The organism is [Actinomadura] parvosata subsp. kistnae, assembly GCF_900323885.1.
In the GTDB taxonomy this organism is placed as follows: domain Bacteria; phylum Actinomycetota; class Actinomycetes; order Streptosporangiales; family Streptosporangiaceae; genus Nonomuraea; species Nonomuraea composti.
Genome location: NZ_OOHJ01000030.1, coordinates 113194 through 226107 on the forward strand (window position 1 = coordinate 113194; position 112914 = coordinate 226107).

The following is a 112914-nucleotide window of genomic DNA, read 5'->3' on the forward strand; positions in this document are numbered from 1 at the left end:
GCCGAACATGACCGCGGCGGCGTCCGCGAACGGGGCGGTGGAGTCCACCAGCACCTGCCGGGGAACGGCGGCGAAGACGGCGACGGTGCCGAGGATGTAGACGGCGGCGGTGACGATGGTGCCGATGACGGTGGCGCGCGGGATCGTCCGCTCGGGGTTCTCGACGTCCTCGGCCGGGACGGTGGCCGACTCGATACCGATGAACGCCCACAACGTCAGGGACGCGGCGGCGCTGACGGCGCCGAACGTGCTCTGGCCGCTGGGGTTGAACGGGGTGAAGTCGCCGGCGTCGATGAAGAACGGCGCAGCCACGGCCAGCGCGACCAGCGGCAGCAGCTTGGCGACGGTCGTGACGGCCTGGATCCAGCCGCCCTGCCGGACCCCGCGCACGTTGACCGCGGTCAACAGCCAGATCGCCGCCAGCGCGACGCCTGCCGCGAGCAGCGCGGTGTCGCCGAGGGCGGGCCAGAAGTAGCCGAGGTAACTGACAAAGGCGACGGCGATGGCGGCGTTGCCGACCCAGACCGCGATCCAGTAGCCCCAGGCGGTCTGGAAGCCGACGAAGTCGCCGAAGGCGCGGCGGGCGTAGGCGTACGGGCCGCCGGTCCTGGGGTAGGCGCGGCCGAGGCGGGCGAAGACCAGCGCCAGCAGCAGCGCACCGGTCGCGGTCAGCACCCAGGCCACCAGGCTCGCCGAGCCGAACGCCGCAAGTGAAGCGGGCAGCAAGAACACCCCTGATCCGATCATGTTGCCGACGACCAGCGCGGTCGCCATCAACGGACCCAGCTTGCGGCGTCGTGGCAGCGGCGTGACGGACATGATGTCCTCCTTCCAGGATCATGACCAGCACATCAGCACCGTCGCCGCAGGTACGGAGGCTGACGTCCTCCATCCTGCTGACCTTGGTCCTCTCGGGAGGTGCCTTTCGACCGCCGTGATCGCCGCTCAGATCAAGGAGGGTGAAAGCGGACATCCGATACGAAGGGGGAACCATGACGGCGATCGCGGGCGAGGCGTGGCGTGGCTTTCAAGGCAAGGCCTGGCGCGACAAGGTGGATATCCGGGCGTTCATCCAGGCCAACTACACGCCCTACAGCGGCGGCGCGGACTTCCTGTCCGGCCCGACCGAGCGCACGCGGGCTGTTTGGGCAAGGGTGAGCGCGCTCTTCCCCGAGGAGCGGCGGCGCGGCATCTATGACGTGGACGCGGCGACGCCGTCGTCCATCACCGCGCACGCGCCCGGCTACATCGACCGCGAGCGTGAGCTGATCGTCGGCCTGCAGACCGACGCGCCACTGAAGCGGGCGATCATGCCCGCGGGCGGGCTGCGCATGGTGGAGAACGGCCTGGCAGCCTACGGCCACAAGCTCGACCCACGGGTGAAGGAGATCTTCACCAAGTACCGCAAAACCCACAACGAGGGCGTGTTCGACGCCTACACGCCGGAGATCCGGCGTGCGCGCAAGGCCGGCATCATCACCGGCCTGCCCGACGCCTACGGCCGCGGCCGCATCATCGGCGACTACCGCCGCGTCGCCCTGTACGGCGTGGACCGGCTCATCGAGGCCAAGCAGGTCGAACTGCGCGCGCTGGACGACGCCGACGCCACCGACGCCGTGATCCGCGACCGGGAGGAACTGGCCGAGCAACTCCGCGCCCTGGACGAGCTGAAGGCGATGGCCGCCTCCTACGGCCACGACGTCTCCCGCCCGGCCGCCACCGCGCAGGAGGCGGTGCAGTGGCTGTACTTCGCCTACCTGGCCGCGATCAAGGAGCAGAACGGGGCCGCGATGTCGCTCGGCCGCACCTCCACGTTCCTGGACATCTACCTGGAACGCGACCTCGCCGAAGGCCGGATCACCGAGGAACAGGCACAGGAACTCGTCGATGACCTCATCATCAAGCTGCACATCGTGCGCTTCCTGCGCACCCCCGACTACGACCAGCTCTTCTCCGGCGACCCCACCTGGGTGACCGAGTCGATCGGCGGCCTCAGCGAGGACGGCCGTCCCCTGGTGACCCGCACGAGCTTCCGCTACCTGCAGACGCTGCGCAACCTCGGCCCCGCCCCCGAGCCGAACCTGACCGTGTTCTGGTCGCCGCGCCTGCCCGAGCCGTTCAAGCACTTCTGCGCCGCCCTGTCGATCGAGACCAGCGCCATCCAGTACGAGAGCGACGAGCTGATGCGCCCCCGCCTCGGCGACGACGCCGCGATCGCCTGCTGCGTGTCGGCCGCCCCGGTCGGCCGGCAGATGCAGTTCTTCGGCGCCCGCGTCAACCTGGCCAAGACCCTCCTGTACGCGATCAACGGCGGCCGCGACGAACTCACCGGTACCCAGGTCGGCCCCGCCCACCCGCCGATCACCGGTGAGGTCCTCGACTACGAGCAGGTCGCCGCCGCCTTCGACCGGATGCTGGACTGGCTGGCCCGCACCTACGTCAACGCGCTCAACACCATCCACTACATGCACGACAAGTACGCGTACGAGCGCCTGGAGATGGCCCTGCACGACCACCCCGTCAAGCGCACCCTCGCCTGCGGCATCGCCGGGCTGTCCGTGGCCGCCGACAGCCTATCGGCCATCAAGCACGCGAAGGTCAGGGTCGTCCGGGACGAGAGCGGCCTGGCCGTCAATTATGAGATCGAGGGCGAGTTCCCCGCCTACGGCAACAACGACGACCGCGCCGACGCCATCGCCGTCGAGCTCGTCCGTTCCTTCATGGCCAAGATCCGCCAGCACCGCACGTACCGGGACGCCGAGCACACCCAGTCCGTCCTCACGATCACCTCGAACGTGGTCTACGGCAAGCACACCGGCAACACCCCGGACGGCCGCCGCGCCGGCGAGCCGTTCGCTCCGGGTGCCAACCCGATGAACGGCCGCGACCGTCACGGCATGATCGCCTCCGCCCTCTCGATCGCCAAGCTTCCCTACGACCAGGCCCTCGACGGCATCTCCCTGACCAACACCGTCACCCCCGACGGGCTCGGCCGCACCCCGGAGGAACGCGTCGCGAATCTGGCCGGGGTGCTGGACGGCTACTTCGACGCCGGCGGTTTCCACATGAACGTCAACGTGCTCACCCGCGCCGTGCTGCTGGACGCCATGGAGCACCCCGACCGCTACCCGCAGCTCACCGTCCGCGTCTCCGGCTACGCGGTCAACTTCGTCCGCCTCACCCCCGACCAGCAGCGCGACGTCGTCAACCGCACCTTCCACGGCTCGCTGTGAACGGCCCGCGATGAACGGTTCCGTCAGCTCCTGGGACCTGTCCGTCGGCGTGGACGGCCCCGGCACCCGCTTCGTGGTCTTCACCGCCGGCTGCCCGCTGCGCTGCCAGTACTGCCAGAACCCGGAGACCTGGCGGATGCGCGACGGCCGCCAGGTCACCACCGGCCAGATCATGGCCGAGATCGGGAAATACCAGCGGTTCATCTCCGTGGCCGGCGGCGGGGTGACGATCAGCGGCGGCGAGCCGCTGCTGCAACCCCGCTTCACCGGCGAGCTGCTGCGCCGCTGCCACATGGCCGGCCTGCACACCGCCCTGGACACCAGCGGCCTGCTCGGCGTCCGCGCCACCGACGCGATGCTCGCCGACACCGACCTGGTGCTGCTCGACATCAAGTCCTACGACCCGGCCACCTACCGCCGCGTCACCGGCGGCCCGGTGGAGCCCACGCTGCGCTTCGCCCGCCGCCTCGCCGACCTGGGCCGCCCCACCTGGGTGCGGTTCGTGCTGGTCCCCGGCCTGACGGACGCGCCCGAGAATGTGGACGGCCTGGCCCGCTTCGTGAGCGGGCTCGGCAACGTCGAACGGGTGGACGTGCTGCCCTTCCACCGCATGGCCACCGGCAAGTACGAACGCCTCGGCCTGCGCTTCCCCCTCGCCCACGTCGAACCGCCCGGCCAGGAAGTGCTGGACCGGGTGCACGCCCAGTTCCGCGCCCACGGCGTCGCCAGTGTCTGACCACCACCGAATGAGTTCGGCGGCATGGCCGACCTCATTCTCGTCCTGAACACGGGCTTCTCCTTCACCAAGTACGAGCTGGTGGACCCGGACTGACCCCAGCCTCGGTCCGGCATCACGTCGTGCGGTGTCCCCGGCTGGCACCGAGGTGCCCGGCCTGGTCGTGCCCATCGACGAGGAGTGGGAGATCGTCCGCCAGACCTTTACGGACTGCTCTTCCTGAGTGGAGGTATTCCCGCGGCAGCACGCTTTCTGGCCGAATCGGGTCGCGCGGAGTTTCTCTGACCGTCATTGGGCTAAGACAAAGCCTGTACCGGATATGTCAGATTTGTTGCGACAGGGACGAGTGATATGGCGGGCATGGATGGGCCGGTCAGTGACGCGCTGCTGAGAATGGGCCGGCATTTACGGCCGGGGACGGTCTCGCCGGATCTTCGGTCGTTGTACCAGATCGGCGGCCGGCAGGCGGACGCCTTCTACCGGGACCGGTGGAGCCACGACAAGGTGGTGCGCTCCACGCACGGGGTGAACTGCACGGGTTCGTGCTCGTGGAAGGTGTACGTCAAGGACGGCATCATCACCTGGGAGGCGCAGCAGACGGACTATCCGAGCGTCGGCGGCGACCGGCCCGAGTACGAGCCGCGCGGCTGCCCCCGCGGCGCGGCCTTCTCCTGGTACGCCTACTCCCCCACCCGCGTCCGTTACCCCTACGCGCGGGGCGTGCTGGTGGAGATGTACCGGGAGGCCAAGGCGCGGCTGGGCGATCCGGTCGAGGCGTGGGCGGAGATCACCACGGACCCGGACACACGCCGCCGCTATCAGTCCGCCCGGGGTAAGGGCGGCCTGGTGCGCGTCACCTGGGACGAGGCGTGCGAGATCATCGCGGCGGCGCACGTGCACACCATCAAGACCTACGGCCCCGACCGGGTGGCCGGTTTCTCCCCGATCCCGGCCATGTCGATGGCCTCGCACGCGGTCGGCGCCCGGTTCGTCTCGCTGATCGGCGGCGCGATGCTCTCGTTCTACGACTGGTACGCCGACCTGCCGGTGGCCTCGCCCCAGGTGTTCGGCGACCAGACGGACGTGCCGGAGTCGGCGGACTGGTGGGACGCGGCGTACCTGATGCTGTGGGGCTCGAACGTGCCGGTCACCCGCACGCCGGACGCCCACTACATGGCCGAGGCGCGCTACCACGGCCAGAAGGTGGTGGTGCTCGCGCCCGACTACAACGCGCCGACGAGTGGCTGGCCCCGCATCCGGGCACGGACGGCGCGCTGGCGATGGCGATGGGCCACGTGATCCTCAGGGAGTTCTTCGCCGACCGTGAGACGCCCGCCTTCACCGGCTACGTCAAGCGCTTCACCGACCTGCCGTTCCTGGTCCGGTTGCGAGAGCGGGACGGCTCGTACGTGCCGGACAAGTTCCTCACGGCGGCGGACCTCGAAGGGCAGGAGAGCGCGTTCGCCACGGTGCTGCTGGACGCGCGGACCGGCGAGCCGGTCGTGCCGAACGGCTCGCTCGCCTTCCGCTACTCCGAGCAGGGGCGGGGCCGCTGGAACCTCGACCTCAGCGACGTGGACCCGCTGCTGACCTGCCTGGGCGATGAGGCGGTGCCGGTCGCGCTGCCGCGTTTCGACGGGCACGGCGACGGCGTGCTGGAGCGACGGATCGGCGACCACCTGGTCACCACGGTCTACGACCTGATGCTCGCCCAGTACGGAGTGGGCCGGGACGGGCTGCCGGGCCGCTGGCCGTCGGGGTACGACGACGCGGCCGAGCCGTACACCCCGGCCTGGCAGGAGGCGGTCACCGGCGTGCCCGCCGCGGCGGCGGCCCGGATCGCGCGGGAGTTCGCCGCGAACGCCGAGCAGTCCGGCGGCCGTTCGATGATCATCATGGGGGCGGGGGCGAACCACTGGTTCCACTCCGACACGATCTACCGGGCGATGCTGGCGCTGACCACGCTGACCGGCTGCCAGGGCGTCAACGGCGGCGGCTGGGCACATTACGTCGGCCAGGAGAAGTGCCGGCCGATCACCGGGTGGGCGCAGCTCGCGTTCGAGCTGGACTGGTCGCGCCCGCCCCGGCAGATGATCGGCACCGCCTACTGGTACCTGCACACCGACCGGTGGCGCTACGACACCTACAGCGCCGACGTCGTCTCCTCCCCGCTCGCCGACGGCGCCTTCACCGGCAAGGCCACGGCCGACCTGCTAGCGCAGTCGGCACGGCTGGGCTGGATGCCGTCGTACCCGACGTTCGAGCGCAACCCCCTGGACCTGGCCGACGAGGCGGGCGCCGACCCGGCTGCGTACGTGGCCGAGGAGATCGCGGCCGGTCGGCTCGGCTTCGCCTGCGAGGACCCGGACGCACCCGCGAACTGGCCGCGCGTGCTGACCGTGTGGCGGGCGAACCTCCTGGGCTCCTCGGCCAAGGGCAACGAGTACTTCCTGCGCCACCTGCTGGGCGCGGACTCGGCCGTGCGCGCGGAGGAGGCCGCGCCCGCCCAGCGCCCGCACGACGTGGCCTGGCCGGAGGAGGCGCCGCGCGGCAAGCTGGACCTGCTGCTGTCGCTGGACTTCCGGATGACCTCCACGACGCTGTTCTCCGACATCGTGCTGCCGGCCGCCACCTGGTACGAGAAGCACGATCTGTCCTCGACCGACATGCACCCGTTCGTGCACGCCTTCACCCCGGCGATCGACCCGCCCTGGCAGACGCGCACGGACTTCGCCGCCTTCCACGCCATCGCCGAGGCGTTCAGCGACCTGGCGCGCACCCACCTCGGCACCCGCACCGACCTGGTCGCCGTCCCTCTGCTGCACGACACCGCCGACGAGCTGGCCACCCCGCACGGCCGGGTGCACGACTGGCGCGCGACGGGACGGGCACCGACGCCGGGCCGTGACTTCCCGAAAGTGGTCACGGTGGAGCGCGACTACGGGGCGGTGGCGGAGAAGATGGCGGCGCTCGGCCCGCTGCTGGAGCGGCTCGGCGCCACCACCAAGGGCCTGACCTTCGACGTGTCCGGCGAGATCGACCGGCTCAGGCGCATGAACGGCACCGCCTCCAACGGCCGCCCGTCGCTGGCCCGCGACCGTGACCTGTGCGAGGCCATCCTGGCCCTGTCGGGCACCACCAACGGACACCTGGCCGCGCAGGGGTTCGCCACTCTCGCGACGCGCACCGGGACGTCGTTCGACGGCCTGGCCGACGAGCACAGGCAGATCACCTTCGCCGACACCCAGGCCCGGCCCGTCCCGGTGATCACCTCACCGGAGTGGTCGGGCAGCGAGAGCGGCGGCCACCGCTACTCACCGTTCACGATCAACGTCGAGCACCGCAAACCCTGGCACACCCTCACCGGCCGCCAGCACTTCTACCTCGACCACGACTGGATCCACGAGGCCGGCGAGGCACTGCCGGTCTACCGGCCGCCGCTGAACATGACCGCGCTGTTCGGCGAGCCGTCCCTGGGGAACGGCGAGCAGGGCGTCGTCGTCCGCTACCTCACCCCGCACTCCAAGTGGTCGATCCATTCGGAGTATCAGGACAACCTGCTCATGCTCACCTTGTCGAGAGGCGGGCCGACGATCTGGATGAGCCCGGCCGACGCCGCGAAAGCCGGGATCTCCGACAACGACTGGGTGGAGGCGGTCAACCGCAACGGCGTGGTCGTGGCCCGCGCGGTGGTCTCGCACCGCATGCCCGAGGGCACGGTGTACATGTACCACGCCCAGGAACGCGTGGTGGACGTGCCCAAGAGCGAGACCTCCGGCCTGCGCGGCGGCATCCACAACTCCCTCACCCGGCTGCTGATCAAACCCACGCACCTGATCGGCGGCTACGCCCAGCTCAGCTTCGCCTTCAACTACCTGGGCCTGACCGGCAACCAGCGCGACGAGATCACCGTGATCCGCCGCCGCAACCAGGAGGTCGAGTACTGATGCGCGTGATGGCCCAGCTCGCCATGGTGATGAACCTGGACAAGTGCATCGGCTGCCACACCTGCTCGGTCACCTGCAAACAGGCCTGGACCAACCGGGCGGGCACCGAATATGTCTGGTTCAACAACGTCGAGACCCGCCCCGGCCAGGGCTACCCCCGTACCTACCAGGACCAGGAGCGGTGGAAGGGCGGGTGGGAGCTCAACCGCCGCGGCCGGCTCAAGCTCCGGGCCGGCGGCCGGGTCAGAAAGCTCTTCTCCATCTTCGCCAACCCGCTCATGCCCTCCATCCAGGACTACTACGAGCCCTGGACCTACGACTACGACCAGTTGTTCTCCGCCCCCATGCAAGCCGACACCCCGGTGGCACGGCCCCGCTCGCTCATCACCGGGCAGCCCACCAAGATCAGCTGGAGCGCGAACTGGGACGACGACCTGGCCAGCGACCCCTCGCCCGACCCGGTGCTGCGCAAGCTGTCGGACCAGGTGAAGCTGGAGTTCGAGCGGGCGTTCATGTTCTACCTGCCACGCATCTGCGAGCACTGCCTCAACCCCTCCTGTGTGGCCTCCTGCCCGTCCGGCGCCCTGTACAAGCGGACCGAGGACGGCATCGTGCTCGTCGACCAGGACCGCTGTCGTGGCTGGCGGATGTGCGTGACCGGCTGCCCGTACAAGAAGGTGTACTTCAACCACCGCACCGGCAAGGCGGAAAAGTGCACGTTCTGCTTCCCGCGCGTCGAGGTCGGCATCCCGACCATCTGCTCGGAGACGTGCGTGGGGCGCCTGCGCTACATAGGCCTCATCCTGTACGACGCCGACCGCGTCGCCGAAGCCGCCTCCGTCCCTTCCGAACGAAATCTGTACGAGGTGCAGAAGAGCGTCATGCTTGATCCGAACGACGCCGAGGTGATCGCCGCCGCCCGCGCCGCCGGCATCCCCGAGGACTGGCTGGACGCCGCCCGCCAGTCCCCGATCCACCGGCTGATCTTCGAGTACGGCGTGGCCCTGCCACTCCATCCGGAATACCGGACGATGCCCATGGTCTGGTACATCCCTCCGCTGTCCCCCGTTGTGGACGTGCTCACCGGAACGGGCACGACGGCGAGGACGCGGGCAACCTGTTCGGCGCCATCGACGCGCTGCGCATCCCCATCGGCTACCTGGCCGAGCTGTTCACGGCCGGCGACCCGGAACCGGTGCGGGCGGTACTGCGCCGGCTGGCCGCGATGCGCTCGTACATGCGCCGGCTCAACCTCGGCCAGGAGCGGGACGAGTCGATCGCTACTGCCGTCGGGATGAGCGGCGAGCAGGTCGAGGGCATGCACCGCCTGCTGGCCCTCGCGCCCTACGCCGAGCGGTACGTCATCCCCAAGGCCCATACCGAGCAGGGCGCGCAGCTGGAGGAGCTGGGCTGCAGCCTCGACTACGACGGCGGCCCCGGCATGACCGGCCCGTTCGGCGAGGCCTCCGGCCTGCCCGCCCCGGTGGCGGTGGAGAACTTCCACGCCCTGCGCGAACGCCAGACCGGCGAGAACCTGGACGACGCCGACGAGCTGCGCGGCCGCGTCAACCTGCTCAACTGGGACGGCAAGGGCACTCCGGACGGCCTGTTCCCCAAGAGGAAGCGGAAATGAGTGTGCGCACCCTGCACATGGTGGCCTCGGTGCTGCTCGGCTACCCCGACGAGCGGCTGCACGACGGGCTCGGCGTGCTGTGCGAGGCGGTGCGCGGGCTGCCGGCGGGCGAGGCGCGCGAGCGGCTGTCGGCCTTCCTCCACCACGTCGCCGCCGCGTCTCCCGCCGAACTGGCAGCCCACTACGTGGCGACGTTCGACCTGAAGCGCCGCTGCTGCCCCTACCTCACCTACTACGCCTACGGCGACACCCGCAAGCGCGGCGCCGCCCTGCTGCGCTTCAAGCACGCGCTGAAGACGGCGGGCTTCGAGCTCGCCGATGGCGAGCTGCCCGACCACCTGGCCGTGGTGTGCGAGCTGTCGGCGCGCGGCGCGGTCCGCGAGGCCCGGCGGCTGCTGCTGGAGCACCGGGCGGGCGTGGAGGTGCTGCGCGCGGCGCTGGAGGAGGAACGCTCGCCCTACGCCGACGTGGTCGCCGCCGTGCTGGCCACGCTGCCCCCGGCCGGCGCGCGCGAGCAGGAGGCCGCACTGCGGCTGGCCGCCGAAGGGCCGCCCGCCGAAGCCGTCGGCCTGGAACCCTACGCGATCATGGAGGCGGGCCGATGAGCGTCCTGCTGTGGGTGGTGCTCCCGTACGTGGCGCTGACCGTGTTCGTGCTCGGCCACGTCTGGCGCTACCGCTACGACAAGTTCGGCTGGACCACCCGCTCATCCCAGATGTACGAATCGCGGCTGCTGCGCGTCGGCAGCCCGCTGTTCCACTTCGGCATCCTCGTCGTGGCCCTCGGCCACGTCGGCGGCCTGGTCATCCCCAAGAGCTGGACCGAAGCCCTCGGGATCAGCCAGGAGCTCTACCACCTGTCCGCGGTCGTGCTCGGCACCATCGCGGGCGTCGCCACGGTGGGCGGCCTGGCCATCCTCATCTACCGCCGCCGCACCGTCGGCCCCGTCTTCACCGCCACCACCCGCAACGACAAGCTGATGTACGCGGTCCTGGCCCTCACCATCGCCCTCGGCCTGGCCGCCACCGTCCTGGCCAACATCACCGGAGGCGGCTACGACTACCGCACCACCGTCTCACCCTGGTTCCGGTCGATCTTTTTCTTCCAGCCGGAACCCATGCTGATGGCGGGCGCGCCGCCGCTGTTCCAGCTGCACGCACTCAGTGCGCTGGTGCTGTTCGCGATCTGGCCGTTCACCCGGCTGGTGCACATGCTCACCGCACCTGTCGGATATCTCACGCGGCCGTACATCGTCTACCGCAGCAGGGACGAGGGCCGCCCCGCCACAAGGCGCGGCTGGGAGCCGTCCCGCTGACACTTTTGGTCCCATCTGTCCCAAGGTCCTCACCGATTGGGCCGAAAGTCCCTGGCAGCAGGGTCCGTGCTGGTCAGAGGGTGGAGGCATCAGCAACGGATGCGAAGAAGGTGCTCGCATGAGGCACAGGCCCATCGCTCTCGATCCCGCCGACGTTCACGTCAAGGTCCGTGGCGGGATCAACGCCGCCGACGTCCTGCAGGCCAGGCAGACCATGGCGGAGCTGGCCAGGCTGGCGCACGAACCGGTGCTGGACGCGAAGATCACGCTCGCCACCACGCCTGGGCTCGCGGCGCGGCGGTGGACGGCGCAGGCCGTGCTGAACGTCCAGGGACGGCTCATCAGAGCCCAGGCCAGCGCCGTCTCCACGCGGGCGGCCATCCACGGGCTCCGCGACCGGCTGCGGATGCGGCTGCTGGAGAGCACCCGGGGCTGGAAGAACCAGCGGGGACACCATCACCGGCAGCGCCAGGCCGACAGCACCAGCGACGAGCCCCGGGTCGTGCGGCGGCTCGCGGCGGACCGCACAGTGCCCGACGAGGCGGTCGTCGACATGGAGCGGCTCGGTTACGACTTCCTGTTGTTCGTCGAGGAGATGACGGGTCAGGACAGCGTCGTCTATCGCACCGACGGCGGCTACCGGCTCGCCCAGCTCGCGCCCGCGCCGGACCTGCCGGCGCCGACCTGCGCGGCGATCTCCATCAGCCCGTCTCCCGCCGCCCAGCTCACCCTGGACGAAGCCGTCGAGCGACTGGAGCTGACCGAATGGCCGTTCGTCTTCTTCGCCGACACCGCCACCGGCGAGGGCCGCCTCGTCTACCGGCGTGACGACGGTAACTACGGCCTGCTCAGCACCGTCCACGGCGCCTGACACCCCTTCGGGCCGCGGTCGTCCAGCATCATCAGTCAACGGAGACGTGCTGGGAGGCCAAGGCCCGCACCGCGGTCAAGGTCAGCACGACCGCCAGCGCGGCAGTGAGAGCGAGCAGGCCCAGACCGAGCCCGTACGAGCCGAGCCTGCCGTAGATGAACCCCATGACCAGCGGCGGCACGAACCCGCCCAGCCCGCCGGCCGCACCGACCAGCCCGGTGACCGAGCCCACCTTGTCGGCCGGGGCGACTAGGGCGACGAGCGCGAACGTGGCGCCGCTGCCCGCGCCGAGCGCCGCCGCCATGGACAGAAACGCCACCGTGCCGACCGGCATCAGGACGGGCGTCAGCGCCTGGACCGCCGCCATGACGGCGACCACGACGAACACCCCGGCCAGCACCCGCACCGGACCGACCCGGTCTGACAGCCACCCTCCCAGCGGCCGCATCAGCACCGCCAGCACCACGAACCCGGCCATCCGGTAGGCGGCGTCCGCCTGCTCCAAGCCGTACCCGGTCTGCAAGTAGGCCGGCAGGTAGACGGAGAAGGCAACGTAGCCGCCGAAGGCGACGGCGTACAGCAGGCACGCCTGCCACGTGATCGGCAACCTCACCGTGGCCGCCAGCCGCGCGATCAGTGATCGTTCCGCCACACTCCGCCCAGGCGCATCACGCAGAACCAGCCACGAGACGATCGCGTAGAGCGCCAGCGCGATCGCCGTGATGACGAACGGGGTGGCCGGGCCACCGCTCTCGACCAGCCCGACTGTAGTTAGCGCGCTGATGGCGGTGCCTCCCATGCCCGCGCCGAAGATCCCCACCGCCAACCCACGCCGGTGCGACGCGAAAACGGGCACCCTCACCGTCTCGGATACCCAGGCCGACGCGTACACCAACATGACAGGGCGTCGGGGCCTCGGCGGCACAGGTGCGCTGTTTGCCGCCTTCGGCCGCTGGAACTGGCTCGACTGGCACGGCCGCGACCAGCAGGAACTGCGTTTCCACGAGCCGCAGACGGTGAACTGACCGGCAGCCAGCGGGCGAACGGGAGGTTGGACCAGTCCAGACCATGTGTCCATGGGTTGTCCCAGGCCGGTAACGCGGCCTGTTCGGCCCAGAACGCATTCCGGTCGGCCTCGGCACGCGCGTACAGCTCCGTGGCGCGGCACGCCTGCAGACATGCTCACTGTGGCTGAGAGCCCCGAGGGTGGTCGGCGCGCTGGGGCTATCCGAACAGTGGCCAGCCGTACTTGAGCACGACGGCCAGGACCAGGATCAGGATCCAGATAGTGACGGCGATGGCGTCGAGGTCGGCGTCGATGATCCTGGTCAGTGCCGACTGCACGCGCCGGGGCAGGAACAGGTTGCCGTCGCGGACGTTCACGTGCGTCAGGGTCGACCACACCAGCGTGGTGGACACGGTCACCAGCAGGCACCACGGGCACAGTGCGCCGATCACGTACATGGACTGGTAGAACAGCCAGTACGCGAAGATCAGGCCGAGGGTGTAGACCACTTGCGCGGCGAACATGAACCAGCCCGGGAACCGCACCCGGCCCAGGCTCGCCACCGCGATGGTGATCACGACCGGCTCGGCCACCATGCCCAGGAAGGCGTTCGGGAAGCCGAACAGGTGCGCCTGCCAGGAGCTGCCAACCGTGCCGCAGCTGATGACGCTGTTGATGTTGCAGGACAGGTCCGCGCCCGGGTCGGCCGCCAGGCGCACCGCGTCGATCGACAGCACGAAGGACGCGGTCAGGCTGAGGCATGCCGAGAACAGCATGGTTCCGAAGATCCACGCGTTGGAGTGGCGAAGAGCGTGCAGCCGAGGAAGGACCGTGGTCACAGTCGGCACCACTACTGGCCCTTGGCCGCGGTCACGGCCGCGGCCAAGGCGCCCGCAGTGTAGAGGTCGCCCTCGAACACCTTGCCGTTGATCTTCACGGTCGGCGTGCCCGAGATCCCCGCGTTGAACACCGCCTGCGTCGAGGTCGCGACCCACGGCTCGAAGCCGCGGCCGGCGAAGGCGGCCACCACGTCCGCCGGCACCCCGGCATTACGGGCCAGCGTGGCGATCTCCTCGTCGGACAGGCCGCGGCTCCCCTCCTCGGGCTGATTGGCGAACAGCGCCGTGTTGAGCGCCAGAACCTTGCCGGGCGCCAGGTCGGCGACGGTGGCGATGGCGTTGGCCGCCCGCGTGGAGTACTTCGTACCGCTGGACGCCCGATCCAGGAACGACAGCGGGTACAGCTCCAGCCGCACCGTTCCGTCGGCCACCATCCGGTCCAGCTCACTGCTGTTGGCCTGCTCGAAGCGCCCGCAGTATGGGCACATGTAGTCAAGGTAGACCTCGAGCTTCACCGGCGCGGCCGCGTTGCCCAGGGCCAGCGCCCCGCCGTCCGTCGCGATCGCTGGCGCCTTGCCTCTCTGCGCCGCCGAGGAGACGTCGTTGGCCGCCGCGTTGATCAAGCTGATCACGATGGCGACCAGCAGGCCTACTATGATCAGCCCGCCGCCGGAGGCGATCAGGCGAGTGCGCTTCGCCCTGCGCCGCTCGGCGGCGGCCCGGGCGTTGCGTAGCTCGCGGGACTTGATTCGTGCCTCGGTGCTCATGGCCTCGTTTTCCTCGCTGGATGAAAGATCGAGCGCCACGCGACCATCACGTCGTCACCACTTCTTAACGGCGCTCGGCCTTGGGTGGATGCCTCTTGCTGACGCTCGCCGTCCAGCTTGGAGCACGCCGTCGCACCCGCACCCGGGCCAAAGGTCCCAACCCTGTGGACCTTGGTCCTGTATCGGACGTCGCTGCGAGCGATCAGTGATCCGGCACGTGCCTGGATAGGGAAGCATGGAGACGGTCCTCAGGCACACCTGGGTCTCCACCGCGGCCGGAGCGATTCACTCCGTTATAGCCGGGTGTTGAAGACTTCATGGAGGGGGCGCCGCGGCACGGCGAGCACCGGCGGGCCGTACCCCAGCCGCAGCAGCATCTGCAGGTGCCCGGGTGTCCCGGTGGACTCGCCGCGGTGCTCACTGTCCGGGAGATCGAGAGGCTGACTGAACAGCGACGCCGACACCCCGCGGGCCGTCGCCGCCGGCGAACAGGGCGGCGAGCTGCGGGTCCCTTTCGAACCTGGCCACCTCCCGGCCTGCCCCGAGACCGAAGTCGCGCAAGGGTAGCTCGGTGTCGCCGGGGCGAGGGCCGAAGGCGTGGCGCGGTACGCCGTCCGTGCGGGGGCCGTCTTTCGTCCAGGGGGACGTGCGCCGTGAGGCGTTGCTGATCCGTACGAAGGTGGAAGACCTTCGTCGTCCGTCCTGTCGTGGCAGGGCGGTGAAGCTGAGGGCAGCCTGGTCCGGGTGATGCCGGGGAGGGCGGCAAGCGGCCCTGACGAAGCCGGGACGTGCCAGTACTGCCAGATGGTGCGGGTTCGGTGAGCAAGGCGGAAAGGAGTACGCGAGGAACCGTCGTCATTACATCCCTCAACGCGAGACCGGCTCGAACCTGGTGGATAGGGGCCGGGAGCGGTGCGCACCCGCCACCGATGTGGTGGTCCGGGGAACTCCTGGGAGGGTTTGTCTCTGCCGTCCGGGGAGGCCATGAGGAAGGCCCACGGCGTACTCATGGCGATGCCGCAGGGATATAGGCGGGCTCCTCCTTCGCCGAGCGGATCACAGCGAACACGGGAACCATCCGGACTCGCCTCCCCGAAACGGTGGCCGGCCAGGTCACCAGCGGGGATAGGCGCATCGACCGCCGAACGGGCCGGGTGGGGCGGAGCCGCCGTAGTAGTCGGAGGCCGGGAAAGCCGGTCACATGGCCAAGGGCGGCAGCGGAAGCGAGAAGACCTGGAGACTGTAATGCCGAAAGACGCGCTCCCGAATGAGAGCGCCTGGCCAGAGCAAATCCCTGCGGGGCCTGCTCGGCGGGTATCGGAGATGCAGGCCAAGCTTCACCGTTGGGCGGCGGCCGATCCTGGCCGCCGGTTCGAGGAATTGTTCAACTTTGTGCATGACCCGGCGACGCTGCTGATGGCGTTCGACCGGGTAGCGGGCAACCGGGGCGGCCGGACCGCGGGCGTGGACGGCGTAACCGCCGCCGATGTCGAAGAGCGGATTGGCATCCCGGGCTTCCTGGACGAGCTGCGCACTCAGCTCAGGACGGGTGCGTTCCGACCGTTGCCGGTGCGGGAGAGATTGATTCCCAAGCCGGGCGGAGCCGGGAAGGTGCGGCGGTTAGGCATTCCCGTGATCGCTGACCGGGTCGTCCAGGCGGCGCTCAAACTGGTGCTGGAGCCTATCTTCGAGGCCGACTTCCAGCCGGTCTCTTACGGGTTTCGGCCCCGGCGACGAGCGCAGGATGCGATTGCCGAGATCCACTTCTATGGCACTCACGGGTATCGGTGGGTGCTGGATGCGGACATCGCGGCGTGTTTCGACGAGATCGATCACGCCGCGCTGATGGACCGCGTCCGCAACCGGATCAAGGACAAGAAGGTCCTGGCTCTGATCAAGGCGTTCCTCAAGGCCGGGATCATGACCGAACTCGGTGAACGCCAGGACACGCCTGTCGGGACGCCGCAGGGCGGCATCATCTCTCCGTTGCTGGCTAATATCGCGCTGTCGGTGCTCGATGAGCATCTGCACGGGCCGTGGCGGCCGGGCGGGGCGTTCTCCTCCCCGAAACGGAGGGCCACTCTGCGCGCCAAAGGGGCCGCGACCTGGCGGATCGTCCGCTACGCGGACGACTTCGTCGTCCTGGTCAACGGCTCCGAAGAGCATGTCCGCGAGTTGCATGAACAGATCGCTCAGGTGCTGGCCCCGATGGGGTTACGGCTGTCTGCGGCCAAGACCCAGGTCGTGCACATGAGTGAAGGGTTCGACTTCCTGGGGTTTCACATCCAGTGGCGCCGCAAGCGAGGCACGAACACCTGGCACGTCTACACCTTCATCGCCAAGGATCCGGTCCGGCGGCTGAAGGCGAAGATTCGTGCGCTGACCCGCAAGACCTCACCGTTGAACCTGGCTGCCCTGCTGGCCCAGCTGAACCGGGTCATGGGCGGATGGGCGTTCTACTTTCAGCATGCGATCGCCAAGCGCGTGTTCGCCAGCCTGGATGCCTTCACCTGGTGGAGGCTGGCCCGGTTGCTGCGCCAGCGGCATCGCTGGAGCTGGAAGGAGTTTCGCCGACGGCACACCACCCCCACCGGGCGGTGGCTGCCGTTCTCGGCGAACGGGGTTACCTGGCGCGGCATCGAGAAGATCCCGGTCACCCGGTATCGCTATCGCGGCGCCAGAATTCCCAGCCCGTGGGTTCAACCAGCCCGTTAGACGGCAGCATCCGTGGAGAGCCCGGTACTCGGAGACGGGTACGCCGGGTTCGGAAGGCGGTCCGGAGAAACGGACCGGTCGCAAGACCGGCACCGCGCTCCGGGCCGACCTTACAGCTCTCGGCGGTAGGCCTCGTCGCGGGAGAGTGCTTGGTCTGCGGTGGCGACCATGTCGAGGATCTTGCGTGTCGCCCGGCCGTTCAGCATGACGAGGGTGGCGCCTTCTTCGCGGGCCGCGGCGACCAGGGCGACGACGGTCTCCTGCGGCAGAGAGCGGCCGTCGAACGGGAAGCGATTGGTGCGACGGCGCGGGATCACGGCATGCAGCCGCTGCTCGTTCGGTGGCGGTGGTTCCCCTGGGACGGTACGCACGACGGCGAGGAGGTCGGGCGCGCCGCGCGGGGCGGGCAACGGCAGGACACGAGCCTCATATCCGGTCATTCGGATGGCCAGCCTCATGTTGAACAGCGCCGCTCCGCAGCTCATGGCGAGGCAGCGCCCGAGGGGATCGGCGACGCGCAGTTGCCGGCGGAGGTCGGCGTACACGGTCATGCTGTCCTTCAGGTGGTAGAACAGCCACGGCTGGGTGTTGTGCACGGAGGGCGCGGCGACCGCGGCCTCGACGATCCGGCGTACGCCGGAGGGAGTGGCGAAAGGCTTGACCATCGTGCGCTTCACTTTCGGTGGCCCAAGAGGCGCATCGTCACGAGGCGAGGGCGAGCGTGGTGCTCGCGGCGAGCAGGGCGGCGCCGGTGATGGTCAGCAGTGTGCCCAGGCCGATGACCAGGGTGGTGATCTGCCAGGCCTGGTAGGCGTTCAGCAGGGAGGCGCGCAGCATCTGGCCGGTGAAGGCGGTCTGCCGCAGCACTTCCAGCTTCTCGTCGTCGCCGCCTGCGGCGTGCAGCTCGGCGCTGATCTCGCCGTACGACCGGCCGCCCGTCGCCATCAGCACGTTGTTCCCGATCACTTGGGCGAAGGCGCGGGCTTGTGAGCCTGTCACAACCGCCCGGCCCTGGTGGGCGGCGAGGTCATCGGGTAGCCCTTTGCCAGGGAAGCTGATCGCCTGCCCGCGCAGTTCCGTCTTGATCTCGGCGCGCGCCTTGACCCCCAGCGCGACCATGACCGGTCCTGCCACCATCATCGCCGCACCGGCGGCGCCCAGCAGGGCCATCGCTGTCGTTCGAACAACGCTCATGTCGTACTCCTTCGTGATGCGGCATCGGGCCTCGGCCGCGGATGGTCATCGAGCCTCTCCCCTGAGCGGGGTGCGCCGCCGGTAGACGATGTAAGGCCGCCACAGGTAGGCGATGGGCGCCGACCAGACGTGGACGAGTCTGGTGAACGGCCAGATCGCGGCGAGCAGCCAGGCTGACAGCGCGTGCAGCTGGAAGATCAGCGGCACGTCGGCCATCAGGTTCGGGTCGGGGCGGAAGGTGAGCACGCCGCGGAACCAGACGGCGATGGTGGCGCGGTAGTCGTAGCCGCCGCCGAGCAGGTTCTTCCCTACGGTCGCGGTCATGCCGAGCAGGATCACCACCGCCAGGACGACGAACAGGACCTTGTCGGCTCGGGTGGTGGTGCGGCGCACCCGCGGGCTGGTGAAGCGGCGCGCGAGCAGCAGCGCCAGGCCCGCGATCACCATGAGCCCGGCCACGGTTCCGGCGCTGACCGACACCAGGTGGTAGAGGTCCTCGTCGACGCCGACGGCGGCGGTCCAGGACTTGGGGACGAGCAGGCCGAGTACGTGGCCGCCGATGGCGGCGAACGCGCCGAGGTGGAACAGCGGCGAGCCGAGCCGCAGGAGCCGGCTCTCCAGCACCTGCGTGGTGCGGGTGGTCCAGCCGAACTGGTCCACCCGCCAGCGCCAGACATGCCCCACGACGAAGATCGTCAGAGCGATGTAGGGGACGACGACCCAGAGCGCGACGCTCACGGCCGCACCTCCATCTCGTTCATCAGCGGTCCGAACGGGGCCAGCCCGACTTCCTCGGCGGGTGGCCCGGCCAGGGCAAGGTCGGCGACGGAAGCCCGCTCGGCCGCCGTTAGATCGGGCAGCTCCGCGCAGAGGGCGTCGAGGACGAGCGCATACGGGGAGCCACTGTCGTGCAGCGCGGTCCGGATGAGCTCCAGGCCCTTGCGGTGCTGGCGCAGCGGCGCCTCGCCCGTGGCAGGGCCTGCCAGGGCGGCGAACTCGCAGACCACGGGCAGGAAGTCGGGTAGTTCGCCTTCGGGCGGGGTCAGCCCGGCCACTCGATAGCGCTGTTTGAGGGTGAGCAGGGCTATGCCACGGCGGCGGGTGTCGCCGTGCAGGTAGTAGGTGAGGTAGAGGCTGGACTTGCGGCGCAGGTCGAAGGTCTCGACGTAATGGCGGGCCAGCCCCATGGGCTCCCGGTCGCGGAACCACCGCAGGAACTGCTCCAGCGCCTGGCGCGGACGCGTGTCGGGCAGTGCGGCGACGGCCCGGTCGAGCTCGGCACGGGCGGCGATCAGTTCGGCGTCCGGGTACTGGAGCAGGAGCGAGACCAGCCGGAGCAGCGCCGCCCGGTCCTGGGGCCGGTCGGTGACGGCTTCCTTGCGGGTGAGCAGTTTCATGACGCCGATCCCTTCCCGACAAAGAGCTTCAGGCCCAGGCGGCCGTCGGTGCGCCGGCCGGTGAGGCCGGTCGGGTGGAACTCGCTCATGCCGGGGCCGCCGTCGCCGTCGAGGCTGCATCCGTCCGCCTGGGCGGACAGGGCTGCGGCGTCCTCGCGGTGGGCGGCGGGCACGACGTAGCGGTCGTCGTACTTGGCGATGGCCAGCAGACGGTACATCTCCTCGATGTCGGCCGCCGTCATCCCGACCGCCTCCAGCAGGTCCGAGGCGACGGTGCCGTCGATGGTGCGGGCGCGCATGTACGCGCGCATGGCCGACAGCTTCATCAGCACCCCGGCCACGACCTCGGTGTCGCCGGCCGAGAACAAGCTCGCCAGGTATTCGAGGGGGATGCGCAGGTCGGTGATGGCGTGGAAGACGTTGTCGGGGTCGTCGGCGTCGGCTCCGACGCCGGTGACGGCGTCGAGCACGGGCGACAGCGGCGGGATGTACCAGACCATGGGCAGCGTGCGGTATTCCGGGTGCAGCGGCAGCGCCACCCGGTAGCGCATGGCCAGCCGGTAGATAGGCGAGCGCCGGGCGGCCTGGATCCAGTCCTCGCTGATGCCGCTCGCGCGGGCGGCCGCGGCCACCTCGGGGTCTTCGGGGTCGAGGAAAACCTTGCGCTGGGCCTCCAGCAGGTCTCGCGGGTCAGCGACACGGGCCGCGTCGAGGACGGCGTCGGCGTCGTACAGGATGAGGCCGATGTAGCGCAGTCGCCCGACGCAGGTCTCGGCGCACACGGTGGGCTGTCCCGCCTCGATGCGGGGGAAGCAGAAGGTGCATTTTTCGGCCTTGCCGGTCTTGTGGTTGACGTACACCTTCTTGTATGGGCAGGAGGAGACGCACATGCGCCAGCCGCGGCAGCGGTTCTGGTCGACCAGGACGATGCCGTCCTCTTCGCGCTTGTACATCGCGCCGGACGGGCAGGCGGCCACGCAGGCGGGGTTGAGACAGTGCTCGCAAATGCGCGGCAGGTGGAACATGAAGGTCTTGTCGAACTCCATCTTCACCTTCTCGGCCATGGCCGCGAGGTTGGGGTCGGCGGGGCGTGCTCGGGGCGCCGCCGAGGTCGTCCTCCCAGTTCGCGCCCCAGGTGATGGCCATGTCCTGGCCGGTGATGGCCGACTTGGGGCGGATGACGGGGGTGTGCGGGCTTGCGGGAGCGTTGATGAGGGTGTCGTAGTCGTAGGTGGCCGGCTCGTAGTAGTCGTCCATGTCCGGCAGATCCGGATTGGCGAACAGGTTGAGCAGCCGCTTGACCCGGCCGCCGGCGCGGAGCTTGAGCCGGCCGCGCCGGTCGAGTTCCCAGCCGCCATGCCAGCGTTCCTGGTCCTCGTAGCGTTTGGGGTAGCCGACGCCGGGCTTGGTCTCGACGTTGTTGAACCAGACGTACTCGACGCCGTCCCGGTTGGTCCACGTCTGCTTGCACGTGACGGAGCAGGTGTGGCAGCCAATGCACTTGTCCAGGTTCATCACCATGGCGACCTGTGCCATGACGCGCATCAGTAGGTCACCTCCTGGGCGCGGCGGCGGATCACCGTGACCTCGTCACGCTGGTTGCCGGTCGGGCCGTAGTAGTTGAAGGCGTAGGTGAACTGCGCGTACCCGCCGATGAGGTGGCTGGGCTTGAGCAGCAGCCGGGTGAGGGAGTTGTGGACGCCGCCGCGCCGTCCCGACTTCTCGGTGAGCGGCACGTTCACGTTGCGGTCTTTCGCGTGGTACATGTACACGGTCCCGGCGGGCATGCGGTGCGAGACGATCGCCCGGGCCACGACCACGCCGTTGCGGTTGTAGGCCTCGATCCAGTCGTTGTCGGCGACACCGATCCTGGCGGCGTCCTCAACGCTCATCCAGATGTCGGGGCCGCCGCGCGACAGGGCCAGCATGTAGGCGTTGTCCTGGTATTCGGAATGGATCGACCACTTCGAATGCGGGGTCAAGTAGCGCACGGTGACCTCGGCCGCATCCCCGTCGCCCTGCTCGCCGTAGTGGCGGCGCATGTTGAGCGGCGGCCGGTAGGCGGGCAGCTGCTCGCCCAGCTCGATGATCCAGTCGTGGTCGAGGAAGAACTGCTGGCGGCCGGTCAGCGTGTGCCAGGGCTTGTCCCGCTCGACGTTGATGACGAAGGCGGAGTAGCGGCGCCCGCCGGTCTCCGATCCGGACCATTCGGGCGAGGTGATCACCGGTTGCGGCCTGGATTGCGTGTCGGCGAACGTGATGCGCTTGCCCTCGTGCTCGGCGGCCAGGTCGGCCAGCTTCGTGCCGGTGCGGCGCTCCAGGCTCTCGAACCCCTGGGTGGCCAGGCGGCCGTTGGTGGTGCCCGACAGCGCGAGGATGGCCTCGCACATCCGGTCGGCCGTGGCCAGCGAGACGCGTCCTTCGCCGGTGGTGCCGTTCTTGCCGGCCAGGTAGTCGAGCTCCGGGCCGACCCGGTAGGTCACGGCTTTGGTCGTCAGCCCCAACTCGGCGAAGAGCGGCCCGATGGAGCGCATGCGCTCGCCGACGGCGGCGTAGTCGCGCTCGATCGTGATGATCTTCGGCATGGTTCTGCCGGGTACGGGCTCGCATTCGCCGTGTTTCCAGTCGCGTACCCGGCCGCCCGGCTGGGCGAGCTCGTCGGGGGTGTCGTGGGTGAGCGGGACGGCCAGCACGTCGGTGCGTTTGCCCAGGTGATTGGCGGCCAGCTCGGAGAAGCGGTCGGCGAGGGTGAGGAAGGCGTCGTAGTCGCTGCGGGTCTGCCAGGGCGGGGCGATGGCCGGGTTGAAGGCGTGCACGAACGGGTGCATGTCGGTGCTCGACAGGTCGTGCTTCTCGTACCAGGTGGCGGCCGGGAGCACGACGTCGGAGAACAGCGCCGTGGACGTCATACGGAAGTCGATCGCGGTGAGCAGGTCGAGCTTGCCCTTGGTGGCCTCCTCGCGCCAGGTCACCTCGGCCGGGTGCAGCCCTTCCTGGTTACGGGTTTCGGCGTCGGTGCCGAGCAGGTGGCGCAGGAAGTACTCGTTGCCCTTGCCGGAGGAGCCGAGCAGGTTGGCCCGCCACACGGTCAGCACGCGCGGGAAGTTGGCGGGGTCGCCCGGGTCCTCGGCGGCGAAGCGGAGATTCCCGGACTTCAGCTCGTTCACGACGTGCTCGGCCACCGGGATGCCGGCCCAGTCGGCCTCGTCAGCGAGGGTGAGCGGGTTGCGGTTGAAGGTGGGGTGCGAGGGCAGCCAGCCGAGCCTCGCGGCCTGGGCGTTGCAGTCGGCGAACGACTTGCCGTCGAAAGCGCCGGAGCCGAGCGGGCTGGCGAGTTCGCCCGCCCCGAACTGCTCGTAACGCCACTGGTCGGTGGCCAGGTACCAGAACGCGGTCCCTGCCATGTGCCGGGTCGGCCGCTGCCAGTCGAAGGCGAACGCCAGATGCTGGAAGCCGGTGATCGGGCGCACCTTCTCCTGGCCCACGTAGTGCGCCCAGCCGCCGCCGTTGACGCCCTGGCAGCCGGTCAGCAGCACCAGCGTCAGGAAGGAGCGGTAGATCTGGTCGGAGTGGAACCAGTGGTTGGTGCCCGCGCCCATCGCGATCATCGACTTGCCCTGGGTGCGCTCGGCGTTGCGGGCGAACTCGCGTGCGATCCTGGCGATCGTCGCGGCGGGCACTGAGGTGATCTCCTCCGCCCACGCGGGGGTGTACGGCTGGCTCGCGTCCAGGTACGACTCCGGCCACTCCCCCGGCAGATCGCGGGCCACGCCGTACTGGGCCATGAGCAGGTCGAAGACCGTGGTGACGAGCTTGCCGGCCACCTCGGTGACCGGCACGCCGCGTCGCATGACGGAGCCGCCCTCGGTGACGCCTTCATCGAAGCGCGGCAGGTCGACCTCGACCGCCCGGTGCCCGCCGAGCAGGGTCAGCGCGGGGGTCGCGCCGTGCAGATCGAGGTTCCAGCGGCCCTCGCCCTCCTGTCCCCAGCGGAAGCCGAGCGAGCCGTTCGGCACTTCCGGCTCACCCGTCTGCTCGTCCAGGAAGACGGTCTTGAACTCCGCGTTCTCGCTCTCCTCGCCGAGGTCGGCGGCGGTCAGGAAGCGGCGCGGCACGTACGCGTCGCCGCGCTGCTCCAGCGTCACCAGGAACGGCAGGTCGGTGTATTTGCGGACGTAGTCGGTGAAGTAAGGGACCTGGCGGTCGCGGAAGAACTCGGTCAGCGTCACGTGGCCCATCGCCATGGCCAGCGCGCCGTCCGTACCCGGGTGCGGCGCCAGCCAGTCGTCGGCGAACTTGACGTTGTCGGCGTAGTCGGGGCTGACCGCGACGACCTTGGTGCCCTGGTAGCGGGCCTCGGTCATGAAGTGGGCGTCCGGCGTGCGGGTGACCGGGATGTTGGAGCCCCACATGATCAGATAGCGGGAGTTCCACCAGTCGGCGGCCTCGGGCACGTCCGTCTGGTCGCCCCACACCTGCGGGGAGGCGATCGGCAGGTCGGCGTACCAGTCGTAGAACGACAGCAGCGTGCCGCCGATCATCGACAGGAACCGGGTCCCGGCCGCGAACGACGCCATCGACATGGCCGGGATCGGCGAGAACCCCACCACCCGGTCCGGGCCGTACTGCTTGATCGTGTGCACGTGCGCGGCGGCCATCAGCTCCAGGACCTCGTCCCAATCGGAGCGGACGAAGCCGCCCTTGCCGCGAGCCCGCTTGTACACCCGCGCCCGCTCCGGGTCACCGGTCAGCTCCGCCCACGCCAGCACGGGATCGCCCAACCTGGCCTTGGCCTCGCGCCACATCTCCAGCAGCACGCCCCGCACGTACGGGTAGCGCACCCGCGACGGCGAATAGGTGTACCAGGAGAACGACGCGCCACGGGGGCAGCCGCGCGGCTCGTACTCCGGCGACTCCGGCCCCACCGACGGGTAGTCGGTCGCCTGGTGCTCCCACGTGATCAGCCCGTCCTTGACGAACACCTGCCACGAGCACGAGCCCGTGCAGTTCACCCCGTGCGTTGAGCGCACCACCTTGTCGTGCGCCCACCGATCCCGGTAGAAACGATCCCAGCCACTCGGATCGATCTGGTGCAGGGTGCGACCGTCGGCCGACACCTCGGACGTGGTGAAGAACGTACGGGCGGCGAGCAATGGCCCCATGCCGGGGATCGCGTCGATATCAGTCACAACATCTTCCTTGCCACAGCGGTCACAGCGGACATGGCTCCAGGCTCGGGCTTTCCCGCCCGGTCTCGGCAGGGACCAAAGTCCCTTGTCGCGGGCCCGATAGGCCCGCGATCAGTCGGCGGCCAGCCAGAGGTCGGGGCCGAAGACCTCGTAGTGGATGTCGCGAGCCGCCACCCCCGCCTTCAGCAACTGGCCGCGTATGTCACGCATGAACGGCACCGGACCACACAGGTAGGCCACCGCACCGGCAGGAATGTCGACGCCGTCCAGGTCCATCAGGCCCTCGCGGTCGGGGGCGGCCGCGCCGGTCTCGTACCAGAAGATCCGCTCGGCGGCCAGCCGCAGCGTGTCCTCGCGCAGCGCGTGCTCGGCCCGCGAGCGGTCGGCGTGCAGCACCAGGACACGGCGGCGCGAGCCGGTGGCGGCCAGGTGGTCGAGCATCGCCACGATGGGCGTGCAGCCGATGCCCGCAGAGACGAGCACGAGCGGCGCGTTTCCGTCCTCCAGCGTCACGTCGCCGAAGGGCGCCGACAGGGTCAGCTCGTCGCCCGCCCGCACGGTGGTGTGCAGCAGCGTGGACACCTCACCGGCAGGGTCGCCGTCCACACACTTGACCGTGATCCTGCGCAGATCGCCCACGCTGGACAGGGTGTACTGACGCAGTTGGTGCACGCCGTCGGGCATGCGGACCCGGACGCTGACGTACTGGCCCGGGCGGGCTGGCGGCACTGGGCCGTCGTCCGCCGGGCGAAGCAGGAACGACACCGCGTCCGGGGTCTCGTCCCTGCGGGCGACGACCCGCCACTGCCGCCACGTGGCGCCGTTGTGCGCACCGGCCTCGGCGTAGATGCGGGCCTCCATCGCGATCAGCGCGCCGGCCATCAGCCAGTACACCTCGTCCCATGCCGCGGCGACCTCGGGAGTGACGGCCTCTCCCAGCACCTCGGCGATGGCGCCGAACAGGTACTTGTGCACGATCACGTACTGGTCGTCGGTGACGCCGACGGCCGTGTGCTTGTGGGCGATGCGGGCGAGCAGGTGATCGGGCCGCTCGTCGGGGTGCTCCAGGAGCATGGTGGCGAATGACGCGATGGAACCGGCCAGTGCCCTGCGCTGCTCGCCGTTGGCCTGGTTGCCGCGGTTGAACAGGCCGTCCAGCAACTCCGGCCGTTCGGCGAACATCGTCTCGTAGAACCGCGCGGTGATGGCGTCGAGCGAGGCGCCGACGACCGGCAGCGTGGCACGGACGATCGCGGCTGAATCCGCGGACAACATGGAAACCTCCGGGCAGATGGGGGACATGAGGCCCGAGAGACTTGGCGGGCCACGAATCAGACTAAGGACCGGAGCAGGCGCTTCATCTGGGCAAACGTCCGCGCTTGCAGGACCGAAAGTCCCGAATCGGGAAGCTCGATTGAGGACTTTCGTCCCTATGGCACGCGGTGGCGACGAGATAGCGTCGAAGACATGACTCGCGTGTTTCTCCTCGACGATCACCGAGGTGGTCCGGCGAGGCGTGGCCGCCCTCCTGGAGTCCGAGGACGACATCGAGGTGATCGGTGAGGCCGGAACCGCGGAGTCGGCCATCGCCCGCATCCCGGCGCTGCGCCCGGACGTCGCGGTGCTCGACGTACGACTGCCGGACGGCACCGGCGCCTCCGGGCAGTCCCTGCTCGACCCGAAGACCACCGCCGCCATGCTGCAGCGGCTGCGCGACCAGGCGGCCGCCGCGCTGGCCGCCCGTCTGCGGGCTGATCAGCGAGATTGATGGGACTTTCGTCCCTAATGCCCGCTAACGCCACAGTGAGATGCTGAGAGGTATGCAACTCGATTCGTCCGGACTCCAGGTGCTCTCCCGAGAGGAGTGTCTACACCTGCTCGCGTCCACGCCGATCGGGCGGATCGTCTTCACCGATCGCGCCCTGCCCGCCGTGCAACCGGTCAACTTCTGCCTCGACGGCGGGCGAGAGCATCGTCATCCGCACCTCCATCGGGTCGAAGCTGGCCGCCGCCACCCGGCGCGCGATAGTGGCGTTCGAGGCCGACGAGTTCGACCCCGGGATGCGCACGGGCTGGTCGGTCACGGCGGTCGGGCATGCGCGCGCCGTCACCGATCCCGCTGAAATCGTCCGGCTCACCGAGCTTCCCCTGTCCCCGTGGGCACCGGGAAGCCGGGATCACTACATCGTGGTCGACGCCGAGCAGATGTCCGGCCGCCGGATCACAGAGACCCGCTCCGCCTGACCGTTCGAGCGCCGCTTCGTACTCGGGCGAGATCTTCATAGGGTCGGCCGGCGCGTCGCTCGAGGGCGGAGTCCTTCTTCGGCGACTGACGGCGACGAGCTGCAAGCTCGGTCGGTCACGGCCAAGAAGCTGACTCGACAACGTCGAACAGCGGGCGGCGGACCGCGCCTTTCTCGTCGAACGTGACGCCGAGCCGCATGATCATCTGCGGGTACTCGCCGGAGCAGAGCTCCTGGCGCAGGAACTCCCGCAGATGGTGCATTTCCAGGGCCTGGGTGTGGAAGGCGGCGCTCACTCCGTAGGCGCCGGCGTGCAGTAGGACCCGCTGCAGGGCCTGTCCGGCGGCGATCCATGCCTGGCGGCTGTCGCCGGGGGTGGTGAGCAGGGCCACGACTCCGGTGGAGGTCGACGCCTGCTGGTCCGCCGTCGTGCCCCAGTGGTGCCGCCAGGCGTAGTCCCGCTGCGCGAATCGCGGTTCCGTTTGAGCGGGTTCGGCGGGGTAGGCGTCGGCAGGCACGCCGTCGGTGCGGGCGCTGCCGAGTGGGCGAGCCCAGCGGATGACCTCAAGACTGAGAAGCCGGTCCTGCGACTGCACGTTCTGGGCGGCCTCGGTCAGCGCGGCGACGACCCGTACGGCCTCCGGCGCGCGCACCGGCGTCATCCGGGCTCCTTCGGCGGCCGCCTGCTGGACCAGCGTCTCCACCAGCCGATCTGGGACCGGCAGATCGGTGAAGCCCGCCCGGTGGGTCCGGCGATGCTCGATCTCGGCGTTCAGCATCCGCGTGTGCTCATCAGGAGTGCTGCCCTCGCCCAGCCGCACCGTAGCCAGCAGCACAGGCCGATCCGGGTCAGGCAGCACCCGCACCACGGGCTCGTACCCGTGGCAGCGCAGCGCCGTGGTGAGGTTGAACAACGCGGCCCCACAACTGATCAGCTGCTGCCGGCCATCGGGGTCACTGAAACGCAGCTTCCTGTCCGCGTCCGCGCGCACGCTGATCTCCTCGCCGCAGACGGCGAACATCCACGGCTGGGTGTTGTGCACCGACGGCGCCCAGGTGGCGGCCTCCAGCGCCGTATGGATGGCGAGGTCCTGTGTCGTACGGGTGCTCATGGCGATCCACCTCCTACTGGATCCAGCACATCACCGTCCATCAGCCGGGGTCAGGGACGAAAGTCCCACGTCCGGCGGACCAACGGGCACGTCAGACGGTCCGGTGAGGCGACGGCGGAAGACCCAGTAGGTCCAGGCCTGGTAGGCCAACACCACAGGGGTGAAGATGGCAGCCACCCAGGTCATCACCGTCAGCGTGTACGGCGTGGAGGCGGCGTTGACCACGGTGAGACTGTTGGCCGGGTCGAGGGCCGGCAGCACGTTCGGCCACAACCCGCAGAACAGCGCGGCCACGACCGCGACCACGGCGAGCGCGCTGGCGGTGAAAGCCCACCCGTCGCGGCCACGCAACGTCGCGGCCAGGGCGCCGATCAGGCCGAGTGCGACCAGTGCGACAGCGGTCCACCAGACCGGCCTGCCGCCACCACCTGCGCCCAGCAGGAACGCCATCACCACCAGGATCGTCACCGGGGCCAGGCTCTTGGCCGTGCGCGAGGCGCCCAGGCGCAGCTCGCCTGTGGTGCGCAGGGCCAGGAAGATCGCGCCGTGCAGGGTGAACAGCAGTAGCGTGGCCAGCCCGCCGAGCAGCGCGAACGGGTTGAGCAGGGTGAGAAGGGTGCCGGTGTATTCGTGGTCAGCGTCCAGCGGCACACCGCGCACCATGTTGGCGAAGGCGACGCCCCACAGGAAGGCCGGGCCGAGCGAGCCCCAGAAGAAGGCCCGGTCCCAGCCGCGCGTGCTGTCGGATTTGCTGCGATACTCCAGCGCCACCCCGCGCGCGATCAAGGCCAGCAGGATGAGGAACAGCGGTAGGTAGAAGCCGCTGAACAGGGTGGCGTACCACTCGGGGAACGCGGCGAACGTCGCGCCGCCGGCCACCAGCAGCCACACCTCGTTGCCGTCCCACACCGGTCCGATCGTCTTGACGATGGTGCGCCGCTCGACCTCGCTTCGACCGAGGATCGGTAGCAGGATGCCGACGCCGAAGTCAAAGCCTTCCAGGACGAAGTAGCCGGTCCACAGCACGGCGATCAGTACGAACCAGACAGTGGTCAGTTCCATGACAGGATTCCCTCAGTAGCTCAGGGCGGGGACGGCGGCTTCCGGGGAAGGCTCCTCGTGTGGCCCGACGCGGATGAACTTGATTAGCAGCCGCACCTCGATGATGGCCAGCACCGCATAGACGAGGGTGAAGCCGGCCAAGGTGATGGCCACCGAGACGACGTCCGCGCCGGGCGAGACGGCCGCGGCGGTCCGCATCATGCCGAAGACGGTCCACGGCTGGCGGCCCATCTCCGTGAAGATCCAGCCCATGGTGTTGGCCAGGAACGGCATGGCGATCCCGGCGATGGCCAGCCGATAGGCCCAGCGACTCGCCGGCAGCCGGCCGCGCCGGGTGAGCCAGAGCCCGGCGGCGGCGAGCAGCGCCGCCAGCAGGCCGAAGCCGATCATCAGCCGGAACGACCAGTACGCCAGGCCGACGACCGGCCGGTAATCGCCCGGGCCGTAGAGCGTCTGGTAGCGGGCCTGGATGTCGTTGATGCCCTCGACCTCGCCGTCCAGGGTGTTAGTGGACAGCAGGCTCAGCCCGTACGGAATCTGCAGGTTGATGTGGTTGCGGCCGTTCTCGACATCGCCGACGGCGAACAGCGAGAACCCGGCCGCGCTCTCGTCCTCCCACAGGGCCTCTGCGGCGGCCATCTTCATCGGCTGCTGCTCGGTCATGATCTGGGCCTGCCAGTGGCCGGAGATCGACACCCCGATCGCCGCCACCGCGCTGACCACCAGAGCCAGCCGCGCCGACGTGCGGAACAGCGGGACGTCCCGCTTGCGCAGCAGGAACCACGCGCTGATGCCCAGCACGAACGCCCCGGCGGTCAGGAAGGCGCCGAAGATGACGTGCGGGAAGGTGACCAAGGTGGTGGAGTTGGTGAGCACGGCCCAGATGTCGGTCAGCTCGGCGCGGCCGTTGTTGATCCGGTAGCCGACGGGGTGCTGCATCCAGGAGTTTGCCGCAAGGATGAAATAGGCGGAAATATTGGTCCCGATGGCGGCGAGCCAGATCGTGGCCAGGTGCAGCCGGGGCGACAGGTTGTCCCACCCGAAGATCCACAACCCGAGGAACGTGGACTCCAGGAAGAACGCCATCAGCCCTTCCATGGCCAACGGCGCCCCGAACACGTCCCCGACGAAGCGCGAGTAGTCGCTCCAGTTCATCCCGAACTGGAACTCCTGCACGATCCCCGTCACCACGCCCATCGCGAAGTTGATCAGGAACAGCCGCCCCCAGAACCGGGTCAGCCGCAGGTACTCAGACTTCTTCGTCCGATACCAGGCGGTCTGCAAGCCGGCCACAATGATCGACAAGCCGATCGTGAGCGGCACGAACAAGAAGTGATAGACGGTCGTGATACCGAACTGCCAGCGCGAGAGATCGAGCACATCCATGCGGCCAGATTGGAGGACGGTCGTTGCGCCGCGTAGGGCCGAGCGACTCTGCCCGGAGGGACCTTGGTCCCACGCCCCGCCGGGACACGCCCGTTCGTGAACACACAGCTCAAGATCAGTCCCAGATCAGCGGCAGCTCGAGCCGGTCGTCCCGTTCCCACACGAGGCCCTCGCGGACGCCGACGACACCGCCGAGTCCCTTGGCCACGTGCACGGCCGCCGTCGCCTCGGTGCGGGTCGAGGTGTAGCCGGACAGCGTCACGATGCCGTCCTGCACCTGCACGACGATCCCGGTGCGGTCGTTCCACCGGGCCTGCTCGGGGATGGCCTCCTCGACCCAGCGCCTGAGCTCCGCGTCGTCGCGCACATACGCCTTGAGCAGGTCTCGCCTGCTCACGACGCCGATCAGCCGCCCCTCCCCGTCCACCACGACCAGGCGCTTGACGCCGTGCTCGTCCATGAGCTGGGCGGCCGTCACGGTGGAGGTGTCCGGCCCGACCGTCACCGCCGGCGCCGACATCAGCTCGGCCGCCGTGGCGGCGCCGGCCTTCTCCTGACCGTCCTCACCGCGCCCGGCCAGCCTGCGGCGCAACCGGGCACGCAGCCGGGGCCGGTAGTCCTCCCCGTAGTACTGCTCCCGGAACTCCTCCTTACGCAGCAGATCCGCCTCCGACACCACGCCGGCGACCCGCCCGTCCTCTTCCAGCACGGGCACGGCACTAACCCCCCGCCGCACGAGCAACTCGGCGACGTCCTTGAACGGCGTGTCCGGTCTCACCGAGGCCACGTGCGTGGTCATCACGTCTCTCACGCTGATCCGCACCATCGGATCCTCTTCTCTGCCCGGCCATGGCACCATCGCGCCGAAGCCGGCCTACAGGGCCGGAAGTCCCTCGTGCCAGAGCTTTGGTCAGGGTGCTTTTCCCGCGACAGGACTTCGACATGGGTGACGGACGACCATGCGGAGCGGGACTTTCGGCCCTGATTCCCGGCCCACCCCGTCGGCGAAGGTGGGCACAGGACCAAAGGAGAGTGGAGAGCATGCGCGCTGCTGTCGTGACCGGTTTCGACAAGCCCGTCGAGATCCAGGAGCTACCCGTCCCCGAGCCAGAGCCGTACCAGGTGCTGGTTCGTATCGAGGCGAGCGGCCTGTGCCACACCGACATCCACGCCGCTCACGGGGACTGGCCGGTCAAGCCGTCCGTGCCTTTCACGCCGGGGCACGAGGGCGTCGGGATCATCGAGAAGATCGGCTCCGCGGTGACCGGCCGCAAGGTGGGCCAGCGGGTGGCCATCCCGTGGCTGGGCTCTGCCTGCGGCACCTGCGAATACTGCGTCAGCGGCCGCGAGACCCTGTGCGAGTCCCAGCAGAACACCGGCTACGCCCTCGACGGCGGCCACGCCGAGTACGCCGTGGCCCACGCCGGATACGTGGTCCCGGTCCCCCAGGGCGTCTCTCCCGTCGAAGCCGCCCCGCTGACCTGCGCGGGCGTGACCACGTACAAGGCCGTCAAGGTCTCCGGGCTGCGCCCGGCCGAGCGAGCGGCGATCTTCGGCATCGGCGGGCTGGGCCACCTGGCCCAGCAGTACGCGCAGATCTTCGGCGCGCAGACCATCGCTGTCGACGTCACGGAGGAGAAGCTGAGGCTGGCCCGGGATCTGGGTGCCACGCACACGATCAACGCCGCCGTCGGCGACCCGGTTGAGGAGATCAAGGCGCTGGGCGGGGTGGACGTGGCCATCGTGCTGGCCGCCAGCCCCCGTGTGCTGGAGCAGGCCCACGCCTCGCTGCGGCGCGGCGGCCGCCTGGTGCTGGTCTCGCTGCCCAAGGACAACGCGATGAGCCTGCCCGTCTTCCAGACCGTGCTCGGCGGCATCACCGTGATCGGCTCCATCGTCGGCACCCGCGCCGACCTGGCCGAGGTCTTCCGGCTGCACGCGCAGGGCCGCACCAAGGTCGTCTACGAGACTCGCAAGATCGAGGACATCAACCAGTCCTTCGACGACGTCCTCGCCGGCACGGTGCCCGCCCGCCTCGTCTTCGAGCTGTGACCACCTCCGGAAGGACCGCACCATGTGCAACTACTGCGGCTGCAGGGAGTTCCCGCTGATCGGCCGTCTGTCCCAGGAGCACTGGGACATCGAGGAGTGCGCGGGAGCGCTGCGCCGGGCCATCCGCGACGGCCGGCACGGCGACGCCGGAACCCTCCTGGATGGGTTGCTCGCCCGCCTCGTCCCGCACACGGCCACTGAGGAGAGCGGGCTGTTCGCCGAGCTGCGCGCCGAAGAGGCGCTCGCGGACGAGGTGGAGCGGCTCTGCGCCGAGCACTCCGACATCCACGGGGTGCTCGGGGCCATCGACCGGGCGGCGCCCGACTGGCCCGCCGTTCTCAAGGCCTTGGACCGGCTGCATCAGCACATCGATCACGAGGAACACGGGCTATTCCCCGCGGCCGTCATCATGCTGCCGCTCGCGGCCTGAGACCGCATCACGCCCGAGCAATCCCCTGCCGGGCTTCCTTAAGGGCCGAACGGCCCTGGAAGACAGGTCCAAAGTCCCTCCGGGGAGGTGACCTGTGGCCGTGACGTCGGGCCCGGCTTCGGATCTACCGTTTCGGTCATGTCCGATGTGCGTCACCTGATCTCCCGCCTGCCTGGCAGGTGGTCGGTGGCGTTCATGACGGGCCTGCACTCTGACGGGCGGCGAGTCACCTTTGTGAAAGCCCATCCCCGGACCCGCCGCCCGTTCACCCCGCAGGCACAGGTCGCCGGCTTCGCGACCCCCATGACCGGCTTTCACGTCCGACGTGTCTTCGACGAGCGCTGTCCCGCGGCCTGATCCGCTCACAGCGGCCTTTGTCACCGACGACCCGGACGGACCTCACCCTCATGCTCGAAGACCTGCGCGCGGCCACGCGCCGCGACCCCGCCCTGTACGGCCACCGCAAGTTGGAAGCCATCCTCTACCCGGGCGTATGGGCGGTATGGAGTCACCACTTGACCCACCGGCTGCACCGCCGCCGCGTGCCGTTCCTCCCTCGCCTGATCTCACAGCTCGCCCGCGCCCTCACCGGCATCGAGATCCACCCGGGCGCCCGCATCGGGCGGCGGCTGTTCATCGACCATGGGGCGGGCGTCGTCATCGGCGAGAGCGCTGTCGTAGGCGACGACGTCACGCTCTACCACCACGTCACTCTCAGCGGCCGCGGCTTCCACTCCGACGCCAAGGGAACGCCCCGCCACCCGGTGCTCGGCGACCGGGTCACCGTCGGCGTCGGCGCCTCGATCCTCGGCCGCGTCCACGTCGGCGACGACGCCTCGATCGGCGCCCACGCCCTCGTGCTCGCCGACGTGCCCGCGGGCGCCCGCGTACCCGTCACCCCAAGCACCATCAGGAGAGAACCGGTGCCCTCCATCCACCCCAACGTCCTGTCCCTCATCGGCGCGACCCCGCTCGTGAGCCTGTCACGCTTCGGCGCGGCACTGCCCGCCCGCCTGGCCGCCAAACTGGAGTCCGCCAACCCGGGCGGCAGCGTCAAGGACCGCATAGCCCACGCCATGATCGAGGCCGCCGAGGACGCCGGCCTGCTGCGTCCCGGCGCCCGCATCATCGAGCCCACCAGCGGCAACACCGGCATCGGCCTGGCCATGGTGGCGGCCGCGAAAGGGTACCGGCTCACGCTCACCATGCCGGAGAGCATGAGCGCCGAACGGCGGGCGCTGCTGGCCGCGTACGGCGCCGAGCTCGTCCTGACGCCCGCCGCACTCGGCATGAAGGGCGCGATCACGGAGGCGGAGCGGCTGGCCGCGGAGCAAGGCTGGTTCATGCCCCAGCAGTTCGCCAACCCCGCCAACCCCGACATCCACCTGCGCACCACCGCCCAGGAGATCTGGGACGACACCGCCGGCGAGATCGACCTGCTCGTCTGCGGCGTCGGCACCGGCGGCACCGTCACCGGCGTGGGCCGCTTCCTGCGGGACAAGAAGCCGCACGTACGCGTGATCGCCGTCGAGCCCGCCGAGTCAGCGGTGCTGTCGGGCGAGGCCCCGGGCCGCACGGGATTCAGGGCATCGGCGCCGGCTTCGTCCCGGAGGTCCTGGACACCGGGGTCTACGACGAGGTGATGCGGGTGACCGTGGACCAGGCCCGGGACGCGGCGCGGCGGCTGGCCCGCACGGAAGGCATTCTCGCGGGCGTCTCCGCAGGCGCGGCCGTGCACGCCGCGTCCACGGTCGCCGCTCGCCCGGAGAACGACGGCCGGCTCCTCGTGGTGCTCCTTCCCGACACCGGCGAACGCTACCTCAGCACCCCGCTCTTCACGCAATGAAAACGACAGGAGGAATCCCTTTCATGACCATCCACGCAGACGCGAGCACCCAAGCTGCCGTGCTGGGACGAATCCGCGCCCACCACGACCAGCTCGGCCGGACGATGTCCGACCACGCCGTGACCATCGCCCGCTCGATCGACCGGCTGACGTCCCCGGCGGCCCGGCAAGCGGTGCTGACGGTGTTCTGCACCGACGAGGTGCTTCCGCATGCCGCCGTCGAGGAGCAGACCCTGTACGCCGCCGCGGCCGACCTCCCCGCCACCGAGCTTCTGGTTCGCGCGATGCGGGACGAGCACGCCACCTTGCGCGCACTGACCACCGAGCTGGCCGTGGCAACCACCCCAGGCGAGATCGTGAGCGTGTCGTCCGCGCTCAACGCCCTGTTCCAGGCGCATCTGAAGAAGGAGAACGACGTCCTGCTGCCGGCCCTCGCCGACCAAGGCGTCGATCTGGCGGCCCTGCTCGGCGACGCACACGAGATCCTCGGCGACCCGGGCGCCACCCCTTGCTGCGGATGTGCCGCCGGAGGCCCAGGGGCCGAGGCCACCAGGCACGCGAGCCCGGTGGCCGAACTCGATGTTCGTCGCCTGGCACCGGCCCGGCGCCACGAGCAGATCTTCGCCGCCTTCCGGGAGCTGGCTGCGGGAACGGCGTTCGTCCTGGTCAACGACCACGATCCCAAGCCCCTCTACTACCAGTTCGCCGCCGAGTACCCCGGCGGCTTCACCTGGGACTACGTCGAGTCGGGCCCAGCGGTCTGGAAGGTCCGCATCGGCCGCCCCTGACCAGCTGTCGTTACGCGGCCAAGCACCCTGTCCGCGGGCCGGGCCAGTGGAGCGATCCCGAGACGGAGCGCCATGTCACCTGCGGCCGCGTGTTGCTGGCGCTCGCTATGCGAACCTGTGGTTGCCCGTAGAACTGTGGTTTCTCTGAGCCAACCGGTTGCGACTGAACGTAATCAGACGGTAATGTTCAGTCACAGCCGGGTGCCTGACTGGCGCCCGGTCCCCGCCCCCATCGGTGTCCGCACCAACGGGACAGCGTCCGGCGGGGCGGTGGCCCAAGAGCCGCACTCCATCCAGGAATGCAGAGTCAGGCCCCGAAACGCGGCTCTCAGCCACGGTCCGCCCGGCTCACCGGACGGACGCGGCACCGGCTTCCACCGGATCGCGTCCCGGCCTCGGCCGGGACGCGACGAGGCTACGCTGATGTCCATTTTACTCATGTAAACACAGGGAGCCGAAGACGCTCGCGAGTCTGCGTCACACTGACGGAACTCGGGCAACCGAAAAGGCGGCGACACCCCGCGCTGGCTCACCGTCCCCGTAGCGAACGGATGGACGGTGAGCCGATCTTCATGCCGTGCATCGAGTGGAAGCACCTGGCCGAGGACATCGAAGCTGCCTCAGGACCTGTTGACACTGTTGGTTCAGGTCGCGGGCAAGGCAGTGGCCAGCAGGACGACGCCGAGCGATCCCGCCAATGCCGTCACCGCCATCGCGCGGGCCAGCCGGGAACGGCCCGCGCCGGTGGCCCAGCCGTGCGCTCCGGCCGCGGCCATGACCGCGCAGAAGAGCGCCAGCTTGGCGGCCAGGATCCGGCCGTAGCCGGGCTCGGCGAGCGAGGTCCAGGTGACGCCCTTGTGCCAGGCGATGGCCACACCAGTGGCGAGCTGCACCGGTAGGAACGCCGCGACGGTGAGCAGGCCGAAGCGGCGGCCCACGGCGGTCAGCACCTGACCTCGCCGCTGCTCGTCCAGCAGGCGCCGGGCCAGAGGCAGCACCACCAGCGACACGGTGAGCTGCCCGCCGACCCACAGCGCCGCCCCGAGCACGTGCAGGAAGCGCGCCACCGACCACCACGTCATGGCGCGCTCACCTTGAACAGGCCGTGTGCGCCTGCCTCGGCCTGGCGCATCGTGTGGTCCACCACCGGGTACGTGCCCGCCTCCGGGAAGACCAACTCGGCGAAACCGCCCTGGGCCGGAGCCAGGTCGAGCACCTGCGCCCCGCCGGGGTCGTCGGTCCGCAGCATGTACGCGCCCTCCTTGTAGACCGTGTCGAACGGCGCACCCACCACGTGCAGCGCGGTGCCCGAACTCGGGCCGGCGGCCACGGCCCAGATGCGCACGCGCTCTCCGGCCTTGGCCTGCAGCGGAGCGTGGTCGTACCCGGCGGCGGTGCCGTTGAACATCCAGCCGTCCGGTCCGCCCTGCCGCATCTTGGCGACCTGGGCATCGGTGCCGGGCTCGCCCAGGTACAGCTCGCCCTGCACCAGGACGTACTCGCGGTCGACCTTCGGCAGGCCGGGCGGGTCGATGATGACGGCGCCGAACATGCCGTTGGCGATGTGCTGGGTCATCGGCATGGTCGAGCAGTGATAGAGCCACGCTCCGGCGAAGTCCGCGCGGAACCGGTACGTCAGCCGCTCCCCCGGCTGGATCGTGCGCATCGGGCCGTCCGGCGCGGTCGCCCCGGCGTGGAAGTCGATGCCGTGCCCCATGGTGCCGCCGTTGACGAACGTCACGACGAACACGTCGCCGACCTTGCCACGTAGCACCGGCCCCGGCATGGTCCCGTTGAAGGTCCACACGCGTTGCCGCACCCCGGGCGCCACCTCCTGGATGACGGTGTCGTCGGCGCGGATCTCGACGTGGTGTTCGGTGCTGCCGGGGGCGGGCTTCACGGTCGCGTCGTACGGTTTCCAGCCCGGTGACATGGGAGCGGCCAGGTCCAGACGGGTGGGTCCGGCGGTGGCCGTGCCATGACCGGTGTGACCGGTGCTCGACGAGGGTTGCGAAGCCGCGGCCGTGCTTGTCGGGACGATGCGCAGGGTCATGCCCGCCGCGCGGTGCCCGGCCACCGTGCACCAGCCGTCCACCGGCTCGCCCAGCGGCGCCGCCTTCAGCGTGGCGCTCTGGCCGGAAGCGAGCATCGGGGTACGTTCGCCGGTCGCCAGGCGCAGGTCGTGCCGCTGGGCGTCGGCGTTGGTGACGCGCAGCGTCAGGACCGTGCCCACGGGCGCCTCGATCACGGCAGGGCGGATGCTCATCCCGGACAGCGTCACCTCGATCGTCCGGGAACCGGTCGCGGCCACCATGGAGGGACCCGGCACGCTGGTCGTGGCGACGACGACCGCGGCAGCGGTCAGCAGGCAGCCGACGACCACCCCGGCGAGGGCCGGCAGCGACTGCCGCCACGTCCTGCCGCCCTTCACTCCCGTGGCCTCCTCGGCGGCGACCGCAGGCCCGGTGCTGGTCAGGCGGGCTCGGCTGAGAGCCGTCACTGCCAAGGCCACGAAGGCCATGGCCGAGCCCAGCACCAGCGCCCAGCCCAGCAACGTCACAGGTTGCGGCACCGGCAGAGCCAGCAGCGGCACGCCCAAGTTGAGCGCCGCCAGCCGCACCGGCCAGCCACGTTCCAGCAGCGCCGCGTTCTCCTTGAACCGGGCCGGGCCGCCGCCCAGCACCGCGGGCAGCAGGTGCAGCAGCGAGCCGAGTAGCACTTGACCGACGAATCCGACGAGCACCAGGGGCAGCAGCGGCTCCAGCGCCGCGGCGACCTCGGCGGCGGGGCGCGTGGCGATGACCACCACGTTGGCGGCCACCGTCACCTCGAACCAGACGATGGCAGCCCCCAGCATCCAGGAGGCCCCGGTGTGCGGGCGCCTGCGCCGCAAGGCGTCGGCCAGCGGCGCGAGCGCCGCCAGCCCTCCCGCCGCATACGCCACCAGCCCTGCCAGGGCCACCCACCGCCAGTCCACCAGCAACCCGCCGACGGCCACCGCCAGCCCGGCCACGGCCAGCCGCAGCCCCACACGCGACGCCCGCCGGGTCCCATCCGACATGCGCGTGCGCAGGACCGTGGGCCACAGCGTGAACAGCGTGCCGAGCACGGTCAGGCCGACCCAGCCGAACAGGTTCACCTCGGCGTGCGCGGCATGCAACCGCTCGTGCACCGCCCCGTGCCCGACGTGCGCTGCGAGCAGCCCGCCCAGGACGCCGCCGGCGGAGAGCGCTCCGGCGGCGCACACGTACCAGCCGATGACGTGCCCGAACCGGCCGGGCAGCGCCTGCCGCACCAGCCTTATGAGCACGGCGGCGTGCCACAAGACCACTCCCACCACCAGCGCCGCCCCGACGGCGGCCACCTGCCACGGTCCCGCAGACACCCCGGCCAGCACCGCCACCGTCGCCACGTTGAGCAGGCCGAGCCGGGTCAGGCTGCCGCGCTGCGGCGGGGTGCGGACGCGTAGCAGCGCCACGGTGAAGTGCTCGCTCCAGATGAGGATGGCGGTGCTGACCGCGCCCAGCAGGAACACGTGGATCAGCAGCCAGCGCGGCGCCGGCAGCACGTCGCCCGCCAGCGCCGCCACGACGGTCAGGGCGAGCCAGCCGACGACGATCGCGTTCGCTCGCAGGTGCCACGAGGCGCGGGGACGCTGCGGCGTCGGCGCATCGAGCGGCGGCTTGCCCCTTTCTATACGGATATCGACCGGACCCACTCCGGACACCTCCCTATCGTGACCGGAACGCGCGATCGCGCACCCGGCGAACATCAGCAGAGCGAGTGCCGCGAGCACGCCACCCAAGGTGCGCACGGCTTCGGCGGCGGCCAGATCCCCGGCCACGCGCACCGCCACCGCCGCGTGCAGCGCCACCAGCGGCATGTAAAGGACGGGCCGGTACGGCAGCCGCACGCGCAACAGCGCAGGCAGGATCACCGGAGCATGCCCGAACACCATCGACATGACGAAGCCGAGGAAGAGCGCGTGAAGCGCGGCGTCGTACAGGAACCGGCCCGTCGCCAAGCCGGTGGCTGCCCACAGCACCCCGGCCACCGCCAGCCAGCAGTACCCGGCCAGCAGGCAGACGGCCGCGTACCGGGAGAGGCCGGCACCGCGCACGGTCCGCCGCGCCACGTCGTAAAAGCCGAGCCACCCGGCGACCACGACCATCCCGGCCCCGGCCGTACGCGCGCCCGCGACCGGGGCGAAGAGCGACACCATGGCCCCCGCGCCCACCAGCGCGGCAGCGGCCAGCAGGCCGGCCCAGGCGATGGGCCGCAGGAACACGACGTGCGCCAGCTCCAGCCGCTCGGCTGCGATCGTCAGCACCAAGAACACGGCGAACCAGACCACCAGCTCCGGCACCGGCCGCCCAGTGAGCCACAACCCGCCGGCCACTGGCCACGCCACCGCCCCGCCGAGCTGGAGGTACGGCTCACGCGACTGTCGCCGACCGAGCAGGGCCAGGTAGACGGCCACCAGCCAGCCGCCACCGGCGGTCAGTGCCACGCGGCCCATCTGCTCGGCACCGACGGCAAGAGCCACCGCACCCGTTGCGGCGAACGCCGGTGCCGCGTAGCCCCAGGGGCGGCGCAGCGCCACCGCGCGCTCGAGCGCGATCAATGTGCCGAGGAAGCCAAGCGCCATCAGCGGCCCGTGCTGCTCGATGAACGACCCTGGTGCCGGAATCTCGTCAACCAGCATCGCGAGGCCGCCGACGATTCCGGCGACCAGTGCGACCGCCGCGCCCCCCAACAGAGGCAATCGCGTCCAGGCCACTCGCCGGGTGGCCCGTCCCGGCTGACCGGAGTGTCCAAGTTGCGCTGCCTGTGGCGGCGCGCTGGGAGTCTGCGGTGTCGCCACGGTCTGTTACGCCCTCCGTTGCGCGAATGAGGTCAGTGGTCCGGCCGCACCGGGGCATACCTTGGTGCGGCCGGACCACCGGCGAACGAGCAGGTCAGCGGGCGCCGACCTGCTGGGTCTTGCGATGGACGGCCACCGGGCGGATCACGGTCACCGTCAGGGCCAGGGTGAGCGCGGCGGTGACGGCCAGCAGAGCCAGGCCGAGGCCGTAGGAGCCGAGCTGCCCGTAGAGGAAGCCCATCACCAGCGGGGGTACGAAGCCGCCGAGGCCGCCTGCGGCGCCAACCAGGCCGGTCACGGTGCCGACCTTGTCGGAAGGTGCGACTTGGGCGACGAGGGCGAAGGTGGCGCCGCTGCCCGCGCCGAGCGCGGCGGCCATGGTCAGGAAGGCGATCGTGCCGATCGGCATCAGGCCGGGCGTGAGCGCCTGCACTCCGGCCATGACGGCGATGAGGACGAATACGCCGGTCAGCACGGGGACGGGGCCGACGCGGTCGGACAGCCAGCCACCGAGTGGCCGGGCCAGGACTGCCAGCACCACGAACCCGGCCATGCGGTTGGCGGCGTCGGCCTGCTCGAGCCCGTAGCCGGTCTGCAGGTAGGCGGGCAGGTAGACGGAGAAGGCGACATAGCCGCCGAACGCGACCGCGTACAGCACGCACGCCTGCCACGTGATCGACAATTTCAACGTGGCCGCCATGCGCTCCATCAGGGGTTGGGTCGCAACGCTGCGGCCGGGGGCGTCCCGCAGCACCAGCCACGCGACCACCGCGTACACGGCCAGGACGACGGCGGTGATGACGAACGGGGTGGCCGCGCCGCCGGTCCGTACCAGGGGGACGGTGGTCAGCGCACTGATCGCGGTGCCGCCCATCCCGGTGCCGAAGACCCCGACCGCGAGGCCGCGCCGGTGCGGCGGGAACCAGGCGTTGACGAACGGCACGCCAACGGCGAAGACGGTCCCGCCGATGCCGAGGAAGAACCCGCCGATCAGCAGCGCGGCCAGCGAGGTCTGCCCGGCCACGCCGATGAACAGCACGGGCACGATGGTGGCGGCGGAGATGATCGGGAACATCACCCGTCCACCGAACCGGTCGGTCAAGGCGCCGACCGGGATGCGGCCGAGCGAGCCGACGATCACGGGTACGGCGACCAGCAGCGCCTGCTGCCCGGCCGACAACCCGAGCAGCTCTTTGAAACGCGGCCCCAACGGGCTGAGCAGCGCCCACGCCCAGAAGTTCACCGCGAAGCCCAGGGTCGCCAGGCCGAGCATCAGCGCGGGTGTGCGCCCATGGATGGTGGCCGGTGCGTTCGTCATGTCTTCCTCACGTGATCGTGGATTCATGGATGGCCGCGGCTGCGTGCCGCGAAAGTGTCTCGTCTCATCCCGGCTCACAGCTCCTGTGGCGGCCTATGGACCAAGGTCCCGACCTTCGGGGACTTAGGGCGCGTAGCGGTGCCGGGCGAGGTCGCTCTAGGCAGGGGGGCTGATGCGGAACGCGCACGTCTCCCGCGCCGGCTGGACGACCTACGATCGCCCGGTCATACCCGCGCTCCCAGCAGGATGTGGGCCACCACGTCGGCGGCCGAGTGGTCATCCGGCAGGCCGTCGAGGAAGGCCGCGTCCTGGCCGAGCGTGAGCAGCGGCGGCTCGTCGTACCCGTCGGAGCGGTGCTGGCCGAGTCTGATCGCAGCGAGCAGGCCGTTGCACAGGCAGCGGCGGTCTTCCGCCTCCTCCGCCGGGCGGCCCTTGCGTACATAGGTATCCACCGGCTCGGCCGGGCAGCGGTAGCCGACCGAGCCGTCCTCCTTTTGGTACGGCGTGCGCAGGTAACCCAGATCGCACAGCCGCGGGCGCGCCTCGTACACCTCCTGCTCCGACAGGGTCCCCGCCACGGTGGCGACCTTGAACGGGAATCCGGTGGGCGAGGCTCGCGGGTCGTTGCGTATCTGGAGGGCGCCGCTCGCTGCCTGCTCGCGCAGGCGTCTGCGCAGGCCGGGTTCGAGCCCGGACTCCCGGCACAGCGCGAACGCCGACCCTACCTGGATCCCCTCCGCACCCGCCGCCCACGCCCGCTCGAGTCCGCCGGGCGTGCCGTAGCCGCCCGCCAGCCAGAACGGCAGCCCGAGCGCCGCGACCTTGCCCAGGTCGGCCTCATCGCGCGGCCCGTACACCGGCTCTCCCGCCAGGTCGAGCGTCATCCGGCCACGGGGCGGCGCGCTGTGCCCGCCCGCCGCCGGCGTCTCGATCACGAATCCCTCCGGCCTGGTCAGCGGGGAGCGGGCCAGGTAGGCGGCCAGCACGTGCGACGACACGATCGCCAGCAACCTGGGCCGCGCCAGCGGCGTCAGGCGGTGGCCGAGCAGCCGTACCGGGTCGACCCCTATCGTGTGCCCGTCGCCACCGGTCACCGTCACCGAGATCCGGGCGGGGCGGTGCTCGGCCAGGTCGTCGAGCAGCCGCGGGATCTCCGCCGGGATGCCGGCGCCGACCAGCACATAGTCGGCGCCGGCCAGCATCGCGCCGTACACGGCGGCCGGGGTGGCGAGCTGGATCTTCTCCAAGTAGTTCACCCCGACGGGCCCGTCGTGGCCCTCCTTGGCGAGGAAGACCTCAGCGAAGTTGGCCACCACCACCAATTCGTCACGGGCCCGGTTCGCCCGCAGCCCAAGCCGGGGCACCGGCCGGTACGGCACGTCCCGGCCGGTCCCGCCGGGCACGAAATAGCGGCCGAGCACCCGCTCGGCGATCTCGGGCACAGGAAAGCAGGCCAGCGCGCGGCGCAGGTGGCCGCCCGGGTCGCCGCGCTGCAGCCTTCTGGCCAGCGTGACGTCCAGCGCCGTGCCTGACACCACACCCAGCTGCCCGGTCGCGGCGACCGCCTGGGCCAGCCGCCAGCCCGAGACGCCCACGCCCATCCCGCCCTGGATCAGGGCCGGCCGCACCGGCTCAGCCACGCCGGGCCTCCCGCGTACGCTGGTCGACAACCTCGAACACGGGCCGGCGGGGCACGCGCGGGACCGGCGGGCCGTACCCGAACCTGACGAGCATCTGCACGTGACCCAACGGCCCGGCGTGGTCGCCACGATGCGGCGGCGGCCGCAGATCGAGCGGCTGGCTGAACAGCGAGGCGGCCACACCGTGTGCGGTCGCGGTGAGCAGCACCCGCTGCAGCGCCTGTCCGGCGCGTAGCCAGTCGAGCGGACCGTCACCCATGGTGAACAAGGCCGCGAGCTGCGGATCCGGCTCGAAGTCCGCCTGTTCCGGTAGACGGTCACGGACGGCCTGCGCGCCGCCCAGGGTGAAGTCGCGCATGGGCAGCTCACCGTTTCTGGGGCGAGGACCGAAGGCGTGCTCGGGTACGCCGTCGGAGCGCGCCTCCGAGCCGGTCCAGCGGGCCAGCTCGGCACGGTAGGACTCCTCTGCGGTCAGCGTGCCCTCGGCCACGGCGACCAGGTCGAGGACGCGCCGCGCCGTCCTGCCCTTGACCAGGATCAGTGTGGCGCCCTCCGTGTAGGCCGCGGTGACCAGGTCGAGGAAGACGTTCCTCGGCAGCGGCCGGTCGTCGAAGGGGAAGCGGTTGGTACGCCGGTGCGGGATCATGCCGTACAGCAGCCGCTCGTCCTGGTCGGGCGGGCTACCCGGGGTGGCGCGTACGGTGGCCAGCAGGTCGGGCCGTTCGCCGGGGTCGGGCAGCGGCATCACCTGGGGGTCGTGCCCCGTCATGCGGATCGCCAGCCGCAGGTTGAACAGCGCCGCCCCGCAACTGATGCCGAGACCGCGCCCCATGGGATCGGTGACGGCCAGCAGCCGGTCCAGGTCGGCGTACAGGTCCATGGTGGCGTCGTCGACACGGCGGAAGCGCCACGGCTGGGTGTTGTGCACTGAGGGCGCCGCGACGGCGGCGTGCACGAGTCTGCGCACGCCGGCCCGCGTGGCGAAGGGCTTCTCCCCTTCCGCGGACTGCGGGACGGCATAGTGCCCAGCGCCGGGAACACCGGACTCAGAGATCGCGCCGGTTCGGGTCATAGGGCCATACCCAGCGCAGAGGTAAGAACGGACATGGACCCAAGATCTCGCGCTGCACCGTGGTCACAGCAGGGACCAAAGTCCTTCAGAGCGCGTCCGATGGACCGTTTTCGCCAAGACAACTGTTGACCGACTCCGGAACCATGTTGCTCTGCGAGATCGGAAAGCAACGCCTTATTTCTTGACGGCTCCACAAAACGGCGAATGTGTTGGACTGCCTGCCGAAGCCGGCGCAGCCGGCGGCCAAGGCCGCGATCGCCGACATCTACAACGCCGAGGACAAAGACCAGCCTGCCAAGGCCATCAAGACATTCGAGCGGCAGTACGGCGCGAAGTTTCCCAAGGCCGTCAAGAAGATCGTCGACGATGCGGACGTGCTGCTGGCGTTCTACGACTACCCGGCCGAACACTGGATCCACCTGCGCACCACCAATCCGATCGAGTCGACCTTCGCCACCGTCCGGCTGCGCACCAAGGTCACCCGCGGTGCCGGCTCCCGCGCGGCGGCCCTGGCGATGACGTTCAAACTCATCGAGTCCGCCCAACAACGCTGGCGCTCGGTCAACGCGCCCCACCTGGTTGCTCTGGTGCGTGCCGGAGCCCGCTTCGAACGCGGCGTCCTCGTCGAACGCGACGAGGTCACCGCAGCATGACCAGCCACACCGAACGCCCACTGCTCTTCCTCGACGTCGACGGACCGCTTCTCCCGTTCGGTGAGAACCCTTATGGTGAACCGCTGGCCACCACACCCGAATCGCCCTTGGCGCGGCTCACCGCCGAGGTGGGGCGTCAGCTGGCGGCGCTGCCCTGCGATCTCGTCTGGGCCACCACCTGGGAAGAGGAGGCGAACGCCGTCATAGCACCCCGAATCGGGCTGCCACGCCTGCCCGTCGTGACCTGGCCGGAACCATCCGGCGAGCATGAACGCGAGGACCAATGGTTCAGGCTCTGCTGGAAGACGCGGACCCTGGTGACCTGGGGGGCTGGACGCCCGTTCGCCTGGGTCGATGACGAGATCACCGACGCCGATCGAGACTGGGTCTCCACGCACCACAGCGGTCAGGCACTACTTCACCACGTGGAGTCATTCCGAGGACTCGTCGACGAAGACTTCGCAGTCCTCGATCAATGGCTTCGAGTCCTGTGATTCAATCACCCGCGATCCACAGGATTTGACAATTTCTCTGCCCCGGCAGCCTCGCCATGTCTACGCCGCAGACTTTCGACATGGCCTCCTCGCCCTTCTCATCCGCAGGCCCTGGAGTTGGCCCGAATACCGCTGGGCCACGCGCTGCACACCATCCCATATCCACCAGATTGGAGATGGCACGACCCTTACGAGACTCTAACCACTGGTTCACTTCCGTTACACCTTCTGACTTCGCTAGCCGGACCCGGTCCATCTGGCAGTTCTAGACCGTCCCGACATTGTCAGGGCTGCTTTCCGTCCTCCCCGGCGTTCCCGGTTCAGACTGCCTCCAGCTTCATTTCGGCCGCTGCGACAACCGAACGGTGAAGGTCTTTCACCTCCACTCGGTTACAAGGCGCCTCGTGGCGCACCATGATGCGGTCGTACGGGGCATTGGCCTTCCAGCCGTACTCGGCGTCGCCGGTGACGACCTGCACGCCTGGGTACCCGGTGGCGATCAGGCAGGTGGCGGCCCTGCTGGTCACCTCAGGATCGATGTCCATGGTCGTGACGTGGCCGGTGGGTCCCACCAGCTCCGCCAGCAGCGACGCGAAGTATCCCCCTGATCCGACCTCCAGCACGCGCATCCCCGGCTGGATGTCGGCCTGGACGAGCTGCATGGCCTGGATGTCGGGCGAAGACATGGTGGAGATGAGCACGCCGTGCTCGTCGCGCTTCACCTCCACGGGCTCCACCGCGTAGGCGGCCTCCAGCGACACTTCGGGGGCGAAGAGGTGGCGGGGAGCCATACGGAGCGCGGCCTCGACCCGCACCGGGAGCGGGAAGCCCCATTCGGCGCAGGTGGCGGCCACGGCGGTCGCCATGTCGTTGCGCAGCGTGGCGGCCTTCTGGGCGTCGTTGTCGGTGGTCACGGGTTGATCCCCTCTTCGTGGTCGTGATGGGCAACTGGTCGATCGTGGTGGTTGTGGGATCGCCGCGGGATTAGCCGCGCCGTCCCTCTCGCGCGAGGTAGGTGTCCGGCTCCGGGCGTTCCCCTCGGCCGCGATGGTCGGCATGATGCTGTTTGACCAGGGCGATGTAGGCGGCGAGGGCGATGGGGTAGCGGCCTCTGCCGGTCTCCTCGTAGCGGGCACCACCGACGTGGCGCAGGACGAAGAAGGTGCCGCCTCCGGAGGCGAACTCGTACATGCCGCAACACGAGGTGTGCGTGACCCGGAGCACCCCGCTCGGCCTGTACGGCTCCCATGTGAACGCGGGGTCGTCTTCAACCAACTCCCGTCGGTCGGCATTCGCCATCGTCTGCTCTCTCCGCCCTGGCCTGACTGTCTTGGACCGTGGAGGGGCAGTAACGATGGCGGTTGAGAGTTGGGGCTCGCAGCCCCCGGCGGCCAGGGGCTCCACCGTGGGACTGCGAGTTGTAGGCGGCGGGGGTTCCAACCGTGCTCTATCGAAACCCGCGCCGGAGTGCGCGGTCGGTCAGGCGTGAGTAGCCCTGGACCGGCCGCGCCAAGACGCGGCCTAACACCCCCGACGGCCTGCTCGGCCACGTCTCGTTTCATCACCCGCGCCCCCTCTGAGGGCTGGGAAGCACGCTTCTCCTAGAAAGGTGTGGTAGCCCTTCTGTCTGCCAGCCAGGCGGCGCCACGCCGTTCATGAGGTGCCAGAGCTCGTCCGGACTGTTCGCTTGGAGGATGATGCCGTGATCGCATTCGCCCATGTAAATGGCGATGTGGCGGCGCCAGTAAGGGGAGTACATGAGGTAGAACCAGCCCCGGGCACGGCGCTGCAGTTCCGCCACCTGCCTCCTCGCTGCTTCCGCGGCGGGTTCGGCCTTGCCGGTCAACATGGAATCCTCCTGCCGTACAGGGTGGTGCCGGATATCGCCGTCATTTGTCCTTGCGTTCCGCCATCACCATGAGGAAGTGCGGGGCATCGCGCAGAGGAGCACGTTCGCCCTCCTCCGGCATGAAGTCGATCGTCCGGACCACGCCTGGGTCCCGAACGGAGAAGTCCCGCACGAGACCCATGACCTGGGACTCGCTGCGAACGTAGATCGGGACGCCGCCGTGCAGCTTCTCGTAGGCCGCTCGGCCTCGCTCGACGTTGGCCGGGTCCAAGCCGTCCCCGGTCACGTGCGTCAGAACGACCAGGCTCCGGGGCGCGAGACGGGCGCGCAAGGCGAACCTGAGGTCGGTGCACTCTTCGTCGGTCAGGAAGTGCAGCACCGCGCCCAGGATGACCACGACGGGCTTGCTCAGCCAGAGATGCGAGCCCATGGCGTCGAGCACCTTGGCGCTCTGACGCAGGTCCTGCTGCACCACGCTGATACCGGGTCCGCGCAGTAGTGCCCGGCAGGTGGTGACAACCAGTTGGTCGGAGTCCAGGGCGAGCCAGCGCACGTCAGGATTCACGCCGGCGGCGACGTCGTACAGGTCCGGCAAGCCGAGAGCGTCCATGCCTTGAACGGGCTTGCCGCATCCCAAGTCGGCGAACTGGGTGTAGCCCCGGCCCGCGAGATGGCGGACAACCCGGACCAACGCGGCGGCGTTCTCCTGGGCCACCTCGTCGACCTTCTCGTGGATCGTCCTTCGGAGCTCGTCCACGGCTTCGCGGTCACGGGCGAACGCCTCCTTGCCCGCTCCGCGCAGCGCGGCGTAGGTACGGGCGGGAACGGCCTTGGCCGGGTTGAAGCTGTCACCGGGTGGCGGCGTGAGAGGGGTGTCGGTCATGAGGATCTCGCCTGTTTCCGGGGAAGAGGGGGAGATGGTCACCATGCGGCCGTCTTCGGTGGTTGATCGTCCGATACGGCGAAGAACGCCCTGAGCCTGTTCCTGATCGTGACGGCGATCTGGTGGGCATCCGTGCCGACATCGACGCGTAGGACGTCGTATCCGGCCTGGATGAGCCGGTCACACGCCTGCCGGTAGAAGTGCGCCTCAGCATGGCTGGATCGGGGAGTCAGCTGGAACCGGTTGTGCGCTCCGCGCTCCGCCAGCCGTGCGGCGATCAGCTCGGGCGGGCCCTCCAGGACCACCGCTAAGTCCGGGCGTTCGGCAAGGGAGTTCACGCTCCACAGGAAGACCGGGTCCACTCCGTCGAACCGCTGCATGACCAGGGCCGAAGGCACGTACCTGTCGCAGAGGACGACCTCGCCGGCGTCCAGGTGGGGCTGGATCTCGGTCTCAAGGTGGTGGTAACGGTCGGCGGCGTACAGACACGCCAGCGCGGGGCCGGTGATGGTCTCGGTCATCTCGCGGGCAATCTTCCCGAGCACGCCGTTGGACGGTTCGGCGGTGGTGTGAACGTGCTCGCCATCGGCCACCAGAAGCTGGGAGAGGTGGGCGACGATGGTCGACTTCCCGGCGCCCGAGGGCCCGTCGATGCTCACGAACAAGCCGCGTCGATGGTCAGAAAAGGGTCGGAGCTGCGTCATCGGGCGATCCTTCGCAAGAGGTCGTCTTCGCGTCGTTCAGGAGGTCGGCCAGCTCCGCACCGTCAGCGAGATGAGCGAGCAGGCGGGCACAGGCGAGAGCGTCGTAGGCCGCGCGGTGCGGCTTCGAGCCGGCGGGCATGTCCGTGGCGAGCTTGAGCTCCTCGGCGAGCAAGCTCAGCTTGTACGAGGACCGGCCGGGCAACCTGTGCCGGGCCAGCTTCAGCGTGTCGATGACGATGGCGGGCTGGAACCCGCGCAGTTCCCGCGTCAGCACGCCGAGGTCCACGTGGGCGTTGTGCGCCACGAAGATGGTGTCCTCCAGGATGGCGCCGATCTCCGCGGCATATTCGGCGGCCGGCGGAGCAGACGCCACCTGCTCGTTGGAGATGCCGTGAATGCGGCGGGCCAGCGGAGTGATGGGGCTGGGTGGCTTGACCAGCCAGGTCAGTGGAGCTCCGATGACGCCGTCGTCGATCAGCACGATGGCCAGCTCCACCAGGTCGGGAGGGCGCTGCCCGTTACCCTCGACGTCCGCGACCGCGTAGCGGAACGCTGTCCATGGGGCGTTCTGGTCAGCCATTCGCGCTCTCCCATCCGAGGTCGGCTCGGCCGTGTCGCCGCTGGTGATGCGGGTGGGCGGCGTCATGGATCTGGAAGGCGAGCCGGTGCTGGAGGTAGTACCGCGGCTGCTCGGACGGGAGGCCCTCCACCTGGGCCGCCCGTTCCGTGACTTCGGTGACGTGCATGTGGGCCGCGTCGGGCAGGCCGGCGGCGGCCTCGTGGAGCTGGGCCGCGGTGGGGACCTGGTGCGCTCGGGCACACATGTTCAGTTGAGCGGCCGGACAGATGTCGCAGAGCTCGTAGATGCCGTAGTGGCCGTTGTAGTCCGGCAGACCGTGGACGTACGAGACAGCGCACGAGGTCTTCCTGAACAACGGCGGCGCGCCGGACGGCCGGCGCTCGAAGCGCGCGAGGATGCGTCTCTCCAGCGTCTCAGGGACGATCTTGCGGCGGGCGGTCTCCTGGTAGGGCTCGGGCAGGCCGTTGGCGCGGTAATAGTCCGCGATCTCGTCCCGGTAGAACAGACCGGTGAACACCGTGGCATCGGCCCACCCGGACAGAACCGCGGCCCGCGCCAGATGAGCGGTGGTGTCGTTCAGTCCGGGCACCAAGGGCCGCCAGTAGAAGATCGTCCGGTACCGGCGCGCGGCGTGGGTCGTGGCGAGCCGCATGGAGTTCACGACGGTCTGCGCGGGGTGCGGCTCGATCCTCTTGTCGCCGATCCCCGAGTACGTGAACAGCAGCGTCACCTTCAGGTGCCGTAGCGCGTTCAGCCGCTCGCAATCGCTGGCATTCATGCGAGCACGGGTGATCACGAGCACGTGGTTGGTGAGTTCGCGGCTGTCGAGGTCCTCCAGTACGGCGAACAGGTGCTCGCGGACGCCCGGCAGGAACGGGTCGGTGGCCCGGTTGAAGACCTGCAGCGGGGTGTCGTGCGGCCGGAAGTACCGGTGGCTGACGAGCTGTTCGACCGCCTCGGCGTCGCTCATCAGGGCCTGAGGCAGACGGGCGTCCCAGAGCCCGTAGGTGTGGCGGATGCAGTACGCGCAGCCGAGCGGGCAGCCCTGGATGTGATTGAGGGACAACCCGGACTTGCGGTATTCGACGACGTCACGAGCGCGCTCGGGCAGCGCCGCCACGGCCTCGGCAGGCAGCAGAGGGACGTAACGTGCGCTCATGAGCTGCCTCCCACGGGTACGGGCTGAGGTGTCGCCGTGAGCGTGGCATGAGGCTGACGAGAGGGCCTAGCAAGTTTCTCGGAGTTTCAGCAACTCCCTCCGAATCCGAGAAGCCGAGAAACTTGGCGCTACTCCTCGGGCTCGGTTTCGTCGGCCGGCAACAACCGCGACAGGTCCTCCATGACGTTCGTGATCAGGGCCCTGGCGGCTTGTCCGTAGGACGCCATCCCGGCCAGAGAGCGGAACACCCGGGCGTACTGCTCGATCTCCGGCGGCTGGGCGAGATGGAGCTCGGCGGTGAACGTCTCGACCATGACGAGGTCGTTGTCGAAGATCCAGAACCCATGCTTGGGGGCCGTCACATAGGCGGTGCCGAAGCCGATGACGCCGAGCCGGACGTTCGGCAGGGTCGAAGCGGCCACCAGCCGGTCGAGCTGCGGCACCATCACTTCAGGTGCACACAGCCGGTACCGCAGGGCGGCTTCGGTGACCACGAACTGGAAGCGTTTGCCCGGGTCGTAAAGGATCTGCTGGCGCGTCATGCGCGCCTGCAGGGCTTCCTCGATGTCGTTCGGCAGATTGTGCATGGCGATCGCTTCGGCCATGCGCGCACGGGCGTACTCCGCGGTCTGCAGCAGCCCGGGGATGTAGACCGGCTCGAAGACACGCAGCAGGCCGGCACGCCGTTCGGCATCGCCCCACTCGTTCTGGTGGTGGCTCATGCCTCCCCGCAGGACCCGCTGCCACTCGGCGTGACGCGATTCGAGGGTATGGAGCGAGGCCAGTAAGGCGAGCCGCTCTTCCTCGGTAGCGCCCGTCGCCTCGGCCCACGAACCGATGTCGGCGTCGCTGGGCGTCTGCCTGCCGGTCTCCAGCTTCGACACCTTCGAGTGCGGCCATGCGAGTAGCTCCGCGAGCTGACGGCCGGTCAAGCCGGCGGCGTTCCGCAGCTCGCGGAGCCTGGCCCCAAGTGCTTGCCGGGCCTGATGGACGCTGGTCACGCCCCGATTCTTACCTGATCTTGTAGTCATCCGGCAGTCGTGCCACGAACTCTTCACGTGAGAAGGAACGGTGAACGGCGTCGTCCAGCGCGGCGGCGCACTCCACGACCACGGCGGGATCGGTGATGATCTCCGCGCCGAGGAGCTGGTCGTCGTCCGTGAAGTGCAGCAGCGCGACCCGGGACGAGTCGAACACCCAGAAGTCCCGCTCCGGAAGGCCGGCGGCCTGACTGCGGTCGAGGTACCGGATGTCCTCACCGGCCGCCACGGTGTGGCGTGAGAGGTCGAGCCCGAACCTGCTGTAGTCGCTGAGCGGCAGCGAGACGACCCGGACGCGCTGGAAGATCTTGCCTTCCTCGGTTGCCTTGCCGACGATGCCCAGCCAGTTCTGGAACCAGGCCAGGTCTTCCGGCTCACCCTCCAGGAAGCGACGCAACGGTTCGCGTTCACTGGGCGAGTCGTACCGCTCTCGGGTCTCCAGCCTGCGGGCGGTGTGAGCGAACGTACGGAAGAGGTCTACGAACGCCGGCCCGCTGATCAGGGTCAAAGCGCCTCCTGGCCTTCTGTGGAGGTGGCGCGCTGACGGTTGTTCCGAGGGTCGTTGGTCAGCGGCTCGTCCGCGAACCGGAGGATGTCCCGCGTGATCTCCACCACTGTCTCGCCGTCCGGGATCTCACCGATGTCGGAGAGGGCCTGAGGGTCGGTGACGATGTAGCCCTGGACGAGGATGGTGCCCCGATCGGTGGCGAAGAGCGTCGGAGAGCCGCCCTCTCCTGACCCTGATCCCAGATACTTGACCCTCATCGTGTCCCGCTCCTTCGAGAAGCTTTCAGGAAGTTTCTCCACGAGAAGACACCGGTTCGTTGTGATGGTCAAGCCTCCCAACCAGCTTGATCTAGCTCGCACTTTCCACAGGCGGTGGATGCAGGGTCAGCACAGATTGCCTACAAACCACTGGCGTGCGGGACAGTGACTGTCAGCCAAGGACAATTCAGACTGCGGCCGGGTCGTCAAGGATGCCCTGCCCGGTACGACGCCTTCTCCATGCGATCGATGGACTTCCGTTCGCTTCATTTATCGAATATCGTCGATTTACGATGAACGAGGAGAAAGTGCCTCTGCCGCGCGCGGACGCGGAGGAGTACGCGAGTTGGTTCAGGGCCCTGGCCGACGCCACTCGGATCCAGATCGTGTCGCTGCTGGCGCGGCGGCGGGCACCGATGAGCGTGGGCGAGATCGTGGCTGCGTCCGGGGTTGGGCAGTCCACCGTCTCACACCATTTGAAGATCCTGGCCGAGGTGCGATTCGTGCTGGTCGAGCGGCAGGGCACCTCCAGCCTGTACCGGATCAACGAGAACTGCGTGAGTTGTTTCCCGACCGCCGCCGACGTGGTCATGGGCAATCCCGTGCCGTCCGCGCCCACGTGCGAGTGAAGGAGCGTCGCTATGGCGCACGAAGAGATCATCGACCATTACTCAGCTCTGGCCCGTGCCGCGAGCGCCGGCCGGGTCGTCACCGACTGCGGGCAGGACGCGTTCGATCAGGGTTGCTTCGGCGCGGTCGATTATGACGAGCTCGGCGTGCTGCCCGATGGAGCCGTGCGGGCCAGCCTGGGTTGCGGCAACCCGGTGGCCATCGCTGAGCTGCGTACGGGGGAGACGGTGCTCGACCTCGGCTCGGGCGGTGGCATTGACGTGCTGCTGTCGGCGCGACGCGTCGGACCAGAGGGCTGGGTGTACGGGGTGGACGCCAGTGCGGACATGCTGGAGCTGGCCCGGCGTAATGCCGATCAGGTCGGCGCACGCAACGTGGAGTTCCTGCACGGCACCATCGAGCGGGTGCCGCTGCCGGATCGGTCGATAGACGTGGTGATCTCCAATTGCGTGATCAACCTGTCCAGTGACAAGGCCGCGGTGCTGGCCGAGGTGTTCCGGGTGCTGCGGCCTGGCGGCCGGTTCGGCGTCAGCGACGTGGTGGTCGACGGCGAGCCGGACGAGGCCCGAAGGGCGGCGGTCGAGCAGCGCATCGGCTGCGCGGCCGGGGCGCTGTCGACGAGCGAATACCGTGCGCTGCTGGCCGGGGCTGGCCTCACTGGCCTGCGCATCACGCTGACCGCCGATCACGGCGACGGCGTGCACTCGGCAATTGTTCAGGCCGCCAAGCCCGTCGCCGGGCCTGGCGTGGAGATCCGGCCGATGCGCGAAGACGACGCCGATCAGGTGCTGGCCATCTACCAGGCCGGGCTGGACACAGGCCAAGCCAGCTTCGAGACCGCCACCCCGAGCTGGGAGGCATTCACCGCGGCCCGGCTACCCGGGTTGCGTTACGTGGCCTGCGACACCGGCACGGGACGAGTGCTGGGCTGGGTGGCCGCCTCGGCGGTCTCGTCCCGGTGCGTGTACGCCGGGGTGGTCGAGCACAGCATCTACATTCACCCAGGCTGCCAGGCCCAGGGCATCGGCCGGGCGCTGCTGACCGCGTTCATCGCCGCCAGCGAGGACGCGAGCGTCTGGACGATCCAGTCCGGCGTCTTCGGCGAGAATACCGCCAGCCTGGCCCTGCACCAGGCGCTCGGGTTCCGGGTCGTCGGCACCCGCGAACGCCTCGGCTGCCACCGGGGCGTCTGGCGGGACGTGCTGCTGATCGAGCGCCGCAGCGCCGTGACCGGAATCTGAGCTGCGGCCCGGGAACACGGATGGCCGCAAGGTGGTTACACATCCCGTGACCGGTGTGCCCAGTGTCCCCGGGCCTCACCTATCGCCTTCGCGGACTACCGTTCGGCTGGAGCCGCGTTGTGCCTTTCGCCGAGAGGCGACACGCACACCGGTACGCACACGTTGAGACTGAGGCCCCTCTGCAAGTCGGTGGGGCCTCAGCCATCTTCTCCCTGGCTCCATGGATTTGATGTGTGTCAATATAGACGTGCACCTATTTCGATGGATGTCTATACGGAAGGGTAGTGGATGGAACTGCTGGAGATCTTGGAGTGCAGCCCGCCGCTGACCCGCGAACCGCTAGACGCCGAGCAGGCGGCCGGGGTGGCGCGCGTGTTCAAGGCGCTGGGCGACCCCGTACGGCTGCGTATCCTGTCGATCGTGGCCAGCCGCGCCGGCGGCGAGGTATGCGTGTGCGACATCACCGACGCCTTCGAGCTGTCCCAGCCAACCATCAGCCACCACCTCAAGGTGCTCAAGGAGGTCGGGCTGCTGACCTCCGAGCGGCGCGCTTCCTGGGTGTACTACCGGCTGGTGCCCGAGACGCTGGGCGAGCTGTCGGCGCTGCTGACCCTGCCCGCCGGCAGGACCGCCGACGGGCCCGCCAGCCTGTCGACCGCTGCAGCGGCGGTGCCGCGGTGATGTCGGCTCAACCGGCACAGGTCACCGCGCCGCCGGCTGGCGTGATCGGCGCTCTGTCGGTGCTGGATCGGTTCCTGCCGGTGTGGATCATCGCGGCCATGGGCGCAGGGCTGCTGCTCGGCCGTCTGGTGCCCGGCCTGGGCGCCGCGCTGGACGCCGTCAAGATCGGGCAGATCTCGCTGCCGATCGCGCTCGGCCTGCTGCTGATGATGTACCCGGTGCTGGCCAAGGTCCGCTACGACCGCCTCGGCACCGTCACCGGCGACCGCCGCCTGCTCCTCTCCTCCCTGCTGCTCAACTGGGTACTCGGCCCGGCGCTGATGTTCGCGCTGGCCTGGATCCTCCTGCCGGACCTGCCCGAGTACCGCACCGGCCTGATCATCGTCGGGCTGGCCCGCTGCATCGCCATGGTCCTCATCTGGAACGATCTGGCCTGCGGCCACCGCGAGGCCGCCGCCGTCCTGGTCGCGCTCAACTCCATCTTCCAGGTGATCGCCTTCGGCGCGCTGGGCTGGTTCTACCTGCAGGTGCTGCCCGGCTGGCTCGGCCTGCCGCAGGCCGCGCTGGACGTCTCCGCCTGGGACATCGCCTTCTACGTGCTGGTCTTCCTCGGCATCCCGCTGCTCGCGGGCTACGCCTCGCGCAAGCTTGGAGAGCGCGCCAAGGGCCGAGCCTGGTATGAGCAGCGCTTCCTGCCGCGCGTCGGCCCGATCGCCCTGTACGGGCTGCTGTTCACCATCGTCATCCTGTTCGCCCTGCAAGGCCACACCATCACCTCTCAGCCTGGCGACGTGGCCCGCATTGCCCTGCCGCTGCTGGCCTACTTCGCCCTCATGTGGGGCGGCGGCTTCCTCACAGGCCGGGCGATCGGCCTGCCGTACGACAAGACCACCACGCTCGCCTTCACCGCCGCCGGCAACAACTTCGAGCTGGCCATCGCCGTGGCGGTCGGCGTGTTCGGCGTCACCTCCGGCCAGGCCCTGGCCGGCGTGGTCGGCCCGCTCATCGAAGTCCCCGTCCTGGTCGCCCTGGTCTACGTCAGCCTGGCCGGCCGCCGCCTGTTCGGCGCAAGCACGTAAGGAGCCGGTGCGGTGAAGGTGCTGATGGAGTATGGAGCTGGGCGGCGCGGCATCGCATCGCCTGGGGCGTCCTGGCCGCCGTCGTGTGGACCGCGCTGGTCTACCTGTTCGTGGACAACATTCTGATCGCCCTGCTGTGCGGTGCCGCCTTCGGCGCCGTCTCCGCCGCCACGCTGCCGCCCGCGCCGCCCCCGTCGCCCTCACCCTGAAGAAAGGTTTGTCCCATGGCTGAGAAGCCCAGCGTGCTGTTCGTGTGCGTGCACAACGCCGGACGCTCCCAGATGGCCGCCGGATGGCTCACCCACCTGGCCGCAGGCCGCATCGAGGTCCGCTCGGCCGGATCGGCGCCCGCCGACCAGGTCAACCCGGTCGCCGTCGAGGCGATGCGCGAGGTCGGCATCGACATCACCGCTGAACAGCCCAAGATCCTCACGTCCGACGCCGTCCAGGCATCTGACGTGGTGATCACGATGGGCTGCGGGGACGCCTGCCCGATCTTCCCCGGCAAGCGCTACGAGGACTGGAAGCTCGACGACCCGGCCGGGCAGGACATCGAAGCCGTCCGGCCGATCCGCGATGACATCCGCCGCCGGATCGAGAAGCTACTGGCGGAACTTGTGTCGGACTGATCCTCCGCCGTGATGGCGGGGCCCGCGTCATGTCCGGGCCAGAGATGACTGTCGGTGCTGGGTGGTTTGCTGTGCTGTATGACGCTGGTGAATTGGGAGCGCTTGCCGGGCGAGACGGTGGAGGAGTTCGTCGCGGCGATGCTGCTGCTGCGGCATCCGCACGGTAACCGGATCACTCCCTCACGCGGGGACCGCGGCGTCGACATTCGGATCGCCAACCCGGATGGCTACGACATTTACCAGGTCAAACGCTTCTGCCGGCCGCTGACCTCCCGGCAGGTCACCGACGTGGAGAACTCCTGGCAGCGCTTCGTCGATGAGACGCTGCCGACGTTGCCGGTCCGCTCCTGGACGCTGGTCACACCGTGGAATCCCACCCATGAGCGGCTGGCGTGGTTGGAGCGGCTGACCGCGGGCAGCGGGCTGCGCATCAGCTGGATGGACCGCGATCACCTCGACGGCATGGCGGCCGACCACCCGGCGCTGATCGCGTACTACTTCGGCGACGGCGGCGAACGGATCCAGCACCTGATGGCGCAGGCGTTACAGGGCGGGCGAGACATGCCCGATCCCGGCCAGGTTCCGGCCGAGAGCCTGCTGACAGCCGCGATCGAGCGCTATGAGGGCCTGGCCTCGGCCTTGACCGACGTCGATCCGTTCTACCGCTACGAGTTCGACGTACGCGAAGGGCGGGTGAGCGAGCTGCCTTGGGACGGGGACGTCCTCGGCGACGACCTCACCGCCTTCTTGCGCTACCTGCAGCTCAACGAGCGGCACTACCTGGTGATGCGCCTGGTGGCGCGAGCGGTGGAGTCGTTCAGCCTGCGTCCGATCACCGGCTCGTTGGAGCTGCAGGTGCCGGTCGACTCGGCCGAGCGGCAGGCGGTGGAGGAATTCCTCCGCTACGGCGCACCCTTAGCCGACATCGACGGCACGATCACCCACAGCTCGGGACCGCCCGGCCTGCCGGATGAGTCGGGCCCCGGCCGGCTGAGCTTCATGGTCGCCGCCGGTGCGGCCGGTGATCGGCCTGACCTGGAGGTCCGCCTGGTCGCTGCGGACGGCACCGTGCTGCACGCGCTGGATCTGGTGCAGGTGCGCGCCTCACGCGGCGTGGACGGCCCCGGCATCTGGCTGGCCGGCCAGGACCCGGGCGGCCTGCTGCACCTGCAATTCCTGGTCAACGCCGGTGACCGCGACACCTTCCGCCTACAGGTGGATCTGGACGATTTGGTCGGCAAGACCCCGGCCCAGGTGTTGCCGGCGATGCGCCTGCTCGCGGCCCTGGCACCGGACACCACCCTCCTGCTGGCCGTGCGCGGCGGCCCCGCGTACTCGCCCCGCTGGCAGCCCGAGGCGTCCTCCCTGGCGCTCCACGCCCGCCGGCAGCTCCGCGTCCTGGAGGCGTTGCAGGTGATCCAGTCCCACAGTTACCAGCGCATCGTGATCCCCGCGCCCAGCAGCACCTCCAACGAAGAACTTGCCGGGATCATCCAGCTGGCCCACCTGCTGCAGGGCGGTCAGATCGACGCGACGTGGCCGCAGGTGGACTTCCCGATTCCCGCCAACGCCGGCCCGCCGCCTGAGGGCGAGTTCTCCGTCGCCATCTTGCACGAGCTGAACGCGCGGGTGGGCGGCCGCCAGATTCCTCTGGGCATGTACCAGTGCGTCACCTACCTGGCGGCGCGGATCGCTGATCCGGCAGAAGCGGCAGCAGCCCAGGCTGGCGACAGCATCCGCCTGCTGCCTGGCTCCACCGACCGAGCATTGATCACCGTCGTATCGGCCGCCGAGGCTCTCGCCGCTCTCGCCGCGCGAGGCGGCGCGCCGCCGACCGGATAGCGCCCGCGGAACGCGGGCCCTCGTGCGTCGTCGTCCTGACCATGGACCGGCCAGCTCTGCGGCTTGCCGTCGAACTGGCCTTGGCCGGCTCGATAGCCTGAGCGAGGGGAGCTGTTTCCCCATTCTGGCGGTCCTCCTACGTGATGAGCAGCATGACGGTCGCCACCAGCAGCCGGGCTGCGGTCAGCAGCGTGTCCGGCTGCACGCGATCCGGGGTCTCGGCCGGAGTCTGGTAGCCGGGCATTCCCATGCCGACGCCGATCGCGGCCAGGCCGGCGGCGGCGTAGCGGCGGTTGTCGGAGGCCATCGCGCCCGCCTTCAGCGGCACGCCGGTCAGGCGGGCGGCCCGGTCCAGCGTGGCCAGCAACGCGTGAGCGGGGCCGCCCGCCTCGACAGCGGCGGCCTCGTGCAGCTGCGCGGCACCGTCGAGGTTGATCACGAGCGTGTCCGGCGGCAGGGTGGGGGCGTGGTGGGCCGAGCCCCACGCCCCCGCCTCCTCCGCGTCCAGGAAGGCCACCATCAGCTCCAGCGCCCCCAGCGGAGCGGCGGTCAGCACGCGGGCGGCCTCCAGGACCGCGGCCACTCCGGAGGCGTTGTCCGCGGCTGCGGGCAGGCGGCGGTCGGGGTCGTCACCGACGCCGTCGTAGTGCGCGCTCAGCAGCACCCGTACCCGGCTCGCATCGCCCTGAGCGGGGTGGGGGAAGCGGGCGTGGACGTTGTGGCCGCGAGTGGTGATCTGCCGCAGCGGCATCGAGGCGGTCACCTGGACCGGGCCGCTGGCCAGGGCTTCGGCCAGGCGGGCGTGCACCTCGGTGCGCAGGGCGATGACGGGCACCTGCCGGGCGGGCGGCCCGGCGATCATCTTGGGCATCCAGCCCTCGGCGTCGGTGCCGCGCACGGTCAGCACACCTACGGCACCGTGAGCCTCGGCAAGCTCGCACGCTCGCCCCCAGTCCGCGGCCCCGGCCAGCACCCACCGGCCGTGCAGGTCGGCCTCGGAGACTGCGGCCAGCGGGGCGGAGTGCGTGTGCGCCAGGTCGGCGGAGGCGAGGTGTTCGACGAAGTCGCGGCGGTGCTGCAGGCGCTGCGCCTGCCCGCTGGTGCTCCATTCGAGGACGGGCGTGGCGTACAGCTCGCGCACGCCGGCCACGTCGAAGCCGGACAGCGCTGTTGCGGCGCCCAGCTCGCCGAGCCGCTCGATGAGCCAGATGGCGGCGGCCTGGCCGCCGGGTGTGCCCACGCGTCGCCCGGCGTAGCGGTCACCGGCCAGCTCGCGCACCGTGGCCTGCATCCGCCCCGCCGACACCGCCTTCAACAGAGCCGACAGACCGGCTGCGGGCCGGTCCACGCCTGGAAGCGTGGAGGTCATCCGCAGCATCCGGTGGACGTGGGGTCCGTGGCCTGGGTGGCGGCGGGGGCCTGGGTGGCGGCGGGCGCCGGGGCCTGGCCGCAGCAGCCGGACTGGGCGGCCTCCTGGGCCACGGCGGTGCTGCCACAGCAGCTCGTGGCCGCCTGATCCGCCTCGCTCACGCTGGTGGCGCTGGTGGCGGGGGCTCCGCAACAACCGTCGGCGGCAGGCGGGGTGAACGCCTCCGCCAGGTCACCGGTGAAGCCGCCGCTGGTGTGGTTCGTCATCGTGGTCTCCTTCGCCGGGTGAACGGGAGTAGGCCGCCACTCGAAGAGTTAGATGGGTGTCTAAGCAGCGCCACGATCTCATATTGCTTAGATGAGCGCCAAGATAGACGAATATCGAATCATCCTCTGTGACGCACCGGGCGCCGACAACTGCGGCTTAGGGTTAGTGAGCGGACACCAGGGGCGGATCGCGCCGGACACGGCGGGCAGCGAGCCGGGCAAGGAGCGTGGTGCTATGGCCCTAAACGACAGCACCCTGCCCGTGCCGTCGACGCGCTCGCTGCCGCTGGCCTTCGCCTCCGGCGCGGCGGTAGGCGCGTTAGGAGGGATGATCGGCCTGGGCGGCGCCGAGTTCCGGCTGCCGCTGCTGATCGGCCTGTTCGGCTTCGCCGCGCTATCGGCGGTCATCGTGAACAAGGCGATGAGCCTGGTCGTGGTACTGGTGGCGCTGCCGGCCCGGCTGGCCGCCGTCCCCCTCGCCGAGCTGACCGCGCACTGGACGGTCGCGGTCAACTTGCTGGCCGGCAGTCTGCTGGGCGCCTGGGCAGGAGCCTCGTGGGCGGTACGGATGCGCACCGCCACCCTCTACAAGGTCCTCGCGGCTCTGATGGTGCTCATGGCCGCCGCTCTCGTGCTCACCCACACCACGGCCCTGGGATCGCTCGCCCTGCCCGGCGCAGCGCTGGCGGTGACCGGCGTCGCGGCCGGGTTCGGCATCGGGGTGGTGGCGGCCACCATGGGCGTGGCCGGCGGCGAGCTGCTGATTCCGGCGATCGTGTTGCTGTACGGCGTTGACGTCAAGGCGGCGGGCAGTCTCTCGCTGGTGGTGTCGCTGCCCACCATGCTGGTCGCGTTCGCCCGCTACAGCCGGGACGGCAGCTTCGCCGTCCTGGGCGCCAACGTGCGCTTCACTCTCATCATGGTCGCCGGCTCCATTGCCGGTGCCCTCCTCGGCGGCCTGCTGCTGGGCGTGATCCCCGATCTCGTCCTCGTTCCCGTCCTGGCCGCCATCCTGCTGATCTCAGCGGTCAAGATGGCCCGTCACGCCTGACCTTCACGGCGACCGTCCTGTCCACGTGCGAGCGAGAGATCAGGCCAAGGTCCACAACCGCGCGTCTACCGCTGGGCGGTGATCTCGGCGACCATCTGCCGGGCTGTACGGCCCGCGCCGATCAACGTGGCCGAAGCGGGCCCGGTCCAGTCTCCGTAACCGAGCAGGTGCAGGCGCGGCTCGCCCACCGCCCGGGTGCCGCGGGTGGGGATGAGCCCGTCCGGGCCGCGCAAGCCCAGGGGCGCGAGGTGGCTCAGAGCGGGACGGAAGCCGGTGCACCACAGGATCACGTCGCAGGCCAGCGTGCTGCCGTCTGCCCAGGCGACACCGCCCGGGGTGATGTGGGTGAACATGGGCTCGGCCTTGAGCACGCCGCGGTCGCGGGCCTCGCGCACCGGCGGGACGGCGACGATGTCGCCCAGGTCGGCGATGCCCGCCGCAGGCTCGCCCGCCTGTTCGCCCGCCTGGGTGGCGCGGTGGCGGCGGGTGGCCAGGTCGAACAGGACGCGGCCGTCGATGTCGTCCGGCAGCAGGCGCGGCGGCCGCTGGGTCACCCAGGTGACCTCGGCGACGGCGGTCAGCTCGGCCAGCAGTTGGGCGGCGGAGTTGCCGCCGCCGACGATGACCACGCGCTTGCCGCGCAATGGTTCGGGGCCTCGGTAGCCGGCGGTGTGCAGGTGCTCGCCGCCGAAGTCGCGCAGGCCGGGATAGTACGGGATGTAGGGGCGCCACCAGGTGCCGGTCGCGCTGACCACCGCCTTGGCCTGCCAAGTGCCGTGGCCGGTCTCGACCAGGAGACGGCCGTCACCGCGCCGCACGGCGTTCACCGTGACCGGGCGCAGCACCGGCAGGTCGTAGCGGCGTTCGTAGTCGGTCAGGTAGGCGACAACCTCGGCGGCGCTCGGGTAGCCGCCGCCGGGCGGGATGGGCATCATGCGGCCGGGCAGCGAGCTGTACTGGGCCGGGGAGAACAGGCGCAGGCTGTCCCAGGCGTGCCGCCAAGCGCCGCCGACGCTGTCCTGGGCGTCGAGGATGACGAAGTCGGCCTTCGCGCGGCGCAGGTAGTAGCCGGCGGCTAGGCCCGCCTGCCCGCCGCCGATCACCAGGACGTCGACGGGCCGGGGACCGGCTGTCATGCGGGCAGCAGCTCCAGCTCTGTGCGTCCTGCCGCAGGCTGGGGGCGGGCCCAAGAGCGGGCTCGGTGAGCGGGGTGAACAGGGCGCCGAGCCGGTTCACCGCCTCGGGGATGATGCGGTAGTAGACCCAGGTGCCGCGCCGCTCCCCGTCGATCAGCCCGGCCGTGCGCAGCACCTTGAGGTGGTGGGAGATGGTGGGCGCGGTCAGGTCGAAGGCATCGGTCAGGTCGCACACGCACGCCTCGCCGCCGGCGTGAGAGCCGATCATCGACAGCAGGCGCAGCCGGACCGGGTCGGCGACCGCCTTGAGCATGACAGCGAGCTCGGCGGCGGTGTCCTCGGCCAGCGGTTCGCGGGCGATCGGGGCGCAGCACTGGCCGGTGGGGACGGTCATGACAACCCCTCCTGATTAGAAGTCTGTCGAAATTATAGGCGGTGGTAGGCGACCAGCGCGAACGCGGCGATCGCGCAGGCGGCGGCCACCGCGCCCATCACCCAGCCGTAACCCGCGGCCTGGGCCAGGGCGAGGGCGCCGAGCGGGGCCAGCGCCTTGTCCGCGACGGAGAAGACCGCGATGCGGCCGGCCAGGCTGGCGTAGGCGGCGGTGCCGTAGCGGCCGACCAGCAGGTGCGGCAGGGTGATCGAGGCGATGCCGAAGCCCAGCCCGAACAGCAGCACCGCGCCGATCGCGCCGGCGACGCTGCGGCCGATCAGCGGCAGCAGCAGGGCGGCCACGCCTTGCAGGGCGAAGATGGCGGCGGCGATGAGGGCGGCGGGCAGCCGGGTCTGCAGGCCGGTGGTGATCAGCCGCCCGGTCACCGACAGCACGCCCAGCAGCCCGGCCAGCGTGGCGGCCAGCACCGGCGGATGGCCGAGGTGGATCAGGTAGGTGATGAGCAGGACCGCCACGGTGGCGACCGCGCCGCCGCTGACGGTGAAGGCGATCACCAGCAGCCAGAACGGCCGAGCGCGGGTGGCCGCCTTGACGATGGCGGCCCGCTCCTGCGCCGCGGCCGACGCCTGCTTCCTCGCTGTACGGGCGCGGCGCAGCACGAGGGCGTGCAGCGGGATCGCCGCCAGGCCGTAGAGCAGGGCCAGGATCACCAGTGCCGTACGCCAGCCGTACCGGTCCACCAGCAGACCGGTCAGCGGCAGGAAGATCGAGGAGGCGAACCCGGCCACAATGGTCAGCGCCAGCAGCCCGTTCGCCCGGCCGCGCTCGTCACCGGCGTAGAGGGAGACGATGACGGCGAACGCGGCTTCGTACAGCACCAGGGAACAGGCGACGCCGACGAGCGCGAACACCCCGTACAACTGCGGCAGGCTCTCCACCCGCGACCAGGCCAGCACCGCCACGGTGCCCAGCAGCGACCCGATGGTCATCAGGACCCGCCCGCCACGGGCGTCCAGCAGGCGGCCGACCAGCGGCGCGCACAACGCGGCGATGAGGACGGACAGGGTGAGTGCCGCGGCGATCTGCGCGGGCGTGGCGTGCAGGTCACGGGCCATCGGGGCCAGGAAGACGGAGAAGGCGTAATAGAGCACGCCGTAGCCGATGGTCTGGGTGACGGCCAGCGCGGCGACGACCCGCCAGCCATGTCCGGAACGTGGCGGACCGCCGCCCTGCTGGTCGAGGGCGGCGGTCTCGGCGGGAGAAGTCATGCCGGACAGGCGATCAGCGCGCGGCCCTCGGCCGTGGTCGCCCACCCGCCCGCGCCCGTCTCGGTGATGAAGCCCTGGGCCTGCAGCCGCCAGGCGAGCGTTCCCGCCATCCGGGCGATCGCCTTCGCGTAGCCGGGATTGGTGCTGGCCTGCGGGCGGCGACCAGCTCATCGGCCAGCCGGTGGGCGGGCATCGGCTCGTGGTCGCAGATGAGGCGTAGCGCCTCCTTCTGCGCGGCGGTTGGATAGCCGTCGGACATCAGGGATGTTCCTTTCAGCCGCAGCAGCCGCCGTCGCCGGCGGAGACCGTGGCCAGGGGGAGCGGGGCCGACAGCAGGCCGCCGCTGATGCCGGTGGCCAGGCCGACCCGCTGTTCCTGGGCCTCGGCCAGATTGGAGGAGCACACGCCGGTCTCGGGCAGGTCGAGTTGCACGTCCCGGGCCGCCTCCCAGTCCCCGGCCAGCGCCGCCACGACCGAGCGGACCTGCTCGTACCCGGTGGCCATGAGGAACGTCGGCGCGCGGCCGTAGCTCTTGACGCCGACCGCGTAGTAGCCGGGCTCGGGGTGCGCCAGCTCGTCCACGCCGTGGGCGGGGACGGTGCCGCAGGAGTGCTGGTTGGGGTCGATCAGCGGGGCCAGGGCGCGGGTGGAGCCGAGCACCGGGTCCAGGTCCAGGCGCAGCTCGGAGGCGATGGAGTGGTCGGGACGGTAGCCGGTGGCCGACACGATCCGGTCCACGGTGACGCTCTGCTCGCGGCCGGACGGATCCCGGCTGACCACCTCGACACCTTGGCCGGTGGCGTGGACGCGGTGGGTGAAGAAGCCGGTCAGCAACTGGATGCGGCCGGAGGCGACGTGGGCGCGCAGCCGGGTGCCGAGCGCACCTCGGGCCGGCAGCGCGTCGGCCTCGCCACCGCCATAGGTGCGAGCGGCGTCACCGGCCCGGATCGCCCAGGTGATCGGGGTATCGTCCAGCTCGGTCAGGGCGAGCAGCGTGGTTGCGGCCGAGTGGCCGGCACCGACGACCAGCACCCGCTTGCCCTCGTAGCGGTCACGGTCGGCGCCGAGCACGTCGGGCAGGGCGTGGTCGACGACCACCTCGTGCTCGCCGTGAGCGGGCAGGCCGCTCGCGCCGAGCACGTTCGGGCTGGTGTAGGTGCCGGAGGCGTCGATGATCGCGCGGGCGGTCAGTTCGGTGCCGTCGGCCAGGCGGATCAGGAACGGGGCGTCGTCGCGGCCGGCGGTGCGGACCCGGTCGTAGCCGAGGCGGCTGATCACGCTCACCTTCGCGCCGAGCCGTACCTTGTCGCCGAACAGCTTGGCCAGCGGGGCGAGGTAGTCGTCGATGAGCTCGGCGCCGGTCGGCAGCCAGTCGGGGTCGGGCGCGCTCCAGCCGTCGGCCTCCAGCAGGCGGCGGGCGGCGGCGTCGATGTTGTACCGGTAGGGGCTGAACACTCGGACGTGTCCCCACTGCGACACCGACGCACCGGCCTGCTCCCCCGCTTCCAGCACAACGAAGTCGAGACCCCGTTCCGTGAGGTGGGCCGCCGCGGCCAGGCCGACCGGGCCGGCGCCGATGACCACGGTGGGCAAGTCACCGGGCTGTGCGGCCTGGCGGCTGGGCTCCAGTTCGACAGCGGTGGGACCGCAGCATCCGCTCATGGCGCTTCTCCTCATCGTTACGCGAACCAGGCGAGTCCGCATTGTTTTGAAGGTTGTCTAAGTAGCCTCGATGGCAGGATGCCCGAGGATTTAGAGGAATGTCAAATTAGATCAGCATCTAATCAGTGGGCATGCGGCGATGGGGCCGCTCACGCGCGGGCGGGCCGGCGGCTTTCGCGCAGGTGGCGGGCGAGCGCGGCGACGACGCGGCGGGCGTCGACACCGACCCCGCGCAGCGTGTTGGAGGAGGGGGTCCGCTGCCACTCCAGGCCCAGGTAGCCGAGGCCGGGATGGCTCAGGGAGAGGCCATGGCGTTGGCGGGGATGCCCGCCGGCGTTCACCGCGCCCAGGTCGGCAAGGTAGGGCAGGTTCGGCCGGTAGCCGGTGGCCAGCAGCACCGCATCGACGCGTTCGCTCCGGCCGTCGGGCCAGACCGCATGATCGCCGTCGAGCCGGATGAACATCGCTCGACGCGTGTAGCGGCCCTCGCGCAGCGCCCGGCGGTAGCGGCCGTCATCGAGGACGGGCGAGGCGGGCGGGTTGTCCGCACGCGCCAGCGGCAGGCGGTCGAACCCGGTCACTTGGAACCAGAAGTGCAGGTCCCGGCCGAGTGGGCGCTGCTCGACGAAGCGGATCGGCGCTCGACTGGCCAGCGTCACCCGGCGCTCGGCGGCCAGCTCGTAGGCGACCTGGACCGCCGAGTTGCCCGCTCCGACCACGACGACGTGCTCGCCCGGCAGCGAGGCCGGCGAGCGGTAGTCGGCGACGTGCAGCACCGGGCCGGCGAAGGTGTCCAGGCCGGGCAGGGGCGGCCGGTGCGGGCGATCGAAGGAGCCGCTGGCCGCGATGACGGCCGGGGCGGTCAGCTCCTGCCCATCGGACGTGCGCACGAGGAAGGCGCTCTTGCCCGGCTCGCCGGCGGCGTGGACGGTCTCGACGCGGGTGCCGGTACGCAGCTCGGCGCCGCGCTCGATCAGGGCGGCGGCGTAGCGTTCCAGGTAGGCGACGACCTCGTCGCGGCATGGATAGCGCTCAGGGTCGCCACCGAAACCCATGCCGGGCAGGCTGCTGTAGCGGGCGGGGGAGAACAGGGCGAGGCTGTCGTAGTAGCGCGGCCAGGACCCGGCCGCCCGGTCTGAAGCCTCCAGCAGCACGGGCTGCAGCCCCTGCTCCAGGGCGGCGTGCGCGGCGGCCAGGCCGGACTGCCCGGCTCCGATGATCAGGATGCGGTCGTTGTCGATGGGCATGTCGCAGAACGTACCGCCATTTTCTAATATGTCAATAAGTTGGTATGAGAGTAAGGTGCAGGGGATAGGAGGGAGCAAGCATGGCCGAGGCCACGACATCACCAGCCGCGACGACGGGCGCCACGTGCGTTCCGCAACTGCCGCAGGCCACCCAGGACTTCCTCAAGGCCCTGGCCAACCCGGGACGCCAGCAGATCATGCTGCTGTTCGCCCAAGGCAGCGAGCTGTCGGTCAACCAAGTCGCCGAACGCGCCGGCATCAGCCAGTCCGCCGCCTCCCAGCAACTCGCCCTGCTTCGCCGTGGCGGCATCGTCACCTCCCGCCGCGACGGCAAGGAAGTGCTGTATCGAGGCGACCGCGACAGCGTCGCCCGCATCCTCAGCGACCTGCAGAACTACCTGAAATTCTGCTGCTGACCGTCTGTTGTCGGAGCGAGCTCAACCAGCCGAACCGGTGGCGGAAGTCCTACCGCAGAACTGCCGGACAGCAGCCGCGTGGCGCAGCTCTGTAGTCGAGCCAAAAATGTCAGCACACAGCCGTACTCTCCTAGAAATCCGTAGCGGCATGCCAGCACAAGCTGAAGGGGAGTTGGTGGTGAGCGCGAGCCAGTACCGCAGGCAACTGGAGAACAAACGCAAACAGCGTCTTGACGCGGAGAAGAACGCGGCGAAGTACCGCAGCAAGGAAACAGAGAAGCGGAACGCGGCGAGCAAAGCACGAGCAGCGGCGGAGAAGGCCAAGAGCAACACCACCAGAGCCAGCAAGCTACGCGAAGCGCAACGCGCTGATCAGGCTGCTGCAGCGGCTGGCAAGGACGCCATCCGCTGGGAGAGCAGAGCAGGGGTGTACGGCAAGTCTGAAGCGGACTTGCAGGCCAAGCTTGCCAAAGCGGAGCAATCCGAAGCTGACGCGGCCGAGCGCCGCCGCCAGCGTGAACAACAGCGGGCTGACCGCCTGCGTGCGGCCGAAACCGCATCCCTCCAGCACCGCATGAACCGAACGGAGTCGATCGTGACCACCGCGATGCGTGAATTGCGAGCCCCCAAGCCGGAGAAGCTCCGGATCCTGCTCCTGGGCGCCGCTTCAGCAGGGGACCTGCGTGTAGGGCGCGAGCAGAAGCGCATACGCTCCGCCGTTGAATCGGCCCTGCACCGTGACCAGGTCGTACTCGACGTCCGGCCCGCCGCGACCACTGCCGACCTGCTGGATGGCATTACCAAGTTCCGGCCCCACGTCGTGCACTTTTCCGGGCACAGCACCGAGGACCTGATCTGGTTCGAAGATGAACGCGATGAGCGCCATGAGGGCTTCATCGTCTCCGGCCGGGCATTCGCCTCTGCGGTCCAAGCCGCCGATGAACCACCGCTCCTGGTGCTGCTGAACTCCTGCAACTCCGCAGCTCAGATTGAGCATCTTGTCGAGCACGTCGCGCCGTTCGCCATCGGCATGACCGGCGAAATCCAGGACGGCGATGCGATCACCTATGCCGCCCAGTTCTACGCCGCCCTTGCGAATGGACAGTCAGTACGATCGGCCCATCTCTCAGCACAGGCGGCACTGGAACTGGCCGGGTTGTCCGGAGCAGAGCTCCCGATGCTGGCCTACGCCGACAATGTCGATCCCTCCTCCGCGTGGCTCGTCAAGCCCGTCGAGTGAGGGCCTAGATCTAGCGCTTGTGCCGCTAGAACTCTTGTTGATCTAGAACTCTTGTTGATCTAGAACTCTTGTTGATCTAGAAGTGGGCAAACGAGTCACGTTTGAGCCTGGGAATGGCCCAGGGCTTGGGTGCTGTCATGTGGTGAGCCCGGCGGTGGTGAGGAGTTCGGTGAGGGTGCGTTCGTAGTAGCGCCAGGCCCGGCTGAGGGGCCGGCCGGCGGGCCGATCCGGGGCGGAGAGCTGGTCCAGGTCGGTCAGAGTGGGGACGACGACGCGGGCCGATAGTTTGGTGAAGAAGCAGGCGATCTGCCGTCCGTAGGGGGTGATGCGGTAGCGGTTGTGCCCGGGCAGGCGTTCGATGAGGCCCTTGCGGCGTAATCGGCGCAGGTCGTAGGTGGCCTGCTGGCGAGTGTAAGGGTGGTCGAGCTGCGGCTGCATGGCGGCGACCAGGGTGGCGTTGGTCAGGCCGCCGATGAGGTGGCCGAAAGTGGCCAGGGTGGCGAGCAGGGCCATCACCCGCGGATCTCCGAAGCGTAGTCCTGGTGCCCGGAGCCCCTCGTGGGTGGAGGGGAGGACCACCTGCTGCAGGGTGGTCACGTCGGGCGGCGGTGGTGCGCCGCGGCCGACCGCGTCGAGGAACCGGGTGTTGACTGCGGTGCCGGCCTGGCGCAGCGCGGTCCAGTTCTCGACGGTCAGCGGTTTCCTGACGCCGAAATCGCGGGGGTTGTTGATGGTGGTCTCCACCCGGAGCGCGCGTCCGTCCTTGAGGTAGGCCTTGACCTTGGAGGACTTGTAGTGGATCTGAATGGTGGGGTCGATGTCCCGGGTGATGACCTGGGTGGCGAACCGGCCCGGGGTGTTCGGCATGATGCGCCGGTCGACCACCAGGGTGACCTTCTCCGGCCGGCCCAGGTCCAGATGCTCCTTGATCGCCGCGTCGAACCAGGCGCGGCCGTTGGCCGGCTGGTCGAACACCGCGGTGTCGGAGAACTCGATCTGGCGGATGGACCAGTCGTAGCCGAATCCGGCTGCCTGATCCGCGCCGGTGAGCGGGCTGGGCAGGCGCGACAGCCAGCGGTTGAGGAAGCCGCGCACGTGCCCGGCGTCCAGGGTGTCGGCCAGGTGCTGGGCGGCGCGCGGCTCGGCGCAGTCGCGGATGCCGTTGTCCAGGGCGCGGAAGGCGACACCGGCCGCGATCAACTGCTGCTTGAGCCATTCGTGGCCGTTGCACCAGGCCCAGACGGGGTAGGGCGCGTACGGGCAGAGCTTGAAGAAGCCCGGCCCGAAACGGCGGTCCCACACATAGAAGTAGTAATGGTTTACCCACAGTGCCTGCCGCCGGTAGCAGAAGTGCGGATGACGGTCCGAACCGCCTCGCCGGAACCCGCGCCAGCCCGACACCCGCTCCTGCGCGATGCCGATGTAGACGACGCTGTCCCGGCCGGTCTCGGCCGCCGCCCGCAGGTACGGCGCGACGATGTCCTCCTTGCACGCCCGGCGCGGGAAGTGCTCCATCGCGATGTCGTGCGCGGCGGCGTAGTCGTGGATGTCGGCGATCAGCCGCTCGTGGATGACGCCGAGCCCGGCCGGGGACGGGATCGGGTATCCGCGGTGCAGCAAGAAGCGCACCACCATGCCCTCCGTCTGCAGGCCAGGAACGTACCCCTGGGCGAAGATGCGATCCACGCACGACAGCCGGAACGCGGTGTGCTTGGCGAGAAGCGCCGATACCGAAGCCATGGCTGACCTCCCGGCCACTGAACCCGGTCACCCCAAGCGTTGACTCCACCTCGGACGGTAGCCGCGACCTCCCGCCATCCACCTTCAAACCACCACAAGCACAAAACTGTCACGCCGCCGCCCATCAACGGTGCGTAACCACCGCGGACCCCGCTCGGCGGTCTGAGGCTCGCTCGCTAAATCTAGCGGCTCTGCTAGCGGTCGATACCGCTCCCGATCAGCGATCTAGCATTTCCGCAGGCTCATGTCGAGCGCCCCCGAACTCCTTCAGGGGCGCTCTTGCGGAGCCCGTGTGGGCGCTAGGAGAGGATCTCGAAGCTCACCGTCACGTTGCCGTTCTCGGCGACCGCCACGGGGATGACCTGGCGGATGGCGGCTCCCGCGACGGCCAACGGGCGGTCGGGGCTGCGTACGTTGCTGACCAGGGTGTGGATGCGGCGCTGGCCGCGCAGATACTAGCGGTAGAGCCGCGCCACGGCCAGTGCCCGGAACATCGGGCCGACCAGACCGGCCGCCGAGGCCTGCGCGACCGCTCTCTAGTGCTCGGCCAGCAGGACGGCGATCTCCGTCATCCGTCGTTCAGGAGGCCCAGTGACAGGGAGGGCCGCGAGACCACTGAGCCGTCGACTCCTGCGATGATCATGTGGACCTCCCTCACCTTCATCGAACGCCGCGAAACGTGCCCGGCGCAGGGCCGGAGGGCGCCGGCACAGGGGACGAACGGCCCTGTCTGATGCCGGACGTGGATGGGTAACGTCACCGCCATGGCCGCTCTCGACCTGACCAGGCTGCGAGCCGTGATCTTCGACACCGACGGCGTCGTCACCGACACGGCCCGGGTGCACGCCGCCGCGTGGAAGCACGTGTTCGATCATTTCCTGCGCGGACGCTCCGCGCCGTTCGACGTCCGTGGCGACTATCTGCGCCACGTGGACGGCCGGCCGCGGCTCGACGGGGTCCGCACGTTCCTGGCCTCGCGCGGCATCACGCTGCCCGAGGGCGGTCCGGACGACGAGCCGGGCGCGGCGACCGTGCACGGCCTGGGCCGGGCCAAGGACGCGCTGTTCGTCCGGCAGGTCACCCGGGACGGAGTGGCGGCCTTCCCTTCCACGGTCGCGCTCCTGCACGAGCTGAGGCGGCGCGGCTGCCGGGCCGCGGCGGTCTCGGCCAGCAAGCACTGCCGCCTGGTCGTGGCCTCGGCGGGTCTCATGCACCTGTTCGACGTGGTGGTCGACGGTAACGACTCGGCGCGGCTCGGCCTGCCGGGCAAGCCCGATCCCGCGCTGTTCCTCGAGGCCGCCCGGCGTCTCGGCGTGGCCGCGGAGGAGGCGGCGGTCGTGGAGGACGCGCTGCCCGGGGTGGAGGCCGGGCGGCGGGGCGGCTTCGGGCTGGTGGTGGGGGTGGACCGGAGCGGCTCGCAGGCGGCCGGGCTGCGGCGCGCGGGCGCGGACGTCGTCGTGCCGGACCTGGCCGAGCTGGATGTGGCCGGCCGTGTCCCGGTGAGCCCGCGATGAACCCGTGGGTGCTGGCCTACGAGGGCTACGATCCCGCCTCGGAAGGGCTGCGGGAGGCGCTGTGCACGCTCGGCAACGGCCGATGGGCCACCCGCGGTGCCACCCCCGACGGGCTGGCCCGATCGCCCGGCACCTATCGGGCCGGCTGCTACGACCGGCTGGCCTCCGAGGTCGCGGGCCGTACGGTGGTCAACGAGGACCTGGTCAACCTGCCCGACTGGCTGCCGCTGAGCTTCGCCACGCCGGGCTCGGACTGGTTCAGGCCTGAGAACGCGGATCTGCTGGACTACCGGCAGGAACTCGACCTGCGGCATGGCGTGCTGCTGCGGACGCTGCGCTGGCACGACGACGAAGGCCGCGTCACCCGGGTACGGCAACGCCGCCTGGTGTCCATGGCCGATCCGGCCCTGGCCGCGCTGGAGACCACGTTCATCGCCGAGAACTGGTCCGGTACGCTCCGCGTCCGAAACCGTCTGGACGGACGGGTCACTAACCGCGGCGTCGCCCGCTACCGCGACCTGCGCGGCGACCACCTGACGTGCCACAGCACCGGCACCGAGAACGAGCTGACCTGGCTGACCACGACGACCCGCTCCTCCCGGATCACCGTCGCCCTCGCCGCACGCACGGACGCGGCCGTTCCCGGCTCGGTCTCCGAGGAGCCCGGCCGCGTCGGCACCGATCACCTGCTCGACCTCGTCGAGGGCGAGCCGGCGACGCTGACGAAGATCGTCGCCTTGGTGACGTCTCGCGATCCCGCCGTCCACGACCCGCTCTCGGCCGCCCTGCGCCGGGCCCGGCAGGCCCCCGGCTTCGGCGAACTGCTGGCCGCCCACGAGGCGGCATGGGAGCGGCTGTGGGAACGGGCCCGGCTGGACGTGGACGGGTGGGAGCTGGCGCAGATCGTCCACCTGCACGTCTTCCACCTGCTGCAGACGCTCAGCCCGCACACCGTCGACCTGGACGTCGGCGTGCCCGCGCGTGGCCTGCACGGGGAGGCGTACCGGGGGCACGTGTTCTGGGACGAGCTGTTCGTGCTGCCCTGGCTCAACCTGCGCTTCCCCGAGGTCTCGCTCGGCCTGCTGCGCTACCGCTGGCGCCGCCTGCCCGAGGCCAGGGCCGCGGCCCGGGCGGCCGGATTCGACGGCGCCATGTTCCCCTGGCAGAGCGGCAGCGACGGCCGCGAGGAGACCCAGACGTTCCACCTCAACCCCGCGTCGGGACGCTGGCTCCCGGACGTCTCCCACCTGCAGCGTCACGTCGGCCTGGCCATCGCCTACAACGTGTGGCAGCACCACCTGGCCACCGGCTCCATGGCCCCTTGGTGTGCGGAACTGCTGACCGAGATCGCCCGCTTCTTCGCCTCTCTCGCCGTGCTCGCCCCCGCCTCGGGCCGGTACGAGATCCACGGCGTCATGGGCCCTGACGAGTACCACACCGCCTACCCCGGCGCCGGCACTCCCGGCCTGGACAACAACGCCTACACCAACATCATGACCGTGTGGCTGCTGTCCCGCGCCCTGGAACTCGGCGTGGCCGATCCCACCGAGGCTGCCCGGTGGGAGGACATCACGCGGCGCATGCGCGTCGACTTCCATGACGGTGTCATCAGCCAGTTCACCGGTTATGCCGACCTCGCCGAGCTCGACTGGAGCCGCTACAAGGGCGTGCGCCGGCTGGACCGGGCGCTGGAGGCGGACGGCGACGACGTCAACCGTTACCAGGCGTCCAAGCAGGCCGACACGCTGATGGTGTTCTATCTGCTGACCGAGCAGGAGATCCAGGCGATCCTGGCCCGGCTCGGCTACCCGGCCGATCCCGGTCTGATCCCCCGGACGATCTCCTACTACCTGGACCGCACCAGCCACGGTTCCACGCTCAGCGCCGTCGTGCACGCCTGGGTGCTGGCCCGCTCCGACCGCGCCCGGTCCTGGCAGTTCTTCGCCGAAGCACTGATCAGCGACGTGTACGACGTCCAGGGCGGCACCACCGCCGAGGGCATCCACCTGGGCGCCATGGCCGGCACGCTGGACATGCTGCAGCGCTGCTACCTGGGCCTGGAACTCCGGCCGGACGGCCTGCGGCTCGACCCCCTCCTGCCGGAACGGCTCGGCTCGTTGTCACTGCCGGTCCTGTTTCGCGGGCGGCGGCTCGCCATCGAGGCCGACCACGAGCAGACACGCGTGGACGGCGTCACGCTGTCGCGCGGATCCAGCACCACCATCGCTCAACCGGCGGTGTGAGAACCTGGCCCCGGCGTCGGGCGGGATTCCCACCAGCTCCAGTTTCGCGATCTTGCCGTTGGCCGTCTTGGGGAGCGTGTCCCGGATCTCCACGTGGCGGGGGTATGTGCAGGCGGCCAGGCGGTCCTTGCAGTAGGCGATCAGCTCCGCCTCCGTGGCGCGCCTTGCGGGCTTGAGTGACACGTACGCCGTGACCTCTTCCCCCAGCCGCGCATCGTGGTCCGTCCAGATCCACCTGGCCGAAACGGGACGGGCGACGGCCTCACGCGTGCCGGCCGGCCTCGCCGGCAGCCTGGCCTCCATGCGCGTGAGGTGACATCGCCGAGTGCCGGATCGCCTGTCCTAGCCGTTCACGATGGCATCGAGCATGGGCATCGGCCCGTTGTGATGTGCGGCGCTGCGCCGGCTCAGCTTTCGGTACGTGCTTGCCTGCGTACCACGACCAGCGGGCACGGAGACTGGTGCAGCAGCGCCTGGCTGACCGAGCCGAGGATCATTCCGGCGAACGTGCCGTGCCCGTGCGAGCCCACCACCAGCAGGTCCGCTCCCGAGGCGGCTTCACGCAGCACCGCGACCGGGTGCCCGTGCACGACGTCCGCGACGACGGGCACGTCCGGGTGACGCTCGCGATGCCCGGCGAGTGCCTCCTTCAGGATGAGCGATTGGTCGCGTTCGGCCTCGGGACCGGCAGGGTCGAATCCGCCGGCGTGCGGCCAGGCCCAGGCCAGCACCGCGCGCAGGATCGCACCACGCAGCTCGGCTTCGGCGAAGGCGGACTCCAGCACCCGGTGCGCCTGCGGTGAGCCGTCCACGCCGGCCACGATCTCGCCGCGGGGCAACGACGGCAACTCGTGCACCACGGCCACGTCGCACGGCGCGTGCCCGGCCACGCCGAACGCCACCGACCCGACGAGCAGCCCGCGCACGCCACCGACGCCGTGGCTGCCGATCACCAGCAGCTCGGCGTCCTGCGCGGCCCTGGTCAGCGCGTACGCGGATCTCCGGCCGCGAGCACTGTCTCCACCTTGAGGCCCGGGCGCTCGCGGTGCGCCCTGTCCTCCGCGACGGCGAGCAGGTCCAGCCCTCCTCGCCGCATCCACCCGGCCACATCGGCGTAACGGCCGTCGGCGGTGTCGACGCACCAGCGCGGCAGCGCATGCATCACCGTCAGCGGCGTGCCACGCAGCACCGCTTCCCTGGCTGCCCAGGCGCACGCCTCCAGCCCGGCCCGTGAGCCGTCCACTCCAGCGATGATCATCGCGGTCGCCTCCTCTTCTCCCATCGCAACGCAGAGGTGCGGAAGTGGCCAGGGCCGAAGGTCCCGTCCTCGCTTTTTCGTCCCGAGCGGGCCAGGATCACCGAGTGATGTCCGCGGCGCGAGGTGCGCCGTCCTGCGATTCCGTTGATCAAGCTCGGGCCAGAGCCGCGGGACGAGATCGGCCTCGGCGTCTGCAAGGGCTGCGGCCTGTGCGTGGTGGAGTGCCGGCGAGCGCCGTCGAGACGGCCCAGGAGATCAGCCGGCGGGGCCTGCCACCGCGACGGGGCACGGCGCGTGCCGGAGGAGATGCTCGGGGTGCTTGCGTCCGACAACCATGAGTGTCGCCGGCGCATGGTCGGCGCTTCGCCGGAGCCGTGCTCCCGGGTGGCGTCTGCTGTATTCGGTGAGGTCCACCGTGGCCGCGAGCGGCAGCTGACGCAGCTCGGCCTCGCCGAACGCGAATTCCAGGACGGTCTCGTCCGGGTTCGTCTCGGCCACGACGATGGATCCTCGTGCTGTCGCGGCGGGCAGCGGTCCTGGTCCGCGTACGACGATCACGGGGCTTTGGGCGTGGGCGGCGACGTAGCCGGCCACGGAGCCCACGACCGCTCTCGGCAACGCGCTGAGCCCCCGGGAGCCGACCACGACGAGCGCGGCACCGCCGGAGAGCCCGACAAGGTGTTCGGCGGCAGGACCTTCGTACAGGTCGGTGTCGACCTGCACGCCGGAGCTGGTCTGCCGGGCGCAGTCGGCGCCGTGCCACAGCACGTGCTCGGCCGCCTTGCGCAGGTGGGCCTTGGTCTCCTCGTCCGCTTTGCCGTACGGCCATTGCCACGCGTGCGCGACGATCAGGGGCAGCTTTCTGAGCTCGGCCTCGTCGAGCGCCCAGTCCAGGGCCTGCATGGAGAAGTCCGAGCCGTCGTAGCCGAGCACGATGTGGTGCATGGCGTCGCCTCCTGACCTGTGGCGGGCGAGCGGGCCCGGGCCGATGCCGTGCCGCGCTTGCTGTCTTCAGACTCGCGCCGTGCGGGCCCGGCCGGCAGGGACCTTGGGCCCGCACGCCGGGGCCGTACGGCTCTGCCTGGCCGAGCGTCGCTCGGGCAGCCTCAGAGGTGGGGAGCACCTTTGAGGGACGGGAGACTCGCCATGGCCGAGGGATACGACGTCCTGCTGCGTGACGGCGGCATCGCTCATGTGCGCCCGCTGCGGCCCGGCGACCGCGCGGCGCTGCACGAGCTGGTGGACCGCTCGTCGGAGCGCTCGGCCTACCTGCGCTTCTTCACCGGCGGCCGGAACACGGCGCACGCGTACATGGACCGCGTCACGAGCGACAAGTACAGGGGCCACGCCTTGGTCGCCGTCATGCACGAGCGGCTGGTGGCGGTGGCCGAGTACATCCCCATGGACGACGATCGTGCCGACCTGGCGATTCTCATCGACGACGCGGTCCACGGCCACGGGCTCGGCACGCTGCTGCTGGAGCACGTCGCGCTGGACGCGGCCGGGCACGGCGTACGGGAACTGGTGGCCGAGGTGCTGGCCGAGAACCGGCCGATGATCCGGGTGCTGCACGATCTGGGCCTTCCGGTGGGGCAGCGCTTCGAAGACGGCACGCTGCACGTCGCCATCACCGCCGAGCCGACGGCCGGGCTGCGGGAGGGTATCGAGGCCCGCGACCATGAGGCGGAGCGGGCGTCGCTGGCGCGGGTGCTCGCACCGCGTTCGGTGGCGGTGATCGGGGCTTCGCGCGACGAGCGCGCGGTCGGGCACAAGGTGCTGCGCAACCTCCTCGACGGCGGCTTCGCCGGGCCGGTCCACCCCGTCAACCCGAACGCCACCGAGGTGGCCGGACTGACCTGCCGCCCTGGAGTGCCGGCCGGCGTCGATCTGGCCGTGGTAGCGGTCCCCGCCGCACACGTGCTCGAGGTCGCCCGGGACTGCGCCAAGGCCGGCGTGGCCGGGCTGGTGGTGCTCTCCTCCGGCTTCGCCGAGGCCGGGCAGCATGGTGCGGAGGCGGAGTTGCTGCAGGTCTGCCGCTCGGCCGGGATGCGCCTCATCGGCCCGAACTGCCTGGGGGTGGTCAACACCGCGGTCCGGCTGAACGCCAGTTTCCTGCCGCACCCGCCGGTCCGGGGCCGCATCGCGCTGATGTCGCAGTCGGGCGCGGTCGGCGCGGCGCTGCTGGACCGCCTGGAGGTCTCCGCGTTCGTCTCCGTCGGCAACAAGGCCGATGTCAGTGGCAACGACCTGCTCGAGTACTGGGAGGACGACGACGGCACCGATGTGATCGCGCTGTATCTGGAGTCGTTCGGGAATCCGCGCAAGTTCGCCCGAATCGCTCGCCGGGTGACCGCGCGCAAGCCGGTGCTGCTGGTCAAGAGCGGGCGCAGCGACGCCGGTGACCGTGCGGTGCGCTCGCACACCGCCGCCGCGGCCACTCCGGACGTCGCGGTGGACGCGCTGGTCCGCGCGGCCGGGGTGATCCGGCTCGACAGCGTCCACGATCTGATCGACACGGCCAGGCTGCTCGCGTCCCAGCCTCTTCCCCGAGGGCGGCGGGTCGCCATCGGGGGGAACTCGGGCGGGCCTGAGGCGATGGCCGCTGATGCCTGTGAGTGTCGCGGGCTGACGGTTCCCGAGCTGCCGCCCGGTCTGCCGGCGGCCCGGCCGGGCGCCGCGATGACCAACCCGGTCGATCTGACCGCCGACGCGAGCGCGGCTGAGATCGGCGCCGCGCTGAAGGCGCTCATCGCCTCGCCTCATGTGGACGTGATCCTGGCCGTTTACACGCCGCCGTTCGGATCGGGTCTCGAGGAAACCCGTCAGGCCATCGCCGAGGCCGCCATGGGGGCGGACAAGACGGTGCTGGCCTGCGTCGTCGGCCACGACGGCCTGATCGGCGGGCGTATCCCCGCCTATGCCTTCCCCGAGCAGGCCGTCGAGGCGCTCGCGCACGTCGTGGGCTACGCCGAAGGGCGCAGGCGCCCGGTTCCGCCCCTTGTTCTGCCTGCCGTGGATGACAGGACGGCACGGGAGATCGTGCGGGCCGAGCTGGCGGCACATCCCGACGGGAACTGGCTCTCCCCCGCGACCACCGCTCGGCTCCTGGGCTGCTACGGCGTGCCGCTCGTGGAGTCCATCCAGGTGGGCGGTCCCCGGGCCGCCGTACAGGCGGCCCGCAAGGTGGGGCTGCCCGTGGTGCTCAAGGCCGTCGGGCCGGTGCACAAGAGCGACGTCGGCGGGGTCCGGCTCGGCCTGCGTACCGAGGAAGAGGTGCGGCGGGCCTACCGGGAGATGTCGGGGCGCATCGGCGAGGACATGTCCGGCGCCATCGTCCAGCCCATGCTGGCGGGCGGCGTCGAGATCATCGCCGGCGGGGTCAACTATCCGGCGTTCGGGCCGCTGGTCATGGTCGGCATGGGCGGGGTGACGGCCGACCTGCTGGCCGACCGGGTCTTCCGTGTGCCGCCGATCGCCGATGCCGCCGCCATGATCGACGAGATGCGCTGTGCCCCGCTCCTGCACGGCTACCGTGGTTCGCCGCCCGCCGCCATCGACGCGCTGGCCGGCCTGCTCGTACGCATCGGCCGGTTGCTCGAAGACCTCCCCCAGGTGGCCGAGCTGGACCTCAATCCGGTCATGGTCACCCCCGGCGGTGCCACCACGGTGGATGCCCGCATCCGGGTCGTGCCCTGCGAACCTCGCCCCTCGCCACTGCTCCGCCGCCTGCGCTGAGCGGGCCGGGCTCGGGAGCGCGGGAAGGCTTTCGTCCCTGGCTGCGAACCCGCCGCTGGGATGAATGGTGTCCTGACCAGCCGCACCTGCCCTTGCTGTCCACCGCACGAGACAGTGACAGGAACCGTCCAGGAGGAGCTGATCAAGATGCGCACCACTCGCATAACCCTGCGCCCGCGACCGGCTCGACCTCAGCCGGACCAGGATCTGCGAACACCGTCCGGGCACGTCCTTGCCTATTGACCGCCGCCACGCGATGAGGAACCGGCAGGGACTCCCGACTCCATGAAGCGCGGCGCTCGCGGAGTGCGATGGAGGCGACAGGAAGGGAGGGATTTGCGACGCGCATGACCGTCGCGGATGCGATGATGACGAAGGTCGTCTCCGTCACCGCCACCGCCCGTTCAAGGACGTCGCCGAAGCGCTCATCGTCGGCGGTATCAGCGCCGCCCCGGTTACGGACGACGGCGACCACGTGCTCGGCACGGTGTCCGAGGCCGAGCTGATGACCAGCCCCGCCATCAGTGTCTCCGCCAAGACGGCCACTGTCCAGGCCGCTCGCCTGATGGAAGGCCCATGACGTCAAGCAGCTCGCGGTCGTCGACCGCGACGATCGAGGTCCGTCAGGGCATCGTGACGTTGTCCGGCCGCATGGAGTGCCGCACCGAGGCCGAGATCGCGGTGCGCATGACGCGCCGGATCAACGGCGTGGCGTACGTCGTGAACGAGCTGGCCTGGAGGCAGGACGACGCACCCGCGCTGGGCGGAGCCTGGATCGAGCGCATGCCGGTTCAGCCGGCGAGGGAGAACGCCTGTACTGCACGTAACATCCGTCCGGCCTCTTCCAGGTCGCGGTGGGCCTCCAGGACGCGACCGGCTGCTGTGGCGAAGCGGATGAGGTACTCCTCGGCGTGCTCATCGAGGTCCGAGCCTGCCACCCAAATGGCGGCATGGCTGCGCGTGTTCAGCGGGACGGGCACGCTCAGCAGGCGGAATCGACCCATGTCGACATGGATGGGTTCGGACTGCCCGGCCAACGCGAGGAGCACGTTGCCGGAACCCAGCCATCGCCGGACCCGCAGCGGATCTCCGGGCGGCATCGTCATCTGGATCAGCTGGGCGAACTGGGGTGGTGCTCCCGCCTCGACCAGACCGGCGTAGCCGGTGCCGCAGATCTCCGCCGCGACGGTGACGATCTGCTCGAACAGCCGCCGAGAATGACAGGCGGAGATGGCGTCGATCAGTTGCCGTAGCCCCTCTGTGGAGGGCTGCGGGCGCATCACTGGACCGGACCTGCTCATGGCTCGCCCCCTACTTCCGACTTCATGGTCCGGCCGCTCTCCGGCAGCGGAAAGGGTCTTTGGCCCTCACTCCCCGCGATAGGCCTCAGGACGTTCCCGGACGATCCGACCCGAGTACGGGCCCTGCGATCGGGATCGTCGGGACTTTCGGCCCTGTGTCCGTCGAACCTCGCAAGGTGTGATGGGGGTAACGAGGCAGGGGACGACGATGAAGATCACCGTTCAGGACCTGATGACCACCGACGTCGCAGCCGTCCATCGCGAAGCTTCCTTCCACGCCGTGGCCGAGCTTCTCATGAGCGCGGGCGTTGCCGGTGTGCCCGTCGTCGACGACGACGACCATGTCCTGGGCGTCGTCTCCGAAGCCGATCTCCTCACCAAGGCGGAGTTCAAGCAGCGGTACTACGGCGACGCCTACCGGCCTCCGCTCCGTGCGCGCATCCGCCACGTCGCCGGCGTCGGCCGCCACGAACCCGCCGGTGAAACGGCCGGGGATCTCATGACCGCGCCTGCCCGCACCATCGCCCCCATGGCGTCCATCGTGACCGCCGCCCGGCAGATGGATCGTCATGGCGTCAAACGCCTGCCCGTCATCGACGCCGACGGCCGCCTCATCGGTATCATCAGCCGCCACGACCTCGTCAAGGTCTTCCTCCGCAGCGACGACGACCTCCTGAGACAGGTCAAGAACGCCATCCGCGCCGACGCCCTCGGGCTGAGTGTCACCGTCGCCGAGGGCCTCGTCACCATCTCCGGCGCCTTTCCCGAGCCCAGCCAGCCCGACACCGCCCTGCGACTGGCGCAGGGAGTGGACGGCGTCGTGGCCGTGCGTCACTCTCTCACCTGAGGTGTCCGGACTCCTGCGGCCGGGCCGTCCGGGCATGCCCTGCCCGGCTCCCGGGCGACCGCGATGACGACGGCGACCGCGGCCATGATGACCCGCGCCGCCACGGTGGCCAGTGACCACCAGGCGATCCACGACGTGGCGCAGTGCGCCTGGAGCAGGGCGGGCCAGTGCCGGATGGCCCACACCACGCCCGCGATGAGCGCTGCTCCCAGCGGGATCGACGGCGTAGGAGGACCAGCCGAACTCCTCGTACAAGGCGCGCACGAAGGACACGGCCGCCGCGCCGGTGCTCGAGGATCATCGCGGCGGTGACCGGACAGGCCGCCGCGAGCGCGGCCAGTGGCAGGCCGGGCAGGATCTGGGTCCCGACGTCCCGTTCCGAGGGCCTGGAACGGGACGGTGAGCAGGAGGACCAGAGCGAAGAACGCCACGCTACGCACGGCTCACGACTCCGCCGGGGCGGCAGGACGGGCGAGCCGGCGGTGTGCCGGGCTCGCGTGGGCCGGCGCGGGCGGGTCCTCCAGGCATCTGAGTGGCGGCACATGCGGTGCTGCGCGGCTCCACCAGCTCCAGGTCGCAGCCGACCGCGGCGGGCTCCAGGCCGAGCAGGTTCACCGCCCATCCGGCACCGTCGGTGAGGGAGATGCCGACCGACAGTGGCCGGCCCGCCAGGTACGCCTCCCTCGCCGACAACCATCCGTTCCAGCGAGGGACGTGCTCTTCGCCTCGCGCCAGCCACCTCATGACGCCGCCATCCCTCGTTCCAGCGCGCCGATCATGACACGTCCGTACGACGAGGAGGTGGCCGTTGTCGGCACATGTCTCTCCCGCGAACGGACCGGCTGTAGGAACCTGGAGAGGTCGTACGTTTCGGCGCCCCGATACCGGTGAGAGGCATGTCGGCCCAACCACGGACAAGACTTCGCCGCGGCAGGATCACGTTGCTCATGATGCTGCTCTATGCCGTGGGCGGGACCGCCGTGGTGACGGTTGGCTTGCTGCTTGCGGGGCTGAGCATGGACACGTCGCTCGCCTTCGCGGGCCTGGCGTTCGGAGCCATCACCCTTGTCGTCGCCGAGCTGCGACAGCGCGAGTTGCCTCGCAAGAAGGTGGTTTACATCGGGATGGAGGACAGTCTCTTCGGGACCAACATCGTCGACGGCCTGCGTGCGGAACTGAGTGGGTCTTTCCCACACACGCTGACGATCTTGCTGCCCTCGCGGGAGAAGCGAGACCTGGTGCGCTGGCAGCGTGAGTGTCTCGGCCTCACCGATGTCCGTTCCGCGGATGCTTTGATCATCCTGCCGTGCCGTGATGACGGGGCTATCTGGGAAGGCCTCGTCGCTCTCGCCCAGAGGGGCGTGGCCATCATCGTGATCGACGTGGAGCCGCCGCAGGACTTCTTCGCCGACCGGCACGTGCCCGTCCCCATCTTCGTGGCCTCCGATTTTCCGGCAGGCGGACGGGCGGCTGGACGAGTCATCGCGGAGAGGCTGGCGCATCGCCCATCAGCGCGCGCGTTCGTCTGTATGGGCCCCGACTGGTCGAAACCGGGCTCGACCCGGACCAGCTGGTTGTTGTACGAACTGGCGCGCCAGGGCTGCCTCACCCGTACCACCGTCTTCGAGCTGACGTCCTGGGATCCGGAAAAGGTGGTGCCAACGGTGGTGGAGCGGCTGCGGCAGCTGCGATCGGAGCAGCTCATCGTCTTCGCGGGGACGGACTGGCTGCTGTCCGAGCTGAGCCAGAAAGTGCTCGCGACCGACGGTATCCGGGACGCGGTCGAGCTGATCGGCTACGACGGCATCCTGCGCAATGACGGGCGTCTCCTCGCCTCGGCCACCGCATTGGCGATCGCCACCATCGACACGCGTCCGGCAGCACAGGGACGTACCGCGGGGCAGGTCGTCCGCGAGCTGTACGAGAACCGCACCTCAGCCACCAGGTTTCTCGTGGAGCCGGTCGCCGTCACGGCTCCGACCTGGCGGTGAGGCACTCGCTACGGCAACGGGTCCGGTCTCACCTGGGCGGGTCGGCCAACGACCGTCCCGCCTGGGGACTTCCGGCCCTGCTCCCAGATGGCGTGCGGGAGGTGCGATGAGGGCGACCACGGAGGAGGTCAGCATGCGTAGGACCGTCGCGAACGTGATGACGACCAAGGTCGTCTCCGTCACCGCCGCCACCCCGTTCAAGGACATCGCCGAGGCGCTCATCACCGGCGGCATCAGCGCCGTCCCGGTGCTGGACGACGACCAGCATGTGATCGGCATGGTCTCGGAGGCCGACCTGCTGCGCAAGGAGGAGTTCAGAGAGCTGTAGTGGATGGTGACGGCCGTCTGCAGGGCATCGTCAGCCGCCGCGATCTGGTCAAGCTGTTCCTCCGGTGCGATGAGGAGATCGCCGCCGAGATACGCGATGACATTCTCGACCGCGCACTGTGGGTGAACACCGACGGCGTGCAGATGAGCGTGGAGCACGGCGTCGTGACGCTGTCCGGCTGGATGGAGCGCCGCACCGAAGCCGCCATCGCCGTCCGCATGACCGGACCTGCTGCGCGGGAGTTCGAGCCAGACCCCCGCGCCACAGCCTGTCCCCGTATCAACGTCCCATGAGCCGCCGTCCCGGCGAGTCATGGAGCTCATGACCCACGAGGCGGTCACCGTCACGGAGACCACCGACGTCTCCGTCGCCATCGACCTCATGGTGGGCAAGAGGATCAGGAGCCTGCCCGCGGTCAGCGCGAGCGGATCGTCGGCATGGTCAGCCGCGGCGACCTGATGGCAATGCTGGCCCGCATCGACGAGGACCTGTGCAAGGCCGTCATCGACGCGCTGCGGACGCACCATCCCTTCGGCCCGAGCTGGGATGTCACCGTCCGCGACGGTATCGCCGAGTTGAGCGGGCCGCCGCACGAGCACGCCAACAAGATCGCGGATGTGCTCGCCCGTACCGTGCCCGGCATCGTCCGGGTCAAGCACCTCAGGAGAGCACCATGCCCAGCATCGTCGCAGACGTCATGACCACCGACGTCACCGCCGTCAACCAGAACGCCTCCTTCCACATCGTCGCCGAGCTGCTCATTGACAAGGGCGTCAGCGGCGTACCGGTCCTGGACGACGACAATCACGTCGTCGGCGTCGTCTCCGAAGCCGATCTGCTGGCCAAGGAGGAGTTCAAGGAGCACTACTACGGCGACGACTACCGTCCCCCGCTGCGCGCCCGCGTCCGTCGCACCGCCGGCAGCGGCTACCGCAAGTTTCCTCGGCGAGAGCGCCGGCGCGCTGATGACCTCCCCGGCCCGCGTCATCGACCCGGACGCGCCCGTCGTGACCGCCGCCCGGCTCATGGACCGCCAGCGTCGTCAGCGTCTACCACGAGCTCGGCTAGAAGCACGACGACATCGCCGACCTGTCCATGTGGGGCGGAGCATCGGTGGGTGAAGGCATGAGGATTACCGTGCTCGGCGCCGGTTCTTGGGGTACCACCTTCACTCTGACCTCGACGCTCGGCGACCGACGACCTCGAGGCCGCCGCGGCCAGGGCTCGGAGTCTGATCATCGGTGTGCCCTCGCACGCCTTCCGCCGCGTGCTCGAACGCGCGCGGGGGCACGCCTCGCCCTGGATCCCGGTCGCCGGCCTGGCCAAGGGTTGGAGGAAGCAACCGACCCGCGCATGACCCACATCATCGAGCAGGGGCTGCCCGGCCAGCCGGCGGCGGCGCTGACCGGGCCCAACCTGCCAGGGAGATCCTCGCGGGCAAGGCCGCGGCCACGGTCATCGCGACCGGGAACGAAACCGTCGCCACCATGCTGCAGGAGATCCTGCAGCGCGGCTACCCCCAACGGCGACGTGACCGGCTGCGAGCTCGGCGACGCGCTCGCCGACATGATCATGACGGCGGAGGGCGTGCGCACCACCTCGGTGGCGGTGGGGCTGGGCGATCGGCACGGATTGGAGCTGCTGATCTGCCGTACCGTTCATCGGGTGCGAATCGGCGAGATCACCGCGCGTGACGCCTACGCGGGTCTGCGCCACTCCCCCGCGGGCACGAAGTCCGGCCCCTGGAGAAGGCGGTCCTGCCCGCCGGGGAGTGCCAGACGGGTGAGGGCTGTCATGGCCTCGCGGGCGCCGGCGGCGAAGGACGGCAGACACGCCAGCTCGGGTGCGGCGTTGACGGTCATGACCAGCGTGCCTGCGTAGGACAGCACGGCTACGGCCAGCGGCACTCCGGCCGTGATGGGCGCGATCGGGTACACGGCGGCCAGGCGTGAGCCGTCGAGCCACAGCGGCGTGGTCGGGCCCGGCACGTTGGTCACGTACAGGTTGAACCGCTCTGAGCCGTGACGGCGTATCCAGCTCATCATGAGGCGCATCACGAGCATCGGTGGCCGCCACGAGGGGGCGGTGGCCCGGTCGGCCTTGGCCGCGCGTGTCTGAGCGGTGACCCGGGCCAGCGCCCGCCTCGGGTCGGGCTCGTCCAGCGGCAGCGAGATCATCATGGGGGCGCTGCCGCCCGCGTTGCGCAAGCCGGGCGCGGCGGCCACGGGCACCGACACCCGCAACGCGTAGCCGGTGACCGGCTCACCTGAGGCGGTCAGCAGCCGGCGTACCCCGAACGTGGTGAGGGTCAGGGCGACGTCGTTGACCGTCGCGTCGAACGCGTGTCCGGCTCGTTCGACCTCGACGAGCGGCCAGGCCGCGGTCGCGAGGTGGCGGCGGCCGTCGCGGACGACCGGGAACGGCAGGCTCGGCACCCGCGGGCCGATGGTCTTGTACGTTGTCGCAAGGCCGGCGCGCAGCGCGCGGAGTTTCGCGAGAAGGTTCGGAATTTCCCTGAGTGCCTGCCACAGGGCGGCCGCCTTCGCCACCGCCGCGTCCCTCACCAGGTGTCCCGTCGATGGAGGCGGAGCCGCGCGCCACCGCACGCTCTCCTCCGCCGGTTCCTGGGAGGTGGCGCTCAGCAGCACGTCGGCCAGAGCCACGGCGGTCTTACCGTCGGCCAGCGTGTGGTGCAGGGCCAGCACCAGGCCGATGCCCTTGTCCAGGCCGGTGACGCAGAGCAGCCGCCACGGGGCCCGGTGGAGGTCGAGCGGCTCGGCGATCCGGGTCGCCGCCCAGTCGAGAAAGTCCGCGCCGCGCGGCAGAGCGACCAGTTCGATGTGCTGGGCGAGATCGAACCGCTGGTCGTCAACCCACAGGGGCGGGCCCTGCCAGAACCGGGTGAGCTGGACGCGGCGGCGCAGCATCGGCCCGCGGTGCAGGCGAGCGCTCACCAGTGCACGCAATCGCTCGATGTCCACCGGGCCGCGTCGTTCCACGACGCCGGCCATGCCGATGTTCATGTTCATCGGGGAACCGGGCTCCTGGGCCCAGATCATCATCATGTCCCCGGCGCTCAGACGCTCGATCATGATGCATCGCTCCTTCGCGAGGCTTTCCTCCGAGCATCACCGAGGGCCGCCGCGCCAGGCAGTGTCTTTGGTCCCTCGACGCGGGGCCCTTCGCCGCTGTCCCTGGCCGCGCGAGGGAAGAACGATGAAAGCGTCCCGGCCTACAGGTGAACCGATCATGATCGGTGGCACGCGTGATCACCGAAAGGCCCGCCCTCAATGCGGAACTGCTGACCAGCAGGCACGGCGCAGACGAGCTGCTCGCCGGTCAGGACGACACGATCACCGCAAGGTCCACCGCACATCCAGCCGTGGAGGGGTGCCGTGAGCGACGAACACCTGCCCCGTATCATCCAGGGCGGCATGGGGGTGGCCGTCTCCGACTGGCGACTGGCCCGGGCCGTCTCCCGGCTGGGCCAGCTCGGCGTGGTCTCGGGCACGGCCATCGACCTGGTGTGCGCGCGCCGGCTGCAGCTCGGTGACCCGGGCGGCCACGTGCGCCGCGCACTGGCGCGCTTCCCCATCCCGGAGATGGCGCGGCAAGTCATCCGCACTTTCTACATTCCCGGCGGCAAACCGCCAGGGATCCCGTTCCGGCCGGTGCCGCGGTACTCGCTGCGGCCGGGCCGCGCGCTGGTGGCGCTGACCGTCGTGGCCAACTTCGCCGAGGTGTACCTGGCCAAGGAGGGACATGACGGGCGGGTAGGCGTGAACTACCTGCGCAAGATCGAGCTGCCGATCCCGTTCGCCTGCTACGGCGCCCTGCTGGCCGGGGCCGACCACATCCTGATGGGCGCGGGCAACCCGGCCGAGCTGCCCGCGCTGCTCGACCGGCTGGCCGGCCATCGTCCGGTGGCGCTGCCCGTACGGGTGCAGGGAGCGGCCTCCGCCGACGGCGACGCCTTCGTGGAGTTCGACCCGGCGGACCTGTGGCAGGCGCCGCCGCCGATGCTGCGGCGGCCTCGGTTCGAGGCGATCGTGGCCTCGGTCGACCTGGCCGCCGCGCTGGCCGCCGACCCCGTGACCCGGCCCGACGGTTTCGTGGTGGAGGGGCCGCCGGCGGGCGGGCACAACGCGCCGCCGCGCGGCCCGCGCCGCCTGGACCCTGCCGGACAGCCGATCTACGGCGAGCGTGATGTGGTCGTCCCGGAGGAGATGGCGGCGGTCGGCCTGCCGTTCTGGATGGCCGGCGGGTACGGCAGCCCGGACGGGCTGGCCGCGGCGCTGGCCGGGGGCGCCACCGGGATCCAGGTCGGCACCGCGTTCGCGTTCTGCGCCGAGTCCGGCATGGCACCGCTGCTGAAGAAGGCCGTGCTGGCACGCGTGGCGCGCGGGGACGCCCGCGTGCGCACCGACCCGCGGGTCTCACCGACCGGATTCCCGTTCAAGGTCGTCGACCTGGAGGGCACCGTGGCCCGCGAGGACGTCTACGCCGACCGGCCCCGCCTGTGCGACCTGGGCGTACTGCGATCGCCGTACCGCAAACCGGACGGCTCGATCGGCTACCGCTGCCCGGCCGAACCGGTCGAGGTCTACCAGCAGCGGCGCGGCGGACGCGTCCAGAACACCGAAGGCCGCCGCTGCCTGTGCAACGCCCTGCTGGCCACCGCCGGCTACGCCCAGGAGCGCCCCGGCGGCTACGCCGAGCCAGCCATTGTGACCTGCGGCACCGACCTGACCGCCATCCGCCACCTGGCCACGACCCACCCCGGCTACACCGCCGCCGACGTCCTGGCCTACCTGCTGCAATGACGAGCAGGGCAATGGTCCGCGAACCGACACCCTCACCCACTCGCGCACGAGGTCGCGATCACGGCCTCGACGACGGGCTTCAGGTGACACCGTGGCTGACCGAGCCGAGCACGGCAGCGGCGAATCCGCCCAGGCCGCGTGACCCCACCACCACGAGGTCGGCCGAGGCGCCGGCCGCGGCAAGGACGGCCACCGGATGCCCGTCCTGCACGATGTCGATGATCTCGACGTCCGGCCACTTGGCCCGCCACGGATCCACCCGCTGAGCCGCCTCGCGGGCCGTGTCCACGAAGGCGGAGGCATGCCATGGTCTCCGCGCGAAGACGACGCGCAGCGGCACGCGACGCGCGCCGGCCTGCTCCACGGCGTACTCCATCGCGGCCTCGGCATGCTCGGAGCCGTCGTGACCGACGACCACCCCGCCCTGCGGGGTCCCCGGCGGGTCACGCACGATGACGACCGGTCCGGCGGCGTGCCCGACCGAGCCGACCACCATCCCGGCGAACCCGCCCAGCCCGCGACTGCCGAGCACCACGCTGTCGGCCGGCCTCGATTCGGCGATCAGGGCATCCACGGAGTTCCCCGGCAGCAACTCGGTGATCACCGGGACGTCGGGGGCCAGTCCGCGCGCCCGGTCGGCCGCCGCGGCCAGCGCCCCGGCGCAGTACTCCACGGCGCCGTAGGGCCGCTGCTCGCACACGTGCACGATGCGCAGCCCGAGCCCTCGGCGGCGGGCATCGGCCGCGGCCCACTCCACGGCCGTGCGCGCCGGAGCGGACCCGTCCACGCCGACGACGATGTTGAGCGTCATCCCGCTCCTCCCCTCTCGAATCCCTCACCCCGAACCTCACGCCAGGAGACCGCCGACGCACGGGGCCGAGGTCCCGGGCACCGCGGCCATGGGTCCTCCGCCGCGCGCCCAGGGCCCGGGTCCCCGCCCGTTCAGTTGTGCGCGGATGACGCGGCGGGGGCGAGCTCCGCCTGCGCGGGCTCCGCCGGTTGCCGCCCGGCTTCGGCGTGCTGCTGCTCGGCGAAGCGGGCCAGCGCCTCCACGCTGGTGAGGAACTGTGCGGGGAACACGATCGTGGAGTTGCGCTCCACCGCGATCTCACCCAGCACCTGGAGGTTGCGCAGTTGCAGGGCGATCGGGTGGGCGGCGATCACGTCGGCCGCCTCGGCCAGCCGTCCCGCCGACAACGCTTCGCCTTCGGCTGCGATGATCTTCGCGCGCTTCTCCCGCTCGGCCTCGGCCTGCCGGGCCATCGCGCGCTGCATGGTCTGGGGCAGCTCGATGTCCTTGAGCTCCACCAGGTGCACGTAAACGCCCCACTGCTGGGTGATCTTGTCGAGGATGTCCTTGATGGACTCGTTGAGCGTTTCGGTGTCGGTGAGCACGGTGTCCAGCAGGGAGCGGCCGACGACGTTCCTGACCGTCGTCTGGGCGATCTGGCTGACCGCGGCGACCACGTTCTCGATCTCCACGATCGACTTCACCGGGTCCACCCGCCGGAAGTAGGCCACCGCCGCCACCCCGATGGACACGTTGTCGCGGGTGATGACCTGCTGGGACGGCACCGGCAGGGTGACCGTGCGCATGCTGACCTTCCGCATCCGGTCCACCAGCGGGATCATGAAACGCAGTCCTGGCTCACGCGTGTCGCGTACCTGGCCGAGCCGGAACACCACGCCGCGCTCGTACTGCCGCACGATGGCGATACCGAGATTGGGCACGACCATCGCCTCCTTCGTTCGACTCCCTTTCACCGTCGCCCCCTTTGCCGGTCACGGACCAGAGGCGAACGTCCCACCTCAGGCCGAGACCGGGCCGATCGGCGGGCGAGCCGCGACCTTCGCCCCTGACCCCGGATCCCACCCGGCGGTTGAGTGAGAAGGAAGGACATGTTCACCGGCACCCTTGACGGTGCCCTCGGAGGCAATCATGTACCGGACCGTCACGGCGTTGATGTCCGGTGCCGCGGCCTGCCTACTGGCCACGAGCACGGCCCTCGCCGCAACCCCGACGCCGAGCCCGACGTCACCCGACACTCCCACGCCCACCACCAGCCAGCCCATCACCGAGCCACCGACAGACGAACCGACCGACGAGCCGACGACGCCAGCGCCCGCGGCGGCGATCACGGTGTCGCCGAAGGTGGTCTCCGCCCGGGGTGACTGGGTCAAGATCAGCGTCACCCTGCCAGGCGGCACCGACGCGGCCGCCGTCCACTCGCGTGCCTTCGGCCGTCACCCGCTGGAGGGCAAGACCGCGTTGACCGTGCGCACCCACACCGGCCTTCCCGCGGGCCTCTACCAGGTGTCGCTGTTCGGCAACGGCACCGATCTGGACGCCCAGACCTGGCTGCGGGTCGGCTATCCCAAGCCGATCGGCCCGGCCAGGACCGGCGACGGCGCCACCCAGCCCGACCCCGCACCCTACGCCCTCGGCCTCGGCCTGATCGCGGCGGGCGGCCTGGCCGCCACCGCCTCGGTGCTGCGCCGCCGGAACGATGCCTGAGCGCCGGCCGGGCCGCCGCCGCTGGGTGGCGGCGGCCTGGGCCGCCATGGCCGTCGTGCTCGTCGCCGCAGGGACGTTCCTGCTCCTGTCGACCCGGCACAGCCCCGGACCGCCGCCCACCGTGCAGCCTCCGCCGGCCGCCACGAGCACACCCGCCGACGCCGGCGCGGCACAGGCGCTGCCCCGCTCGGCGCCCACCCGGCTGCTCGTCCCGTCCATTGAGGTGGACGCGCCGGTCGTGGGGATGGGCCGCAACGCCGACGGCACCGCCGGAGAGCCGCCGCTCAGCAAGCCGTACCTGGTGAGCTGGTACGCCAACGGCGCGGCCCCGGGCGAGATCGGTGTCGCCGCCTTCTACGGGCACGTCGACTCGCGGGCCAGCGGTCCCGCCGTCTTCTACCGGGTCACCCAGCTCCGGCCCGGCTCGCTGGTCCAGGTGGAGCGGGAGGACGGCCGCACGGCCACCTTCCGCGTCTACAGCCTCGAACGTTTCCCCAAGAGCGACTTTCCCACCGATCAGGTCTACGGCGACACCGACCGGCCGGAGATCAGGCTGATCACCTGTGGCGGCTCGTTCGACCGCACCACAGGCTCCTACCGAGACAACATCGTCGCCTTCGGCACCCTCGTGCAGAACCCGGCCTGACCATGCCCTGCCCGGACGTGCCTGTCCGCCCGGGCAGAGCCCACGAGGTACCGCACGTGAGAGGAGTGCCCGATGACCGGGTCACGCGACGAAGCGCTCGCTCAGCTCGTCCACCAAGGGGTGATCTTCGCCGATCAGGCGATAGCCGTGCGCGTGGTGCTCCACCACAGCCCGCCACCCGCCCGGGCGCGGTGGGCGGAAGTGGCCGGATACGTCGGCGGCGGCCTGCTGCTGGCCGGCGCCCTCCCCCTGGCGGCCATGTCATGGCGGGGCTGCCGGGAAGGCGCACAAGGTGATCGTGCTGACGGCCACGGCCCCGCCGGCCACCGCGGAGATCACGCCGGCCACACCCGGCGTCGCGGGCGCCGCAGACCTGCTGGTAGCCGCTCTCGGCTACGCCCTGACCCGCGCCGCGCCCCCTCCTACCGGCGTGCGCGTTCTTCGCCGCGTTGACCGCCGGTTCGCTCGCTGACGAACGGACCGACGGATCCGTCCTGTCCGCAGGGTTGTCGCTCGTCGGGCTGGGGGTGGTGTGGACGACGCTGGTGTTGGCCGGCGTGATCGAACAACGGGCGCTCGGCCTGGGGCACGGCGCGGCCATCTCCCTGTCCGACCGCAGGCAGGACGTCGGCTACGATCCCACGATGTTTGGGCATACGTGATGGCGGTGGCCGTGACCTGCCTGCTGCTGTACCGGCGGGAACGGGTCTGGGTGCCGCTGGCGGCCAGCGTCGGCGGGGTCACGCGGCCATGTCCGAGGCGGTCTGGCACTGGACCGGCGGCGCGGTCGGCGGCTCGGCCACTGTGATGATCGCCAGTGGCGTCCTCGTGGCCGCCTCCGTGCTCGGCATCCGATGGCACCCCGTCACACCCCGCACACGCGAAAGGTCGCGAGGACCCTGCGCTGCGACCATGAGCAGGGCGGTTTCGGTGAGTTCCTGAGGGTGGCGGCGGTGCAGCGCCGTGGACCACGGTCATCCTGGCGTGGGCGTCCCCACGACAAGCTTCGCCACCGAGGTGCAAGCGCACGACACCGCGGCGATGCGCAGTGCGGATCCTGGGCGGCACGACGATCGAGCGTTTCTGGCTGGAGCTCGTGGCGTTGGTGCTGCCAGTCCGGCGGGAGCCGTGTGTACCCGTCGGTCAGCATCTGGCCCTCTCGCCGTCGCGTAGCACCAGCCCACCACGCAGGCCGCTCTTCCCTATTACCAAGCCTGCCAGCCGCCGCACGAGCCCGCTCGTGACCGGGGACCATCGGCCCTCACCGACGGGACTTTGGCCTCCGTTCAGTGGCGGATCGGCCACCGATGCTGGCAAGAAGGCGCACGCCCGGCACCTGGCGAAACACGACTGACGAAGGCGATGAGGAACATGCGGCTCAGCTGGCAGGAACATCTCAGGCTGCTGCGGATCGAGGGACGGCTCGCCCACGACGATCCGGCGTTCGTCGCCCGGGTCAGGACGCTCAGCACGCTCGCATCCGAACCACCCGCCACCATGGTCCTTCCGCCCATCGACCGTCTGCTGGCCTGGTTCGACCGGCATATCGTGGCCACCGCGCTGATGGCCGTGATGATCCTCCTCATCCTCCTCATCCTCTGAAGGCCGATCGCGGATACGCAACGGTACGGAGTGACCTCCATCGCGACACCGTCGACCGCGAGTCCGGTGTCGCGATCACCTTCGCATCAGCGGCCTGCCGAAGGCTAGCTGCGGCATCGGCTCCTGGACCAGGCGCAGCACCTCCGGACCGCCGTACTCCCCGGCGACGATGCGCCGGTTGACCGTCATGATGCCGCGCCCTCAGCCCGAGCCCTGATCGTGAGCAACTGCTTGCGCATCATCACGAAGTCGCCCACCTCCATCAGCGCCAGGAAGGCCAGCCCGCGCAGCGTGGGCCGGGCCCGCACCCGCAGCCGGACGACCAGCCGGCTGCCGTCCCCGCTCTCGCGCAACGTGATGCAACAACTCACCGTGCCCTCATAGGCGTGGATGGACAACACCAGCGTGGACGGGGGGTCGATCCGCTCCACGGTGAACCCCGTACCGTCCGGCGCGGTCGGCATGACGTCACCGGCCTGCAGGTGCTGCAGCTCCGGGACGATGCGGTCCGCGCTGGGCCGCCTGGCGTTGTCGATGTGGTCGTAGCTGTACCAGCCGGCCCGGGTGTAGCCGCCCATCTGTACCAGCCACGGCCAGACCTCCTTGGGCGGCGCGTCGATGGTGACGGCCCGGGTGGCCTGGAGGTGGGCGCGCGGTGCGATGTCGTCACCGGGCATCGGGGCGTGTGCCTCCATGCGGGTGGCGCCCCAGCGCTGCTGCCGGGGACGGATGAACAGCAGGTAGGCCACCGCACCCGCGGCGAGCGCGGCCATCGTCCGTCTTGCCGTCATGGGCTTCCTCCTTGTCATCCGAACCCCGCTGCGTGACAGGGCAGGCGGGCGATGTCAGTAGGGCAGGTTCCGTCCTGCCGGCGTTCGCAGGTCGAGCGGAGAGGGCTTCTTCGCCGGCCGGGGCCGCAGGATCGCCTGGACTCGTCGCATGACCCTCATCTCCTCACCCACATCGCGTTCGCGTGACACCAGCGTGCTTCGCGCACGGCCGTTCGGTACAGGGAGGTTGGTCCTCACCCGGCAGGGCCCAACGTCCCTGCCCGGCCATGATCGGGCAGGTGGAAAAGCGGAGACCGAGATCGTGGCCGGCACTACCGCCCGTCACGAAATCCCTCGTCAAGCGATGCGAGCGGCCGCGCCGCGATGACGGCGTGGCAGCGCCGCGATGACGGCGTGGCAGCGCCGTGTCCGCGGGATCCGGCAGGGTGGCTGGATCCAGGCCGTCACCTAGCCGACGAAGTCGCCGAAGGCGCGGCGGGCGCAGGCGTACGGGCCACCGGTCCTGGGGTAGGCGCGGCCGAGGCGGGCGAAGACCAGCGCGGTCGCCATCCAGAGGCCTAGCTTGCGGCGGCGTGGCAATGCCGTCACGGACATGGTGATCCCCTCTCGTTTCGGTCGCCACCAGCACATCAACGCCGCTGGCCGGCGCACGGAGGCGAAGGACACTGATGTCGCCGGCCTTCGTCACGAACCGACCTGGTGGCGGGCGAAGATCGGTTCCCCCCTGGAGCCGTGCGGTCCCGTCGCGCGAGACCGGACAAGGCCGCCGTCCGCGTTTCCGGCCGTTCACGGCAATGCGGCGCTCGAAGCCGGGACGTTCGCCCCTACCGGCGCCTCCCGCCCCGCGAGATGCTTTGATCAAGGAGCACTCACGGGGAAGAAGATGATCCATCATGCTCCCGATCCGCCCCCTCATCATCGGCGCGACCATGGCGGCGGCGGTGACCGTCCCGCTGTCCCTGCCGGTGCGGGCCGCCCAGCTCGCCCCGGTACCGACACTGACCGGCGTCCGCGTCGCGCACCACCCGGGCTTCGACCGGCTGGTGTTCGAGTTCCGCGGCCGGCTGCCGCACACCGTGCAGACCCGCTACGTCAACCGGGTCGTCGACCAGGCCACCGGACGCACGGTCGGCCTCGTGGGCGACGCGCTGCTGCGGGTCCGCTTCGAAGAGGCGAGCACGGCCACCGGCCCGGCCCGCACCACCTACCCACTGCCCGGCGTCATCCAGGTCGCCGCGGCCACCCCGTACAATTCCGAGCTCACCTACGGAGTGGGGCTGTCCAGGCAGGCCCCGTTCCGGGTCTCCAAGCTGATCCGGCCCAGCCGCGTCGTGGTGGACATCACCACTCCCTACCGGACCGTCCCGGTACGCGACTACTTCCTCAACACCGCCAACTACAAGGCCGGCCGGCAGCCGTACACCACGGCGGTGCAGCGGCCGGTCATCCCGCCGGCGACCGCGTACGGCGCGCTGCAGCGGCTGTTCGCCGGCCCCACGCCGGCCGAGCAGGCGCAGGGGCTGAGCTTCGTCTCCTCCAAGGCCACCGGCTTCAGCAAGCTGACCGTCAAGAGGGGCGTCGCCAGGGTCTACCTGACCGGCCGCCTGACCGGCGCGGGATCGACGTTCACGATCGCCGACGAGATCAAGCCGACCCTCAAGCAGTTCCCGTCGATCAGGTACGTGAAGATCTACGACGCTCGCGGGCACACCCAGCAGCCCTACGGCCTGTCCGACTCCGTCCCGCGGAGCCTGGAACCGTAACCGGCGGCACCTGCCCGGGCCCGGACCGTCGCCCCGGCGGCCGGGCCAGGCAGCTCCCGGTCATGAGCCTGATCAGCTGAAGGGCAGCACCGGACGCACGATCAGCATCACCACACGCCCAGGCCATCGGGGGCGGTACGGGCCAGCTCGGCGTCGATTCGCCGGTCGCTCATCCGCCTGATCGGCACGCCGTCCCGGAGCTCCTTGATGGCGAGGGCGCGGACGAGAGCCGCCATCGCGACGGCATCGTCAGCAGACAGACAGATGTCCATGATCCTCACCTCCGCCGTCGAGTAGCGCGGCGACGGGCCGGCGTGGAAGTGGACGGACCGCTCGTCCATGGCCCGGCCGCTGCTGATCATACGCTGCTGATCATGCCGCGCACCGTGGCGTCGTAGGCGGCCACACGCGAGAGGCCGCGCCGACGGCCAGCGGATCCATTCCGGGGAGCGGCTGCTGGCCCACCCGGTGTCCCGGCTGCCGGCGTGAGCCAGGAGGAGGAACTCCTCCTCCACCCCCCACCGTCAGCACCTGTGGCACAGAGCGCCAGCGGAGCTCAGCGGGCCTTCGCGACCGACGCGCCACTCACCGGAACGGGGAGCAGGCACACGATCGCGGCCCCGGTGAGCGCCGCCGCCGTCGCCGCCATGACCGCTCCGCCCAGCACGCCGATGGCCACGACCAGCCAGCCGGGCTGGCCCTCCTGCCACAGCGGCGTGGTCACCAGTGCGAAGGCGCCCAGCGCGACCAGCCAGGAGCCGGCGGAGGCGACCGCCCACCGCCACGCCTTGCGCACCTGGCCGCGCAGCAGCCGCGCTTGCAGCAGGCCCATCGACCCGAGCAGGGTCAGCCCGAGCAGGACCAGGACGGCCGGCGGCCAGCGCAGGATCCGCTCGCCCAGGACGACCGGCAACAGGCCGACGGTCCAGGCGATCACCGCTCCGGCCGCCGTCGCACGCACCCACGCTCGCGTGGGGATCACGGGAAGGGCGGCCCTGAGCACGTACGCCTGCGCGAGGCCGAGGATCGCGCCCTCCACCGCTCCCGCCATGACGATGGCCGCGCCCTGGAGCAACGGCCCGATGCCCAGCCACGTCCACTCGGCCGCCGCCACCTGGGCCGCCACGACGGCCGGCACGGCGAACCCGGCGATCTCCCCCAGCGTGACCGCCTTCGTCCAGCGCCGCCACAGCCGCCCGCGATCCGCCGGAGGGCCGCACTGCTCGGCTACGAGGCGGATGGTCACAACCACGGCGGAACCGGCTCGGGCGACGGTGGCGTGGCCGTGCCGGTCCTGCCCCCGCAACGCGATCCGTACCGGCGCCCCCTCGTTGAGGTTGCGCCACCATCGTCGTGACGGCCTGCTGAGCACGGTGAGCGTGTCTCCGTGCTGCTCGTACTGCACGGGAAGGCGGATGGTGGCCCCGCTCCGGCGGCCGGTGAGGGTCAGCAGGGCGACGCGCTCCGACAGCAGGTCGTGCAGCGGCGTACGCAGCAGGCGGCCGGCGACCGGGTTCACCAGGAGCGTCTGGAGCCGGTCCACGACCCTCAGCATGGTCACGCGCATGACGAGGCCGCCTCAGGTCTTCTCAGGGGAGTGTCGCCGCCGCCCCCACAGCAGGTAAGCGATCTTGCCGATCGGCTGGACGAAGATGCCCAGCCACCACAACCCTCTCCTCCCCCGCACCGTCTCCTTGGGGCAGAACGCCAGGTCGACGGCCGCCGCCGTCGTCAGCGCCATCTCGGCCGACACCAGCGCCATCAGCAGGCCCCGCTGCCGCTTGGACATCTGTTCCCATCGCATACGCCCCCTCCTTCGTCAGCCCGAGTGTGGCAGCGTCGCGGTGCTCCCGGTGGGGCCGAAAGTCCCCAGCTTCGAAGCGTTGGACAGGTGCTCGCGCTGTGGGACCAACGGTGCGAACCGCAGGCCGAAGACCTGCTGTCCTCGCCCTCGGCAGGGCGGAGGGTGGAGTCAGGGAGACTTCCGTGCGTCTGGGCCGCCTGTATGGCATCCCGATCGGCGCCGAACTGGTCGGCGTTGCTCGGGCTCGCCCTGATCGCGCTGATCTTCGCCGACGGCGTGCTGGCCAGGCGGCACGGCGTGCGGGTCAGGTCGATCAGGCTGTGGATGCTGGGCGGTTTCTCCGAGCTTGAGGACCAGCCGCCGGACCCCAGGGCCGATCTCGTCATCGCCGCCGCCGGCCCCGTGGTCGGCGCGGCCGCGAGGCTGCTGCTGGGCGGCGGCTACCTCCTCGGCGAGGCCCTGAGCGCGTCGCCGCTGCTGACCCGGTCCCTGCTCTGGCTGGCCGCCATGAACGGCGTGCTGGCCGTGTTCAACCCTGCTGCCGGGCGCGTCTCTGGACGGCGGGCGGGTGCTGCGTGCCCTGCTGTGGTGGCACCACCACGGCCGGTCCCGGGCCGAGCTCGCCGCCGTCCGCGCCGGGCGTACCCTCGGCCTGGCCTTCGTGGGACTGGGCCTGCTCGAAATGATCTTCTTCAGCCTGAGCAAGGCATCTGGACCGTGCTGATCGGCTGGTTCCTCACGTCCTCCGCCGGCGCCGGAGGGACGGCCCACCTGGTGCGCGGCGCGCTGAGCGGCGCGACCGTGGCCGACGTCATGCACCGGTCCCCGGCGTGCGCGCAAGCCTGGCACACCCTGCAGAGCTGTGCCGAGCAGACCGTCGCCGACTCCGATCAGGATGTCTTCCCGGTCGTGGAGCTCGCGGGCGATCCCGTCGGTGTCATCGCCGCCGACCGGATCATCGCCGTTCCCGCCCAGCGCCGCGCCGAGCTGCACGTCCGCTCGGTCATGACACCGCTGCCCCGTTCCAACGTCCTCACGCCGGACGCTCCCGCCGCCGGCCTGACCGGGCTGCGCCCCCTCGGGCCGTTGGTGGCGGTCGTCGCCGAGGGCGGGCCACGTCACCGGCATGGTTACGACCGGCGACCTGCAGCGCTTCCTGCGCCGCGCGATGCTGGTGACCCCGTCGTCCCCTTCCGCCTCGCAGTCCCGGTGACGTGGCCTTTTCAGGAAGGCGCACCATGACCACCGCCGAGCGGCACTCTCCTCAGGTGAGGACCCGCACCACGGGCGCGCAAGCCGCACGGTGCCCGGTCGCCGCCGTCATCGTGCTGCGGCATCCCTGTCCCCCGCCCACAAGAGCGCGTCGCCGGCCATGATGGCCAGGGACATCATGTGCTCATCACCGAGGACACCCGGACCGCCCACATCATGTCCGTGCCGCTGCCCTCGGTCGATCTGCTGCTCACCAGCCTGGCTCTGACCCACGGCTCTGAGGTCATCGCGGTCACCGTGACTCCCACGGCCGCACAGGCGCCATCCGCGCACCCGACGTTCGGCACGCCGCCACCCATCCAGGGCCACGACCGCGGTCTTCCCGGTCCGGCACGGCCGGGCAGCGGAACAACAAGCGTCATGCGGCAGGCCATCCAGGGCAAGCGAGACAGACCAAGAGTTTCCCGGCAGGTGAGGCTCACTCCGACAGCGGCGGGAAGGCTGATCCGGCAGGGGCAGACCATTGCTCTTCCGGAGGCGGCAGTGCGCGACGAACAGGCCGGCCGGCCCATCCTGGTCGGCTACGACGACTCGCCCGAGAGCCGGCACGCGCTGCGCTGGGCCGTCGAGGAGGCGCGGCTGCGGAGGCTGCCCGTACTGGTCTGCCACGCCCTGCACTGGCCCTACGCCCCGAGGCCGGTCGCCCAGGAGGTCCTCGCACAGATCGAGCAGGTCGCCCTCGGCGTCGTCGACGAGGGAGTGCGCCGCGCCAAGGAACTCGCTCCGGAGGTGGACGTCCAGCCGGTCCTGGGCAAGGGCACGCCCTCGGCGGTGCTGCTGGAGGTCGCGCGTGGGGCGGAGATGGCGGTGCTCGGATGCCGTGGGCAGGGTGGGTTCGACGGGCTCCAGGTGGGAGCGGCCGCCGTGCAGGTGCCGGCGCACAGCGTCAGGCCTGTCGTCGTCGTCCGTCCGTGCCTCCAGCCACCGGACGGCCAGGACGTTCGCGTCGTCGTCGGCCTCGACGGCTCGCCGCCCAGCGTGGCGGCCTTGGAGTTCGCGCTGGAGGAGGCGGCGTTGCGCGACGGCAGCGTGACGGCCCTGTGCTGCTGGTCCGACTGTGGGTCGGCGTCCTGGCCGGAGCCGCTCCCGTTCGTCGATTCCAACGCGCTGCGCAGGGGTGCGGAGGCTCGCTTCCGGGAGGTCGTCTCCCATCTGGCCGCCGGACGCCCCGAGGTGACGGTGTTCATCGAGTTCGTGACCGAACGTCCCCGACGCGTGCTGGTCGACGCGACGAAGGGCGCCACGCTCCTCGTCCTCGGCAACCGGGGGAACGGATCTCCCGCCTGCCTGCTGCTCGGCCCGGTCACCCAGGCGGCGCTGCTCGGCGCCTGGTGCCCGGTCGCGGTGACCCCCGCCGGCGTGCTGAACCCGCGACTGCCACCGGGATGATCGGCGGCCCGGGCTGAGATGGAGGGAGACGAAGAGATGGCTGGACGGATCGTGGCGGGCGTGGACGGCTCTCCGCCCTCGATGGCGGCGGTCGAGTGGGGCGCGGCCGACGCAGGCAGACGTTCGCTGGAGCTGCGCCTGGTGCACGTGTGCGAGCAGTGGGCCCGCGCCGCGGGGACGGCCGAGTACTGTGCCGGGATGCTGGAATCGGCGGCGGACCGGGCCCGCGGCCTGGTTCCCGGCGTGCAGGTCGGCACGGAGATCCTGCCGGGTCCGGTGGTGAACGATCTGGTGAGGGAGTCGGCGGGGGCCGACAGCCTGGTGCTGGGCAGCAGAGGGCTGGGCGGCTTCGCGGGAATGGTGCTCGGCTCCACGAGCCTCGCGCTGGCCGGGCGCGCCGCGAGCCCGGTCGTCGTCGTCCGCGAGGCCGCAACGGTACGGCACGGCAGGATCGTGGTCGGATACGACGGCCGGCAGTCCCGGGCCGCCATGGAGTACGCCCTGGTGCAGGCGCGCGCCCGGGAGGCGGAGCTGCTCGTGCTCCATGCGTGGCGGCCACCGGTCCTGTCCTCGTACGGCTCCGCCTACAGGATCCTCAGCGAAGGTTTCGAGGAGAGTGCGCGCGAGGCCGCCGAGCAGGTCGTACCGTGGCGGGAAGCGAACCCTGACGTGCGCATCGTCGACGACCAGGTCTGCGACCACCCCGTGGCGGCCCTCAGGAACGCTTCGTCCACAGCCGACCTCGTCGTGGTGGGCTCGCGCGGGCTGGGCGGGTTCAGCTCCGCGGTGCTGGGGTCGGTCAGTCATGGCGTGCTCCACCACGCGGTGTGCCCGGTGGCCGTGGTGCCTCCTTCCGAGGCCGCCCACGAAGCTCGCTGAAGGGCGATGCCGAAGAACGGGGTCCGGGCACGGTGACGGGAAGCGGAGGGAGCCACCGGAGGCCGCCGTCCCTGGAGGGGCTCAGTTGAGTCGAGACGATCACCGGCGTCGCCGCCCGCGTCCGGGTGAGCGCGGTGTCGGCATGGGGCCTCGGTGTCACTGCCCGCCGGCGGTCCTTCCGGCAACGCGGTTGGACCGCCTTCATTTGCTTTCTCGGGTACCCCGGGGGGTATCTTGGAGGCATGGAGCTGAACGAGAGCATGGTGGGCGACGCGCTGACCCGCTTGAAGCGGGCGCACGGCCAGCTGGCCGGGGTCATCGCGATGATCGAGGCGGGCGAGGACTGCGCGAAGGTCCTCACCCAGCTCGCCGCCGTCTCCAAGGCGCTCGACCGGGCCGGCTTCAAGATCGTGGCCACGGGCCTGCGGCACTGCCAGGACGCCGACAGGCGCGGCGACGAGCCGCCCATGAGCGTCGCGGAGCTGGAGAAGCTGTTCCTGGCGCTCGCCTGACACCCGGCGGCCACGGGGCGTCCGTGGCCGCACCTTTTTGACCTTCACATACTCCGGGGGGTATAGACATGGAAGTCACGTCGTTCCGGACGCCCGGCCTGGGCGACCAGACCTACCTGCTCACCCACGACGGCCAAGGCGTGCTCGTCGATCCCCAGCGCGACATCGGCCGTTTCCTCGACGCCGCCGCTGAACGGGACGTCGAGCTGCGGTTCGTGCTGGAGACACACGTGCACAACGACTACGTCTCCGGCGCCGAGCAGGCCGCCCTGCGCACCGGCGCCGAGCTGGTGCTGCCCGCCGCCGCGGCGCCCGCCTACCGGCACACGCCCGCCTTCCACCTGGAGGACCTCGACGGCGGCGCCGGGCTGACCGTCCGCCCCGTGCACACGCCCGGCCACACCCCCGAGCACACCAGCTACCTGGTGCTCATCGACGGCGAGCCGGCCGCGCTGTTCTCCGGCGGCAGCCTGCTCGTCGCCTCCGCCGGCCGCCCCGACCTGCTCGGCCCCGAACGCGCCCGCACCCTGGCCCGCCTCCAGCACCGCTCGCTGCGCCGACTGGCCGCGCTGCCACCCGGCCTCGCCCTCTACCCCACCCACGGCGAGGGCTCGTTCTGCACCGCCACCGGCGCCGGCCGCCTGACCTCCACCATCGCAGCGGAGCTGACGGACAACCCGCTGCTGGCCATCGACGACCCGGAGAAGTTCGCCGACACGCTGCTGACCCACCCGATGCCCATCCCCGCCTTCTACCGCCACATGGGCCCGGCCAACACGCTCGGCGTGCCCGCCATGCCGCCCGTCCACGTCCCCGACCTCAACGAGCCCAGCGGTCACGTCGTGGACCTGCGCCCGCGCCACCTCCAGGCCCGGGGCATGCTGCCCGGCTCCTACGGCATCGAACTGGACGACGACTTCGGCAGCTGGACCGGCTGGCTGCTCCCCCGCGACGAGCCGATCACCCTGGTCGCCGAACCCGGCCAGGACGTCACCGAGGCCGTCACCCAGCTCGCCCGGATCGGCATCGACACCGTCCAGGGCGTCGTGCGCGACCTCGGCCAGGCCGCCACCCAGACCTACCGGCTCACCGACCTCGACGCCTTCGTCAAGCTGCTGCTCCAGCCCGACGCGCAGCTCCTGGACGTGCGGATGCCCAGCGAACAGGAGCAGACCCGGCTCGCGGGCGCCGTCGAGCGATTCCTGCCCGACCTGTTCACCCAGGGCGTCCCCGCCGAGCTCGACCCGGAGCGGCCGGTGCTCGTCGCGTGCGCCTCCGGCCGCCGGGCCGCCATCGCCGCCGCTCACCTCGCCCGCGAGGGCTACCGGCCGATCGTGCTCACCGGAGCAGGCGTCCCCGACGTCGCCGCTGCCCTGCGCGACCCTGACGCCGCCTGACCCGCACCAGGAGAAAGCCGTGTCCCCCATCGACCTGCCCTCGACCAGGTCGACGCGCACCTGCGGCGCATCGTCACCGATGCGGGCGGCCGCCTGCTGCTCCTCTGCCCGTCGTGCTGGTGCGGTGGCCTCGGCCTCGGACCCTGTTGCGGATTCCGCTCCAAGCAGGGACGAAGGTCCCTGTCGCCGCGGCTGGCCGTCCGCACAGGATGAGGGGAATCGAACGCATCCGAGGTGATGGCGATGATGTGGTGGGGTTACAACGGCATGAACGGCTGGGGCTATGTGCTCATGGGTCTGAGCACGCTCGTGTTCTGGGGACTCGTGATCACCACGATCGTCCTGGCCGCCCGTCACGCGAGCCGGGTCATCGGCGCGGGACGTACTTCCCCGCCGCCGACGGCGCAGGAACTGCTTGCGCAGCGCTACGCGCGGGGCGAGATCGACACCGACGAGTACCGCTCCCGGCTGGACGTCCTGCAGCGCGGGCCTGAGTATCCGGTTCGCGGCTGACCGCGCACCCTCCGCTCGCACCGGCTGGGATCAGCTCCACGGCGCTCGCCCGGATTCTGGACGGCAGCGCACGCACCGTCGATGAGTGCGATCTGCGGCGTAGGAGGCGGCGACAGCGGCCCAGTCGCGGGCCCCTACCGTGAAGACACGCTGCCGCAGGTCGCCAACTCCGATGCCGGCTCTGGTGGCGTTCGTCCCCGCGCAGGTCCTTCGGTCAGGCGCGCACTTCGGCGAGCGGTAGCCGCGTCCATGGCCGGCCCGCTGATGTGCGGGCATGGCCGAGACCGTCGTGGCAACTCGGTCTGGCCGTCGTGATGATCTCCCGGCGGCCGGGCCGCTGCAGGCGCCCCCTCCCGGGGTGGTCGCCGCGGTGCGGCGGTCGCCATGCGTGCATTCGCCGGGTGCCACGTCGTGATCAGCGGGGGCGTTGCAGGATGGCGCCATCGGCCTCCTGGATGACGGGTGACGCGGCGTCCGGGAAGCCGGAGGTGTGCCAGGTGGCGCCGGTGGTGGTGATGGCGAACGCCTCCGCGCCGGGAAGACGTTCGACCCAGGCCCGGGCCGCGCCACCCATCGCGAAGGCGGCGGTGGCGTAGGCGTCGACCATGGTGAGGCCGGTGCCGGTGACGGTGATTGAGGCCAGTTCCAGTGCCGGTCGGCCGGTGTGCGGGTCGATGATGTGCGGCCCGCGTTCGGCCGTGCCGGAGGTGGCCACGGCCAGGTCCTGGCCGGACACCACCGTGGCCGTGATTCCCGGGCGCAGGGGGTGGGCGACGGCGATCCGCCACGGCCGGCCCCGGGCGGGGCGGCCCGCGCACTGGATGTCGCCGCCGCCGTTCAGGCAGTGGTTCACCGCTCCATGCCGGTCGAGCATGCGGGACGCCTGCTCGACGGCCCAGCCCTTGACCAGGGCGGACGGGTCGAGGAGGCCTGCAGGGCGGGTGGAGAAGTATCCGTCCGACACTTCTGCCACCGCAGCGCAAAGGTCGAGGACGTCGGTCACCTCGGGCGGGCAGTCGTCCAGGCCGATCTCGCCCCTGCCGAGACGGCTGATGGGGCTGTCTTGTCGGTAGGGGGAGAAGATGGCGTCCACTCGGTGCAGCCAGGTGACGGCCTCGGCGACGGCCCGTCGCGCGTCGCCGAGCGGGGGGCGGAGGTCGAAGGAGAAGACCGTGCCCATGGCGTGTTCGACGTGGCGCATCACAGGCCGGCCCGGTCCAGGGCGCTTTGCAGGGACCGCATGTAACCCTCGCTGGTGTAGGTGGCGCCGGAGACGGCGTCGATCTGGGCTGATTGCGCGGCCAGCGCCTGGTCGTTGAGCGTCGGCAGTGCCTGGCTGTTGATGGCGAGGTCGCGGTGGTTGCCGTCGGGAGCCCGCAGGACCCGGATGCCGGTCATCGTGCCGCCGTTCAGGACGAGCTGCACCTGTACGGGCCCCCAGCGGGTGTCGGCGATGTCGCCGGTGATCACTTTGTCCCCGCTGGTGGCGCCGGCGACGGCGCCCGGCCCGGTCCAGGCGCCGGCGGCCTGCGGAGCGGTGCTGTCCTGGCCGGTCTGCGGAGTGGTGCCGTTGCTCTGCTGCTGGTGGGTGATGCCGGTCTGCTCGTCATCGTCGCTGCCGCCTTCCTCGTCTTCGTCGTGCGGGTCCTTCCGCTGACCGCCGGAGCCGGCGCTCGGTGGGGCGGGTGCCGGGGAGGCGGCGGACGGCGGGGTGGCCACCGCGGTGAGCTCGTGGGGTTTGAACGACAGCAGCAGCACCAGCCCGACGGCGGTGACAAGGATGGCGAAGATCGCTCTGCGCATCAGGGCTTCCTCAGAACTCGAACGATTCACGATGGATGCGGCGGTTCGGCACTCCGGCCGCGCGCAGCGCGGAGGTCGCCGCGCCGGTCATCCCGGCGGGCCCGCACACGTAGACCTCGTACCGCGCCAGCTCGGGCAGCAGAGCGGTCAGGACCGCGGGCGCGAAGGGGTCGCCGACCTGCTCGCGCGGGCCGACGCAGTAGTGCACCGCCGCTCCCCGCCGGTGGGCGATCTCCTCCAGCTCCGCGCGGAACACGAGGTCCTCCTCACTCCGGGCACGGTAGAGAAGAGTGAGGTCGCCGGGCGCGGCGGGGATCGCCTCGAACAGGGCGCGCAAGGGGGTGATGCCGACCCCGCCCGCGACGAGCAGCACCTTGCGCCCGTGGCGCGGCCGGCCAGGGGCGAACGCGCCGCTCGGTCCTTCGGCGATGACCCGGGTCCCCCGCCGCAGGCTGGCCAGCCGGGCGCTATGGTCGCCCAGGCCCTTGACGGTGATCCGCAGCTCGCCCGGCCGTGGAGCCGCGGACAGCGAGTACGGGTTCGGCGACCACCACAGATCCCTGGTGAGGAACCGCCACCGGAAGAACTGGCCGGGCTCGGCCTTGAGCCTGTCCAGCTCGCGCCCGGAGACGTAGACGGAGACGACGCCCGGCGCCTCGGCCTCCACCCGATCGACTCTGAGCCGGTGCCGGACCGCCTGGCGGATCGGGGTGAGGAACCGGTACCAGGCGAGCACGGCCGCGACGGCGAGGTAGAGGGCGTACCAGGCGGCGCGGGCGACGGGAGAGCCGACGAACTCGCCGCCGGTCGACAGCTGGTGCCCGAACGCCAGCCACGCCGCCAGGTAGGTGTAGAAGTGCAGGTGGAACCAGGTCTCGTAGCGCAGGCGTGGCCGGATCGCGCGCGCCGAGACGGTGCCCACCCCCACCAGGAGCAGCACCGCCGCCGTGGCCGCGAGAACGTCGGGATAGGACAGGATCAGCGTCGCCGTCTCACCGGCCACGCCGGTGCCGTCCGCCAGCGCGTACCTCCAGATGATCAGCAGTGTGTGGGCCACCGCCAGCCCGACCACGTACCGGCCGCCCATCGCGTGCCAGCGGGCGAGCCGGTCGGAGCCCACACCGCGTTCCAGGGCGGGGATGCGGGCCATCAGCGCGAGCAGGACCGCTATGCCGTACGCGGCGAGCAGGCCGGTGATGCGCCCGGCTCCGGTCAGCCAGTCGGCGAGTCCGGAGACCTGCGGTGTGCCGGACCACCACAGGCCCAGCACGGCCAGAGTCCCGGCGGCGATGACCGTCAGGACGGCACCGGGACGCGCGCGGGCGGCCCTGATGGGCCGTGTCCTGGTCCCGGCGCGGGTGGCCGAAGCGGTGCTCACGATCGTGCCCCCTTTACGCTTCGCGATCGCGAGCCACACTGCCAGCCGAACTTCTCGATTCCCTCTGAAGAAGGCAGGTCCCGGTCACTCAGAGGGTTTTCATAGGTGAGGCGGATGGTGCGCGGAGCGGACAGGAGGGATCCTGGTAACGCCATGCAAGCTAGCGCCCATGACCTGCCCGAGCTGCGCCGCGTGGACGGCGCGCCCGTCCGCGTGCTCGTCGTCGAGGACGAGCCCGACCTCGCCGAGGTGCTCGGCACCGTGCTGCGGCAGGAGGGCTGGCAGGTCCGTACAGCAGGAGGCGGCGCCGCCGCTGTGAGCCTGGCGCGCGCGTTCGAGCCGGACGCGGTCCTGCTGGACGTCATGCTGCCCGACCTGGACGGCCTGGAGGTGCTGCGCCGGCTGCGTGCCGACGCGCCGCAGGTGTGCGTGCTGTTCCTGACCGCCAAGGACGCCGTGGAGGACCGGATCAACGGCATCACCGCCGGCGGCGACGACTACGTGACCAAGCCGTTCAGCCTGGCGGAGGTCGTCGCCCGGCTGCGCGGTCTGCTGCGCCGCGCCGGGATGGCGCGTGCCGCCGAGGGTGACCGGCTGGTCGTCGGCGACCTGTGCATGGACGAGGACGCCCGTGAGGTGACGCGCGGCGGAGAGCTGGTGGAGCTCACGCCGACCGAGTTCGAGCTGTTGCGCCTGCTCATGCGCAACCCGCGCAGGGTGCTCAGCAAGGCCCAGATCCTGGACGAGGTCTGGTCCTACGACTTCGGCGGTCAGGCGCACGTGGTGGAGCTCTACATCAGCTACCTGCGTAAGAAGATCGACGCCGGGCGCTCGCCGCTGATCCACACGGTGCGCGGCGTCGGATATGTGCTCAAGCCGTCATGAGGCCCCGCACCCTGCGCGGCCGGCTGATGGCCGGGGTGCTGGTCCTGCTCGCGCTGGCCTGTGCCACGGTCGGCGTGGCCACTTCTCTGGAGCTGGAGCGGTTTCTGGTGAGCCGGCTGGACCAGCAGCTGGCGGTGGCGGCGGGCCGGTTCGCCGTCACGCTGGAGCACCGCGGCGAGGAGGCCGGGCAGGAGCGCGAGCACGCCGACAGCCGCGGCCAGTCGGTCGGCACCCTGGGCGTCCGTCTGGTGAACGGTCAGGTGACCGACGCCGCCGTGGTCCGTTCGCGCAGCGCGGACGACGTCAGGGTCAGCCTGTCGGCCGGGGATGTCGCCGCTCTGGCCGCCGTCCCGGCCGACGGGCGGGGCCATTCGGTCGAGCTGTCGGAGCTGGACGACTACCGCGTCATGGCGACGCCGGGCGCCGACGGCGACGTGCTGATGGGCGGGCTCCCGATGGAGGGGGTCGAAGCCACGGTGCGCCGGCTGCAGGTGGCCGAGCTGGTGGTGTTCGCCGTGGTCATGGCCGTGGCGGGGACGGCGGGGGCGTTGTGGGTGCGGCTGTCTCTGCGGCCCTTGCAGCGGCTGGCCGCCACGGCCGAGCGGGTCAGCACGCTCCCGCTGTCCAGCGGCGAGGTGGCGCTGCCCGACCGCGTACCGGTCGAGGACCCGCGCACGGAGATCGGCGGGCTCAACGCCGCCTTCAACCGCATGCTCGGGCACGTCGGCGACGCGCTGGCCCGGCGGCACGCCAGCGAGCAGCGGATGCGTACCTTCGCCGCCGACGCCGGCCATGAGCTGCGTACGCCCCTGGCCACCGTGCGGGCCCACACGGAGCTGGCCCGCCGCCATTCCGGCGAGCTTCCGGCGGAGGTGGGGCACTCGCTGGAGCGGATCGAGGCCGAGTCGGCACGGATGAGCACGCTGGTCGACGACCTGCTCCTGCTGGCCAGGATCGACGCGGGCCGGCCGCTGGCGCGCGAGGAGGTGGACCTGACCCGCGCGGCCATCGACGCCACCGGCGACGCCCGCGTCGCCGCGCCCGGCCACCGCTGGCGGCTGGAGCTGCCGGAGGAGCCGGTGACGGTGGCCGGCGACGCGGCGCGCCTCTACCAGGTGGTGGTGAACCTGCTCGGCAACGCCGCCGTGCACACCCCTTCTGGCACCACGGTGACGGTGTCGGTACGCGCCCTGCCGCAGGAGGTGGAGCTGACCGTGACCGACGACGGGCCGGGCATCCCCGAGGAGCTGCAGGGGGAGCTGTTCGAACGGTTCGTCCGGGCCGACAAGGCGCGCTCGCGGGCGCAGGGCGGCAGCGGGCTCGGGCTGGCCATCGTCAAAGCCGTGATCGGAGCCCACGGAGGGGCCGTGTCCGTCCAGAGCCGGCCGGGTCGCACCGCCTTCCGCGTGACTCTGCCCGCCCCCGCGAGGCGCTCCGGGGCCGCGCCACAGTAGAGCGGTCACGAGCGAGCACGGCGTCGGCGGACCCAGCGGCGTAGCTCGTCGGTGCCCCAGACGATGACGGGGAAGGTGGCGATGACGGCCAGGACGTCGATCGGCAGCGCGGCGGTGCCGAACAGGTGCTGGAGCGGCGGCAGGTAGATGAGGGCGGCGGCGAAGGCCAGTTCGAAGGCGATGCCGGCGAGCAGCAGAGGGTTGGAGGTGAGCCCGACCTGCCGCAGTGGGGCGTGGTCGGTGCGGGCGGCCATGGCGGTGCCGATCTGGCAGGTGACCAGCCCGGCGAAGGTGGCCGTGGTGGCCATCAGGTACGCCTGGTGCAGCGGGCTACCGGGGCCGGTGGGGTCGCCCGGCTGCCAGCCTGCGCGCCGGAGCACGTAGAAGAAGACGCCCATGACCAGGGCGGCGGAGACCAGCCCGAGGTAGCCCCAGGCGCGCACCAGCATGTCGCGGGAGATGACGCCCTGGGAGGCGGGCCTGGGCGGGCGGGACATCAGGCCGGGCTCGGCGGGCTCGCGGCCCAGGGCCAGCGCGGGCAGGGTCTCGGTGCCGAGGTCGATGGCCAGGATCTGCAGGACGGTCAGCGGCAGCGGGATGGCGCCGCCGCTGAGCGCGAAGATCAGGAACGGCACGATCTCGGGGACGGCGTGGGCGAAGATGTAGAGGATGAACTTGCGGACGTTGTCGTAGACGCGGCGGCCGGATTCGATGGCGGCGACGATGGTGGCGAAGTTGTCGTCGGTGAGCACCAGCGTGGCGGCTTCGCGGGCCACGTCGGTGCCGGAGGCGCCCATCGCCACGCCGATGTGGGCCGCGTGCAGGGCGGGGGCGTCGTTGGCGCCGTCGCCGGTCATGGCGACGATCCGGCCGTGGGCGCGCAGCGCGTCGGCGACCTTCAGCTTGGTCTCGGGCGAGGAGCGGGCGAAGACGACCTCGGCGTCTCCGGTCAGCAGCTCGTCCAGGTCGTGGTCGTGGAGTTGTTCGGCCTCGGCGACCACGGTCAGGCGGGGCACGCCGATGCCGACCTCGGCGGCCACCGCCGCGGCGGTCGCCCCGTTGTCGCCGGTGACGACGTGCACGCGCAGGCCGGCCTCGTGGCAGCGGGCCACGGCCTCGGCCGCTTCAGGTCGCGGCGGGTCGTACAGGCCGACCAGGCCGAGGACGCGCAGCTCGGTCTCGGCCTCCTCACGGTGTGCGGGGACGGGCGCCGCGGCGGGCAGGTCGCGGGCCGCGATGGCCAGGACGCGTAAGCCGCGACGGGCCAGATCGTCGACGGCGGCGAGCACGTCGGCTCTGGCCTGCTGTTCGATGACGGCGTGGGCCAGCACCGCTTCCGGCGCGCCTTTGACGTTGACCGTCAGTTTGTCGCCGTGACGGCTGACGGTGGACATCAGGCGCAGGCGGGCGTCGAAGCGGAACACCGCGCGCCGGCGTTCGTCCCTGCCGGCCAGGTCCGGCGATCCGGCGCCTTCGACCAGCGCGATCTCTGTGGGGTCGCCCCGCAGTGCGCCGTCGTCAGTGCGGGAGACCGTGGTGCAGTCGCTCATCACCTGTGCCAGTTCGGCGGGCGGCGGTGCATCCCGCGTGACGATGCCGGAGGCCGGCGTCCAGTACGCCCGCAGGCGCATCCGGTTCTCGGTCAGCGTGCCGGTCTTGTCGGTACAGATGACGTTGGTGGAGCCGAGGGTCTCCACGGCGCTGAGCCGTTTGACCACCGCTCCCCTGCGGGCCAGCACGCGCACGCCGACCGCCAGCGCGAGCGTGATGGTCGGCAGCAGCCCCTCGGGGACGTTGGCCACCAGCAACCCGATCGCGAACATCAGGGCATCGGTCACCGGCAGCCCCACCAGGGTTCCTATGAGGAGGAAGGCTGCCCCCATTCCCACGGCAACCGCGGCGATCAGCCACGCCACGCGCTTGACCTGCACCTCCAGCGGGCTGTCGCGGTGCCGGCCGCGCTGGCTGAGCGACGCGATCCGGCCGAGTTCGGTGTGCCCGCCGGTGGCGAAGACGATGGCCTGTGCCTGGCCGCTGACACAGGTGGTGCCGCTGAAGATCAGGTTCGGCTCGCGGAGCAGGGCGACCCCGTCCTCGGAGGGCCCGGCCACCCGTTCCACCGGAGCCGACTCCCCGGTCAGCATCGACATGTCGATCTCCAGGGCGCCGCCGGTCAGGCGGGCGTCGGCCGGCACCTTGTCGCCTTCTTCCAGTGCCACCAGGTCGCCCGGCACCAGCTCAACGGCCTCCACGGCCTGCGTACGGCCGTCGCGGACGACCAGGGCGCGCTCGGGCAGGTAGGCGGCCAGTGCCTCGACCGCGCGCTCGGCCTGGCGCTCCTGTAACAGTGCGAACGCGGCGTTCACCACGATCACGGCCAGGATCGCCCAGCCGAGCACCGGCATGGCCGCCACGAACGCCAGCGCGGCCGCCGCCCACAGCAGCAGCGCGAGCGGATGGGCCAGTTGCCTGCCGAGTTGCGGGAGGAGCGAGGAACGCCGGCCGCGGCGCACGGTGTTGGGACCGTAGACGACCAGCCGCCGGGCGGCCTCGCGGGCCGACAGTCCGCGCGGGCCGGTTCTCAGCTCTTGACGCAGCAGGGGCAGCGGCTCGCGGGGATCCGTGATCAGGTGAGCGTGGTCGGCCGGGTGCTCGACGCCCGCGCCCGGCCCTGCTCTGCGATCGCCGGCACTGGCACTACGCGATCCTTGACGGGTCAGCCGGTCACCCTCCGCGGCCTTCATGACGATCGCCTCGCTCTCCGGTCGGCCCTCCGTCTTCTTCACACTCGGCCTTCTTCACACTCGGCGCCGTGGAGGGAGTACAGGAGGGCCGGAGGTCTCGACGACACAGGACTTTGGGCCCGGCATCGCCGGGCGGACGAGATCAAGATCGGGGCGAACCGGCGCCGGCCCCGCTCATCGCGTCGGTCGCGGCGCCGTACGCCCGCCCTCATGTCGGAGGGCTTTCGTCCTTGCTGCCCGATCACCGAAATCGCCGGAGGTTCAGGCCACCGTGACGTCGGGATCGAGATAGACGTCCTGCACCGCGTGCAGCAGCGCGACCCCGTCGGCCATCGGCCGCTGGAAGGACTTGCGGCCCACGATCAGGCCCATGCCGCCGGCCCGCTTGTTGATGACGGCGGTCCGGACGGCCTGCGCCAGGTCGCCCTGTCCGGCCGATGCTCCGCCAGAGTTGATCAGTCCGACGCGGCCCATGTAGCAGTTGGCCACCTGCCAGCGGGTCAGCTCGATCGGGTGCTCGGTCGCCAGCGTGCTGTAGACCCTGTCGTGGGTCTTGCCGAACCGCAGCGCGCGGAAGCCACCGTTGGACTCGGGCTGCTTCTGCTTGACGATGTCGGCTTCCACCGTGGCCGCCAGGTGATTGGCCTGACCCGTCAGATCCGCGCTGAGCTGGTGGTCCACCCCGTCCTTGACGAACGCCTCGTTGCGCAGGTACGCCCACAGGACAGTGAAGAGGCCCAGCTCATGTGCCTGCTGGAAGGCCCCGCGCACCTCCTGGAGCTGGCGCATGCTCTCCTGCGCGCCGAAATAGACGGTGGCCCCCACCGCGACGGCGCCCAGGTCGAACGCCTGCC

General features: G+C 70.5%; 104 protein-coding genes and 11 pseudogenes (2 of these 115 cut by a window edge). 54 read left to right on the plus strand and 61 right to left on the minus strand.

The window, feature by feature from the left end; genetic code table 11:
• Nucleotides 1-819 carry the 5' portion of an amino acid permease gene (locus KIS93_RS56305; RefSeq protein WP_080039318.1) on the minus strand. The gene continues 531 nt to the left of window position 1, outside the view, so 819 of the gene's 1350 nt are visible here — the first part of the coding sequence; the start codon lies at nt 817-819; its stop codon lies off the left edge, out of view.
• Between the two features lie 173 nt (nt 820-992).
• On the opposite strand from KIS93_RS56305, the gene pflB reads away from it, so the two are divergent.
• The 7 genes and pseudogenes from pflB to KIS93_RS56340 all read left to right on the plus strand — a co-directional run bounded on the left by pflB (nt 993) and on the right by KIS93_RS56340 (nt 11735).
• The gene (gene pflB, locus KIS93_RS56310) at nt 993-3233 is read left to right on the plus strand and encodes a formate C-acetyltransferase (protein WP_080039319.1); all 2241 of its coding nucleotides are present in this window, start codon (nt 993-995) and stop codon (nt 3231-3233) included.
• Nucleotides 3234-3243: 10 nt separating this feature from the next.
• Nucleotides 3244-3969, plus strand: coding sequence for a pyruvate formate-lyase-activating protein (pflA, locus tag KIS93_RS56315; RefSeq protein WP_080039320.1), 726 nt, complete (start codon nt 3244-3246; stop codon nt 3967-3969).
• Between the two features lie 732 nt (nt 3970-4701).
• Nucleotides 4702-7916: pseudogene (locus KIS93_RS56320) on the plus strand (nitrate reductase subunit alpha).
• A pseudogene (gene narH / locus KIS93_RS56325) lies at nt 7916-9549 on the plus strand (nitrate reductase subunit beta). Before KIS93_RS56320 ends, narH (KIS93_RS56325) begins: the two co-directional pseudogenes overlap by 1 nt.
• On the plus strand, nt 9546-10154 hold the full coding sequence (gene narJ, locus KIS93_RS56330; RefSeq protein WP_080039321.1) for a nitrate reductase molybdenum cofactor assembly chaperone: 609 nt from the start codon (nt 9546-9548) through the stop codon (nt 10152-10154). The pseudogene narH (KIS93_RS56325) and the gene narJ (KIS93_RS56330) overlap by 4 nt, the downstream one beginning before the upstream one ends.
• The gene (gene narI, locus KIS93_RS56335; protein WP_080039322.1) at nt 10151-10864 is read left to right on the plus strand and encodes a respiratory nitrate reductase subunit gamma; all 714 of its coding nucleotides are present in this window, start codon (nt 10151-10153) and stop codon (nt 10862-10864) included. Before narJ (KIS93_RS56330) ends, narI (KIS93_RS56335) begins: the two co-directional genes overlap by 4 nt.
• A 118-nt stretch (nt 10865-10982) precedes the next feature.
• Nucleotides 10983-11735, plus strand: coding sequence for a sigma 54 modulation/S30EA ribosomal C-terminal domain-containing protein (locus KIS93_RS56340; protein WP_080039323.1), 753 nt, complete (start codon nt 10983-10985; stop codon nt 11733-11735).
• 31 nt (nt 11736-11766) lie between these two features.
• Here KIS93_RS56340 and KIS93_RS56345 read toward each other — a convergent pair whose 3' ends face one another.
• The gene (locus KIS93_RS56345) at nt 11767-12534 is read right to left on the minus strand and encodes an MFS transporter (RefSeq protein ID WP_329607733.1); all 768 of its coding nucleotides are present in this window, start codon (nt 12532-12534) and stop codon (nt 11767-11769) included.
• Between KIS93_RS56345 and KIS93_RS66805 the strand changes: the two genes are divergently transcribed.
• Nucleotides 12533-12760, plus strand: coding sequence for a hypothetical protein (locus KIS93_RS66805; RefSeq protein WP_186405122.1), 228 nt, complete (start codon nt 12533-12535; stop codon nt 12758-12760). The genes KIS93_RS56345 and KIS93_RS66805 overlap by 2 nt on opposite strands.
• A gap of 16 nt (nt 12761-12776) precedes the next feature.
• On the opposite strand, the pseudogene KIS93_RS69410 reads toward KIS93_RS66805, so the two are convergent.
• The 3 genes and pseudogenes from KIS93_RS69410 to KIS93_RS56365 all read right to left on the minus strand — a co-directional run.
• Nucleotides 12777-12911 (minus strand): annotated as a pseudogene (locus tag KIS93_RS69410) (acetyl-coenzyme A synthetase N-terminal domain-containing protein); the annotation flags it as partial.
• A gap of 48 nt (nt 12912-12959) precedes the next feature.
• Nucleotides 12960-13517 carry a vitamin K epoxide reductase family protein gene (locus KIS93_RS56360; protein WP_230466229.1) on the minus strand — a complete coding sequence of 186 codons (558 nt, stop codon included), beginning with the start codon at nt 13515-13517 and terminating at the stop codon, nt 12960-12962.
• Nucleotides 13518-13591: 74 nt separating this feature from the next.
• Nucleotides 13592-14386 carry a DsbA family protein gene (locus tag KIS93_RS56365; protein WP_230466230.1) on the minus strand — a complete coding sequence of 265 codons (795 nt, stop codon included), beginning with the start codon at nt 14384-14386 and terminating at the stop codon, nt 13592-13594.
• Nucleotides 14387-15670: 1284 nt separating this feature from the next.
• Here KIS93_RS56365 and ltrA point away from each other — a divergent pair.
• Nucleotides 15671-17062: a group II intron reverse transcriptase/maturase gene (gene ltrA, locus KIS93_RS56370; protein ID WP_222108062.1), complete on the plus strand. Its 1392-nt coding sequence runs from the start codon at nt 15671-15673 to the stop codon at nt 17060-17062.
• A 110-nt stretch (nt 17063-17172) separates the two neighbouring features.
• Here the strand turns inward: ltrA and KIS93_RS56375 are convergent, their stop codons facing one another.
• The 7 genes and pseudogenes from KIS93_RS56375 to KIS93_RS56405 all read right to left on the minus strand — a co-directional run bounded on the left by KIS93_RS56375 (nt 17173) and on the right by KIS93_RS56405 (nt 26117).
• Entirely contained in the window at nt 17173-17727 is a 555-nt protein-coding gene (locus tag KIS93_RS56375; RefSeq protein WP_080039327.1) for a nitroreductase family protein, read from the minus strand.
• A gap of 37 nt (nt 17728-17764) precedes the next feature.
• A complete protein-coding gene (locus KIS93_RS56380) occupies nt 17765-18256 on the minus strand; it encodes a hypothetical protein (RefSeq protein WP_155127573.1) in 492 nt (163 codons plus the stop codon).
• 45 nt (nt 18257-18301) lie between these two features.
• Nucleotides 18302-18994 (minus strand): respiratory nitrate reductase subunit gamma, encoded by a 693-nt coding sequence (gene narI / locus KIS93_RS56385; protein ID WP_080039329.1) that lies wholly within the window; start codon nt 18992-18994, stop codon nt 18302-18304.
• Entirely contained in the window at nt 18991-19653 is a 663-nt protein-coding gene (gene narJ, locus KIS93_RS56390) for a nitrate reductase molybdenum cofactor assembly chaperone (RefSeq protein ID WP_080039330.1), read from the minus strand. Before narJ (KIS93_RS56390) ends, narI (KIS93_RS56385) begins: the two co-directional genes overlap by 4 nt.
• Nucleotides 19650-21198 (minus strand): annotated as a pseudogene (narH, locus tag KIS93_RS56395) (nitrate reductase subunit beta). The gene narJ (KIS93_RS56390) and the pseudogene narH (KIS93_RS56395) overlap by 4 nt, the downstream one beginning before the upstream one ends.
• On the minus strand, nt 21198-24815 hold the full coding sequence (locus tag KIS93_RS56400; RefSeq protein WP_080039332.1) for a nitrate reductase subunit alpha: 3618 nt from the start codon (nt 24813-24815) through the stop codon (nt 21198-21200). The pseudogene narH (KIS93_RS56395) and the gene KIS93_RS56400 overlap by 1 nt, the downstream one beginning before the upstream one ends.
• Nucleotides 24816-24953: 138 nt before the next feature.
• Nucleotides 24954-26117 carry a globin domain-containing protein gene (locus KIS93_RS56405; RefSeq protein WP_080039333.1) on the minus strand — a complete coding sequence of 388 codons (1164 nt, stop codon included), beginning with the start codon at nt 26115-26117 and terminating at the stop codon, nt 24954-24956.
• A gap of 192 nt (nt 26118-26309) precedes the next feature.
• Here KIS93_RS56405 and KIS93_RS56410 point away from each other — a divergent pair.
• Together KIS93_RS56410 and KIS93_RS68610 are read left to right on the plus strand one after the other, a co-directional pair.
• Nucleotides 26310-26565 (plus strand): annotated as a pseudogene (locus KIS93_RS56410) (response regulator transcription factor); the annotation flags it as partial.
• Nucleotides 26566-26662: 97 nt separating this feature from the next.
• Nucleotides 26663-26746: pseudogene (locus tag KIS93_RS68610) on the plus strand (pyridoxamine 5'-phosphate oxidase family protein); the annotation flags it as partial.
• Here the strand turns inward: KIS93_RS68610 and KIS93_RS68615 are convergent.
• Nucleotides 26711-26857: a hypothetical protein gene (locus KIS93_RS68615; protein WP_329607777.1), complete on the minus strand. Its 147-nt coding sequence runs from the start codon at nt 26855-26857 to the stop codon at nt 26711-26713. The pseudogene KIS93_RS68610 and the gene KIS93_RS68615 sit on opposite strands and share 36 nt — an antisense overlap.
• On the opposite strand from KIS93_RS68615, the gene KIS93_RS68620 reads away from it, so the two are divergent.
• On the plus strand, nt 26844-27086 hold the full coding sequence (locus KIS93_RS68620) for a pyridoxamine 5'-phosphate oxidase family protein (RefSeq protein ID WP_329607768.1): 243 nt from the start codon (nt 26844-26846) through the stop codon (nt 27084-27086). The two genes, KIS93_RS68615 and KIS93_RS68620, sit on opposite strands and share 14 nt — an antisense overlap.
• 115 nt (nt 27087-27201) lie before the next feature.
• Here the strand turns inward: KIS93_RS68620 and KIS93_RS56420 are convergent, their stop codons facing one another.
• The 4 genes from KIS93_RS56420 to KIS93_RS56435 all read right to left on the minus strand — a co-directional run bounded on the left by KIS93_RS56420 (nt 27202) and on the right by KIS93_RS56435 (nt 31456).
• The gene (locus tag KIS93_RS56420; RefSeq protein WP_080039334.1) at nt 27202-28197 is read right to left on the minus strand and encodes an Acg family FMN-binding oxidoreductase; all 996 of its coding nucleotides are present in this window, start codon (nt 28195-28197) and stop codon (nt 27202-27204) included.
• A 30-nt stretch (nt 28198-28227) separates the two neighbouring features.
• Nucleotides 28228-29259 (minus strand): cytochrome d ubiquinol oxidase subunit II, encoded by a 1032-nt coding sequence (gene cydB, locus KIS93_RS56425; RefSeq protein ID WP_080039335.1) that lies wholly within the window; start codon nt 29257-29259, stop codon nt 28228-28230.
• Nucleotides 29260-29271: 12 nt separating this feature from the next.
• Nucleotides 29272-30645 (minus strand): cytochrome ubiquinol oxidase subunit I, encoded by a 1374-nt coding sequence (locus KIS93_RS56430; protein ID WP_080039336.1) that lies wholly within the window; start codon nt 30643-30645, stop codon nt 29272-29274.
• A 115-nt stretch (nt 30646-30760) separates the two neighbouring features.
• Nucleotides 30761-31456 (minus strand): CBS domain-containing protein, encoded by a 696-nt coding sequence (locus KIS93_RS56435; protein WP_329607736.1) that lies wholly within the window; start codon nt 31454-31456, stop codon nt 30761-30763.
• A gap of 230 nt (nt 31457-31686) precedes the next feature.
• On the opposite strand from KIS93_RS56435, the gene adhP reads away from it, so the two are divergent.
• The 4 genes and pseudogenes from adhP (at nt 31687) to KIS93_RS56460 (ending at nt 35761) form a co-directional block, all read left to right on the plus strand.
• Complete coding sequence (adhP, locus tag KIS93_RS56440; protein WP_080039338.1) at nt 31687-32697, plus strand: alcohol dehydrogenase AdhP; 1011 nt, start codon at nt 31687-31689, stop codon at nt 32695-32697.
• Nucleotides 32698-32719: 22 nt separating this feature from the next.
• A complete protein-coding gene (locus KIS93_RS56445; RefSeq protein WP_080039339.1) occupies nt 32720-33127 on the plus strand; it encodes a hemerythrin domain-containing protein in 408 nt (135 codons plus the stop codon).
• A 407-nt stretch (nt 33128-33534) separates the two neighbouring features.
• Nucleotides 33535-34973, plus strand: a pseudogene (gene cysK, locus KIS93_RS68060) (cysteine synthase A).
• A gap of 23 nt (nt 34974-34996) precedes the next feature.
• On the plus strand, nt 34997-35761 hold the full coding sequence (locus KIS93_RS56460; RefSeq protein ID WP_186405045.1) for a DUF2249 domain-containing protein: 765 nt from the start codon (nt 34997-34999) through the stop codon (nt 35759-35761).
• Nucleotides 35762-36405: 644 nt separating this feature from the next.
• Here the strand turns inward: KIS93_RS56460 and KIS93_RS56465 are convergent.
• The 5 genes from KIS93_RS56465 to KIS93_RS56485 all read right to left on the minus strand — a co-directional run bounded on the left by KIS93_RS56465 (nt 36406) and on the right by KIS93_RS56485 (nt 44550).
• Complete coding sequence (locus KIS93_RS56465) at nt 36406-36843, minus strand: hypothetical protein (RefSeq protein WP_080039343.1); 438 nt, start codon at nt 36841-36843, stop codon at nt 36406-36408.
• Entirely contained in the window at nt 36840-40466 is a 3627-nt protein-coding gene (locus KIS93_RS56470; RefSeq protein WP_246005525.1) for a multicopper oxidase domain-containing protein, read from the minus strand. Before KIS93_RS56470 ends, KIS93_RS56465 begins: the two co-directional genes overlap by 4 nt.
• Before the next feature lie 253 nt (nt 40467-40719).
• Nucleotides 40720-41943 carry an MFS transporter gene (locus tag KIS93_RS56475; RefSeq protein WP_080039344.1) on the minus strand — a complete coding sequence of 408 codons (1224 nt, stop codon included), beginning with the start codon at nt 41941-41943 and terminating at the stop codon, nt 40720-40722.
• A 224-nt stretch (nt 41944-42167) separates the two neighbouring features.
• Nucleotides 42168-43583: a nitronate monooxygenase gene (locus KIS93_RS56480; protein WP_222108064.1), complete on the minus strand. Its 1416-nt coding sequence runs from the start codon at nt 43581-43583 to the stop codon at nt 42168-42170.
• Entirely contained in the window at nt 43576-44550 is a 975-nt protein-coding gene (locus KIS93_RS56485) for an Acg family FMN-binding oxidoreductase (RefSeq protein WP_080039345.1), read from the minus strand. Before KIS93_RS56485 ends, KIS93_RS56480 begins: the two co-directional genes overlap by 8 nt.
• 296 nt (nt 44551-44846) lie before the next feature.
• Here KIS93_RS56485 and KIS93_RS56490 point away from each other — a divergent pair.
• Nucleotides 44847-45308, plus strand: a pseudogene (locus KIS93_RS56490) (transposase); the annotation flags it as partial.
• The gene (locus KIS93_RS56495; protein WP_080039346.1) at nt 45305-45802 is read left to right on the plus strand and encodes an HAD domain-containing protein; all 498 of its coding nucleotides are present in this window, start codon (nt 45305-45307) and stop codon (nt 45800-45802) included. The pseudogene KIS93_RS56490 and the gene KIS93_RS56495, both read left to right, overlap by 4 nt.
• A gap of 320 nt (nt 45803-46122) precedes the next feature.
• On the opposite strand, the gene KIS93_RS56500 is transcribed toward KIS93_RS56495, so the two are convergent.
• From KIS93_RS56500 to KIS93_RS56545, 10 genes are all read right to left on the minus strand, one after another.
• Entirely contained in the window at nt 46123-46716 is a 594-nt protein-coding gene (locus tag KIS93_RS56500; RefSeq protein WP_222108065.1) for a class I SAM-dependent methyltransferase, read from the minus strand.
• A gap of 70 nt (nt 46717-46786) precedes the next feature.
• Nucleotides 46787-46993 carry a hypothetical protein gene (locus KIS93_RS56505; protein ID WP_155127579.1) on the minus strand — a complete coding sequence of 69 codons (207 nt, stop codon included), beginning with the start codon at nt 46991-46993 and terminating at the stop codon, nt 46787-46789.
• 370 nt (nt 46994-47363) lie between these two features.
• Complete coding sequence (locus KIS93_RS56510) at nt 47364-47651, minus strand: hypothetical protein (RefSeq protein WP_080039348.1); 288 nt, start codon at nt 47649-47651, stop codon at nt 47364-47366.
• A 40-nt stretch (nt 47652-47691) separates the two neighbouring features.
• Nucleotides 47692-48579: an SAM-dependent methyltransferase gene (locus KIS93_RS56515; RefSeq protein ID WP_080039349.1), complete on the minus strand. Its 888-nt coding sequence runs from the start codon at nt 48577-48579 to the stop codon at nt 47692-47694.
• Nucleotides 48573-49193, minus strand: a complete 621-nt coding sequence (gene tmk, locus KIS93_RS56520) for a dTMP kinase (protein ID WP_230466499.1) — start codon at nt 49191-49193, stop codon at nt 48573-48575. The genes KIS93_RS56515 and tmk overlap by 7 nt, the downstream gene beginning before the upstream one ends.
• Nucleotides 49194-49212: 19 nt before the next feature.
• Nucleotides 49213-49818, minus strand: coding sequence for a 3'-5' exonuclease (locus tag KIS93_RS56525; protein WP_080039351.1), 606 nt, complete (start codon nt 49816-49818; stop codon nt 49213-49215).
• Nucleotides 49811-50977 carry a radical SAM protein gene (locus tag KIS93_RS56530; protein WP_080039352.1) on the minus strand — a complete coding sequence of 389 codons (1167 nt, stop codon included), beginning with the start codon at nt 50975-50977 and terminating at the stop codon, nt 49811-49813. Before KIS93_RS56530 ends, KIS93_RS56525 begins: the two co-directional genes overlap by 8 nt.
• A gap of 128 nt (nt 50978-51105) precedes the next feature.
• A complete protein-coding gene (locus KIS93_RS56535) occupies nt 51106-51978 on the minus strand; it encodes a helix-turn-helix domain-containing protein (RefSeq protein WP_230466232.1) in 873 nt (290 codons plus the stop codon).
• Between the two features lie 10 nt (nt 51979-51988).
• Nucleotides 51989-52525, minus strand: coding sequence for a DUF6879 family protein (locus KIS93_RS56540; RefSeq protein WP_080039354.1), 537 nt, complete (start codon nt 52523-52525; stop codon nt 51989-51991).
• Nucleotides 52522-52854, minus strand: a complete 333-nt coding sequence (locus tag KIS93_RS56545; RefSeq protein ID WP_329607737.1) for a hypothetical protein — start codon at nt 52852-52854, stop codon at nt 52522-52524. Before KIS93_RS56545 ends, KIS93_RS56540 begins: the two co-directional genes overlap by 4 nt.
• Before the next feature lie 221 nt (nt 52855-53075).
• Between KIS93_RS56545 and KIS93_RS56550 the strand changes: the two genes are divergently transcribed.
• From KIS93_RS56550 to KIS93_RS56575, 7 genes are all read left to right on the plus strand, one after another.
• Nucleotides 53076-53411 (plus strand): ArsR/SmtB family transcription factor, encoded by a 336-nt coding sequence (locus tag KIS93_RS56550; protein ID WP_080039355.1) that lies wholly within the window; start codon nt 53076-53078, stop codon nt 53409-53411.
• A gap of 12 nt (nt 53412-53423) precedes the next feature.
• Complete coding sequence (locus tag KIS93_RS56555) at nt 53424-54653, plus strand: GNAT family N-acetyltransferase (protein ID WP_080039356.1); 1230 nt, start codon at nt 53424-53426, stop codon at nt 54651-54653.
• A 288-nt stretch (nt 54654-54941) separates the two neighbouring features.
• Nucleotides 54942-55334, plus strand: a complete 393-nt coding sequence (locus tag KIS93_RS56560; RefSeq protein ID WP_080039357.1) for an ArsR/SmtB family transcription factor — start codon at nt 54942-54944, stop codon at nt 55332-55334.
• The gene (gene arsB / locus KIS93_RS56565) at nt 55334-56413 is read left to right on the plus strand and encodes an ACR3 family arsenite efflux transporter (protein ID WP_080039358.1); all 1080 of its coding nucleotides are present in this window, start codon (nt 55334-55336) and stop codon (nt 56411-56413) included. The genes KIS93_RS56560 and arsB overlap by 1 nt, the downstream gene beginning before the upstream one ends.
• An 83-nt stretch (nt 56414-56496) precedes the next feature.
• On the plus strand, nt 56497-56622 hold the full coding sequence (locus tag KIS93_RS68070; protein WP_268966966.1) for a hypothetical protein: 126 nt from the start codon (nt 56497-56499) through the stop codon (nt 56620-56622).
• 15 nt (nt 56623-56637) lie between these two features.
• On the plus strand, nt 56638-57042 hold the full coding sequence (locus KIS93_RS56570) for an arsenate reductase ArsC (RefSeq protein ID WP_080039359.1): 405 nt from the start codon (nt 56638-56640) through the stop codon (nt 57040-57042).
• A gap of 54 nt (nt 57043-57096) precedes the next feature.
• Entirely contained in the window at nt 57097-58884 is a 1788-nt protein-coding gene (locus tag KIS93_RS56575; protein ID WP_186405046.1) for a PDDEXK family nuclease, read from the plus strand.
• Between the two features lie 136 nt (nt 58885-59020).
• Here the strand turns inward: KIS93_RS56575 and KIS93_RS56580 are convergent, their stop codons facing one another.
• A complete protein-coding gene (locus tag KIS93_RS56580; protein ID WP_230466233.1) occupies nt 59021-60232 on the minus strand; it encodes a M28 family metallopeptidase in 1212 nt (403 codons plus the stop codon).
• 17 nt (nt 60233-60249) lie between these two features.
• A complete protein-coding gene (locus KIS93_RS56585; protein WP_155127588.1) occupies nt 60250-60519 on the minus strand; it encodes a hypothetical protein in 270 nt (89 codons plus the stop codon).
• A gap of 91 nt (nt 60520-60610) precedes the next feature.
• Here KIS93_RS56585 and KIS93_RS56590 point away from each other — a divergent pair, with 91 nt between their 5' ends.
• Nucleotides 60611-61570: a sulfite exporter TauE/SafE family protein gene (locus KIS93_RS56590; protein ID WP_230466234.1), complete on the plus strand. Its 960-nt coding sequence runs from the start codon at nt 60611-60613 to the stop codon at nt 61568-61570.
• Nucleotides 61571-61635: 65 nt separating this feature from the next.
• Here the strand turns inward: KIS93_RS56590 and KIS93_RS56595 are convergent, their stop codons facing one another.
• From KIS93_RS56595 to KIS93_RS56615, 5 genes and pseudogenes are all read right to left on the minus strand, one after another.
• Entirely contained in the window at nt 61636-62706 is a 1071-nt protein-coding gene (locus KIS93_RS56595) for an ArsO family NAD(P)H-dependent flavin-containing monooxygenase (RefSeq protein WP_080039363.1), read from the minus strand.
• 55 nt (nt 62707-62761) lie between these two features.
• A pseudogene (locus KIS93_RS56600) lies at nt 62762-63100 on the minus strand (metalloregulator ArsR/SmtB family transcription factor); the annotation flags it as partial.
• Nucleotides 63101-63132: 32 nt separating this feature from the next.
• Nucleotides 63133-64368 (minus strand): MFS transporter, encoded by a 1236-nt coding sequence (locus tag KIS93_RS56605; RefSeq protein ID WP_080039365.1) that lies wholly within the window; start codon nt 64366-64368, stop codon nt 63133-63135.
• Nucleotides 64369-64641: 273 nt separating this feature from the next.
• Nucleotides 64642-65952 carry an FAD-dependent oxidoreductase gene (locus KIS93_RS56610; RefSeq protein ID WP_230466500.1) on the minus strand — a complete coding sequence of 437 codons (1311 nt, stop codon included), beginning with the start codon at nt 65950-65952 and terminating at the stop codon, nt 64642-64644.
• Between the two features lie 227 nt (nt 65953-66179).
• Nucleotides 66180-67277, minus strand: a complete 1098-nt coding sequence (locus KIS93_RS56615) for a flavin-containing monooxygenase (protein ID WP_222108067.1) — start codon at nt 67275-67277, stop codon at nt 66180-66182.
• Nucleotides 67278-67357: 80 nt separating this feature from the next.
• On the opposite strand from KIS93_RS56615, the gene KIS93_RS56620 reads away from it, so the two are divergent.
• Nucleotides 67358-67693: an ArsR/SmtB family transcription factor gene (locus KIS93_RS56620; protein WP_080039367.1), complete on the plus strand. Its 336-nt coding sequence runs from the start codon at nt 67358-67360 to the stop codon at nt 67691-67693.
• A 178-nt stretch (nt 67694-67871) separates the two neighbouring features.
• Entirely contained in the window at nt 67872-68933 is a 1062-nt protein-coding gene (locus KIS93_RS56625; protein WP_080046800.1) for a CHAT domain-containing protein, read from the plus strand.
• A gap of 135 nt (nt 68934-69068) precedes the next feature.
• On the opposite strand, the gene KIS93_RS56630 is transcribed toward KIS93_RS56625, so the two are convergent.
• Nucleotides 69069-70673, minus strand: coding sequence for a hypothetical protein (locus KIS93_RS56630; protein ID WP_080039368.1), 1605 nt, complete (start codon nt 70671-70673; stop codon nt 69069-69071).
• A gap of 299 nt (nt 70674-70972) precedes the next feature.
• A complete protein-coding gene (locus KIS93_RS66810) occupies nt 70973-71125 on the minus strand; it encodes a WS/DGAT domain-containing protein (RefSeq protein WP_155127594.1) in 153 nt (50 codons plus the stop codon).
• Between the two features lie 312 nt (nt 71126-71437).
• On the opposite strand from KIS93_RS66810, the gene KIS93_RS56640 reads away from it, so the two are divergent.
• A complete protein-coding gene (locus KIS93_RS56640; RefSeq protein ID WP_080046801.1) occupies nt 71438-72187 on the plus strand; it encodes an HAD family hydrolase in 750 nt (249 codons plus the stop codon).
• The gene (locus KIS93_RS56645) at nt 72184-74430 is read left to right on the plus strand and encodes a glycoside hydrolase family 65 protein (RefSeq protein ID WP_080039370.1); all 2247 of its coding nucleotides are present in this window, start codon (nt 72184-72186) and stop codon (nt 74428-74430) included. Before KIS93_RS56640 ends, KIS93_RS56645 begins: the two co-directional genes overlap by 4 nt.
• A gap of 111 nt (nt 74431-74541) precedes the next feature.
• Here KIS93_RS56645 and KIS93_RS66815 read toward each other — a convergent pair.
• From KIS93_RS66815 to KIS93_RS56655, 4 genes and pseudogenes are all read right to left on the minus strand, one after another.
• Nucleotides 74542-74733, minus strand: a pseudogene (locus KIS93_RS66815) (hypothetical protein); the annotation flags it as partial.
• Nucleotides 74734-74837: 104 nt separating this feature from the next.
• Nucleotides 74838-75383 (minus strand): universal stress protein, encoded by a 546-nt coding sequence (locus KIS93_RS66820; protein ID WP_268966967.1) that lies wholly within the window; start codon nt 75381-75383, stop codon nt 74838-74840.
• Nucleotides 75384-75412: 29 nt separating this feature from the next.
• Nucleotides 75413-75688, minus strand: coding sequence for a universal stress protein (locus KIS93_RS66825; RefSeq protein WP_268966968.1), 276 nt, complete (start codon nt 75686-75688; stop codon nt 75413-75415).
• A gap of 255 nt (nt 75689-75943) precedes the next feature.
• Nucleotides 75944-76633, minus strand: coding sequence for a universal stress protein (locus tag KIS93_RS56655; protein WP_080039371.1), 690 nt, complete (start codon nt 76631-76633; stop codon nt 75944-75946).
• 201 nt (nt 76634-76834) lie between these two features.
• On the opposite strand from KIS93_RS56655, the gene KIS93_RS56660 reads away from it, so the two are divergent.
• Both KIS93_RS56660 and KIS93_RS68625 read left to right on the plus strand, forming a co-directional pair.
• The gene (locus KIS93_RS56660) at nt 76835-79423 is read left to right on the plus strand and encodes a bifunctional acetate--CoA ligase family protein/GNAT family N-acetyltransferase (protein WP_186405047.1); all 2589 of its coding nucleotides are present in this window, start codon (nt 76835-76837) and stop codon (nt 79421-79423) included.
• A 439-nt stretch (nt 79424-79862) separates the two neighbouring features.
• Nucleotides 79863-80003 (plus strand): CBS domain-containing protein, encoded by a 141-nt coding sequence (locus KIS93_RS68625; RefSeq protein WP_329607769.1) that lies wholly within the window; start codon nt 79863-79865, stop codon nt 80001-80003.
• 211 nt (nt 80004-80214) lie between these two features.
• Here the strand turns inward: KIS93_RS68625 and KIS93_RS66835 are convergent, their stop codons facing one another.
• Nucleotides 80215-80724, minus strand: a complete 510-nt coding sequence (locus KIS93_RS66835) for a hypothetical protein (RefSeq protein ID WP_230466646.1) — start codon at nt 80722-80724, stop codon at nt 80215-80217.
• A 232-nt stretch (nt 80725-80956) separates the two neighbouring features.
• Between KIS93_RS66835 and KIS93_RS56670 the strand changes: the two genes are divergently transcribed.
• A complete protein-coding gene (locus tag KIS93_RS56670; RefSeq protein ID WP_246005526.1) occupies nt 80957-81571 on the plus strand; it encodes a CBS domain-containing protein in 615 nt (204 codons plus the stop codon).
• Here KIS93_RS56670 and KIS93_RS56675 read toward each other — a convergent pair.
• Together KIS93_RS56675 and KIS93_RS56680 are read right to left on the minus strand one after the other, a co-directional pair.
• Nucleotides 81556-81759, minus strand: a complete 204-nt coding sequence (locus KIS93_RS56675) for a hypothetical protein (RefSeq protein ID WP_080039373.1) — start codon at nt 81757-81759, stop codon at nt 81556-81558. The genes KIS93_RS56670 and KIS93_RS56675 overlap by 16 nt on opposite strands.
• A 244-nt stretch (nt 81760-82003) precedes the next feature.
• Entirely contained in the window at nt 82004-82315 is a 312-nt protein-coding gene (locus tag KIS93_RS56680) for a hypothetical protein (protein WP_186405048.1), read from the minus strand.
• Between the two features lie 203 nt (nt 82316-82518).
• Between KIS93_RS56680 and KIS93_RS56685 the strand changes: the two genes are divergently transcribed.
• The 7 genes and pseudogenes from KIS93_RS56685 to KIS93_RS69415 form a co-directional block, all read left to right on the plus strand.
• Nucleotides 82519-83562, plus strand: coding sequence for a type 1 periplasmic-binding domain-containing protein (locus KIS93_RS56685; RefSeq protein WP_080039374.1), 1044 nt, complete (start codon nt 82519-82521; stop codon nt 83560-83562).
• A gap of 133 nt (nt 83563-83695) precedes the next feature.
• The gene (locus KIS93_RS66840) at nt 83696-83890 is read left to right on the plus strand and encodes a CBS domain-containing protein (RefSeq protein WP_230466238.1); all 195 of its coding nucleotides are present in this window, start codon (nt 83696-83698) and stop codon (nt 83888-83890) included.
• Nucleotides 83890-84183 carry a BON domain-containing protein gene (locus KIS93_RS66845; protein WP_230466239.1) on the plus strand — a complete coding sequence of 98 codons (294 nt, stop codon included), beginning with the start codon at nt 83890-83892 and terminating at the stop codon, nt 84181-84183. Before KIS93_RS66840 ends, KIS93_RS66845 begins: the two co-directional genes overlap by 1 nt.
• 28 nt (nt 84184-84211) lie before the next feature.
• Complete coding sequence (locus tag KIS93_RS56695; protein WP_186405049.1) at nt 84212-84349, plus strand: CBS domain-containing protein; 138 nt, start codon at nt 84212-84214, stop codon at nt 84347-84349.
• Nucleotides 84328-84591, plus strand: coding sequence for a BON domain-containing protein (locus KIS93_RS56700; protein WP_080039376.1), 264 nt, complete (start codon nt 84328-84330; stop codon nt 84589-84591). Before KIS93_RS56695 ends, KIS93_RS56700 begins: the two co-directional genes overlap by 22 nt.
• The gene (locus KIS93_RS56705; RefSeq protein WP_080039377.1) at nt 84564-85019 is read left to right on the plus strand and encodes a CBS domain-containing protein; all 456 of its coding nucleotides are present in this window, start codon (nt 84564-84566) and stop codon (nt 85017-85019) included. The genes KIS93_RS56700 and KIS93_RS56705 overlap by 28 nt, the downstream gene beginning before the upstream one ends.
• Before the next feature lie 72 nt (nt 85020-85091).
• Nucleotides 85092-85247: pseudogene (locus KIS93_RS69415) on the plus strand (hypothetical protein); the annotation flags it as partial.
• Between the two features lie 340 nt (nt 85248-85587).
• On the opposite strand, the gene KIS93_RS56710 reads toward KIS93_RS69415, so the two are convergent.
• Nucleotides 85588-86982, minus strand: a complete 1395-nt coding sequence (locus KIS93_RS56710) for a wax ester/triacylglycerol synthase domain-containing protein (protein ID WP_080039378.1) — start codon at nt 86980-86982, stop codon at nt 85588-85590.
• Nucleotides 86983-87285: 303 nt separating this feature from the next.
• Here KIS93_RS56710 and KIS93_RS56715 point away from each other — a divergent pair, with 303 nt between their 5' ends.
• Complete coding sequence (locus KIS93_RS56715) at nt 87286-88713, plus strand: nitronate monooxygenase (RefSeq protein WP_230466240.1); 1428 nt, start codon at nt 87286-87288, stop codon at nt 88711-88713.
• Between the two features lie 79 nt (nt 88714-88792).
• Here KIS93_RS56715 and KIS93_RS56720 read toward each other — a convergent pair whose 3' ends face one another.
• The 3 genes from KIS93_RS56720 to KIS93_RS56730 form a co-directional block, all read right to left on the minus strand.
• Complete coding sequence (locus KIS93_RS56720) at nt 88793-89524, minus strand: universal stress protein (RefSeq protein WP_080039379.1); 732 nt, start codon at nt 89522-89524, stop codon at nt 88793-88795.
• A gap of 131 nt (nt 89525-89655) precedes the next feature.
• Entirely contained in the window at nt 89656-90444 is a 789-nt protein-coding gene (locus KIS93_RS56725) for a slipin family protein (RefSeq protein WP_080046803.1), read from the minus strand.
• A 78-nt stretch (nt 90445-90522) separates the two neighbouring features.
• Nucleotides 90523-90852, minus strand: coding sequence for a hypothetical protein (locus KIS93_RS56730; RefSeq protein WP_080039380.1), 330 nt, complete (start codon nt 90850-90852; stop codon nt 90523-90525).
• A 13-nt stretch (nt 90853-90865) separates the two neighbouring features.
• Between KIS93_RS56730 and KIS93_RS56735 the strand changes: the two genes are divergently transcribed.
• From KIS93_RS56735 to KIS93_RS56750, 4 genes are all read left to right on the plus strand, one after another.
• Nucleotides 90866-91228, plus strand: coding sequence for a hypothetical protein (locus tag KIS93_RS56735; protein WP_155127600.1), 363 nt, complete (start codon nt 90866-90868; stop codon nt 91226-91228).
• The gene (locus KIS93_RS56740; protein WP_080039382.1) at nt 91221-91874 is read left to right on the plus strand and encodes a class F sortase; all 654 of its coding nucleotides are present in this window, start codon (nt 91221-91223) and stop codon (nt 91872-91874) included. Before KIS93_RS56735 ends, KIS93_RS56740 begins: the two co-directional genes overlap by 8 nt.
• A gap of 449 nt (nt 91875-92323) precedes the next feature.
• Nucleotides 92324-92536, plus strand: coding sequence for a hypothetical protein (locus KIS93_RS56745; protein WP_155127603.1), 213 nt, complete (start codon nt 92324-92326; stop codon nt 92534-92536).
• A 709-nt stretch (nt 92537-93245) separates the two neighbouring features.
• Complete coding sequence (locus KIS93_RS56750; RefSeq protein ID WP_080039384.1) at nt 93246-93476, plus strand: hypothetical protein; 231 nt, start codon at nt 93246-93248, stop codon at nt 93474-93476.
• 185 nt (nt 93477-93661) lie between these two features.
• Here the strand turns inward: KIS93_RS56750 and KIS93_RS56755 are convergent, their stop codons facing one another.
• The gene (locus KIS93_RS56755; RefSeq protein WP_080039385.1) at nt 93662-94267 is read right to left on the minus strand and encodes a hypothetical protein; all 606 of its coding nucleotides are present in this window, start codon (nt 94265-94267) and stop codon (nt 93662-93664) included.
• Nucleotides 94268-95160: 893 nt separating this feature from the next.
• Between KIS93_RS56755 and KIS93_RS56760 the strand changes: the two genes are divergently transcribed.
• Nucleotides 95161-96030 (plus strand): GerMN domain-containing protein, encoded by an 870-nt coding sequence (locus KIS93_RS56760; protein WP_080039386.1) that lies wholly within the window; start codon nt 95161-95163, stop codon nt 96028-96030.
• 107 nt (nt 96031-96137) lie between these two features.
• Here KIS93_RS56760 and KIS93_RS56765 read toward each other — a convergent pair whose 3' ends face one another.
• From KIS93_RS56765 to KIS93_RS56775, 3 genes are read right to left on the minus strand one after another with little or no spacing between them, the layout of a single operon-like run.
• A complete protein-coding gene (locus KIS93_RS56765) occupies nt 96138-96545 on the minus strand; it encodes a glutamate-cysteine ligase family protein (RefSeq protein ID WP_155127605.1) in 408 nt (135 codons plus the stop codon).
• A 41-nt stretch (nt 96546-96586) separates the two neighbouring features.
• A complete protein-coding gene (locus KIS93_RS56770) occupies nt 96587-97585 on the minus strand; it encodes a nitroreductase/quinone reductase family protein (RefSeq protein WP_230466502.1) in 999 nt (332 codons plus the stop codon).
• Between the two features lie 24 nt (nt 97586-97609).
• Nucleotides 97610-97834, minus strand: a complete 225-nt coding sequence (locus KIS93_RS56775) for a PLDc N-terminal domain-containing protein (RefSeq protein WP_080039389.1) — start codon at nt 97832-97834, stop codon at nt 97610-97612.
• A gap of 201 nt (nt 97835-98035) precedes the next feature.
• Here KIS93_RS56775 and KIS93_RS56780 point away from each other — a divergent pair, with 201 nt between their 5' ends.
• From KIS93_RS56780 to KIS93_RS56805, 6 genes are all read left to right on the plus strand, one after another.
• Nucleotides 98036-99076 (plus strand): hypothetical protein, encoded by a 1041-nt coding sequence (locus KIS93_RS56780; RefSeq protein ID WP_186405052.1) that lies wholly within the window; start codon nt 98036-98038, stop codon nt 99074-99076.
• 513 nt (nt 99077-99589) lie between these two features.
• Nucleotides 99590-100495 carry a universal stress protein gene (locus tag KIS93_RS56785; RefSeq protein ID WP_080039391.1) on the plus strand — a complete coding sequence of 302 codons (906 nt, stop codon included), beginning with the start codon at nt 99590-99592 and terminating at the stop codon, nt 100493-100495.
• 36 nt (nt 100496-100531) lie between these two features.
• On the plus strand, nt 100532-101374 hold the full coding sequence (locus KIS93_RS56790; RefSeq protein WP_080046804.1) for a universal stress protein: 843 nt from the start codon (nt 100532-100534) through the stop codon (nt 101372-101374).
• A 242-nt stretch (nt 101375-101616) separates the two neighbouring features.
• Nucleotides 101617-101886 carry a metal-sensitive transcriptional regulator gene (locus tag KIS93_RS56795; RefSeq protein ID WP_080039392.1) on the plus strand — a complete coding sequence of 90 codons (270 nt, stop codon included), beginning with the start codon at nt 101617-101619 and terminating at the stop codon, nt 101884-101886.
• Between the two features lie 68 nt (nt 101887-101954).
• Nucleotides 101955-103283 (plus strand): MBL fold metallo-hydrolase, encoded by a 1329-nt coding sequence (locus KIS93_RS56800; protein WP_080039393.1) that lies wholly within the window; start codon nt 101955-101957, stop codon nt 103281-103283.
• Nucleotides 103284-103520: 237 nt separating this feature from the next.
• On the plus strand, nt 103521-103796 hold the full coding sequence (locus KIS93_RS56805; RefSeq protein ID WP_222108068.1) for an SHOCT domain-containing protein: 276 nt from the start codon (nt 103521-103523) through the stop codon (nt 103794-103796).
• Nucleotides 103797-104211: 415 nt separating this feature from the next.
• Here KIS93_RS56805 and KIS93_RS56810 read toward each other — a convergent pair whose 3' ends face one another.
• The 3 genes from KIS93_RS56810 to KIS93_RS56820 are packed head-to-tail and all read right to left on the minus strand — an operon-like array spanning nt 104212 to nt 106977.
• Nucleotides 104212-104997, minus strand: a complete 786-nt coding sequence (locus tag KIS93_RS56810) for an FAD:protein FMN transferase (RefSeq protein WP_222108069.1) — start codon at nt 104995-104997, stop codon at nt 104212-104214.
• Nucleotides 104997-105599 (minus strand): FMN-binding protein, encoded by a 603-nt coding sequence (locus tag KIS93_RS56815; RefSeq protein WP_155127611.1) that lies wholly within the window; start codon nt 105597-105599, stop codon nt 104997-104999. The genes KIS93_RS56810 and KIS93_RS56815 overlap by 1 nt, the downstream gene beginning before the upstream one ends.
• 10 nt (nt 105600-105609) lie before the next feature.
• On the minus strand, nt 105610-106977 hold the full coding sequence (locus tag KIS93_RS56820; RefSeq protein WP_155127614.1) for a ferredoxin reductase family protein: 1368 nt from the start codon (nt 106975-106977) through the stop codon (nt 105610-105612).
• Nucleotides 106978-107130: 153 nt separating this feature from the next.
• Between KIS93_RS56820 and KIS93_RS56825 the strand changes: the two genes are divergently transcribed.
• Nucleotides 107131-107862 carry a response regulator transcription factor gene (locus KIS93_RS56825; protein WP_080039394.1) on the plus strand — a complete coding sequence of 244 codons (732 nt, stop codon included), beginning with the start codon at nt 107131-107133 and terminating at the stop codon, nt 107860-107862.
• Complete coding sequence (locus KIS93_RS56830; RefSeq protein WP_080039395.1) at nt 107859-109316, plus strand: sensor histidine kinase; 1458 nt, start codon at nt 107859-107861, stop codon at nt 109314-109316. Before KIS93_RS56825 ends, KIS93_RS56830 begins: the two co-directional genes overlap by 4 nt.
• Before the next feature lie 5 nt (nt 109317-109321).
• Here the strand turns inward: KIS93_RS56830 and KIS93_RS56835 are convergent, their stop codons facing one another.
• Both KIS93_RS56835 and KIS93_RS56840 read right to left on the minus strand, forming a co-directional pair.
• On the minus strand, nt 109322-112102 hold the full coding sequence (locus KIS93_RS56835) for a cation-translocating P-type ATPase (protein ID WP_222108070.1): 2781 nt from the start codon (nt 112100-112102) through the stop codon (nt 109322-109324).
• 219 nt (nt 112103-112321) lie between these two features.
• Nucleotides 112322-112914: the 3' portion of a class I fructose-bisphosphate aldolase gene (locus tag KIS93_RS56840; RefSeq protein WP_281262019.1), read on the minus strand. The gene runs 421 nt beyond the window's last position; the window shows 593 of its 1014 coding nt (coding positions 422-1014); its start codon lies beyond the right edge, outside the window — the gene reads right to left on this strand; the stop codon is at nt 112322-112324.

What these genes read in the sequence shown, in the direction of transcription:
- pflB (WP_080039319.1), top strand. Translation starts at nt 993, where the DNA reads ATGACGGCGATCGCGGGCGAGGCGTGGCGTGGCTTTCAAGGCAAGGCC.
- pflA (WP_080039320.1), top strand. Translation starts at nt 3,244, where the DNA reads ATGAACGGTTCCGTCAGCTCCTGGGACCTGTCCGTCGGCGTGGACGGC.
- narJ (WP_080039321.1), top strand. Translation starts at nt 9,546, where the DNA reads ATGAGTGTGCGCACCCTGCACATGGTGGCCTCGGTGCTGCTCGGCTAC.
- narI (WP_080039322.1), top strand. Translation starts at nt 10,151, where the DNA reads ATGAGCGTCCTGCTGTGGGTGGTGCTCCCGTACGTGGCGCTGACCGTG.
- KIS93_RS56340 (WP_080039323.1), top strand. Translation starts at nt 10,983, where the DNA reads ATGAGGCACAGGCCCATCGCTCTCGATCCCGCCGACGTTCACGTCAAG.
- KIS93_RS66805 (WP_186405122.1), top strand. Translation starts at nt 12,533, where the DNA reads ATGCCCGCGCCGAAGATCCCCACCGCCAACCCACGCCGGTGCGACGCG.
- KIS93_RS56345 (WP_329607733.1), bottom strand. Translation starts at nt 12,534, where the DNA reads ATGGGAGGCACCGCCATCAGCGCGCTAACTACAGTCGGGCTGGTCGAG.
- KIS93_RS56360 (WP_230466229.1), bottom strand. Translation starts at nt 13,517, where the DNA reads ATGCTGTTCTCGGCATGCCTCAGCCTGACCGCGTCCTTCGTGCTGTCG.
- ltrA (WP_222108062.1), top strand. Translation starts at nt 15,671, where the DNA reads ATGCAGGCCAAGCTTCACCGTTGGGCGGCGGCCGATCCTGGCCGCCGG.
- KIS93_RS56375 (WP_080039327.1), bottom strand. Translation starts at nt 17,727, where the DNA reads ATGGTCAAGCCTTTCGCCACTCCCTCCGGCGTACGCCGGATCGTCGAG.
- KIS93_RS56380 (WP_155127573.1), bottom strand. Translation starts at nt 18,256, where the DNA reads ATGAGCGTTGTTCGAACGACAGCGATGGCCCTGCTGGGCGCCGCCGGT.
- narJ (WP_080039330.1), bottom strand. Translation starts at nt 19,653, where the DNA reads ATGAAACTGCTCACCCGCAAGGAAGCCGTCACCGACCGGCCCCAGGAC.
- KIS93_RS56400 (WP_080039332.1), bottom strand. Translation starts at nt 24,815, where the DNA reads ATGGGGCCATTGCTCGCCGCCCGTACGTTCTTCACCACGTCCGAGGTG.
- KIS93_RS56405 (WP_080039333.1), bottom strand. Translation starts at nt 26,117, where the DNA reads ATGTTGTCCGCGGATTCAGCCGCGATCGTCCGTGCCACGCTGCCGGTC.
- KIS93_RS56420 (WP_080039334.1), bottom strand. Translation starts at nt 28,197, where the DNA reads ATGAGCACCCGTACGACACAGGACCTCGCCATCCATACGGCGCTGGAG.
- cydB (WP_080039335.1), bottom strand. Translation starts at nt 29,259, where the DNA reads ATGGAACTGACCACTGTCTGGTTCGTACTGATCGCCGTGCTGTGGACC.
- KIS93_RS56430 (WP_080039336.1), bottom strand. Translation starts at nt 30,645, where the DNA reads ATGGATGTGCTCGATCTCTCGCGCTGGCAGTTCGGTATCACGACCGTC.
- adhP (WP_080039338.1), top strand. Translation starts at nt 31,687, where the DNA reads ATGCGCGCTGCTGTCGTGACCGGTTTCGACAAGCCCGTCGAGATCCAG.
- KIS93_RS56445 (WP_080039339.1), top strand. Translation starts at nt 32,720, where the DNA reads ATGTGCAACTACTGCGGCTGCAGGGAGTTCCCGCTGATCGGCCGTCTG.
- KIS93_RS56460 (WP_186405045.1), top strand. Translation starts at nt 34,997, where the DNA reads ATGACCATCCACGCAGACGCGAGCACCCAAGCTGCCGTGCTGGGACGA.
- KIS93_RS56465 (WP_080039343.1), bottom strand. Translation starts at nt 36,843, where the DNA reads ATGACGTGGTGGTCGGTGGCGCGCTTCCTGCACGTGCTCGGGGCGGCG.
- KIS93_RS56470 (WP_246005525.1), bottom strand. Translation starts at nt 40,466, where the DNA reads ATGCTGGTTGACGAGATTCCGGCACCAGGGTCGTTCATCGAGCAGCAC.
- KIS93_RS56475 (WP_080039344.1), bottom strand. Translation starts at nt 41,943, where the DNA reads ATGACGAACGCACCGGCCACCATCCATGGGCGCACACCCGCGCTGATG.
- KIS93_RS56495 (WP_080039346.1), top strand. Translation starts at nt 45,305, where the DNA reads ATGACCAGCCACACCGAACGCCCACTGCTCTTCCTCGACGTCGACGGA.
- KIS93_RS56505 (WP_155127579.1), bottom strand. Translation starts at nt 46,993, where the DNA reads ATGTACGAGTTCGCCTCCGGAGGCGGCACCTTCTTCGTCCTGCGCCAC.
- KIS93_RS56510 (WP_080039348.1), bottom strand. Translation starts at nt 47,651, where the DNA reads ATGTTGACCGGCAAGGCCGAACCCGCCGCGGAAGCAGCGAGGAGGCAG.
- KIS93_RS56515 (WP_080039349.1), bottom strand. Translation starts at nt 48,579, where the DNA reads ATGGTGACCATCTCCCCCTCTTCCCCGGAAACAGGCGAGATCCTCATG.
- KIS93_RS56525 (WP_080039351.1), bottom strand. Translation starts at nt 49,818, where the DNA reads ATGGCTGACCAGAACGCCCCATGGACAGCGTTCCGCTACGCGGTCGCG.
- KIS93_RS56530 (WP_080039352.1), bottom strand. Translation starts at nt 50,977, where the DNA reads ATGAGCGCACGTTACGTCCCTCTGCTGCCTGCCGAGGCCGTGGCGGCG.
- KIS93_RS56550 (WP_080039355.1), top strand. Translation starts at nt 53,076, where the DNA reads ATGAACGAGGAGAAAGTGCCTCTGCCGCGCGCGGACGCGGAGGAGTAC.
- KIS93_RS56555 (WP_080039356.1), top strand. Translation starts at nt 53,424, where the DNA reads ATGGCGCACGAAGAGATCATCGACCATTACTCAGCTCTGGCCCGTGCC.
- KIS93_RS56560 (WP_080039357.1), top strand. Translation starts at nt 54,942, where the DNA reads ATGGAACTGCTGGAGATCTTGGAGTGCAGCCCGCCGCTGACCCGCGAA.
- arsB (WP_080039358.1), top strand. Translation starts at nt 55,334, where the DNA reads ATGTCGGCTCAACCGGCACAGGTCACCGCGCCGCCGGCTGGCGTGATC.
- KIS93_RS56570 (WP_080039359.1), top strand. Translation starts at nt 56,638, where the DNA reads ATGGCTGAGAAGCCCAGCGTGCTGTTCGTGTGCGTGCACAACGCCGGA.
- KIS93_RS56585 (WP_155127588.1), bottom strand. Translation starts at nt 60,519, where the DNA reads ATGACGAACCACACCAGCGGCGGCTTCACCGGTGACCTGGCGGAGGCG.
- KIS93_RS56590 (WP_230466234.1), top strand. Translation starts at nt 60,611, where the DNA reads ATGAGCGCCAAGATAGACGAATATCGAATCATCCTCTGTGACGCACCG.
- KIS93_RS56595 (WP_080039363.1), bottom strand. Translation starts at nt 62,706, where the DNA reads ATGACAGCCGGTCCCCGGCCCGTCGACGTCCTGGTGATCGGCGGCGGG.
- KIS93_RS56605 (WP_080039365.1), bottom strand. Translation starts at nt 64,368, where the DNA reads ATGACTTCTCCCGCCGAGACCGCCGCCCTCGACCAGCAGGGCGGCGGT.
- KIS93_RS56615 (WP_222108067.1), bottom strand. Translation starts at nt 67,277, where the DNA reads ATGCCCATCGACAACGACCGCATCCTGATCATCGGAGCCGGGCAGTCC.
- KIS93_RS56620 (WP_080039367.1), top strand. Translation starts at nt 67,358, where the DNA reads ATGGCCGAGGCCACGACATCACCAGCCGCGACGACGGGCGCCACGTGC.
- KIS93_RS56630 (WP_080039368.1), bottom strand. Translation starts at nt 70,673, where the DNA reads ATGGCTTCGGTATCGGCGCTTCTCGCCAAGCACACCGCGTTCCGGCTG.
- KIS93_RS56640 (WP_080046801.1), top strand. Translation starts at nt 71,438, where the DNA reads ATGGCCGCTCTCGACCTGACCAGGCTGCGAGCCGTGATCTTCGACACC.
- KIS93_RS56645 (WP_080039370.1), top strand. Translation starts at nt 72,184, where the DNA reads ATGAACCCGTGGGTGCTGGCCTACGAGGGCTACGATCCCGCCTCGGAA.
- KIS93_RS66825 (WP_268966968.1), bottom strand. Translation starts at nt 75,688, where the DNA reads ATGATCATCGCTGGAGTGGACGGCTCACGGGCCGGGCTGGAGGCGTGC.
- KIS93_RS56655 (WP_080039371.1), bottom strand. Translation starts at nt 76,633, where the DNA reads ATGCACCACATCGTGCTCGGCTACGACGGCTCGGACTTCTCCATGCAG.
- KIS93_RS56660 (WP_186405047.1), top strand. Translation starts at nt 76,835, where the DNA reads ATGGCCGAGGGATACGACGTCCTGCTGCGTGACGGCGGCATCGCTCAT.
- KIS93_RS66835 (WP_230466646.1), bottom strand. Translation starts at nt 80,724, where the DNA reads ATGAGCAGGTCCGGTCCAGTGATGCGCCCGCAGCCCTCCACAGAGGGG.
- KIS93_RS56670 (WP_246005526.1), top strand. Translation starts at nt 80,957, where the DNA reads ATGACCACCGACGTCGCAGCCGTCCATCGCGAAGCTTCCTTCCACGCC.
- KIS93_RS56680 (WP_186405048.1), bottom strand. Translation starts at nt 82,315, where the DNA reads ATGAGGTGGCTGGCGCGAGGCGAAGAGCACGTCCCTCGCTGGAACGGA.
- KIS93_RS56685 (WP_080039374.1), top strand. Translation starts at nt 82,519, where the DNA reads ATGATGCTGCTCTATGCCGTGGGCGGGACCGCCGTGGTGACGGTTGGC.
- KIS93_RS66840 (WP_230466238.1), top strand. Translation starts at nt 83,696, where the DNA reads ATGCGTAGGACCGTCGCGAACGTGATGACGACCAAGGTCGTCTCCGTC.
- KIS93_RS56695 (WP_186405049.1), top strand. Translation starts at nt 84,212, where the DNA reads ATGACCCACGAGGCGGTCACCGTCACGGAGACCACCGACGTCTCCGTC.
- KIS93_RS56700 (WP_080039376.1), top strand. Translation starts at nt 84,328, where the DNA reads ATGGTCAGCCGCGGCGACCTGATGGCAATGCTGGCCCGCATCGACGAG.
- KIS93_RS56705 (WP_080039377.1), top strand. Translation starts at nt 84,564, where the DNA reads ATGCCCAGCATCGTCGCAGACGTCATGACCACCGACGTCACCGCCGTC.
- KIS93_RS56710 (WP_080039378.1), bottom strand. Translation starts at nt 86,982, where the DNA reads ATGATCGAGCGTCTGAGCGCCGGGGACATGATGATGATCTGGGCCCAG.
- KIS93_RS56720 (WP_080039379.1), bottom strand. Translation starts at nt 89,524, where the DNA reads ATGACGCTCAACATCGTCGTCGGCGTGGACGGGTCCGCTCCGGCGCGC.
- KIS93_RS56740 (WP_080039382.1), top strand. Translation starts at nt 91,221, where the DNA reads ATGCCTGAGCGCCGGCCGGGCCGCCGCCGCTGGGTGGCGGCGGCCTGG.
- KIS93_RS56750 (WP_080039384.1), top strand. Translation starts at nt 93,246, where the DNA reads ATGCGGCTCAGCTGGCAGGAACATCTCAGGCTGCTGCGGATCGAGGGA.
- KIS93_RS56755 (WP_080039385.1), bottom strand. Translation starts at nt 94,267, where the DNA reads ATGACGGCAAGACGGACGATGGCCGCGCTCGCCGCGGGTGCGGTGGCC.
- KIS93_RS56760 (WP_080039386.1), top strand. Translation starts at nt 95,161, where the DNA reads ATGCTCCCGATCCGCCCCCTCATCATCGGCGCGACCATGGCGGCGGCG.
- KIS93_RS56770 (WP_230466502.1), bottom strand. Translation starts at nt 97,585, where the DNA reads ATGCTGAGGGTCGTGGACCGGCTCCAGACGCTCCTGGTGAACCCGGTC.
- KIS93_RS56775 (WP_080039389.1), bottom strand. Translation starts at nt 97,834, where the DNA reads ATGCGATGGGAACAGATGTCCAAGCGGCAGCGGGGCCTGCTGATGGCG.
- KIS93_RS56780 (WP_186405052.1), top strand. Translation starts at nt 98,036, where the DNA reads ATGGCATCCCGATCGGCGCCGAACTGGTCGGCGTTGCTCGGGCTCGCC.
- KIS93_RS56790 (WP_080046804.1), top strand. Translation starts at nt 100,532, where the DNA reads ATGGCTGGACGGATCGTGGCGGGCGTGGACGGCTCTCCGCCCTCGATG.
- KIS93_RS56795 (WP_080039392.1), top strand. Translation starts at nt 101,617, where the DNA reads ATGGAGCTGAACGAGAGCATGGTGGGCGACGCGCTGACCCGCTTGAAG.
- KIS93_RS56800 (WP_080039393.1), top strand. Translation starts at nt 101,955, where the DNA reads ATGGAAGTCACGTCGTTCCGGACGCCCGGCCTGGGCGACCAGACCTAC.
- KIS93_RS56805 (WP_222108068.1), top strand. Translation starts at nt 103,521, where the DNA reads ATGGCGATGATGTGGTGGGGTTACAACGGCATGAACGGCTGGGGCTAT.
- KIS93_RS56810 (WP_222108069.1), bottom strand. Translation starts at nt 104,997, where the DNA reads ATGCGCCACGTCGAACACGCCATGGGCACGGTCTTCTCCTTCGACCTC.
- KIS93_RS56815 (WP_155127611.1), bottom strand. Translation starts at nt 105,599, where the DNA reads ATGCGCAGAGCGATCTTCGCCATCCTTGTCACCGCCGTCGGGCTGGTG.
- KIS93_RS56825 (WP_080039394.1), top strand. Translation starts at nt 107,131, where the DNA reads ATGCAAGCTAGCGCCCATGACCTGCCCGAGCTGCGCCGCGTGGACGGC.
- KIS93_RS56830 (WP_080039395.1), top strand. Translation starts at nt 107,859, where the DNA reads ATGAGGCCCCGCACCCTGCGCGGCCGGCTGATGGCCGGGGTGCTGGTC.